Raw genomic sequence first — 109,811 nt, forward strand, 5'->3', positions numbered from 1 at the left:
ACAATCACGCGACGCCATGGGGCGGCAGTATTGCTCGCGCCACTATGGGAGCAGGATTCGGCGCGGAGGAAGAAGAGTAACTTGCATGTGCCAGTCGCTGCCGCCGGACACGCCGGGCATCGGCAAGGTGAAAGGCATCGGCTTCTGCTCGCCGACCTATTTCATCTTCCAGATGCGCATCGACAATCACGCGACGCCATGGGGCGGCAGTATTGCTCGCGCCACTATGGGAGCAGGATTCGGCGCGGAGGAAGAAGAGTAACTTGCCAAAGCCTCACAGCGGGATGTTGTCGTGCTTCTTCCAGGGGTTCTGCATGTCCTTGTTGCGCAGCATGCGCAGCGCGCGCGCGATGCGGCGGCGGGTCGAGTGCGGCATGATCACCTCGTCGACATAGCCGCGCTCGGCGGCGACGAAGGGCGACAGGAAGCGATCCTCGTAAGCCTTTGTGTGGGCTGCGATCTTTTCGGCGTCACCGATGTCCTTGCGGTAGATGATCTCGACCGCGCCCCTGGCTCCCATCACCGCGATCTGCGCGGTCGGCCAGGCATAATTCATGTCGCCGCGCAGGTGCTTTGACGCCATCACGTCATAGGCGCCGCCATAGGCTTTGCGGGTGATGACGGTGATCTTCGGCACGGTGGCCTCGGCATAGGCGAACAGGAGTTTCGCGCCATGCTTGATCAGCCCGCCATATTCCTGCGCGGTGCCGGGCAGGAAGCCGGGGACATCGACGAAGGTGACGATCGGGATCGAAAAACAGTCACAGAAGCGCACGAAACGGGCCGCCTTGCGGCTGGCGTCGGAATCGAGCACGCCGGCCAATACCATTGGCTGGTTGGCGACGAAGCCGACGGTGCGGCCCTCGACGCGCCCGAACCCGGTGACGATGTTCTTGGCGAAGTTCTGCTGGATCTCGAAGAAGTCGCCTTCGTCGGCAACTTTCATGATCAGTTCCTTGATGTCGTAGGGCTTGTTGGCGTTGTCGGGAATCAGCCGGTCGAGCGACAAATCATGGTCGGTGACCGACTGGTAGCATTCAATCTCGGGAAGCTCCGATGTGTTGGAGGCCGGCAGCAGGTCGACCAGCCGGCGCATCTGCAGCAGCGCCTCGACGTCATTGTCATAGGCGCCGTCGGCGATCGACGATTTCGTCGTGTGGACGGAGGCGCCGCCGAGGCTCTCGGCGGTCACCGTTTCGTTGGTCACCGTCTTCACCACATCCGGCCCGGTGACGAACATGTAGGAGGTGTCGCGCACCATGAAGATGAAGTCGGTCATGGCGGGCGAATAGACATCGCCGCCGGCGCAAGGCCCCATGATCACCGAAATCTGCGGAATGACGCCGGAGGCCAGCACGTTGCGCTGAAAGATCTCGGCATAGCCGCCGAGTGCTGCCACGCCTTCCTGGATGCGCGCCCCGCCGGCATCATAGAGGCCGATGATCGGCGCCCGGTTGCGCAGCGCCATCTCCTGCACCTTGATGACCTTCTCGGCATGCGCTTCCGACAGCGAGCCGCCGAATACGGTAAAGTCCTTGGCGAAGAGGTAGACCGGACGACCGTTGACCGTGCCCCAGCCGGTGACGACGCCGTCGCCGGCGATCTTCGTCTTCTCCATGCCGAAATCGGTGGAGCGGTGCTCGACATACATGTCGAATTCCTCGAACGAGCCCTCGTCGAGAAACACCTCGATGCGTTCGCGCGCGGTGAGCTTGCCCTTCTTGTGCTGGGCATCGATACGGACCTGGCCGCCGCCCATGCGGGCGATCTCGCGGCGGCGCTCGAGTTCCTTGAGAACGTCTTTCATCGATTACCTCCCAAGCCAGCGGCATTTCGTCGTAATCGTGCCGGCAAGCGAGCGCAAGCGCCGCTTGCGCCACGGGCTTTGCTGCGCTGCAACATGAAGCCCCTTGCAATTGAGGGCGAACTCAGCCATATGCAGCCCATAGGCGCTTGGGCCGGGAACGAATCCGGCCTTCTCGACGAATGAGACTGGTTGCGTCTGTTTTCCCTCTTTCCGGTATATCGGCCCTTTTTCCGGTAAATCACAAAGCGGCGAAAAAGCCCCGTGGCATGATGCCTGCGGGCACGACAGCGCAGCCGAGTGGACGAACCCGTCCGCCCGCCTTGTCGTTCATCACAGATTTTTCGACGGCAGGTTGCGCCCTGCCGCCATCGATGTTGCGGCCAGAAGCCGCGTGAAAGAAGATTATTTTGACCAACGAAAACACTTTGCCCGGTAGCAACACCGCGGAACTCACCGGTTTCGCGGCACTGGGTATTACGGGCGCGCTGCTCAAGGCCACCCACAACGCTGGCTTCGCCGAGCCGAAGCCGATCCAGGCACAGGCGATCCCGCCGCAGATGGAAGGCCGTGACATTTTCGGCATCGCCCAGACCGGCTCCGGCAAGACCGCGGCCTTCGCGCTGCCGATCTTGTCGAAGATCATTGCGCTTGGCACCAAGCGCCGCCCGAAGACGGCGCGTGCGCTGATTCTGGCGCCGACGCGCGAACTCGCCGTGCAGATCGAAGACACGATCAAGATCCTCGCCAAGGGCGCGCATGTCTCGACCGCGCTCGTTCTTGGCGGTGTCTCGCGCTTCAGCCAGGTGAAGAAGGTTGCGCCCGGCGTCGATATCCTGATCGCAACGCCCGGCCGGTTGACCGACCTGGTGCGTGAAGGCGATCTCGTGCTTGCCGACACCAAATGGCTGGTGCTGGACGAAGGCGACCGCATGCTCGACATGGGCTTCATCAACGACGTCAAGCGCATCGCCAAGGCGACCGCGCCCGATCGTCAGACGGTGCTGTTCTCGGCGACCATGCCCAATGAAATCGCCGAACTGGCCAAGGGCCTGCTGAAGAACCCGATCCGCGTCGAAGTCGCGCCGCAAAGCACGGCAGCGGCCGAGATCGTGCAAGGCGTCGTCTTTGCCCGCACCAAGCAGAAACGCCAGGTTTTGTCGACGATGCTCGCCGATGAGGCGATGAAGTCCGTCATCATCTTCTCGCGCACCAAGCACGGTGCCGACAGGGTGACCAAGGATCTCGAGCGCGACGGCTTCAAGGCCGCCGTCATCCACGGCAACAAGTCGCAGAACGCCCGTCAGAAAGCGCTGAACGATTTCCGCGATGGCTCGGTGCGCATTCTGGTGGCCACCGATATCGCGGCGCGCGGCATCGACGTGCCCGGCATCAGCCATGTCGTGAATTTCGATCTGCCTGATGAAGCCGAGAGCTACGTCCACCGCATCGGCCGTACCGGCCGCAACGGCATGGACGGCATCGCGATCACGCTTTGCGATCCGTCCGAGAACAGCAAGCTGCGCCAGGTCGAGCGCATCATCCGTACCAAGCTGCCGATCGTTGCCGACCATCTCGGCAGCCCCGATCCGCAGCGCAATCCGGCTGAAAAGAACGAGCGCTTCGAGCCGGCCAATGATCGCAACGACCGCAATGGGCGTCGCGACGGCAGGCGGCCCGGTGGCGAGAACAAGGGCAACGGCTTTGGCAAGAAGCGCTTCGGCGACAAGCCTGCCTTCGCAGGCGAGCGCAAGCCGGAAGGCGCCAAGCCGGCCTTCAAAGGCAACAACAAGCGTCGCTTCGGCGGCAAGCGTCCGGCTGCGCGGGCTGCGTAAGTAGCCAGCGTTGTAGTCAGTCAAGCTCAGGCTGGCTGATTGCCGGGACAGACCAAGGAAAGGGCGGCTGAAGCGATGCTTCGGTCGCCTTTTTTCGTCTGCCTACTTCACCACAGCTTCGATCCAAACGGCGATCCTTTGCGCCAGAAACGCCGTGGTCGATGGCGACAGCGCGTCGCCGGCAATGACGTGATTGTCCGGGTCGCCGGTGTCGTCGACCGGAACCAGTTCATGCGGCGCGCCCCAGCGCCCGGCAATCTCGCGGGTGCGATCGGCCCGCACCACTTTGTCCGAATCAGAAAAGATGAACAAAGCAGGGATGGTCGCCTTCTCCACCGGCGCGCCATAGGCAAGCTCGGTCAGCGCCTGCATCGGCAAGGTTGCTTCGATCGGATAGCGGGTGGTCCAGAATTTTTCATGCAGCGCGTTGCGCGGCACGAAGCTGTGTTCCTTGCCGGCGACCAGCCTGGCGATCTGTTTGCCCCACGGCATGGTCAGGATCTCGGCGCCCGAAGCCTTGACGCCGAAATTCGGCGAGATGAACGCGATCGCCGCCACCCCGTCCGATGCACCGGGCTGCGTTGCCGCCCAGACCGCCAGCGAGCCGCCGGTCGAAGTCGAGATGACGATCACCTTGTCGCCGATCGCCCGGCCAATGGCGAGTGCCTCCTCATAGTCGTTGATCCAGGCGTTGATGCTGCCTTGCGTCATCGCCGCGCCATCCTGCCCGTGACCGGTCAGGCGTGTGTAGAAGAGATTGGCGTCAAGCTGTTCCGCCACTTCGTCAGGCAGCGGGCGGACCTCGCCCTTGGATGCGGAAAAGCCATGGATATAGACGATCGACAGCGGCGTCCTGGCATGCACCATCGGATCGGCCCAGACGATCTCTTTCTCCAGCCCGTCACGGATTCCGGGGATGGCGGCTTCCGCCTTTGCCACATAGGCCTGCGGATCGTCAGCGATGAGCGAGGGATCGAAACGGATCGTGGTGTCGACGCGAACGCGCGGGCCGAGCACGAAGGCCAATGCGAGAATGGCGATAAGGCCCAGCACAGCAAGCACGATCCGTCGCCCCATCGCAGACCCCACGCAGCACTTGTCTCAACCATGGCGACGGCGGCCCAAAACGGGGAACCTGCCGATTTCCCAGGCGTCCTATTCGATCGGGGGCTTGCGGTCGTAATGCAGCGGCCGCGCCTTCCAACTGGTCATCAGGCTGATAAACCCTCTGCACAGCGGCCTCGGCAGCAGGCCGAGCAGTTTCAGGGGCCAGCTTGTCCGGCGCGGGAAATGGACTTCGAAGCCGCCGGACTTGATGCCCCGCGCCATGCGTCGCGACGCGCGGCTGACCGGCATCAGTCCCGGCATCGGCAGCATGTTCTTCTCGGTCAGCGGGGTGTCGATGAAGCCGGGATTGAACACCTGAATGCGTACGTTCATCTTGTCGAAATCATACTTCAGCGACTCGGCCAGGATGTTGATGGCCGCCTTGGTGCCGCCATAGGCGGCCGTTGTCGGCCAGCCGAAATAGGATGTCACGGAGCCGACCAGCACGACATGGCCGCGCGCCCGCACACGCATGCGTTCGACCGCGGGCACGAGGCCGTTGATGATGCCGAAATAATTGACCTCGAAGGACCGGCGAAAGTCGTTGACGACAAGATTCTCCCCCGGCGTCGAAATGTAGTTCCCTGCATTGAAGATGGCGAGCACGATGGGACCGAGCTCCTTCTCGATCGCGGCGACGGTTCTTGCCATGCGCGGCTCGTCGGTGACATCGCAAGGAAAGGCCGTGACACTGCCCGGCATCTGCGCGGTCTCGACGACAAGCGTGTCGATAGGATCGTCGTCAAGCGCCGTCACCGCGACGGCATAGCCCTGGGAAGCAAGATCCCTGGCCAGCGCACGGCCGATGCCGCTTGAGCCGCCCGTGATCCAGGCGACGCCGTGCTTCGGGTTAGCCCGGTAGAGTGTCATGCTGCGCCCTGTCGACTTGTTGGTGCTTTGCTCTAGCGGTGAAGAAATCGAATGAAAAGCCGCTTTTCAACGTCAGCCGGAAATGAACAGTGGCGCAAGAGGCCAGCCTCGGGAAGCGCCGACGCAACAACAGCACTGCAAATGCGACTGGACCAGACAAATTCTTGCCTTGAAACCGCAGCTTCGGGTTTCTAGGGTTTCGGCGCACCTACACAAGGAATCCTGAATGCCCCGTTCTGTGATCGACGCGATCGGCAACACGCCTCTGATCCGCCTCAACAAAGCTTCGGAACAAACCGGTTGCGAGATCCTGGGCAAGGCCGAATTCATGAATCCAGGCCAGTCGGTCAAGGATCGCGCGGGCCTGTTCATCATCCGCGACGCCGAGAAGCGCGGGCTGCTGAAGCCCGGCGGTGTGATCGTCGAGGGAACGGCGGGCAATACCGGCATCGGGCTGACGCTGGTCGCCAAGGCGCTCGGCTACCGGACCGTCATCGTCATTCCCGATACGCAGAGCCAGGAAAAGAAGGACACGATCAAACTGCTCGGCGCCGAACTGATCGAAGTGCCGGCCGTGCCCTACAGGAACCCCAACAATTACGTGAAACTGTCGGGGCGGTTGGCCGAGCAACTGGCAAAGACAGAACCGAACGGCGCCATCTGGGCCAACCAGTTCGACAATGTAGCCAACCGTGACGGCCATATCCGCACCACCGCGGAGGAAATCTGGAACCAGACCGGCGGCAAGGTCGATGGCTTTGTCTCGGCAGTCGGTTCGGGCGGAACGCTGGCCGGCGTCGCTTCCGGACTGAAGGCGAAAAGCCGGGACGTGAAGATCGCGCTCGCCGATCCGCTGGGGGCCGCGCTCTATTCTTTCTACACCAGCGGCGAGCTGAAGTCCGAAGGCAGCTCGATCACCGAAGGCATCGGGCAGGGGCGCATCACCGCCAACCTCGAAGGGTTCACGCCGGATTTTTCATTCCAGATCCCCGATGAGGATGCGCTGCCGATCGTCTTCGACCTGATCCAGGAAGAGGGCCTTTGCGTCGGCGGCTCGACCGGCATCAACATAGCCGGCGCGATCCGTCTGGCCAGGGAATTAGGTCCCGGCCACACCATCGTGACCATTCTTTGTGATTATGGCACGCGCTATCAATCAAAACTGTTCAACCCGGAATTCCTGCGCGAGAAGCAGCTGCCGGTGCCAGGCTGGATGGAGCTGAAGAGCACAATTCCGGTGCCGTTCGAAAAGGTCGCGTGATGGCAAACAGGACGGACGCCCTGTTTCGCGACGATGCCTACCTGCGGACGGCGGACGCAACGGTCGTTGCCGTCAACGATCGCGGCGGTATCATCCTCGACCGGACGATCTTCTACGCCACTTCGGGCGGCCAACCGGGCGATACCGGGTATCTCGAACGCGGCGATGGCAGCCGCATCGCCATTGCCGCCACCCTCACCGGTGAGACCAAGGACGAGATCATACACGTGCCAGCGCCGGAGCAGGCGGTTCCGCAGGTAGGCGAGGCGCTGAGGCTGGCGATCGACTGGGAGCGGCGGCATCTCCTGATGCGCATGCATGCGGCTTGCCACCTGCTCACCGTCGTCTGTCCATTCCCGATCACCGGTGCCTCGGTTTCCGAGGACGACAGCCGTGTCGATTTCGACGCTCCGGATGCCGGCTTCACCAAGGAGGACGTCACCGCCGGACTGATGGACCTGGTGCGGGCCGATCATCCGATCTTTGTCAGGCTGATCAGTGACGAGGATCTGGCCGCCAATCCCGGCCTGGTGAAATCCAAGAACGTCCGGCCGCCGGTCGGCACCGGCAAGATCCGCCTGGTCTGTATCGGCGACAACGCCTCGGTGGACAGCCAGCCCTGCGGCGGCACCCATGTGAAGAGCACCGGCGAAGTCGGCGAAATCCACATCGGCAAGATCGAGAAGAAGGGCCGCGAGAACCGGCGCTTCCGCATCCGCTTTGGGCCGATGCCGGCAAACTGAACAGGACAGTGATAGCCAAAAAGCGAGCAGGAGAACAAAATGGCCGAGGACAGCCCCTTCACCGTCGACGCAGACTGGCTGCAGCAACGTCTCGGCGAGCCGGGCCTGACGATCATCGACGCATCCTGGTATCTCCCGGCGCAGAAGCGCGATGCGCGCGGCGAGTATGAGTCGGCCCACATCCCGGGCGCACGATTTCTCGATCAGGATGCCGTTTCGGACCCGGATTCGCCCCTGCCGCATACCTTGCCGTCGCCGCAGCATTTCGCCCAGTATGTCGGCGCCATGGGTGTTTCGGCCGATGACACCATCGTCGTCTATGATGGTCCGGGTTTCTTCTCGGCGCCCCGGGCGTGGTGGATGTTCCGGGTGATGGGCGTCTTCCAGACCTATATTCTGGATGGCGGCTTCGATGGCTGGAAAGCCGCCGGCAGGCCGGTGACGGCTGAGCCGACCAAGATCGCGCCAAGCGTGTTTCATGCCGATTTCGACCCCGGGCGCGTCGCCAGCCTCGCCGACATGCGCCGGATCGTCGACACCAAGGCAAGCCAGATCGCCGACGCCCGGAGGTCGGGCCGGTTCACAGGCACTGAACCTGAGCCGCGCGCGGGTATCCGCTCCGGCCATATGCCTGGCGCGCGCAATCTGCCCTATTCGGCGCTGTCGGAAAATGGCGAGCTGTTGTCGAAGGACCGCCTGCGCAAGGCGATCGAGGAGGCCGGCATCGATCTGTCGAAACCTGTCGTCACTTCATGCGGCTCCGGTATTACCGCGGCGGTGGTGACGCTGGCGCTGGAAACGCTTGGCCATACGAACAACAGGCTTTACGACGGCTCCTGGACGGAGTGGGGCGGGCTTTTCGACACGCCTGTGGTGACCGGCAAGGAATGAAGACGATGGAAAACGGCGCGCTGGAAGACATTGACGTCACGGTGACGTTCCTTGAGATGCATGTGCCGCCGGCCTATTCGCCGCCTGTGCCGTATAACCGTCAGGTCGCGCTGCTGAAGACCAAGGACATTCCGCTGCATTTCTACCGCTATCTGATGGACCGGGTGGGGCGCAAATGGCACTGGGTCAATGTGCTGAGACTGGATGACGACGAGCTTTCGGCCGGCATCCATCGCGAGGACCGCGACATCAGGGTGCTCTACCTCGATGGCGCCCCCGCCGGCTTCTTCGACCTCAAGCCGCATCTGCCGGAGGAAGTCGAGCTTGCCTATTTCGGCATGATGGAACATGCGACCGGGCAAGGCATCGGCCGCTGGTTCCTGGGCTCCGCGATAGCCGCCGCATGGTCGCACGGGCCGAAGCGGGTGACGGTGCAGACCTGCACGCTCGATCATCCGGCGGCTCTGCCGCTCTACCAGAAGCTCGGCTTCGCACCGGTGGCGCAAAAGAAGGAAATCGTCCATCCGCTGCCTTTCACCGAGCGCGCGGCCAGCGTCATGCGGCCCTAGCCGGAAGCTGATACCAGCTCGAATCTGAACCCGTCGTTCATCGGCCCTTCAGGCTGCTTTTGGCATGTTGCCCGCACCATCAATGCGGCCAAGGCCGAAGGAGACGAAGACATGCTGACCCGCCGTACACTTGCCGCTGCGCTGATCGCGGCGATTGCCATGCCAAGCCTGGCCGCAGCCCAGGCGACAACGCCTTCGGCCGCCACGATCGAGCGGAAGCTCGAGGCGGCACCGCGCGTGAAGTTGCGGCCGAACGAGCGCGTCACCATCCGTGAATTCAAGCGGCGCCCGGATTTGCGCCGCATGGCCCGCTCGATCGATATCCAGTCGATCAACTTCGCCTTTGGTTCGGCGGCTATTGCCAACTCGCAATACGACAAGATCGAGACCATTGCCGACGCGCTGCGGCGCATCCTGCGCCGCGATCGCGGCGCCCGCGTGCTGATCGAGGGCCATACCGACGCCGTCGGCTCCTTCCAGTCGAACCAGGCCCTGTCCGAACAGCGCGCCGCTTCGCTGAAGCGCACATTGGTGCGCGAATTCGGCGTGCCCGGCCATGCCCTGGAAACCGTTGGTTACGGTGAGGAGTTTTTGCTGGTGCAGACGCAGACCGAAAACTGGCAGAATCGCCGGGTGACGCTGCGCCGCTTCGACGATTTCATCCGTTGAGCCGCAGCTCCGAATTTTAATTAGCCGGCGCCTTCGACGGGACTTGATGAGAGCCGATCGCCGAGGGGCGATCGGCTCTTCGACATTTGGCAGGAATCGGGTGGCAGGCGAGGGTTCAAGGACGTAATTTCCAGGCACGACATCGGAGATTTGCCATGACCATCCAGTTCAAAGCTTTGCCGACCGAAGATGTCAGGACGCTGCAGCGCGGCGGGATCGATGTTTATGGCCAAATGCCCGAGCGAAAGATCTCCGACGGTGACGGCATGCCTTGCCGGCATTGCTTGAAGAATATAAGAGCCGGCGATGCCTACCTTGTTCTGGCATACAGGCCATTCCCTAGCCTTCAGCCCTACGCCGAAACGGGGCCGATCTTCCTGCATGCCGAGGAGTGCGACCGCGCTGCCGAGAGCGAGGCGCTGCCCGAGATTCTCGAAAGCCCCGACTACATCGTGCGCGGCTATGGCGGGGATGATCGCATCATCTATGGTAGCGGCGGCGTGATCCCGACCGGAGACATCACCGGGCGGGCCAAGACCTTGTTGGAACGCGACGAGATCGCCTACGTCCATGTCCGCTCGGCGCGCAACAATTGCTACCAGTGCCGCATCGAGCGCGCTTGAGGCTGAGATTAGCCCCTGGAAACAGTTGTCGTACTCCCGTCGCATATTCGCGATAGAAAGCCATTGTCGATCGATTTGCCGACCGCGGATGAACCGGCGGCAGATCTCGACATCGAGGAAGCGGGGCTTTGGCTCCGCTTTTTTGTTGCCTGCGTTTGTAGCAAAAGGGATTCGAGCAACAAAAAAGCCCGCCGGCATGGCCGACGGGCTGCAACTGTTTGGCTGGAGGGCCTTTTAGTTGAACTTGTACTTCGCGCCGAGACGCACGGTGTGGAAAGAGGAAGTCGCGGTAAGGGTGTCGTCAGGTGCGCCGAATTCCGAAGAAAAGTCCTTCTTGGCGAACTGCGAATAGCGATATTCCAGACCAACGGTAACGTTGCTGGACAGAGCCGTTTCCAGACCGCCACCAACCGAGAAGCCGCTGGAACCCCAGTCGAGAATGTCGCCGATCGGGTCGGAAGCGTTCAGATCGAAATGCTGCCAGCTGTAGCCGGCAAGCGCATAGGCAAGCGTCGATTCGTTCATCTTCATGCCGACGCGGCCCAACACATCGAACCCATAGTCGGTATCGACGTTGATCGATCCGCCGCCGAGCTCCAGCTCGGAAGTCATGCCGGAGTAGCGTGCATCGACCATGACGCCTGCGACCCAGCTGCCGAAGTCATGATCGTAGCCGACGTTCAGTTCACCAAAGGCACCTTCGCCACCGAGACCATTGAATTCCAGGTCGCCGAGCGGCGGAACGTTGATCTGATGCACGGATGCACCGGCGCCACCAGCGCCGCCGATGTAGAAGCCGGTCCAGTTGTAGGCTGGCGTCTCGAAGGCAGCACCGCCGCCGTTCTGCGCACCGAAACGGTAATTGGCTGCGATCTGGAAAGTATGGCGCGAGGTGTCAAGATTGAGGAGACCGTCCGGAACTCCGACAAGGCCGGCGTCGGAAAGAAGATCGTCCTTGGTCCCGAAGCGCGTATAGCGATACTCAGTCTTGATCGTCCAATTGCTGTTGATGGCCGTTTCGATGCCACCTCCGACAAAATACCCGCCCTGATCCCAATCGAAGTCGAAGCCGGCGTTCGTATCGAGCTTGTACTTCTGCCAGGAATAGCCACCCAGCACGTAACCCAGAGTGTTCGGCGTCAAGAGGTAGCCGAGACGCAGGCCAGCGTCGAAACCGTAGGTTTCCTTGATCGAAGCGTCGAACCCCGTAATGTCCAACGTGGTCCCGATGTTGCCGACGTGAGCGTCCAGCAGACCTCCGATGAGGAACCGGGGCGAGACCATATAGTCATAGCCAACCGTCAGCTCACCATAGACGCCTTCGCCACCAATGCCGTTCAGCGAGATTGGAATAAAATCGCTGCCGAGCTTGTGTACGTTGGCACCGGCACCGACGCCGAAACCAACGTAGAGGCCGCTCCAGTTAAAGCCGGCAGCTTCTTCTACCGGTTGCACGACGTCAGCTGCATGAGCAGCAGACATCAAAGCTACAGCAGAAACAGCACCAAGAAGAAAAGATTTCGCGGATGTGCGAATGAACATATGCCCGTACCCCAATGAATAAACCCAGAATGTCTCTAGCAGGGAGTCGGCCGGTACGGGAATGACAAATATGCAACAATGATGAGCAAAGTGCCGTTGCGTCACATCCTTCCACGCCATGCTTTGCCTGAAAAACAGGCTTGCAAGAAAAAACCCGCCGGCATGGAACCGGCGGGTTGGATTGAAAGGAGCTGTTTTCGCGAAAATCAGGCGGCGAGAACGGCTTTCGGCTCGACCAGTTCGTAGCCGAGCGCCTCCGCGACTGCCCGGTTGGTGATCTTGCCTTTATGGACATTGAGGCCGTTGCGCAGATGATGATCGTCGACCAGCGCCTTGAGGCCCTTGTCGGCAAGCTGCAGGCCATAGTGCAGCGTCGCGTTGTTGAGCGCGTGGGCCGAAGTGACCGGCACGGCACCCGGCATGTTGGCGACGCAATAGTGGATGACGCCGTCGACCTCATAGGTCGGCTCGGCATGAGTGGTGGCGTGCGAGGTCTCGAAGCAGCCGCCCTGGTCGATGGCGACGTCGACCAGCACCGAGCCTTTCTTCATGCCCGACAGCATTTCGCGCGAAACCAGTTTTGGTGCCGCGGCACCCGGGATCAGCACCGCGCCGACGACGATGTCGGCTGAAAAACACTCTTCTTCCAGCGCCTCGACAGTCGAGTAACGGGTGTGGACGCGGCCGGCGAAGAGATCGTCGAGCTGGCGCAGGCGCGGGATCGAGCGGTCGATGATGGTGACGTCGGCGCCAAGGCCGGCCGCCATCCTGGCCGCATGCAGGCCGACGACGCCACCGCCGAGCACGGTGACCTTGCCGGGCAGCACGCCGGGCACGCCGCCCAGCAGCACGCCGCGGCCGCCATTGGCCTTCTGCAGCGCCGTGGCGCCGGCCTGGATCGACAGGCGTCCGGCAACTTCCGACATCGGCGCCAGCAGCGGCAGGCCGCCACGGTCGTCGGTCACGGTCTCGTAGGCGATTGCCGTCACGCCGGACGCAAGCAGGCCCTTGGTCTGCTCCGGATCCGGCGCCAGGTGGAGGTAGGTGTACAGGATCTGCCCTTCGCGAAGCTGCGCCCATTCGCTGGGCTGCGGCTCCTTGACCTTGACGATCATATCCGACCTGGCGAACACCTCGGCGGCCGTCTTGGCAATCGTGGCGCCGGCGGCGCGATAGGCGTTGTCATCGGCGCCGATGCCGGCCCCGGCCCCGGTCTCGACCAGCACTTCGTGGCCATGGGCGACATATTCGCGGACCGAGCCGGGAGTGAGGCCGACGCGGTATTCGTGGTTCTTGATTTCCTTGGGGCAGCCGACGCGCATTTTCTTCTCCTGATCCGGCCCTTTGGGCTCGTTCCCTGTATGGCTGGAGTGAACCACGAATCGTTGTGCAGGTGTTTGCGAATGCGCTTGCGCCAACCGGCCGGTTTCGATAATCGTTGCGCGAAATAACAAGATATTCGCAGGATTCACGAATAATGCCGCTCGACAGGATTGATATCGCCATTCTCGAGGCTTTGCAGAAGGATGGCAGGATACCCAATGCGGCGCTGGCCGAGAAGGTCGGCCTGTCACAGTCGGCCTGTTCGCGCCGGCTCGACAATCTGGAGAAATCCGGAACCATCCGTGGCTATCATGCCCGGCTGTCCAATGCAGCACTTGGCCACCAGATGACGGCGATCGTGCACATATCGCTGTCGGGACAGTTCGAGAAGACGCTGTCGGATTTCGAGGCGGCGATCAAGCGCTGCCCGAACGTGCTGTCCTGCCATCTGATGTCGGGCGAGTACGACTACATCTTGAGGATCGCGGCGAAGGATCTCGTCGACTATGAGCGCATCCACAAGGAATGGCTGTCGGCGATGCCGCACGTGACCAAGATCAATTCGTCGTTCGCCTTGCGTGAGATCGTCGACCGTACGGCCATGGGCATGAAGCCGGAGATGGCCTAGTTCCTCGACACAGAAGTTCTGACGGGTCGCTGCATAGACAAACCACCTGCCTTCGATTTGCGGAAACGGGCGTCACTTCGTCATCCACGGGCGGAGCAAGGAGTGTAGCGACGCAGCGCAGACCATAGGATCCATGCCGCGACTTTAAAGCGTCACTACGGTGCAGAGTTCTACTCGGCTGCATTCCTTGGTCAAGGTCACGGCATGGATCCTCGGGTCTCCGCGACGGAGCTTCGCTTCTGCTTCGCCCGTGGATGACGAAGGTGGGTGCCTTCGGTCAATCCCGAATGCCTCTGCGATCCATCGAGACGAACCATGACAACCTGGCTGCTGACAGGCCGCTAACCACCCTGTGGGGCCTAGGCTAGCTGACCGCCGTTACCACCCGATCCATCGGGATATCGTGCGGCTGCGGGTAGATAGTGGCGATGCGCTGCAGTTCGTAGCCGACGCCGATGACCAGCGGCTTGAACGGCATCGCTGCCAGCGTACGGTCAAAGAAACCGCCGCCATAACCCAGACGGTAGTTCTGGGGATCGATACCGACGATCGGCGAGATGACGATGTCCGGCAGCACCGGATCGCCCTCGGCCGGGATCGGGATATTCCAGATACCTTTCTCCAACCGGTCGCCCGCTTTGTAGGCGCGAAAGATCAGCGGCTGCCCCTTCTCGATGACGATGGGCAGGGCGGTGCGGCCGCCGCGTTCGTTTATGGACGCCATCCAAGGCCGCAAATCCGGCTCGCCACGAAACGGCCAATAGAGACTGACCATGCGCCCGGCGATCTCGCCGATGATCGCGTCGAGGCTTTCCGCAATGCTTTGCGACATTACCGTTCGGGCGTCGGCCGGAACAGCAAGGCGCGCGGCGATCAGGCGTTCGCGCTCGGCTTTGCGCCAGCGTCTCACATCGGTCCAGTCGCTCGAAGGCGCACGGAATTCCGGATCGAGTTCGTGCATGAAACAGGGCGGCGAAGAATATTGCGCCGGAGCATCGTCGTCACGATCGTTGGCCATGCCTCACCTCATCGCGTGTTCGATGACGCTATACCTCGCGATACGATACAACATGTGCATTCACGACATGCAACGACGAGTCTCGGGCACTGTCCATCTGTTGTTGCATTGCACAAAAATACCTACATCCACGACAGGCAATCTTGCTATCGGGGTGAACGAAATGAACGAAGCTAAGCATCATGTCGTCGTTGTCGGCGCGGGTTTCGGTGGCCTCGAGTTCACCCGTGCACTTGCTGGCGCGCCGGTCCGTATCACCATGATCGACAAGCGCAACCATCACCTCTTCCAGCCGCTGCTCTACCAGGTGGCGACGACGGCGCTGGCCACCTCCGAAATTGCCTGGCCGATCCGCCACCTCCTGCGCAAGCGCAAGGATGTGACGACGCTGCTCGCCAATGTCACCGGTGTCGACAGCGCCGGCAAGCGCGTGCTGCTCGATGACGGCAGCGCGGTCGCCTATGACACGCTGGTGCTCGCCACCGGTGCCCGCCACGCCTATTTCGGCCATGACGAATGGGAGCCGTTCGCGCCTGGCCTGAAGACGCTGGAGGACGCCACCACGATTCGCAGGCGCATTCTTCTGGCCTTCGAGCAGGCCGAGCGGGAGACCGATCCCGCCGAACGCCAGGCGTTGCTGACCATTGCGATCGTCGGTGGGGGGCCGACCGGCGTCGAGCTTGCCGGCACCATCGTCGAGTTGGCGCATGACACGCTTCGCGGCGAATTCCGCAACATCGACACGCGGCAGACGCGCGTGGTGCTGATCGAGGCCGGCGACCGCATTCTGGCCAATTTCGCACCGAAACTTTCCGACTATGCCAGCAAAGCGCTCGAGCGGCTCGGCGTGACGGTCGAGCTCGGCCGGGCCGTCACGCGCTGTGACGCCGAAGGTGTTGTGTTTGGCGATAAGCAACTGGCCGCCCGAACGATCCTGTGGGCAGCCGGCGTTGCCGCTTCGCCAGCCGCTGAATGGCTGGGAGCGAAGGCGGACCGCGCGGGCAGGGTGCTGGTCGAGCCTGACCTCAGCGTGCCCGGCAGCCCGGAGATCTTTGTCATCGGCGACGCCGCTCATGTGTTGCGGCCGGACGGGCGGCCGGTTCCCGGCGTGGCGCCTTCCGCCAAGCAGGAGGGCCGACATGTTGCGGCTACCATCAAGGCCAGGCTCGGCGGCGACACGACCGCGCGTCCTTTCCACTACAGGCATGCTGGCGATCTGGCGACGATCGGCAAACGCGCCGCCGCCATCGATTTCGGCTGGATCAAGCTCACCGGCTGGCTCGCCTGGTGGCTGTGGGGAGTGGCCCACATCTATTTCCTGATCGGCTTTCGCAACCGGCTTGCGGTTTCGCTGAGCTGGCTTTGGATCTACGCGACGGGGCAACGCAGTGCGCGGCTGATCACCCAGGGCGACGACGACAAGACCTGACTTTCTCTTCACTGCCCAGTTCATCCGCGCGTCATCTGTTCCTGATCGACTGGCGGTTCCCATGCACGCGACTTCTTGAATGGACTCAGGTCGAGTTCGGCGCGAAGTTCGCTTCTAGGCAAGGGTTGTCACGTCGTCGAAGGAGAAAACATGTCGCAACTGCTCCATCCCGTATCCCGCCGCGATCTCCTTGCGGGCGCCGCCGCAGGGGCACTGATCATGCTGCATCCGTTCTCCGCCGGTGCACAAGCCAACCAGGCGCATCTCCGGATCATGGAGACCACCGACATCCATGTGAACGTGCTGCCTTACGACTACTACGCCGACAAAGCGAACGACACGCTGGGCCTGTCGCGCACGGCGTCTCTCATCGATGCCGTGCGCAAGGAAGCCGTGAATTCGATGCTGATCGACAATGGCGACCTGCTGCAGGGCAATCCGATGGGCGACTACATCGCCTATGAGAAGGGGCTGAAGGACGGCGACCTGCATCCGATCATGAAAGGCATGAACCTGCTCGGCTACGAGTGCTCGACGCCGGGCAACCACGAGTTCAACTACGGCCTGTCGTTCCTGGACAAGGTGCTGGCCGGTGCCAATTTTCCCTTCGTCTGCGCCAATCTGATCCGCGGCACCGAGCTTCCCGCGAACCCGCGCGACGACAAGCTCTATCTCAAGCCCTACGTCATCTTCGACAAGAAGATCAAGGACGGTTCGGGCGCCGAGCAGCCGATCAGGATCGGCATCATCGGCTTCGTGCCGCCGCAGATCATGGTCTGGGATCTCAAGAACCTCGAAGGCAACGTCAAGACGCGCGACATCGTCGAGGCGGCCAAGGCCTGGGTGCCGCAGATGAAGGAGGAGGGTGCCGACATTGTCATTGCGCTGTCGCATTCCGGCATCGACGTGAAGCAGGGCGAGATGATGGAAAACGCCTCGTTCTTCGTCGCCGGTGTCGACGGCATCGACGCGGTGTTCACCGGTCACCAGCATCTGGTGTTTCCCGGCAAGAAGGATTTCCAGTCGCTCGATGGTGTCGACACGCAAAAAGGCACGCTGCAGGGCAAACCCGCCGTCATGGGTGGCTTCTGGGGCTCGCATATGGGGCTGATCGACCTGATGCTGGAACGCGACGGGTCGAAATGGAAGGTCGTTTCAGCCACTTCCGAGGCGCGGCCGATCTTCGAACGCGTCGACAACAAGAACAAACCGACTGTCCCGGACGACAAGCGCATCATCGCGGCCCTCGAACAGGACCACCAGGCGACACTGGCCTATGTGCGCCGCCCTGTCGGCAAGAGCTCCGCGCCGCTCTATTCCTATTTCGCGCTGGTCGCCGACGATCCGTCGGTGCAGGTCGTCAGCCAGGCGCAGACCTGGTACCTCAAGGAAATTCTCAAGAACACGCAATGGAAGGACGTGCCGCTGCTGTCGGCCGCCGCGCCGTTCAAGGCCGGCGGGCGCAACGGCGCCGACTACTATACCGACGTGCCGGCAGGCGACATCGCCATCAAGAATGTTGCCGACCTCTACCTCTATCCCAACACCGTGCGTGCGGTCGAAATCACCGGGGCGCAGGTCAAGGAATGGCTGGAAATGTCGGCCGGTATCTTCAACCGGATCGAGCCTGATAAGGCCGACCAGGCCCTCATCAACACCGATTTTCCGTCCTACAATTTCGACGTCATCGACGGCGTCACCTACAAGATCGACCTGTCGCAGCCATCGAAATACGATGCCAAGGGCGGGCTGGCCAACGCTGGCGCCAATCGCATTGTCGACCTGAGTTTCGATGGAAAACCAATTGATCCCAAACAGAAATTCGTCATCGCGACCAACAATTACCGGGCTGGTGGCGGCGGCAATTTCCCCGACATCAATGCCTCGAAGATCATCTACGAAGCACCGGACACCAATCGCGATGTCATTGTCCGCTATATCGTCAGCGAGGGCACGATCAACCCTTCGGCGGACGACAACTGGTCGTTCGCACCGCTGCCTGGAGCCAGCGCCGTGTTCGAAACCGGCCCCAAGGCCAAGGATTTCATTGCGCAGGTGAAATCACTGAAGATCGAACCGGCGGGCGAGGGCGAGGCAGGATTCGCGAAATACCGTATCCTGCTTTGAAGGGTGGCGGCGACCGCGCGGCCATGTCGAGATCGTGCTCGACATCGCTTGGTCAGCGGCAATGAAAATCGAAGAGCGTGTCGATTTACGCCTTGTAGACCACCTGGCGCACGTCGATGTAGCTGGCGCGGAAGCCGGCTTCGCAATAGTGCAGGTAGAACTCCCAGAGCTTCTTGAAGCGGTCGTCGAAGCCGAGCGGAACGATCTTCTCCCATGACGCCCGGAACCGGTGGCGCCATTCGGCCAACGTGCGCGCGTAGTCATCCGGAAACACGCGCTCGCGTAGATGGGCAAGACCATGATCCTTGCCCAGTGCCTTCAGGATCGACGGTGTCGGCAGCATGCCGCCCGGGAAGACGTAGCGCTGGATGAAATCCGGCCTTGCGCGATAGGTGTCGTAGGCGGCTTCGTTGATGGTGATGATCTGCAGGCCGGCAGTGCCGCCAGGCCTCAGACAGGCCTTCATCTTGCCGAAAAACACCGGCCAGTATTTTTCGCCGACAGCCTCGAACATCTCGATCGAGGCGATGCGGTCATAGGTGCCGGTTTCGTCGCGATAATCCTGCAGCTTGATGTCGACCTTGTCGGCAAGGCCAGCCTTGGCGATGCGAGCCGTGGCAAAATCGTGCTGCTCGCGGCTGATCGTCAGCCCGGTCACGCGGCAGCCGATCTCGCGCGCCGCGAATTCGGCGAAGCCACCCCAGCCGCAGCCGATTTCCAGCACATGGTCCTTCGGACCGATCCCTGTATCCTTCGCCAGAGCGCGATATTTGGCGGCCTGGGCGCCTTCCAGGTCGTTGGCACCGGTCGTGTAGAGCGCCGAAGAATAGGTCATGCTCGGATCGAGCCATTCCTTGTAGAAGGCGTTGCCGAGGTCGTAATGCGCCGAGATATTGCGTTTCGAACCGGTGCGCGTGTTCTGGTTGAACCAGTGGCGGATGCGCTGGACGGTGTTGATCAGCCAACTGGTGCCGCCCGCGATACGCTCGCCGATGACCGAATTGACCACGAACAGCTCCAGGAAGCTGGTCACATCAGGGCTTTCCCAATCGCCGTCCATATAGGATTCGGCAACGCCGATCGTGCCGCCGGAAAAGGCGCGGCCGGGCAAGCGCCAATTCTTCAGCACCAGTTCGGCATCTGGGCCAGGTCCCTTGCCGCCGACGAGGACGGCACGGCCGTCCGGCAGCCTGACCTTGAGCGAACCGCGCGGCAGGTTCATCGCCGCCGACAGCACCATGCGCGCTTTCGCTGGAAGACCTTTCACGATCTCCGCGAAATTGAATTCATCGAGCCTGACCGCGTCGCTCAATGCTACGCCAAAATGTTCCTTTTGCGCCATCTCATGCCCCTGGATTTCCGCGGTGTCGGCGCAAATTGCCGGGCCACGGTTCTCTTGGATCATTCGCCAGCTTCGAACGCCGCCGCGACCGGTTCGTCGGCGAGCGGGCTCGAATGAAGTGCGCGCCCCCTACCAGAGCTTCAGCGCTTCCCGGTGAATCCGTGCGACAATCTTCCACGTCATGCGGGGAAACTTCAAGGGGCAGGCTGCAACCGGGGCTGTGCCAAGCAGATTGCTCGCGCCGGCGGGCATCTGTGCCTTTGGACAGCCAAGGCGCAGCGCGTTAAAAAACGCCTATGGCCGCAGAATTCCTTGTGCGATAGATTTAGCCATGCGTTATGTAATCGTCATTGCCGCCATCGCGTTTTTCCTGATCTGGGATGGCATGTACAATCAGGGCCGGTATCTCGACACCACGGTGAGAGAACTTAGCCATGTTGTGCGATACGCTACCGGCAAGGTTTAGCTCCGGCGGCTGCAGCCGCGACATCCTTGTCGATTGACGCCAACGTCCTGCCGTCACAAAAGACCCCAGCACTTTGATCGAGGAGGCGGGGTTGATCCGGCATATCGTTTTCTTCAGCGCGCGGCGAAAAGAGGATGTCGAGGCTGTGCGCACCGGCTTGCTGGCGCTCGGCGACATTCCTCATTCCAGCCTTTTCGAGGTCACCTTGAACACCAAGGTCGATCCACTGTCCGATGAGGTCGACGTGGTCGTCTATGCGGAGTTCGCCGACGACGCCGCGCTGGCCGCCTACAAGGCGCACCCGCTCTATGCGCAGACCACCAGCAAGGTCAAACCGATGCGCGAACTGCGCTATTCCGCCGATGTCGTTGCCGGAAGCTGAGGCCTCGTCCAGGTGGTGCCTTTTTCGAAGTCCGGTGAACTGACGTGGGCGAACTGGCCGGGATTGCGATCAAGTCTTGAACCGATTTGCGGAATGATGCACATCGCGCCTGCATGACCCAAACCGCAGCCGCAGGCACTCATCCGCTCGATCACCTGGTGCTGCCGACGCACAGCCTCGATGTGGCGCGAGCCCGGCTCACCGCGCTTGGCTTCGTCGTGGCCCCGACCGGCATCCATCCCTTCGGAACGGAAAACTGCTGTGTTTTCCTGGCCGACGGCACGTATCTCGAACCGCTCGCGGTCGGCGACGAACAGGTGGCGACAAAGGCTATCGCAGACGGCAATGTCTTCGTCACGCGTGATCGCGCCTATCGCGACAGCAACGGCGACGAGGGATTTTCCGCCATTGTTCTAGGCACGGGCAATGCCGACGCCGACCATGCACGCTATGTCGATGCCGGCATCTCGGCGGGAGGCATGTTGGGTTTTTCGCGCGCCTTCACCGACCCGGCCGGCAAAAGCGACATCGCATCGTTCAAGCTTGCCTTCGCGGCCGGAGCCGAAGCCACGGACGCCTTCCTGTTTGCCTGCGAGCGCGTCAACGCGCCTGATGTTGACCGTACGGCTTTGCAGGCCCACGCCAACGGCGCGACCGGGATTGTCGAGATCTTGGCGGTCAGCGATGCGCCCGGAAAGCAGCATGGGCTGATTTCCGTGGCGGTGGACGATGCGGCCGCCGACAGGCAGGGCGGCATGTTTCCCTTGCCGAATGCAGATTTGAGCGTTCTTGACCCCGCGGCTTTCACCGCGCGCTTCGGCCTGCCGGCCGGCGCGCCGACAGATCTACGCTTCGCAGCGGTGGTCTTTTCGGTTCGGAACGCCGATGTGACATCGAGGCTGCTTGCAGCCAATTCCGTCCAACACGATATAGCGGGCAATGATATCGTCGTGCGGACTGCACCCGGACAGGGCGCGGCCTTCATCTTCCGGGAGATCCCATGAGCAAGCCGCAAGCGTCCAATTCGATGGCGCCCAATTCGTCGGTAACCGTCGGCAATGTCGTCTTCGACAACAAGGCGGCTCTGTCGCTGATCGCCGGCCCTTGTCAGTTTGAATCACGCCAGCACGCCTTCGATATGGCCGGCGCGCTGAAGGAACTGACCGGCAGGCTCGGCATAGGGCTCGTCTACAAGACCAGCTACGACAAGGCCAACCGCACCTCGCTGTCGGCGACGCGCGGCGCCGGTATGGACGCAGCCCTTCCCGTCTTCGACGAGTTGCGCAAGGAATTTTCGCTCCCCGTGCTGACCGATGTCCATACCGAGGAGCAGTGCGCGATCGTCGCGCCGCATGTCGATGTCCTGCAGATTCCGGCTTTCCTATCGCGCCAGACGGACATGCTGGTCGCCGCGGCGAAAACCGGCAAGGTGATCAATGTGAAGAAGGGGCAGTTCCTCGCCCCCTGGGACATGAAGAACGTCGTCGCCAAGATCACCGGATCCGGCAATGCCAATGTGCTGACCACCGAGCGCGGCGCGTCCTTCGGCTACAACACGCTGGTGTCCGACATGCGCGCTCTGCCTGTCATGGCCGAAATCGGCGCGCCGGTGATCTTCGATGCTACCCATTCGGTGCAGCAGCCGGGCGGGCAGGGCGGGTCCTCGGGCGGTGAACGGCGTTTTGTCGAGACGCTGGCGCGCGCTGCCGTCGCCGTTGGCGTTGCCGGCGTGTTCATCGAGACCCATCAGGATCCTGATAATTCGACCTCGTCGGATGGCCCGAACATGCTGCCGTTAAAGGACATGCCAGCCCTGCTCGAGCGGCTGATGGCATTCGACCGTATCGCCAAGGGCCTCTAAGGCCGGACGCATACCCTGCCGACTGCTGGCGCTTGTGGAAGGCACGAGCCGGCTATACGCTTGCCTTGCAACTGAGCGTTTTGGCAGGAAGAAGCCATGTCCGTCGCCCGCGTCACCGAAATCACATCGTCGTCGAAGAAGAGCTTTCAGGACGCCATCGAACAGGGAATTGCGCGCGCCTCGAAAACCCTGAAGAACGTCGAGGGCGCCTGGATCCAGGACCAGAAGATCGTCGTCGAAGACGGCAAGATTGTCGCTTATCGCGTCAATATGAAGGTTACCTTCATCCTCGCGGAGTGATCGGTCGACGCCGAAAAAATCGGGAACCTTCGCCCGCGCCCCTCATTGTCCAAGTATGGTTCGAAACCACAATGAGGAGCACAATCATGGCAACCCAGACAGGTCACACCCAAGCCATCGCCGCTTCGCGGGTCATCGGCACATCGGTCTACAATACCGAAGGCACGAGCATCGGCAGCATCGAGGATGTGATGCTTGACAAGATGACGAACGGCATCATGTTCGCGGTCATCGCTTTTGGCGGCTTCCTCGGTATCGGCGAGAAATATCACGCCATTCCGTGGGCAAGCCTCGACTACGATGAGGACAAAGGCGGGTATGTCGTGCCCTTTTCCAAGGAACAACTCAGGGCGGCACCTGCCTATTCGATCAACGAATTGACCGGGGCGGATGGCGAGGCGGCGCGCGACGAATCCTACAATTATTACAAAGTCACGCCTTACTGGCATTAACAGCAACGACAAAGCGGCCCCGCCGAGAGGCGGGGCCGCTTTGGATTCTGGCTTATTCGCTGACGTGTAAGGGGGCCATCGCCTTGGGCGGCGACTGCTGATTGTCGCACGACGTCAGGAATGCCGCCGCGATCAGGAACAGACTCACGATACCACTCAACTGGGACATGGCGAAACTCCTCCTGTTTCGCCCCGCGCGCTCGCACCATAGCCACAAGCTGGCCTGCCGTACATGACTTATGATGACAGCGATTTGCGCTTCGTGAATCGTTCGGAGGCTGATGCCGCGGCAATAATTGCCAGCCGGCCGATTGCCTTTTGCAGCACTTTGGCTAAGACGTGCGGCATTCTTCAGATCAATCGAGGACATCGCAAATGACCGCCATCATCGACATTGTCGGGCGTGAAATCCTGGACAGCCGTGGAAATCCGACCGTCGAGGTCGATGTCATTCTCGAAGATGGCTCGATGGGCCGCGCGGCGGTGCCATCGGGTGCTTCGACCGGCGCCCACGAGGCCGTCGAACTGCGCGACGGCGGTGCCCGCTATCTCGGCAAGGGTGTGCTCAGGGCCGTCGAAGCGGTGAACGGCGAACTGTTCGAGGCGATCGGCGGCATGGAAGCCGAAAACCAGATCCATATCGACCAGACCATGATCGAGCTTGACGGCACGCCCAACAAGAGCCGGCTTGGCGCCAATGCCATTCTCGGTGTGTCGCTGGCGGTGGCCAAGGCGGCCGCCGATGCCGCCGGCCTGCCGCTGTACCGTTATGTCGGTGGCACCAAGGCGCATCTCCTGCCGGTACCGATGATGAACATCATCAATGGTGGCGCGCATGCCGACAACCCGATCGACTTCCAGGAATTCATGATCCTGCCGATCGGCGCGCCGACGCTGCGCGAAGGTGTCCGCTGGGGTTCGGAAATCTTCCATACGCTGCACAAGAAACTGAAGGATGCCGGCCACAACACCAATGTCGGCGACGAGGGCGGCTTTGCCCCGAACCTGAAAAGCGCCCCGGTGGCGCTCGATTTCATCATGGAATCGATCGAGCAGGCCGGCTTCAAGCCGGGCGACGAGATCGCGCTCGGCCTCGATTGCGCCGCGACCGAGTTCTTCAAGGACGGCAACTACGTCTATGAGGGCGAGAAGAAGACGCGCGATCCCAAGGCCCAGGCCAAATACCTGGCCAAGCTTGCCGCCGACTATCCGATCATCTCGATCGAGGACGGCTTGGCCGAGGACGACTGGGAAGGCTGGAAGTACCTGACCGACCTGATCGGCAAGAAGACGCAGCTGGTCGGCGACGATTTGTTCGTTACCAACACTGCAAGGCTGCGCGACGGCATCCGCATGGGCGTTGCCAATTCGATCCTGGTCAAGGTCAACCAGATCGGCTCGCTGACGGAAACGCTCGACGCCGTCGAGACCGCGCACAAGGCCGGCTACACCGCCGTCATGTCGCACCGCTCGGGCGAAACCGAGGATTCGACCATTGCCGATCTCGCCGTCGCCACCAATTGCGGACAGATCAAGACCGGCTCGCTGTCGCGCTCCGACCGCATGGCCAAGTACAATCAGCTGATCCGCATCGAGGAAGAACTCGGCAAGCAGGCAAGCTATGCCGGCAAGTCGGTGGTCAAGGGCTGATCCGGAACACCGGCTCATCGATACCGGACAAAAGGGCGGGAGCATTCCCGCCCTTTTTTGTTTTGGCGCGCCAAACCGGTCACCCGTAACCGTCCGTTAAGCACAATCGGGCGAAAAAGATCGTGCCGTCTGAGTTCGCGGCCAAGAGCCGGATGATTTCTGGTCCGTTCGACCTGAAGTCTGAATCCGACTCTAAATCAAAGAGATAGAGCATGTTGTCGTCCGAAAACCGCTTCACACTTTTCGGCATCACGCTCTAGAGGAATCGGGCGATGTGGACGCGTCAGCACAAGCAGAGAAACACCGGCCGGCTGATCATTCCCTCGCTTTGCGTGGTGTTCCTGGCCTATTTCGGCTTTCATGCCTATCACGGCGAATTCGGCATCTATTCGAAATATCAGCTGGAAGCCCAGACGGTTGCGCTGCAAGGCCAGCTCGATGCGATCAAGGCGCGCCGCATGGAACTCGAGCGCCGCGTTCGGCTGATGCATGAAGGCACGCTCGAGAAGGACATGCTCGATGAGCAGGCACGCAAGGCGCTCAATCTGTCCCAAGCCGATGAAATCACCATTATGTTGCCGACCTCGGTGAAATAACTGATTTCCAGTTAATCGCCAATATTTTCAACGATTTTAATTGCTTAGGCGCATGCCAGCTATGCAAATTCGGCATGGCGCAACGCTTTGACGCGTGTTAGCCTCCCTAAAATCGGTGGGGAGGAGCTGATCTCCCCAGAGCAGATTTCATCCTGCTCTAATGTCCACGAAGAGACGCCAACAGGGAGTGATGCATGGCCACCGCAGCCAGAAAAGCGCCTGCCAAATCCAAATCCGACGGCAAATCGGGGCTTTCCGCCCCCAAGCCCGCCGAGTTCACCAAGGATGAAGAGCTTGCCGCCTACCGGCACATGCTGCTCATCCGCCGCTTCGAGGAAAAGGCCGGCCAGCTTTACGGCATGGGTTTCATCGGCGGCTTCTGCCACCTCTATATCGGCCAGGAAGCGGTCGTCACCGGCATGAAGATGGCGCTGATCGACGGCGATCAGATGATCACCGCCTATCGCGACCACGGCCACATGCTGGCGATGGAGCTGTCGCCGCGCGGCGTCATGGCCGAGCTGACCGGCCGTCGCGGCGGCCTGTCGCGGGGCAAGGGCGGCTCCATGCACATGTTCTCCAAGGAAAAGCACTTTTACGGCGGCCACGGCATCGTCGGCGCACAGGTGTCGCTCGGCACGGGCTTGGCTTTTGCCAACCGCTACCGCGGCAACAACAATGTCTCGCTGACCTATTTCGGCGACGGCGCGGCCAACCAGGGCCAGGTCTATGAAAGCTTCAACATGGCCTCGCTGTGGAAGCTGCCGGTGATCTACATCATCGAGAACAACCGCTATGCCATGGGCACCTCGGTGTCGCGCTCTTCGGCGGAAACCAATTTCTCGCACCGTGGTGCCTCGTTCAAGATCCCAGGCATCCAGGTCGACGGCATGGACGTGCGCGCTGTCAAGGCTGCCGGCGACCAGGCGACCGAATGGTGCCGCGCCGGCAACGGGCCGATCATTCTCGAAATGCAGACCTACCGCTACCGCGGTCACTCGATGTCCGATCCGGCAAAATACCGCTCCAAGGAAGAAGTGCAGAAGATGCGCTCGGACCATGACCCGATCGAGCAGGTCAAGGCACGGCTGATGGAAAAGAAGTGGGCGACCGAGGACGAGCTCAAGACCATCGACAAGGAGGTCCGCGACATCGTCGCCGACGCTGCTGAATTTGCCCAGAACGACGCGGAGCCGGATCCGTCCGAGCTCTGGACCGATATCGTATTGTAACGGGAGGGCAAGGACATGCCGATCGAAATTCTCATGCCCGCTCTCTCGCCGACCATGGAAGAGGGCAATCTTTCCAAGTGGTTGAAGAACGAGGGCGACAAGGTCGTGGCCGGCGACGTTATCGCCGAGATCGAGACCGACAAGGCGACGATGGAAGTCGAAGCTGTTGACGAAGGCACGCTGGGCAAGATCCTGATCGCCGCCGGTACCGAAGGCGTCAAGGTCAACACACCGATCGCCGTGCTACTACAGGACGGCGAAAGTGCCGGGGATATCGGCAAGGCCGCGGCGCCCGCCAAGGCGGAAGCGCCTGCAAAGGCAGAGGCTCCGGCGGCCGCAGAAGATAAGGCGGAGGCCGCAAAGCCGGCTGCGCCGGTGGCTGCTGCTCCGAAGACGGAAATCGCCGCCGATCCGGACATTCCGGCCGGCACGGAAACGGTCTCGACCACGGTGCGCGAAGCGCTGCGCGATGCGATGGCCGAGGAAATGCGCCGCGACGGCGATGTCTTCGTCATGGGCGAGGAGGTTGCCGAATACCAGGGCGCCTACAAGATCACGCAAGGCCTGCTGCAGGAATTCGGGCCGCGGCGCGTCGTCGACACGCCGATCACCGAGCATGGCTTTGCCGGCGTTGGCGTGGGTGCGGCGATGGCCGGCCTGAAGCCGATCGTCGAGTTCATGACCTTCAACTTCGCCATGCAGGCGATCGACCAGATCATCAACTCGGCCGCCAAGACGCTCTATATGTCCGGCGGCCAGATGGGTGCGCCGATCGTGTTCCGTGGACCGAACGGTGCCGCCGCACGCGTCGCTGCCCAGCACTCGCAGTGCTATGCCGCCTGGTACAGCCACATTCCGGGCCTGAAAGTGGTGATGCCCTATACCGCCGCTGACGCCAAGGGCTTGCTGAAGGCAGCGATCCGCGATCCGAACCCGATCATCTTCCTCGAGAATGAAATCCTTTACGGTCAGTCCTTCGACGTGCCGAAGCTGGACGATTTTGTGTTGCCGATCGGCAAGGCGCGCATCCATAAATCAGGCAAGGATGTCACCATCGTCTCCTTCGGCATCGGCATGACCTATGCGGTCAAGGCTGAAGCGGAACTGCGTGGCCTTGGCATCGATGCCGAGATCATCGACTTGCGCACGATCCGGCCGCTCGATCTCGACACCATCATCGCCTCGGTCAAGAAGACCAACCGCCTGGTGGTGGTGGAGGAAGGTTATCCGCAGAACTCGGTCGGCGACCATATCGCCAACCAGGTGTCGCAGCGCGCCTTCGATTTTCTGGACGCGCCGGTCATCACCATCGCCGGCAAGGACGTGCCGATGCCTTATGCGGCGAACCTCGAGAAGCTGGCGTTGCCGAATGTCGGCGAAGTCATCGAGGCGGTCAAAGCCGTCACGTATCGCTGAATCGGGCGGGAGGACAAAATGCCAATCAACATCACCATGCCGGCCCTGTCGCCCACGATGGAAGAGGGCAATCTGTCCAAGTGGCTCGTCAAGGAAGGCGACAAGGTCTCGCCGGGCGATGTCATCGCCGAGATCGAGACCGACAAGGCAACGATGGAAGTCGAGGCTGTCGATGAGGGCACGGTTGCCAAGCTAGTCGTTCCCGCCGGCACCGAAGGCGTCAAGGTCAATGCGCTGATCGCCGTGCTCGCCGGAGAGGGCGAGGATGTCGGTGCTGCCGCGAAGAGCGATGGTGGTGCTGTGACGGTGAAAGCGGAGGCCAAGCAGGACAAGCCACCAATCTCCCCACCTGTGGGGGAGATGTCGACGAAGTCGACAGAGGGGGGCGCTGTCCCGCCGGCGTCGCATTCTGTCACGCCCCCCTCTGCCCTGCCGGGCATCTCCCCCACAAGGGGGGAGATCGGCCAATCGCCGGAAGGCCGCACCTTCGCCTCGCCGCTCGCACGCCGCATAGCCAAGGAGGCCGGCGTCGATGTGTCTGCCGTGTCGGGCACCGGTCCGCATGGCCGCGTGGTCAAGGCGGATGTCGACGCGGCGATTGCCGGTGGCGGCGCCCAGGCGGCGCCTGCCGCCAAGGCTCCGGCTGCTGCTGCCGCGCCGGTAAAGGCGATGTCGGACGATCAGGTGCTGAAACTGTTCGAGGCAGGCTCCTACGAGCTCGTCCCGCATGACAACATGCGCAAGACAATTGCGCGCCGCTTGGTCGAGGCCAAGACCACCATCCCGCATTTCTACCTGACGCTCGACTGCGAACTCGATGCGCTGCTGGCGCTGCGCACGCAGATCAATGCGGCTGCCCCGGTGAAGAAGACCGATAAGGGCGACGCTCCGGCCTACAAGCTGTCGGTCAACGACATGGTCATCAAGGCGATGGCGATGGCGCTGAAGGCGGTGCCGGATGCCAATGCCTCATGGACCGAAAGCGCCATGGTCAAGCACAAGCATGTCGATGTCGGCGTCGCGGTGTCGATTCCTGGCGGGCTGATCACGCCAATCATTCGGCATGCCGACGAAAAGACGCTGTCCACCATCTCCAACGAGATGAAGGATCTGGCCAGCCGCGCGCGCAGCCGCAAGCTGAAGCCGGAAGAGTATCAGGGCGGCACCACGGCGGTGTCCAACCTGGGCATGTTCGGCATCAAGGATTTTGCCGCCGTCATCAACCCGCCGCATGCGACGATCCTGGCGGTCGGTGCCGGCGAGGAGCGGGCAGTGGTCAAGAACGGCGAGATCAAAATCGCCACCGTGATGTCGGTGACGCTGTCGACCGACCATCGCGCCGTCGACGGTGCGCTGGGTGCCGAACTGCTGGTCGCCTTCAAGCGCCTGATCGAGAATCCGATGGGCATGCTGGTCTAGGACGGAGAGGGCGGTGCGGATCTTCTTCACCTCCCTTATGGCGTTTTTCCTGTCAGGATTGGCAGGCGGCCTGGTTGCTCAACAGCTGGCGGTCGCAACCCATGCGCAGGAAGAATACATTCTGGTGTTCATGACGTCGGTGCTTGTCACCATTGTCGCGACGATCGGGTTTTTCATCGCGCAGCTTTTTTCGAACGCACCGTCGATCATCAATTGGCTGGGCCTCTGCGCAATTGTCCTGTTCGTGCTGATCGGGCTCGGCCTGATCGGTTGGACGTTCTCTCAGCCGGTCGATAAGCGCCAGTGGGAAGGTGACCTGCCGATCGTCGCCGGCCTGGTTTTGCCGAACCTGGCCACTGTGCTGGTTCACTGGCTGTTCGTGCGCTGGCGGTTGAGGCGCAGCTCGATTAACGCACAGGTGGGCGCATGAAGACGGTTCTTTGCTACGGCGACTCGCTGACCTGGGGCTACAATGCCGAAGGTGGCCGCCATGCGCTGGAAGACCGCTGGCCGAGCGTGCTGCAGGCAGCGTTAGGCGGCAGCGTGCAAGTGATTGCCGATGGCCTCAACGGCCGCACCACGGCCTTCGACGATCATCTGGCCGGTGCGGACCGCAACGGTGCAAAACTGCTACCAACCGTCCTGACGACCCATGCGCCGATCGACCTGATTGTCATCATGCTCGGCGCCAACGACATGAAGCCGTGGATCCACGGCAATCCCGTCGCGGCCAAGCAGGGCATCCAGCGGCTGATCGACATCGTGCGCGGTCACGACTATCCGTTCGACTGGCCGGCGCCACAGATCCTGATCGTTTCGCCGCCTGTGGTCAGCCGTACAGACAATGCCGAATTCAAGGAGATGTTTGCCGGCGGCGACGACGCCTCCACCCGGCTGGCGCCGCTCTACGCCGCCCTTGCCGATGAGGTTGGCTGCGGCTTCTTCGACGCCCGCAGCGTGGCGCGAACCACCCCGCTCGACGGTGTCCACCTCGATGCCGAAAACACGCGAAACATCGGCAAGGCGCTGGCACCCGTCGTGCGCGTCATGCTGGAATTGTGAAGGAGAAAAACCGTGGCTGAGAACTACGACGTCATCATCATCGGCTCCGGCCCTGGCGGCTATGTCACGGCGGTGCGTTCCGCGCAGCTTGGCTTCAAGACGGCGATCGTCGAGCGCGAGCATCTCGGCGGCATCTGCCTCAACTGGGGCTGCATCCCGACCAAGGCGCTGCTGCGCTCGGCCGAGATCATGCACTATTCGGATCATCTGAAGGATTACGGGCTGAAGCTCGACGGCAAGGTCAGCGTCGACACTTCAGCCGTGGTCGACCGCTCGCGCAAGGTGTCGCTGCGGCTCAATGGCGGCGTTGCCTTCCTCATGAAGAAGAACAAGGTCGACGTCATCTGGGGCGAGGCCAAGCTTTCGAAGCCGGGCGAGATCGTCGTGTCGAAGACGGCCAAGAAGCCGATGGAGCCGCAGCCGCCAGTGCCGAAAGGCGTCAAGGGCGAGGGCACCTATACCGCCAAGCACATCATCCTGGCGACCGGCGCCCGGCCGCGCGCGCTGCCCGGCATCGAGCCGGACGGCAAGCTGATCTGGACTTATTTTGAAGCCATGGTGCCGAAGGAGATGCCGAAGTCGCTGCTGGTCATGGGGTCGGGCGCCATCGGCATCGAATTCGCCTCCTTCTACCGCACCATGGGCGCCGAAGTGACGGTGGTCGAGCTGCTGCCTGCGGTGATGCCGGTCGAGGATGCCGAAGTCTCGAAATTCGCGCAGAAGCAGTTCGAGAAGCAAGGCATGAAGATCATCCTCGAAGCCAAGGTGACCAAGGTCGAGAAGGGTGCCAACTCGGTCACCGCGCATGTCGAGATGAAGGACGGCAAGGTCGAGAAGATCACCGCCGATCGGATGATCTCGGCCGTCGGCGTCCAGGGCAACATCGAGGGCCTCGGACTTGAGGCGCTTGGCGTGAAGACGGAGCGTGGCTGCGTCGTCATCGATGGTTACGGCAAGACCAACGTGCCGGGCATCTACGCCATCGGCGATGTCGCCGGCCCGCCGATGCTCGCCCACAAGGCCGAACATGAGGGGGTCGTGTGCATCGAGAAGATCGCAGATTTTCCTGGCGTGCATGCCACCGACAAGCTGAAGATTCCGGGCTGCACCTACTGCAATCCGCAGGTCGCCTCGGTTGGCCTGACGGAAGCCAAGGCCAAGACCGAGGGCAAGGACATCCGGGTCGGGCGCTTCCAGTTCGCCGCCAATGGCAAGGCGATTGCGCTCGGTGAGGATCAGGGTTTCATCAAGACCATCTTCGACAAGAAGACCGGTCAATTGCTCGGCGCCCACATGGTCGGTGCCGAAGTGACCGAACTGATCCAGGGTTTTGTCGTGGCGATGAACCTGGAGACGACCGAGGAAGAGCTGATGCACACCATCTTCCCGCACCCGACGCTGTCGGAGATGATGAAGGAAAGCGTGCTCGACGCCTATGGCCGCGCGCTCAACGCGTGATAAATTGAAAGCGCTGCTACAGATGGAACCCGGCGGCAAGGTACTTCGTTTGCGGATGCGTTTTCACGTATCCCACAAGGAGAAGGCATATGCACCTGAATGGCGTCGGCTGGATAGCAGCCATCATCATCGGCGGCCTGGCAGGCTGGTTCGCCGAAATGTTCATGAAGAGCAACACCGGCATCTTCATGAACATCGTTATGGGCATCGTCGGCGCGGTCGTGCTGAACGCCATTCTGCAGGCTCTCAATTTTGGCCCGTTCGGCGTCGGCTGGATTGCCTATCTGATCACCGGCTTTATCGGTGCCTGCCTGCTGATCTGGGCCGGGCGTCTGGTGCGCCGTTAGCATCACTGAAGAGTTGCTATGCGAAAAAGGCTGTTGCGGCATGCGCCGTGGCGGCCTTTTTCTTTGCGTTGAAAAGTCTTAGATGACGTTATGACAGCGAACGCCTGACTGGCGTCGCGAATGAACCAGGTTTCCCGATGGTCACTGTCTTCGATACGATCGCCAACGCCCCGCGCTTGCGGCATCCGGAAAAGGCGCACAAGCCTGATCAGGACGTGCTGCGCAAGCCCGACTGGATCCGCGTCAAGGCGCCGGTGTCGAAGGGCTATGCCGAAACGCGCGAAATCGTCAAATCGCACAAGCTGGTGACGGTCTGCGAAGAGGCCGGCTGCCCCAACATCGGCGAATGCTGGGAAAAGAAGCACGCCACCTTCATGATCATGGGCGAGATCTGCACCCGCGCCTGCGCCTTCTGCAACGTCGCCACGGGCATTCCAACAGCGCTTGACCCGGATGAACCGGCCCGCGTCGCGCATGCGGTCAAGCAGATGGGCCTTACCCATGTGGTCATCACCTCGGTGGACCGTGACGATCTCTCCGATGGCGGTGCGCAGCATTTCGCTGAAGTCATTCGTGCCATCCGGGCCGCGACGCCTTCGACGACGATCGAAATCCTGACGCCCGACTTTCTGCGCAAGGACGGCGCGCTGGAGATCGTCGTGGCCGCCAAGCCCGACGTCTTCAACCACAATCTCGAAACCGTACCGTCGAACTATCTGACGGTTCGTCCGGGCGCCCGCTATTTCCATTCGATCCGGCTGTTGCAGCGGGTCAAGGAGCTTGATCCGTCAATCTTCACCAAGTCCGGCATCATGGTGGGGCTGGGCGAGGAACGGAATGAAATCCTGCAGCTGATGGACGATCTGCGGTCCGCCAATGTCGATTTCATGACCATCGGCCAGTACCTGCAGCCGTCGAAGAAGCACCATCCGGTGATCCGCTTCGTCACGCCGGAGGAGTTCAAATCCTTTGAGACGATCGGCCGGACCAAGGGTTTCCTGCTGGTGGCGTCTAGTCCGCTGACGCGTTCATCGCATCACGCCGGCGACGATTTCGCCAAGCTGCGCGCGGCACGGGAAGCGATTCTCAAGAAATCAGCTTAACTCGCTGGTTCCATGCCAAAATTCGAAGCCACCCGACGCGTATCCCATACACCCGAGCAGATGTTCGCTTTGGTCGCCGATGTTGAATCCTATCCGCAATTCCTGCCGCTTTGCGAAGCGCTGACGGTTCGCTCGCGCAAGGAGCGTGACGGGCGCACTGTTCTGCTTGCCGACATGAGCATCGGCTACAAGGCCATCCGCGAAACCTTCACGACGCAGGTGCTGCTGAAGCCCGCCGAGAACGCCATCGACGTGAAATACATCGACGGGCCGTTCAAATATTTGAGCAATGTCTGGCGTTTCGAACCCGACGGCGCCGGTTGCGCCGTCCGCTTCTTTATCGACTACGAGTTCAAGAGCCGTATTCTGGGCGCGGTCATGGGAACCATGTTCGATCGCGCCTTCCGCATGTTCGCCGAAGCCTTTGAGAAGCGCGCCGACGTCATCTACGGTGCAGCACCGCGGGCCCAAGGTTAGCCGAGTGCTTGCAGGCCCAGTTCCAGCGCTTGCCGGACCGTCTCGCGACGAATGAAATCGCGGCCTTTGTCTGCAAAGAGCTGGTGCTCGGCGACAATCGGTCGGCCGACCAGCGCAACCCCGAACCAGACCAGGCCGACCGGTTTTCCCGCCGAACCGCCGCCAGGCCCGGCGATCCCGGTAACAGCCAGGGTCAGCCCGGCGCGCGAACGGGCAAGCGCGCCTGTTGCCATTTCGATCGCAGTCTCGCACGAAACCGCGCCATGCGCCTCAAGCGTGAGTGCGGAAACACCGAGCATGTCCATCTTGGCTTCGTTGGAATAGGTGATGAAGCCACGATCGATCACGGTGGACGAGCCGGCGATGTCGGTCAAGGCGGCGATGATCATGCCGCCGGTGCAGCTTTCCGCCGTTGCCAGCATGATGCCGCGTCTCTGGCAGGCTTGCAGCAGGGCATTTGCCAACTCGTTGTGGGTCATTCCGGCACCTCGCCGGGAAACACCACGCTGGCGGTGGCGATCGCCGCAATGCCTTCCTCGCGCCCGACAAAGCCGAGCTTCTCATTGGTTGTGGCCTTGATCGAGATGCGATCCGGCGTAATCGCCAGCATCTGCGAAAGGGCTGCGGTCATGGCCTCGCGATGCGGCCCGACGCGCGGCGCTTCGCAGATCAGCGTGATGTCGGCATTGGCGATGCGGCCGCCGCGCGCGCGCACCAGCCTTGCCGCATGCTCGACGAATATGCGCGACGCAGCGCCTTTCCACTGCGGGTCGGATGGCGGAAAATGCGTGCCGATGTCGCCTGCGCCGCAAGTCGCCAGCAGCGCATCGGTCAAGGCGTGCAGACCGACATCGGCGTCGGAATGGCCGGACAGCTTCTTGTCGTGTGCAATGGCGACGCCACACAAAGTGACATGGTCTCCCGGTTCGAAGGCGTGGACGTCGTAGCCATTGCCGGTACGGATATCGGGAAAGCGCACGCGTTCGCCGGAAAGCCGCTGGTCCGCCATCGCAATATCCCGTGCCCAGGTGAGTTTGACATTGTCGGGCGAGCCCGGAACGATCTTGACCGGAATATGCGCCCATTCGGCGATCGCGGCATCGTCGGTAAAATCCATTCTTCCCAGATGATGGGCTTTCTCGTGCGCGGCAAGAATGGGCCAGAACGGAAAGCCCTGTGGCGTTTGCGCCGCGTGAAGACCGCTGCGCGATACGGTTTCGCCAACCACGCCGGAGGCCGATTCGCGCTTCAGCGTGTCGGCGACGGGCAAAGCGGGCAACGCGCCCTCGCGCTCGCCGATGGCGGCAATGGTGCGATCTATCAGGTCCGCATCGACAAACGGGCGGACGGCGTCGTGGATCAGAACCTGCGCCGGCGCGTGGCCTCTAAGGGCAAGCAGGCCGAGCCGGACGGATTCCTGCCTCGTCGCCCCGCCCATGATGGCGGTGACGCGCTCGGCATTGGCGCCCGCCGCCTGCCGGAACAGTTCGTGGTCATCGGCATGAATGGCGACGACGATCTCGCTGGTCCGCGGGTGGGCCAGAAAAATGTCCAGCGTGTGTGCAATGACGGCAAAGCCGCCAATGTGTTGATATTGCTTCGGTCCGTTGGCCTGTCCGGCGCGCGCACCACGGCCGGCCGCAACGATCACCACCGCGACCCTGCCATCCGCATCCGGAACGTAATTTTCACTTGCGTCAGTCATGCCCGTTTGGTCCTAGCGCACGATCCCGAAAAGTGTAATCGGTTTTCGGAAAGATCGTGCGCTAAGTATGAAATTCCAAAGCGTCCTTTGAGCGTCCTGAGGGACGCGCGGCGCTTTCGGCGCGGCTAAAGCCGAAGGCCAGCATTTCCCAATTGCGCCTTAATGTGGCGTCATTCCGCGTTGCACATTGCGCCGGTTCTGGCTAGAGAATGTGCAACGAATGAAGATGCTTGGTTTTTGTGCATGGTTAACTTGACCAAATTGCCTGCCTTGACCAAATTGGCAGGGCCGCTCGATGTCGGTGGTGTGAGAATCCGCAATCGCGTGTTCCTCGCACCAATGTCGGGGATTACGGACGAGCCGTTCCGGCAGCGTGCCCACGCGCATGGAGCGGGCCTGGTCGTGTCCGAAATGGTTGCCAGCGGAGAGCTCGCCAAGGGCAGGGCCGGTTTCAACCTGCGCATACGCCACTCCGGCCTGCCCGTCCATATGGTTCAGCTAGCAGGCCGTGAAGCGATGCACATGGCCGAAGGTGCCAGAATCGCCGCGGGTGAGGGCGCCGACATTATCGACATCAACATGGGCTGCCCGGCCAAAAAGGTCACAGGCGGTTATGCCGGTTCGGCATTGATGCTGGATCTCGACCACGCACTGTCGCTGATCGACGCCGTGGTCGGCGCGGTCGACGTGCCGGTGACGGTCAAGATGCGGCTCGGCTGGGACGAAGGCGCGCTCAACGCGCCGATGCTCGCGCGCCGCGCCGAGCAGGCCGGTGTCAGCATGGTGACCGTGCATGGCCGCACGCGCTGCCAGTTCTACCAGGGCAAAGCCGACTGGCGCGCCATCGCCCGCGTCAAGGAAGCCGTGTCCATCCCGGTCGTCGCCAATGGTGACGTCTCTTCGCCGGCGGAAGCGGCCGACATTCTCGATCAATCGGGTGCCGACGCCGTGATGATCGGCCGTGCCCATTATGGCGCGCCCTGGATCGCAGGCGGCATTGCGGCCGCGGCGACCGGCGAGGCGACGCCAAACATGCCACGGGACTCGACGGCGCTCGCCGACTACATCGTGGCCCACTATGAGGACATGCTGGCGCTCTACGGTGCCGAAAGCGGCCTGCGCCAGGCGCGCAAGCATCTTGGCTGGTATCTTGATCGGCATGCCGACGGCGTCGCCGACGACAGCCGAAAGGCCATACTGACCGCACTGGAGCCCGCGCGCGTCATTGCCTCGCTGCGCGATGTGTTTTCGCGCGATCCGCAACCCTTGGACCTGCGGAGCGCCGCATGAACGCCGCCGCCGGCCAGGGCGCTGAAATGGCGGATGCCGCCCAAATCGTGCTCAACACCATCCGTCGCCCGGTGATCATGATCAGCGAGGAGGGGTTCATCACCTTCGCCAACGCCGATGCGGAAGACTTTTTTCGCTCAAGCGCGACCATGCTCGCCCGCAACACGCTGTCAAAACTTATTCCCTTCGGCAGCCCGCTGCTGACACTGGTCGACCAGGTGCGCGAGCGCCGGGCCCCGGTCAACGAGTATCGGGTCGACGTGTCGTCGCCTCGGCTCGGCATCGAGAAGGTCGTCGATCTCTACGTCGCGCCGGTGCCGGAATTTCCGGGCTCGGTGGTGGTGATGTTCCAGGAACGCTCGATGGCCGACAAGATCGACCGGCAGATGACGCATCGGGGCGCGGCACGTTCGGTCACCGGTCTGGCGGCGATGCTTGCCCATGAGATCAAGAACCCGCTCTCAGGCATCCGCGGCGCTGCCCAGTTGCTCGAACTGTCGGCTTCCGACGAAGACCGCGCGCTGACGCGGCTGATCACCGACGAGACCGACCGCATCGTGTCGCTGGTCGATCGCATGGAGGTGTTTTCCGACGAGCGGCCGATCGACCGCTACCCCGTCAACATCCATGTCGTTCTCGACCATGTGAAGGCGATCGCCAAGAACGGTTTTGCCAAGAGAATCAAGATATTGGAGGACTATGATCCTTCGTTGCCTCCGGTGTTTGCCAACCGCGACCAGCTGATCCAGGTGTTCCTTAACCTGGTCAAGAACGCCGCCGAGGCGATCGGCAGCGACCCGCAGGGCGAGATCGTGCTGTCGACCGCCTTCCGGCCGGGCATCCGCGTTTCCGTCCCCGGCACGCAAGATCGCGTATCGCTGCCGCTGGAATTCTGCGTGCGCGACAACGGCTCCGGCGTCTCCGAAGACATCTTGCCGATCCTGTTTGACCCGTTCATCACCACCAAGCCGAACGGCTCGGGGCTGGGGCTGGCGCTGGTCGCCAAGATCGTCGGCGAGCATGGCGGCATCATCGAATGCGAATCGACGCCGCGTGGCACCACGTTCCGCATCCTGATGCCGACCTGGAAAGAAGCGCCAAACGGCGCCGATGATGACGGTGAAGGAGACCGCAAATGACCGTTCGCGGCAATATTCTCGTCGCCGACGACGATGCGGCGATCCGCACTGTCCTCAACCAGGCGCTTTCGCGCGCCGGTCATGAGGTGCGCGTCACCTCCAACGCTTCGACGCTTTGGCGCTGGGTGGCGGCGGGCGAGGGCGATCTTGTCATCACCGATGTGGTCATGCCGGACGAGAACGCCTTCGACATGCTGCCGCGCATCAAGAAGGCGAGGCCGGAGCTGCCGGTCATCGTCATGAGCGCCCAGAACACGTTCATGACGGCGATCCGCGCCTCCGAAACCGGCGCTTACGAATATCTGCCTAAGCCGTTCGACCTGACCGAACTGCTCAACATCGTCAACCGGGCGCTTTCCGAGCCGCGTCGGCCGAAGATCGACGCGCGGCCGGAAGAGCAGCCCGATGCAATGCCGCTGGTCGGCCGCTCGGCCGCCATGCAGGACATCTACCGCATGCTGGCGCGCATGATGCAGACCGACCTGACGGTGATGATCTCGGGCGAATCTGGCACCGGCAAGGAGCTGGTGGCACGCGCGCTGCATGAATATGGCCGCCGCCGCGGCGGCCCCTTCGTCGCCATCAATATGGCGGCGATCCCGCGCGACCTGATCGAATCGGAACTGTTCGGTCACGAGAAGGGCGCCTTCACCGGCGCACAGAATCGCTCGACCGGGCGCTTCGAGCAGGCTGAAGGCGGCACGCTGTTCCTCGACGAAATCGGCGACATGCCGATGGAGGCGCAGACGCGTCTGCTGCGCGTGCTCCAACAGGGTGAATATACGACGGTTGGCGGACGCACGCCGATCAAGACCGACGTGCGCATCGTCGCCGCCACCAACAAGGATCTGCGCACGCTGATCAACCAAGGGCTTTTTCGCGAGGATCTGTTCTATCGCCTCAACGTCGTGCCGCTCCGGCTGCCGGCGCTGCGTGAGCGCTCCGAGGATGTGCCGGACCTCGTCCGCCACTTCTTCAAGCTCGGCGAGATGGAAGGCCTGCAGACCAAGCGCATCTCGTCCGGCGGCATCGAACTGATGAAGCGCTATCCTTGGCCGGGCAATGTGCGCGAACTGGAAAACCTCGTTCGCAGGCTCGCCGCGCTCTATTCGCAGGACGAGATTTCCGCCGAAATCATCGAGGCCGAGCTGAAGACCGGCGAACGTCCGGTGGTGCCGGGTGGCGGCAATCTCATTCCCGACGATTTGTCGATCGGTCAGGCGGTCGAGCACTTCCTGCAGCGCTATTTCGCTTCCTTTGCCGGCGACTTGCCGCCAGCGGGGCTTTACCAGCGCATCCTGTCCGAGGTCGAGTTTCCGCTTGTCCTGGCCTCGATGACGGCAACCCGCGGCAACCAGATCAAGGCCGCGGAACTGCTGGGCTTGAACCGCAACACGCTGCGCAAGAAGATTCGCGAGCTCGGCGTCAACGTCTACAAATCATCGCGGCAGGGCTGAGCCTTGATCTGAGCCCGCGCTCTTTTCAGGGGATCGGCTCGCGAAAGATTTCCGTCTCGGTCACACTTGTTGCATAATCGCCACAATGCGTTGCATACATCCGACGCAATCATGGCTCTAGACGGCGACATGGCTCCGCAGGCACCGACAACAAACCAACCGCTTTTCAGCGAACCCGGCGCTCGTGACGGGCGCCGGCTGCTTGCGCTGCCAGGCGTGATCGCGGTCATCGGCGCGCTGATGATGGCGGCGATCTCGTTCACCATCCTCGTTGGCGCCACGCCGATCACACCGAACGAGTCGACGACGCTGGCGCTGATTGCCCTCAACGCGGCTTTCGTCCTGTTTCTTATCGCGCTGGTCGGGCGTGAGGTGCACCGCATCCTGATGGCGCGCCGGCATGGCAAGGCCGCTTCGCGGCTGCATGTGCGCATTGTCGCCATGTTCGCCCTGGTTGCCGCCATTCCCGCCATCATGGTGGCCATCATCGCGTCGATCACGCTCGACATCGGCCTCGACCGCTGGTTCGAGATCCGCACCAAGACGATCGTCAATTCATCGCTCTCGATCGCCGACGCCTATGTCCAGGAAAATGCCCGCAACCTCCAGGGCACGACGCTGTCCATGGCCTATGATCTCGATGCGTCGCGCACGCTCTACGGCCTTGATCGTACCGGCTTTCTCGACCTGATGAACAAGGAAGCCGTGGGCCGTTCGCTGGCCCATGCGGCGCTGATCAAGCCGGACGGCTCTTTCGTCATGAGCGCCAAGACCGATACGGATTTCGCCATGCCCGAGCCGCCGGAAGGCGCGGTGGCCAGCGCTACCGATGGCAAGCCGGTGCTGATCGAACCGAAAACGCGCAACATCATGGGCGCCATCGTCAAGCTGCGGGAGATCGAAGGACTCTACCTCTACACCATTCGGCTCGTCGATCCCGAAGTGATCAAGGCAAGGCAGATCGTCAGGTCCAACACCGACGAATATCGGGGGCTGGAAGATAACCGCCGTACCTCTCAGGTGGCCTTCGCGCTGCCCTATCTGTCGTTGACGCTCATCATCATCCTGTCCGCGATCTGGACCGGCATTGCGGTCGCCGACCGTCTGGTGCGGCCCATTCGCCAGCTCATCGGCGCCGCCGACGAGGTCGCGACCGGCAATCTCGACGTCGCGGTTCCCGTCAGGCCTTCGGACGGCGATGTCGCCTCGCTTGGCGACACCTTCAACAAGATGCTTCTCGAACTGAAGTCGCAGCGCAACGAGATCCTGTCCGCCAAGGACCTGATCGACGAACGGCGCCGCTTCTCGGAAGCTGTGCTTGCCGGCGTTACCGCCGGCGTCATCGGCGTCGATCCCTACGGCATCGTCACCATCGTCAACCGCTCGGCCGAGGCGATGCTGGCGATTTCGGCCAGCGCAGCCCTTGGGCAGAATCTTTCCGCCGTGCTGCCGCATGTCGGCCGCGTCTTCGAGATCGGCCGCAAGTCCGGCAAACCCGTCTATCGTGAGCAGGTGACCTTCTACCGCGCCGGTGCCGAGCGGACCTTCAACGTGCAGATCACGATCGAGGCCGGCGACGACGGCTCGGAGGAAAAATCCTATGTGGTGACGGTCGACGACATCACCGACCTGGTTCAGGCGCAGCGCTCGTCGGCCTGGGCGGACGTGGCGCGGCGTATCGCCCACGAGATCAAGAACCCGCTGACGCCGATCCAACTCTCGGCCGAACGTATCAAGCGCCGTTACGGCAAGGTGATTACCGAGGACCGCGAGGTTTTCGACCAATGCACCGACACCATCATCCGTCAGGTTGAGGATATCGGCCGTATGGTCGACGAATTCTCGGCGTTCGCGCGCATGCCGAAGCCCGAGATGAAGGCGATAGATCTGCGCGAATCGCTGCGTGAGGCCTCGTTTCTGGTCGAGGTCAGCCGCGCCGACATCACTTTCGAGCGGATCTTCGGCACGGAGCCGCTCAAGGGCACTTTCGACAGCCGCTTGATGGCGCAGGCTTTCGGCAATGTGATCAAGAACGCCGCCGAGGCCATCGACGGATTGGAACAGAAGGACGGTTCGCACGGCATAATCCGGATTCAAGCCGGGCGCCAGAATGGTGCGATTCGAATCGACGTCATCGACAATGGCAAAGGCCTGCCGCGCGAGAATCGCCAACGGCTGCTCGAGCCCTACATGACCACACGCGAGAAGGGCACCGGACTTGGCCTCGCTATCGTCAAGAAGATCGTGGAGGACCATGGCGGCAGGCTGGAACTACACGATGCTCCAGCGGACTTCCACGATGGGCGCGGCGCGATGATCAGCATCATCCTGCCGCCTGCGGCCGCAACGGCTCCGCGCGGCGAAAGCAGGGCGGAAAACGAAAGAGAAACTGAAAAGGTCGGTAATGGCGTCTGATATTCTCATCGTCGATGACGAGGAAGACATCCGTGAGCTCGTCGCGGGCATACTGAGCGACGAAGGTCACGAAACCCGCACGGCATTCGATGCTGACAGCGCGCTCGCTGCTATAGCTGATCGCGCGCCGCGGCTGATTTTCCTCGATATCTGGCTGCAGGGCTCGCGCCTGGACGGGCTGGCGCTGCTCGACGAGATCAAGACCATGCATCCGACCTTGCCGGTGGTGATGATTTCCGGCCACGGCAACATCGAAACGGCGGTCTCCGCCATCCGTCGCGGCGCCTATGACTTCATCGAAAAACCGTTCAAGGCCGACAGGCTGATCCTTATTGCCGAACGTGCGCTCGAGACCTCGAAATTGCGGCGCGAGGTTTCCGACCTCAAGCTGCGCAGCGGCGAAACCTTCGATCTGATCGGCATGTCGTCGGCGATGAGCCAGTTGCGCCAGACCATCGAACGCGTCGCGCCGACCAACAGCCGCGTGATGATCATCGGACCGTCTGGCTCGGGCAAGGAACTGGCCGCGCGCGCCATCCACACGCTGTCGGCGCGCAAGAGCGCACCTTTCGTGACGCTGAGCGCCGCCAACATCACGCCCGAGCGCATGGAGATCGAGCTGTTCGGCACCGAATCGAATGGCGTCGAGCGCAAGGTCGGCGCGCTGGAGGAGGCCCATCGCGGTATCCTCTACATCGACGAGGTGGCCGACATGCCGCGCGAGACGCAGAACAAGATCCTGCGCGTGCTGGTCGAGCAGCAGTTCGAGCGGGTAGGGGGAACCAAGCGGGTCAAGGTCGATGTCCGCATCATCTCCTCGACCTCGCAGAACCTCGAAGCGATGATTGCCGACGGGCGTTTTCGCGAGGATCTTTACCATCGTCTGGCGGTTGTTCCGGTCATCGTGCCGGGATTGGCCGAGCGGCGCGAGGATATTCCCTACCTCGTCGACAATTTCATGAAGCAGATCGCCCGCCAGGCCGGCATCAAGCCGCGCCGCATCGGCGACGACGCGCTGGCCGTGCTGCAGGCGCACAACTGGCCGGGCAACGTTCGCCAGCTGCGCAACAATGTCGAGCGCCTGATGATCCTTGCGCGCGGCGACGACGTCGATGCGCCGATCACCGCGGACCTTTTGCCGGCCGAGATCGGCGATGTCATGCCGCGAACGCCGAATCAATCCGACCAGCACATCATGGCGCTGCCGCTGCGCGAGGCGCGCGAACAGTTCGAGAAGGACTATCTGATCGCCCAGATCAATCGGTTCGGCGGCAACATCTCGAAAACCGCCGAGTTCATCGGCATGGAGCGCTCCGCGCTGCACCGCAAGCTGAAGTCGCTGGGCGTCTGAGCGCGACATATCCAGCCGCCGCGCCCGGGCCAAGCATTTGCCGGTTACGGCGGCGGTGGAATCGCATAAGAAAGCCCCGAGAATCCTAGAGGTTGCCCATGCCGCGCATTGCCTATGTCAACGGGCGCTATGTCACGCACGCCGACGCCGCCGTCCATATAGAGGACCGTGGCTATCAGTTCGCCGACGGTGTCTATGAGGTCTGCGAGGTGGCGCGTGGTTTCATCGTCGATATGCCGCGTCACCTGGCCCGGCTGAACCGCTCGCTGACCGAATTGTCGATCGCCTGGCCGGTCACCTCTCACGTGCTGCCGCTCATTTTGCGAGAGGTGGTCAATCGCAACCATGTCGCCAATGGCCTGGTCTACGTGCAGGTGACGCGCGGCGTTGCCAGCCGCGACTTCGTCTTCCCTTCCGCCGACACCAAGCCGTCCCTGGTGGTGACCGCCAAGAAGGCCGATCCGGCGGCTGGAGCAAAGCGAGCCGAGACCGGCATCGCGGTCATCACCGTGCCCGAAAACCGCTGGGACCGGGTCGACATCAAGACCGTCGGGCTGCTGCCCAATGTATTGGCCAAGCAGAAGGCCAAGGAAGCTGGCGCGCAGGAAGCCTGGTTCGTCGACGGTGAAGGCAACGTCAAGGAAGGCGGCTCGTCCAATGCCTGGATCATCACCCGGGACGGCGTCCTGGTCACCAGGCCGGCCGAGCACGGCATCTTGCGCGGCATCACCCGCACGACCATGTTCGAAGTGGCGGCCAAGCTTGGCCTGAAGATCGAGGAGCGCGGCTTTTCCGTCGCCGAGGCCAAGGCGGCACGCGAGGCGTTCATCAGCTCCGCAACGACAATCGCCATGCCGGTGGTGGCCATCGACGGCGATACGGTCGCCAATGGGCACCCCGGCTCAATAACACTTTCGTTGCGGCAGGCCTTTTTTGACATTGCGGAAAAAAGTCCAGCCTGATAACCGCACAGGTGGAATGAACATCAATATATCTCGTTCTGCTTGTCGTTACTGACGACAAGACGGTGTTTGCGAGCTTGACATGCGCCCGTTAATTTGGCGCATTGGCTTGCAAACCGAAGGGGATCGGCGAAAGACAAGAACAATGGCGGAACGATCGCAAAACCTTCAGGACCTGTTCCTGAATTCAGTTCGCAAGAGCAAGAACCCGCTCACCATCTTCCTCATCAACGGCGTGAAGCTGACCGGCGTGGTCACTTCGTTCGACAATTTCTGTGTCCTGCTGCGCCGCGACGGTCACTCCCAGCTCGTCTACAAGCACGCCATTTCCACGATCATGCCGAGCCAGCCGGTTCAGATGTTCGATGGCGAGGAAAGCCAGGGCGCCTGATTGGCACGTGAGAAAGACGCGGACGCCACCGTTCGCGGAAAACCAACACATCATCCCGGGACGGAAGCCAAGGGCCCGACCCGGGCTGTTGTCATTGTGCCCGTCCTTACCCGCCACCAGCGCAACGACGACGAAACCAATCGTCCTCGGTTGATGCGTTCGGCTGATGCTCGTCACGACGAGGCCGTCGGCCTTGCTCGCGCCATCAACCTGGATCTGATCCACACTGCGGTGGTGACCGTCAACGATCCGCGCCCGGCGACGCTGCTCGGCAGCGGCAAGGTTGCGGAGTTCGCGGAAATCGTCAAAGAGGGACATGCGGAAGTGGTCGTCGTCGACCATCCGCTGACCCCGGTGCAGCAGCGCAATCTCGAGAAAGAGCTGAACGCCAAGGTGCTGGACCGCACCGGGCTGATCCTCGAGATCTTCGGCGAGCGCGCGCGCACCAAGGAAGGCACGCTGCAGGTCGAGCTCGCCCATCTCAACTACCAGAAGGGCCGCCTCGTGCGCAGTTGGACCCATCTGGAGCGCCAGCGCGGTGGCGCCGGCTTCCTCGGGGGCCCCGGCGAAACACAAATCGAATCCGACCGGCGGCAGTTGCAGGAAAAGATCATCAAGCTGAAGCAGGAGCTGGAAACGGTGCGGCGCACGCGCGACCTGCACCGCGCCAAGCGCAGGAAGGTGCCGTTCCCGGTGGTGGCGATTGTCGGCTATACCAACGCCGGCAAGTCGACGCTGTTCAACCGGCTGACCGGGGCGGATGTACTGGCGCAGGATATGCTGTTCGCCACGCTCGACCCGACGCTTCGGCGCGTACGCCTGCCGCACGGCACGCCGATCATCCTCTCCGACACTGTCGGCTTCATTTCGGACCTGCCGACGCATCTGATCGCGGCTTTCCGCGCCACCCTGGAAGAGGTGGTCGAGGCCGATCTTGTGCTTCATCTGCGCGATATTTCCGATCCGGACACCGCGGCACAAGCGGAAGATGTCGAGCGCATCCTGGCCGACCTCGGTGTCGACGCCGGCGACGCCAAGCGCGTGATCGAAGTGTGGAACAAGATCGACCGGCTCGACGAGGGCAACCGGACCCGGCTGCTTGCAGACGGCGCCAATGCCAGCAAGGCGCCGCCGATTGCGGTGTCGGCTGTGACCGGCGAGGGCATCGATGCGCTGAAGGCGATCATCGAAACGCGGATGGCGGGCGAGCTCGAAGACCTGACGGTGACGATCGAGCCGGCACAGTTCGGCCTTGTCGACTGGCTTTACCGCAATGGCGATGTCGTTTCGAGAAGCGACAATGATGACGGCAGCGCCACCATCTCGCTCAAGGCCACGCAAAGCGCCCGCGAAGAGATCGAAAGCAGATTGCGTCGCAAAAACAACGGGTAATGTGACTTACTTCGCGGCCTTTGCTTCCTGCCACAGCGCTTCCATCTCGGCCAGACCAGCCTTTTCCAGCGTGCTGCCGGATTTTTCCAGGGCCTGTTCGACATAATGGAAGCGTGAGCGGAATTTTTCGTTCGTGCCGCTCAGTGCTGCTTCCGAATCGAGCTTGAGGTGCCGTCCGAGATTGACGACGGCAAACAGCATGTCGCCGAACTCGTCCTTGATCGAGGCCGTGTCGCCCTTGGCCAGTGCCTCGCGCAGTTCGCCGATCTCTTCCTCGATCTTGTCGAGGATGGGCGCCGCCTCGCTCCAGTCGAAGCCGACGCGGGCGGCCTTCTCCTGTAGTTTCAGCGCCCGGGTCAGTGCGGGCAGGGCGACCGGCACGCTGTCCAGAAACCCCTTGCCATTGTCTTCGGGATCGAGACCACGCGCGAGGCGGGCGCTTCGTTTCTCCGCCTTCTCTTCTGCCTTGATCTTTTCCCACATGCCCTTGGCCATGCCGGCGCTACGGGCTTCTTCGTCGCCGAAGACATGCGGATGGCGTCGGATCATCTTGGTGGTGATCGCCTGAACCACGTCAGGGAAGGCGAATTCGCCGACCTCCTCGGCCATCTGTGCGTGATAGACGACCTGCAGCAGAAGATCGCCGAGCTCGTCGCGCAGATCGTCAAGGTCGCCGCGCGCGATGGCGTCCGCCACCTCATAGGCTTCCTCGATCGTGTAGGGCGCGATGGTCGAGAAATCCTGTTCGATATCCCAGGGACAGCCGGTCTTCGGCGCCCGCAGCGCCGCCATGATCTCGATCAGGCGCGAAATGTCTTTTGATGGCGTCATCTAGAGCTATTCCAGGAAAAGTGTGAAACGGTTTTCTGTCCGGAATTGCGTCAAAACAGTCTATCGGATGCTATCCCGCGACCGGCCGCGCGGCCAACGCTGTCAGCCGGCGCGGAAGCCTTGTCCACAGACGAGCCGCGTCAATCAAGAACCGAAACGATCGCCTTGGCGAGTTCGTCCATGCCGTCCTCGGGCAGTCCGGCGACATTGATACGGCTGTCGCCGACCATGTAGACGCCGTTCTCGGCACGCAGCCGCTCGACCTGCGCTTCCGTGAGGCCAAGGCGGGAGAACATGCCGCGATGGCTGGCGACGAAGTCGAAGCGGTCCGAATTGGACTGCCGGCGCAGCGCTTCGGCGAACTGCACGCGTAGCCTGAGCATGCGCAGGCGCATCTCTTCGAGCTCGGCTTCCCAGTCGGCGCGCAAGGTGGCGTCTTCGAGCACGATGCGCACGGCCGCCGCACCATGGTCCGGCGGCATCGAATACATGGCGCGCGCCGCCGACAGCATCTGGCTCATCGCCACATCCGCCTGTGCGCCATCCCTGGCCAGGATCATCGCCGCGCCGACGCGGTCGCGGTAGACAGCAAAATTCTTCGAGCAGCTCGACGCCACCACCATCTCCGGAACTTTCGCCGCCAGCAGGCGCAAGCCGAGGGCGTCGGCCTCGAGGCCATCGCCAAAGCCCTGATAAGCGATGTCGACGAAGGGCAGCAGCTCGCGCTCGACGACCAGATCGGTAACGGCTGCCCACTGTGCCGCATCCAGATTGGCGCCGGTCGGGTTGTGGCAGCAGCCATGCAGCAACACGACGTCGCCGTTCTTTGCGGTCCGCAGGGCCGCCAGCATGTCGTCGAAGCGAACGGCGCCCGATGCGGCGTCGAAATAGGGATATTCACGGATCTGCAGGCCGGCGGCGCGCATCACCGGCATATGGTTCGGCCAAGTCGGGTCCGACAGCCAGATGGTTGCATCCGAGCGTGTCCGCTTCAGCAGTTCCGCCACCAGCCGCAGTGCGCCGGAACCGCCGGGCGCCTGTGCGGCTCGGATGCGCGTCATGTCGGCGCCCGGACCGAAAGCGAGCTTGGCCATCACTGTGTTGAAGCCGGTATCGCCGGCAAGGCCGAGATAGGTCTTGGTGTCCTGACCCTCCAATAGCCGCTTTTCGGCTTCGCGCACGGCGCGCATGACCGGCGTCTTGCCGTCGCGATCCTTGTAGACGCCGACACCGAGATCGACCTTGTCTGGACGCGGATCGGCACGATAAAGGCCGATCAGGGCCAGGATCTTGTCGGCAGGGGCGGGCTGCAGGGTCTCAAACATCGATAGGGCTCCAATGGCGGCGGAGTGATACGCAAATCGGTCGCGTTTCGCCAGCGGTTTTAGCTAGGTGATCCAGCCTGAGACGGGGGTGCCGGGAAGCCTGCCCTGCACGCTCCCCGTGATATGGACGGGGTTCGGTGCGGAACCCATTGATGCGCGTGGGAAAATGACCAGCCAACATCAACAGAGCCACCACGCCATCGTCCGCGCCGGCATGAGCGCTTCCGTGCGCAATTTCGGCTTTGCCGGGGCCAGTGGTCAGGCCCCACCGTATTTCCCAGCCTGCCGCAACAGATAGGCGATCGCGCCCAGCACCATCAAGGCCAGCCCGAACCATGTCAGGGCATAGGCCAGATGGTTGTTGTGGAACGAAACGACCGTCAGGCCGCCGACCGGCCACCCTCCCGGATTGGGCGTGGCATCGGCATCGATGAAATAAGGAGCGACACGCCCGAGGCCTTGCGTCGTGGCGATCGCCTGCACATCGCGCGAATACCAGCGGTTGGCGGCCGGATCGTTGCTACGCAGGAAGCCGCCTTTCGGTTCGCTGATGCGCAACAGGCCGTGAATTCCGGTGTGATCGCCCGAGGGCTTGCCTGCGAGGCGGGTTGCCGGATCGCGCTTGTCCGTCGGCACGAAGCCCCTGTTCACCAGAATCGTGAAGCCATCATCCGCTCGGAACGGCGACATTACCCAGAAGCCCCCGCCGAGATCGGTGACCGCCTGGACCAGGGTCTCGCGATCACCGAGAAACCGGCCCGTGACGGCAAGCTGGCGATACTCGCCATCCCTGGCGTTGATCGCTGGCCAGGCCGAAGGCGCCGGGGCGGCCACAGGTACTGCCTTGAGACGCTGGTCGACACGCTCGATCAGGTCGAGTTTCCAGACGCGGCGCTCCAGCTGCCAGACACCAAGCGCCGAAAAGCCGGTGATGCCGATGGCCCCGCAAAGGCAAAGCACCAACAGCGTCCATGGTGAACGCGTAACCCTTTGGCCGTCGCCTGTATTCGAATGCGGTATCGTCCGTGCCTGTTCGTCCAAAGCCAGGTCCCTCTCTCAGGGTATCTGACTCATGTCATGGCCGGGCATCATGTTGACGTTCAGATGGTACATGACCCAGAGTGAGCCCGTCAGCGCGATCACCACCAGGATGAGGGTGAAGATCAGGGCCATCATGGTCCAGCCGCTCTCCGACCTGGTGTTCATATGCAGAAAGAACACCATGTGGACGATGATTTGCACGACGGCGAAGGCCATGATGGCAATTGCCGACGCCATCTGATTGCCGAGCGCGTTGGTCATGACCAGCCAGAAGGGAATGGCGGTCAGCACGACGGACAGGCCGAAGCCTGTCAGATAGCCGCGCAGCGAGCCGTGATCGACGCCGTGATGCGCGTGGCTCTGGTCGCTGGTGTCTGTGTGGTGGCCGGCGCTCATCGCAACATTCCCATCAGATAAACGAAGGTGAAGACGCCGATCCAGATGACGTCGAGGAAGTGCCAGAACATGCTCAGGCACATCAGGCGCCGCTGGTTCGCGGCGATCAGCCCGTGCCTGGAGACCTGCACCATCAGCACCACCAGCCAGATCAGGCCGAAGGTGACGTGCAGGCCGTGCGTTCCGACCAGCGTGAAGAACGACGACAGGAAGCCGCTGCGCTGCGGCGTCGCCCCCTCGTGGATGAAATGGGCGAATTCGTAGAGTTCGATGCTGAGAAAGGCGAGGCCGAACAGGCCAGTGATCACCAGCCACACCTGCATGGGTTTCACCCGTCCCTTCGCCATCTCCAGCATCGCGAAGCCGTAAGTGATGGAGGACAGGAGCAGCATGGTGGTGTTCAGCGCGACCAGCGGAAGATCGAACAGGTCCTTCGGCGCGGGTCCGGCCGCGTAATTGCCACCGAGCACGCCGTAGACCGCGAACAGCATCGCGAAGATGAGGCAGTCGCTCATCAGATAGATCCAGAAGCCGAGCATGGTGCTGCTGCCGCTCTCGGCATGGCCGTGGTCGTCTTCCAGGTGGAAGACCGTGTCGTCGATCACCGTGTCGGCGTGTGCCATGGTGCTTATCCCGCCTGGCTGGTGGCTGCGAGCAGGCGTGTCCGCTCGTCCTCGACGCGGGTGACGTCACTGGACGGAATGTGGAAGTCCCGGTCGTAGTTGAAAGTATGCGCTATGGCGTAGCCGATCAGGGCGACGAAGCTGACGATCGCCAGCCACCAAATGTACCAGATGAGCGCCATGGCAAGCACCACGCTCAACCCGGCCAGGACGACGCCGGCTCCGGTGTTGCGCGGCATGTGGATGTCGCGGAAGCCCGTCAACGGACGCTGGTAGCCGCGATTCTTCATGTCCGTCCAGGCGTCGAGATCGTGGACGACCGGCGTGAAGGCGAAATTGTAGGCCGGCGGCGGCGAGGACGTCGCCCATTCGAGCGTACGCCCGTCCCACGGATCGCCGGTATCGTCGCGAAGCTGCTCGCGCCGGCGCACGCTGACGAAGATCTGGATGAGGAAGGACAGGATGCCAAGCAGGATCAGGAAGGCGCCGAAGGCGGCGATGATGAACCAGATCTGCAGCGAGGGATCCTCAAAGGTGCGCAGCCGGCGCGTTACGCCCATCAAGCCGAGGATGTAGAGCGGCATGAAGGCGAACCAGAAGCCGACCACCCAGAACCAGAACGACATCTTTCCCCAGAACGGATCAAGCCGGAATCCGAATGCCTTGGGGAACCAGTAGCTGATGCCGGCAAACAGGCCGAACAGCACGCCGCCGATGATGACGTTGTGGAAATGCGCGACCAGGAACAGGCTGTTGTGGAGCACGAAGTCGGCTGGCGGAACCGCGAGCAGCACGCCGGTCATGCCGCCGACCACGAAGGTCAGCATGAAGGCGACCGTCCACATCATCGGCAGTTCGAAGCGGATGCGGCCGCGGTACATGGTGAACAGCCAGTTGAATATCTTGGCGCCTGTCGGGATCGAAATGATCATCGTTGTGATGCCGAAGAACGAGTTGACGCTCGCTCCCGATCCCATGGTGAAGAAGTGATGCAGCCAGACCAGGTAGGACAGGATGGTGATGACGATGGTTGCATAGACCATCGATGTGTAGCCGAAGAGCCGCTTGCCGCAGAAGGCCGAGGTCACTTCGGAAAATATGCCGAAGGCCGGCAGGATCAGGATGTAGACCTCGGGGTGGCCCCAGATCCAGATCAGGTTCACGTACATCATCGGATTGCCGCCGAAGTCGTTCGTGAAGAAGTTGGTGCCGACATAACGGTCGAGAGCCAGCAGGGCCAGCACCGCCGTCAGCACCGGGAAGGCGGCGACGATGAGCACATTGGTGCAGAGCGCGGTCCAGGTGAAGATCGGCATTCTCATCATGGTCATGCCTGGCGCGCGCATCTTGACGATGGTGCAGACCAGGTTCACGCCCGACAGCAGCGTGCCGACGCCCGCCACTTGCAGGGCCCAGATATAATAATCGACGCCGACATCGGGACTGTAGCCGATACCCGACAGCGGCGGATAGGCAAGCCAGCCGGTGCGGGCGAATTCGCCGACGAACAGCGACATCATGACGATGACCGCGCCGCCGACCGTCATCCAGAAGCTGAAATTGTTGAGGAACGGAAACGACACGTCGCGCGCGCCGATCTGCAGCGGGACGACGAAATTCATCAGGCCCGTCACCAGCGGCATCGCCACGAAGAAGATCATGATCACGCCGTGCGCGGTGAAGATCTGGTCGTAGTGATGCGAATTGAGGTAGCCTTCCGAACCGCCGAAGGCCATCGCCTGCTGGAGCCGCATCATGATGGCGTCGCTGAAGCCGCGCAGCAGCATGACGATGCCGAGCACCATGTACATCACACCGATGCGCTTGTGGTCGACGCTGGTGAACCATTCGCGCCACAGATAGCCCCAGAGCTTGAAATAGGTCAGTGCGCCGACGAGTGCCACGCCGCCCAGCGCGACGACTATGAAGGTCGCGACCACGATGGGTTCGTGCAGCGGCAGCGACTCGAGCGTAAGCCGGCCGAAGATCGCCTTGAGAAAAGCAGGATTGTCGAACATGTCTTGCGTGGCGCCTCAGGAGTTGAAGGGCGACCGAAGCGTGCCGGTTGCGGAAGGTGACGGCAGTCGGATCGACAGGGGCAGTGGCCGTTGCAGACCAGCGCCGACTATCGGCGTCGAGGTCATCGGCGTGACGGATTGATCGGCCTTCGAAGCCGCCAGTGCTTCTTCGGTCGTGCATATGCTGGCGACATAGGATGGGGCAGGGCCGAATATCGTGCCGCGCCGGGCGAACTTGTCATACAGCAGCGGCAGGGTGTTGCGGATGCCGGCCATTCCCAGACCGCCCTTGGCATCGATCTGCGACATCTCGCTCATGCACATCTTGCCGGGCTCGACGCACATGTTGAGGATCGCCTTGTAGAGATCGGCATCCACCGCCGCATAGTGGCGCACGGGTTGGTTCTCGCTGGGCTGTTCGAGCTCCAGATAGCCGTTTCGGTCGAGCTTGCCGCCGCCGTCCTTTGCCTTCGCGATCCATGCCTGGAAACCGGCATCGTCTAGGCCGTGGAACGCGAAGCGCATTCCCGAGAAGCCGGCGCCGCTGTAGTTGGCGGAGAACCCTTCATAGTCGCCGGACTTGTTTATGACGGCGTGCAGCCTGGTTTCCATACCCGGCATCGCATAGATCTGGCCGGCCAGTGCTGGAATGTAGAAGGAGTTCATCACCGATGCGGAGGTGATGCGAAAGCTGATCGGCCGGTCGACCGGCGCAGCCAGTTCGTTGACAACGGCGACGCCATACTCGGGATAAAGGAACAGCCATTTCCAGTCGAGCGCGACGACTTCGACCTCAAGCGGGCGCACGTCCGGCGGCACCGGCTTGCCGGCCGCGACACGTCCGATCGGACGATAGGGGTCGAGCAGATGGGTGCCCATCCAGGTCACTGCGCCCAGGCAGATGATGATCAGAAGCGGCACCGCCCAAATGACGAGTTCGAGGTGGGTCGAGTGGTCCCAATCCGGCTCGTAGCGCGCCTCGCGGTTGGACTGGCGGTATCGCCAGGCAAAGAATATGGTGAGAGCCATCACCGGTATGATGACGATCAGCATCAGTGCCGTGGACACCATCAGCAGGTCGCGCTGCTGCGCTGCGACGTCGCCGGCAGGGTTCATGACGACCATGCTGCAGGAGCCGAGCGATGCCAGCAGGGGCAGCAGGAAAAGGGTACGGAGACGGCTCAATGTATGACCTGTCGGTTGTTCCCCCCAGTGCTAGCCGCACCGCGGCAATGAAGGCATTGGACAATTTGTCCAATGCCGCAATGACGCGGCAGGCGTCATCAAAGCATCTGGCCCGCGCACATGGCAAGCGATCGTATGAGACCGCGGCGGGGCGACGGAGAATGCTGTGAGCCCAACTTCGAAGATGGAAGCCGACGCAAGACGGATCAACGCGCGGCATCATGAGGTGAAGCCCGGCGAAATCGCCGTTGGCGTCATCATCGGCAGGACGTCGGAATTCTTCGACTTCTTCGTCTACGCGATCGCTTCCGTCATCGTTTTTCCGAAGCTCGTATTTCCTTATGCCGACCCGTTGACCGGCACGCTCTACTCCTTCGCCATCTTCGCGCTTGCCTTCATCGCGCGGCCGATCGGGACGGCGATCTTCACCGCGCTCGACCGCGCCTACGGCCGCAGCGCCAAGCTCACCATCGCGCTGTTCCTGCTGGGGACCTCGACCGTGTCGATCGCCTTCGTGCCCGGTTACGACCAGATCGGCCCGGCTTCGGCCTGGCTGCTGGCCATGTTCCGGATCGGTCAGGGACTGGCGCTGGGCGGGACATGGGATGGACTTGCCTCGCTGCTGGCGTTGAATGCGCCCGAAAAGCGCCGCGGCTGGTATGCGATGATCCCGCAGCTGGGCGCACCACTCGGGCTCATCGTTGCCAGCGCCCTGTTTGCATATTTCGTCGGCAACCTGTCGGCCGAAGACTTCTTCAGCTGGGGTTGGCGCTACCCGTTCTTCGTCGCCTTCGCTATCAATGTCGTCGCCCTGTTCGCACGGCTGCGCATCGTGGTGACGCCGGAATACACCAAACTGTTCGAAGGCCAGGAACTGGAGCCGACTTCCGTCCGTGAGACGTTGCGCGCCGAAGGGCGCACTGTCGTGCTCGGCGCCTTCGCGCCGCTGGCGAGCTTCGCTCTGTTCCACATGGTGACGGTGTTTCCTCTGTCCTGGATTTTCTTGTTCACGCGAGAGGGACCGGCCCGGTTCCTGGTCATCGAGACGATCGGAGCCTTCTTCGGCCTGGCGGCAATCGCGATCTCGGGCTTCGTCGCCGACCGGGTTGGGCGCTGGCCCTTGCTAGGAGGCTCGGCGGTGGCCATCGCCGTTTTCAGCGGTTTCGCGCCACAGCTGCTCGATGGCGGCTTCGTCGGAGAGTCCGTCTTCATGGTATTGGGCTTCGTCCTGCTCGGCCTGTCGTTCGGCCAGTCTTCAGGAGCACTCGCCTCGAACTTTTCAAAGACCTACCGCTATACAGGTGCTGCGCTGACCTCGGACCTCGCCTGGCTGTTCGGCGCCGGCTTCGCCCCCATTGTCGCCCTGTTCCTGTCCGCCCATTTCGGGCTGATCTCATCAGGCGCCTATCTGTTGTCGGGAGCGCTATGCACGCTGCTGGCGCTGAGGCTCAACCAGCGCCTGGATCGGACGCCCGCTTGAGTAACCTGCTTGGCCAGGGCTGGGGACCTCCCGGCCCAATGACTCTGCACGACAAGACCAACAAACAGAATTTCCTGCTTCTGATCCAACTGCGCTGGATCGCGGTCGGTGGTCAGATCGTGACGATCCTGTTCGTCCGCTACGCGCTTGGCATCGGCCTGCCGCTGGTGCCGATGGCGGTGGTGATCCTGCTGCTGATCGCTCTCAATGTCGCCAGCCTGCGCCGGCACAGCAGCCAGGACGCGATCACCAACACCGAGCTGTTTCTTGGGCTGCTGCTCGACGTCACCGCGTTGACGGTCCAGCTTTACCTGAGTGGCGGCGCGTCCAATCCCTTCATTTCGCTTTACCTGCTCCAGGTCATCCTGGGCGCGGTGCTGCTGGAGACATGGTCGGTCTGGGCCCTTGTCCTCATTGCAAGCACGTGCTTCATCGCGCTGACCACTTTCTACCGTGAGATCAGCCTGCCCGCTGCACACGGTGCCGGGCTGTTCAGCCTGCACATCCAGGGCATGTTCATCTGTTTCGTTCTGGCGGCAACGCTTCTGGTGCTGTTCATCACCAGGGTCCAGAACAACATTCGCACCCGCGACGCCCATCTTGCGGATTTGCGCCAGCAGTCGGCGGAGGAGGCTCACATCGTCAGGATGGGCCTGCTCGCCTCCGGCGCCGCGCATGAGCTCGGCACGCCGCTGGCCACGCTTTCCGTCATCCTCAACGACTGGCAGCGCATGCCGGCTCTTGAGGCCGATCCGGATCTGGCGCAGGAAATCCGGGAGATGCAAGGCCAGTTGGACCGTTGCAAGAAGATCGTTTCGGGAATCCTGATGTCGTCGGGCGAATTGCGCGGCGAAGGCACTGTTCGCACCTCCGTCGACGCCTTCCTGGCGGAGCTGGTGGCCGAATGGAAATCGACACGGCTGCCGCAAGGTTTCGAATACACCAGGCGTTTCGGCGCCAACCAGGAGATCGTCTCCGATCCTGCGCTCAAACAGGTGATGTTCAATGTACTGGACAACGCACTTGAAGCGTCGCCTCTATGGGTCGGGTTGATCGTCAGCCGCCACGCTGACGATCTTATCGTCGAAGTTGTCGACGCGGGACCGGGATTTGAAGAAGCCATGCTTGCTGAATTCGGCAAGCCCTATACGTCGACCAAAAACCGGCCAGGTAGCGGGCTCGGCCTGTTTCTGGTCGTCAATGTCATCCGCAAGCTGGGGGGTAGCGTCACCGTAAGAAATAGAACCGAGGGGGGAGCTTCGGTTACGTTGCATCTGCCGCTGGCTGCTCTGTCTCCGCGAGGGCACAATGCCGACTAAACGCACGCTGTTGATCGTCGAGGACGACATCGCCTTTGCCAACGCACTGCGCCGGTCTTTCGAACGGCGTGACTACGAAACGCATAGCTGCCGGAGCGTCGACGGCGTGCATGCGCTGATCGGCACCGTTGCCTTCCAATATGCCGTCGTCGATCTCAAGCTTGCCAGCGGCTCGGGCCTGGAATGCGTCAGGGCGCTGCACGAGCACGATCCTGAAATGCGGATCGTCGTGTTGACCGGCTTTGCAAGCATCGCCACCGCTGTCGAGGCGATCAAGCTCGGCGCCTGCCAGTATCTTGCCAAGCCCGCCAACACCGACGACATTGAAGCCGCTTTCGGCCAGGTCGAGGGCAATGCTTCGGTGCCGCTCGCCGAGCGACCAACCTCGATAAAGAACCTCGAATGGGAGCGCATCCACGAAATGCTGGTGGAGGCCGACTTCAACATTTCCGAGACAGCACGACGGTTGGGCATGCACCGCCGGACGCTGGCGAGGAAGCTGGAGAAGAGGCGTGTGAAGTAGGCACGATCTACTGCATTCCAGTCGCCACATTGGGCCCACTGCCGCCATGCCTGCCGTCGATGCACCGATGGAAATCACCCGCACAACGATTCCGGGAGCTTGTATTTCTCGGCTTCATCATGCGGTTCCAGGGATAGCCGCTCGATGCTGCGAGGCGAGGGTAGAGGCGAACGATGTCCTCAAAGGGAAAAAATTGGCAGGGCAGGGATTAAAATCCCCACATGCTCCGTAAACAGGACATGAAACCGTCGATGCCACGCTTTGACATCCTAGGACAGCTCGGTTCGCTGCGTCGCTATGCGCGCTCGCTGACGCGCGACAGCACCGACGCCGAGGATCTTGTCCATGACGCGCTGGTGCGCGCCTATGAGCGGCGCAGCACGTTCCGCTCCGGCGGAAACCTGCGCGCGTGGCTGCTGTCGATCGTCCACAACACCTTCATCGACAAGATGCGGTCCCGCAAGTCCGAAGCGTCGCGCGTCGAACAGGCTGGATACCTGGCCGACGGCAGCACGCCGGCACCACAGGAACATTCGGTGCGCCTGGCGCAGGTGCGCGAGGCTTTTTTCAGCCTGCCGGAAGAACAGCGTTCAGCGCTGCACCTCGTCGCCATCGAAGGCCTCTCCTATCAACAGGCCGCCGATGCCAGCGGCGTGCCGCTCGGCACGCTGATGTCACGCATCGGCAGGGCGCGCGCCGCACTGCGCGAGATGGAGGAGCCCGCGAAGGCAAAAAACCACCTCAGGATCGTTGGAGGCCCGTCATGACCGCAACTGTCGATCCCGTGACCGATATCGACCTCGACGCCTATGTCGACGACCAGGTCGACGTCACCCGCCGCATCGAGGTCGAAGCATTCTTGTCCGCTCGCCCGGAGGCGGCGGCGCGCGTGATGTCGGATCTCAGGACCCGCGATGAACTGCGCGTGGCGCTTGCCGGTTCCGCAGGTTTGGCCGGCTCCAAGGGCATGGCGCGCCCCGCGACCGCCGATGCCGCGCGGCGGCTGGAGAGAGGGCTTGCCCGCGGCCGGCTCTTCGGCGTGTTGCAGCGCGCGGCGGCGGTCGCCGGCTTCGTCGCCGCCGGCTGGCTGGCAAACGGCATCATCGGGCCGATGTCGGTGACCAAGGTCGTCGCCTCGCCGCAGCCGCCCGCCTATGTCGACGAGGCGGTGCAGGCCCACAGGACGACGCTGGTGCGCGAGAGCATGCCGTCGCAGCCGGAAGCGCCCAATTACAACGCCGGCGAAATCCGCGCCGCCACTGCCATCGTCATGCCGTCGCTGCCGACGGATTGGAGGGTGCGCGACGTGCAGATCTATCCGTCGCGCTTTGGGCCGAGCGTCGAGATGGCGGTCGAGACGAAAGACATGGGGCTGGTGTCGCTGTTTGCGATCCGGCCAGGAACCTTCGACGTCGTCAAGCCGACGATAGCGCCCTCGGGCGACATTTCGTCGGCCTATTTCCAGATCGGCGATGTCGCCTATGCGGTGGTCGGACGAAGCGAGGTCCATGACCTCGACCGCGCCGCCGAGACGCTCGCCAAGACGCTTTACTGATCGATCCACAAAGGAGAACGCAAATGAACACGCCCAATCTGGGATATCGAGTCGGCGCCGGCGCCCAAACCGGAGCCATCTTCGACGAGGGCCTGCGCCAGCATATGCTGCGCGTCTACAACTACATGGGCGTCGGCCTTGTGGTCACCGGCCTCGTCGCCTTCATGATCTCATCGACGCCGGCGCTCTACGTGCCGATCTTCTCCAGCCCGCTGAAATGGGTGGTGATGCTGGCACCGCTCGCCTTCGTCATGTTGTTCTCGTTCAAAATGCAGACCATGTCGGCGGCGAGTGCCCAGGCGATGTTCTGGGCCTTCTGCGCGGTCATGGGCCTGTCGCTCGCCTCCGTGTTCCTGGTCTTCACCGGAACCAGCATCGCGCGCACCTTCTTCATCGCCGCCACCATGTTCGGCGCCACCAGTCTCTACGGCTACACGACAAAGCGCGACCTGACCCAGTTCTCGTCGTTCCTGATCATGGGCCTGATCGGCGTGGTGATCGCCAGCATCGTCAACATCTTCCTCGGCTCGACCGCGCTGCAGTTCGCCATCTCGGTGATCGGCATCGCCGTGTTCATCGGCCTGACCGCCTGGGATACGCAGACGATCAAAGAACAGTATGCCGAGAATTTCGACGCGGAATCGCGCCAGAAGCTTGCCGTCTTCGGCGCCTTCTCGCTCTATCTGAACTTCATCAACATCTTCCAGCTGCTGCTGAATTTTACCGGCGAACGCGAATAACGACTATCCGCTGTGGGCAAGAGCGAGGGTTATTGCTCTTGATGCGGAGAGGTGGCCGGAGGGAGATCCTCCGGCCACAATTCGTTCCTGCAGAACCAGGCTACACCTTGAGTCCCCAAGAGCTTTTGCTAGTCTGCCCACCGCGCCGGCCTTCAACAACGACCCGCGAGGAAATGTGGCACAGGACAGCCAAACGCTTCATGGCGACGACATCTCGGCGACCATCGTCGCGCAGGGTGCCGAACTGATTTCGCTGCAAGACGCGCACGGATTTGAATTCCTGTGGCAGGCGGGGCCAGAATGGCGGCGGCACTCGCCGGTGCTGTTCCCGATCGTGGGGCGGCTGGCGGGCGATCATCTGCGCCATCGCGGCCGGACCTATCCAATGACGCAGCACGGGTTTGGGCGCGACAAGCCGTTTGCCTGGACGCAGAAGGGGGCGCGATCCTGCACGCTGGTGCTCACTGACGACGCCGACACCTGGGCGCGCTATCCATTCGCCTTTCGGCTTGAAGTGACCTATACGCTGGTCCGCCAGCAGCTTGATGTGACTTTCGACATCACCAACACCGGTGATGAGCTCCTGCCGGCATCGATCGGGGCGCACCCGGCATTCAATTGGCCCTTGCAGCCGGATTTGGCCAAGACGGATTACCGGCTGATCTTTGCCGATGATGAGCCGGCACCGATCCGCCGCCTTAAGGACGGACTGCTGCTGAAAACGCCACAGCCGACGCCTGTCGAAGGCAACATACTCCCGCTCTCTGAGCGGTTGTTCGACGAGGACGCGGTGATCATGGACCAGATCGCCAGCTCCAGCGTGCGTTATGCCGCTGAGCGTGGCCCGGCTCTGGAGATGTCCTGGCAAGGGGTTCGGGAGTTGGGCGTCTGGTCAAAGCCGAGCGGCGCGCCATTCCTTTGCATCGAACCTTGGCACGGCCTTGCAAGCCCGGTGGATTTCGATGGTGATTTTGTCGACAAACCAGGCCTGATGCTGGTCGCGCCGGGGGCAAAGCGCGTGATGAGCTATGAGATACGGCTGCTATGACGTTCCTGATCGGCAGATCCAGTCACGCCGGGAGTGCCCTATGAAGCTGTATTTCAGCCGCAATCCCAATCCTCGATTGGCGGTCGCGGCGGCACTCCATCTCGACGCGAAAGTCGAATTTGAATTCGCCTCGCCCTTCGCTCCGGGGCAGGCGGAGAAATATCGGCCGTTAAATCCCAATCTCTCACTGCCCATCCTTGTGGATGATGAGGGAAAGAGCCTCTGGGAGGCAGACGCCATAGCCTGCAGGCTCTCGCGCGACGCGCATTCGGATTTCTGGCGCACCGGCGATGACGAACCCGAGATGATCCGCTGGCTGAGCTGGGGCAAGGAGCACTTTGCACTCGCGTGCGACACGGTGCATTTCGAACGTGGGACCAAACAGCGGTACGGCATCGGCCCGATCGATCAGAAGCGGGTGGAGGAGGGCCTGAACCAATTCCATACGGCCGCGGCAATACTCGACGCCGTGCTTGCCGAGCGGCAGTGGCTGGTCGGGAGTTCGATTTCCTATGCCGATTTTCGAATGGCGACCTTCCTGCCGTTCAACGATGCCGCCAGATTGCCGCTCGACGATTATTCTTCTGTCAGCCGCTGGTACCGTCGGCTTGAAGACATCGACGCTTGGCGTGACCCTTTCAAGGGGATGGATGCACCCGAATTGCCGCCGGTGCCGCAAACGGCTGTCGTGGACCAGCGGCAATGATGTGCGGGGGATCGGATGGAGATCTATGTCCTGAGTGTGGTCGAAGGACAGGAATGGGCCCTTCCTCGACAGGCGGACGACTACCAGCTGTTTTCGACCCTCTGCGGCCGGAAGCAGACACAATGGCATCCGCCCGGGATGGAGATCCTGCGCGACCACGACGACGGTACGCTCCGGCAGTATTCAGATTTTCCATGGCTTGGCGAGCATGTGCTGATCCTGCGAGCGAGAGCGTTGAAGTTGCTTCGGCCAACCCTCGAACCGTACGGTGAATTCCTGCCGCTTCGTGCTGACGAGCCAATATCGCTCTTCAATGTCACCACCGTGATCGATGCGCTGGACGAGGAACGTTCAAAGATCGTTCGCTTTGACGATGGCGGCATAATGGTGATCGAAAGCCTCGTCCTTCGAGCGGACGCAATCGGCGGTACCGAGATATTCAAGCTGCCCGAGCGTGCCGATGGGGTGCGAATATCCGATATCTATCTGCAGGAGACGATCGTACGCCGGATCGGGGAGCTTGGGCTCAAGGGCATTGCTTTCAACTTGGTCTGGAGCGACGAGCTGGTCGGACAAGGCAGGATCGAGTACCCAGGTGTGGAAAAGGGCATTTCAACCGCAAGCTCGCTCACGCGCTTTTGGGCCGGTCTGCGGCGAAAAGCGGGGTTTTGATATCAACCTGCCGGACGACGGTGCCGACCACATTGACGAGAAGGCGCGCGGCGGTCAGCGCTGACAGGCCGTCAATGTCGGCCGGAGGATAGAACTCGACAAGGTCGAACCCTGTGATCCGGGCCCGTCTGCCGAGGCCGGCGATCAGGTCGATCACCTGCGTGTAGGTGAGGCCGCCGGGTGTACGCGCCGCCACGCCCGGCATGATGCTTGGATCAAGGCTGTCGCAGTCGAGGGTGACGACAACCCGCGCGCCTTCCGGAATATGCCCGAGCGCGGCTTCGACGCCCTGAGCGTAAACCTCGCGGGCGGTCACGAAGCGGCTGCCATAGCGCCGTGCCGCTTCGATCTCGGTGATGCGTGCGCTGCCGACGCTGCGCAGGCCGACTTGCACCATCCCTGCGACATGCGGCATCTCGCTCGCCCTGCGCATCGGGCTCGAATAGCCGTGGCGCTCGCCATACACCTCGTCGCGCCAGTCGATATGGGCGTCGATCTGCAGGACCCAGACCGGCCCGTGCTCCGCAAAGCCGGCGAGGAAGGGAATGGTCATGGAACAGTCGCCACCGATCAGGATCGGCACGGCCGGCAATGCCAGGATCTCGCACGTTTTTGCCTCGATCCTGCCCCGGTTTCCGGCGTTGTCATGCATGGTGGTCAAGATATCGCCGGCGTCGATGCAAGAGGCCGGCTTGCCGTCGAACAGCGGGCCGCCGAGATCGAAATCCCAGTGCCCGACGAACGCGACGTCGTCCTGGCTCGCAGCGCGGATGGCATCCGCCGCCAAGGCGTGGCCGCGGCTGTCCTTGCCGGGATAAGTGCTGCCGTGACCGGCTCCGAAGATCACCGCGCGGGGCATGTGGCCATCTGTCAGGCGATCGGGAAAACCGAGAAAGGGAGGCGAGGGGGTCATGCCTGATGATCCTGATGATAGCTTGGCGCACGCCGATCGGGCGCGTTTAAGTCAAACGCCTCGGCTCCAGCTTTGTGTGCCGACCGGGTAAGCCCAATAAGCTCTAAAACAATCGAGATCGATCACCCACCTGGTGTTCGAATTTGGGCCAATGGGGACATTGGCGGTGGCACCGGCCGATTTCGAGGCGACATTGTGCTGCCGGCGAGGACGTTGGGCGGTTTGGATCGGCAGGCGCGATCCCGAAATTTCCAGTACCTGACGAGAATGAACCTTGGCCGGTCGCCTGGTAGCGGAACCAGGCGAGGTTCACGTTGTTACCACAGCGGGCGACTGCCGGTTGCCGGATTCGGAGTCATCGTTTCATGACCAATGGTCCATTGCCTGAAAACGTCCTGGTCTCGCTTCCCAAGATCGATGCAAAAGCGGCGCCGACGCTCAAAAATGCCGAGGCGGAGGTATTTTACACGGAAGCAATCCGCGAGCTTACCGCCACCGACATACCCTTTCTGGTCGCCGGGACCTACGCGGTAAGCGCTTATACGGGTGTCACCCGCCAGACCAAGGACCTCGATATCTTCTGCAAGGCAGGCGACTACGCGCGGATCCTCGCCCATTTCAAGCAGCTTGGATATGCCGTCGAAATCGAGGACGACCGGTGGCTCGGCAAGGTGTTCAAGGGCACGCATTTCTTCGACGTCATGTTCGGTTCGGCCAACGGCACAGTGCCTGTTGGCGACCTATGGCTGGAACACGCCCGCCAAACAGAGCTGTTGGGCAGCAGGGTGCGGATCATCGGCCCGACCGAACTCATCTGGTCCAAATGCTTTATCCAGGACAGAGGGCGACATGATGGCGCCGATATCGCTCATACGATTCTCAAGGCGGGCGATCAGATCGATTGGCACCGGCTGCTTTCTTATCTGGAGGTTCACTGGGAGGTTCTGTTGATGCAGCTTATCAATTTCAGATGGATCTATCCGAGCGAGCGCGATCATATCCCGGCGTGGCTGCTCGATGAATTGCTCGACCGCCTCGCCAAGCAACGGCAGTTGCCGTCTCCAAGGATGAAGATCTGCCGTGGGCGGCTGCTTTCGCAAACCGATTACGAAATCGACGTCAAGGAATGGGGCTTCGCCGGCGTCGGTGGTGTGGGAGAATTCCGTGATGGCTGATCCCGTCGAGAGCAGCGCGCCCAAGGACGGCGCACGCGCGCTCAAAGTTGCCGCGGTCGGGGATCTCCATGTGCGGGAAGATGCGCAAACCTCTTATCGAGACCTCTTCGGCGAAATATCTAGCGAAGCGGACATTCTCGTTCTCACAGGAGATCTGACCAATCTCGGCAAGCCTCGTGAAGCGGAGATGCTGGCCGAGGATCTGCGCAACTGCTCGATCCCGGTCGTGGCGGTGCTCGGCAATCACGACTACGAATCTGGTGCGGTGGAAGACGTCACGAAGATCCTGCGTCAGGCGCATGTTCATCTCCTCGACGGGCAGGCAGTCGAAATCGAGGAGGTGGGTTTTGTCGGCGTGAAGGGATTCATAGGCGGTTTTGGGTCACGCATGCTCGGCTCATTCGGTGAACCGGCGATCAAGACGATGGTCGCTGAAAGCGTGAACGAGGCAATGCGACTTGAAAACGCGATGCGCCAGGTGCGGGCGAAGCGCACGCTGGTGATCCTCCACTACGCGCCGATTGCTGACACAGTCGCGGGAGAACCGCCGGAGATATTTCCATTTCTGGGCTCTTCACGCCTGGCGGAGACGATCGATCGATTCCAGGTTAGTGCTGTCGTGCACGGTCATGCACATCGCGGTTCTTACGAAGGTCAAACGCCTGGCGGAGCCAAGGTCTACAACGTCGCCATGCATGTAGCCAAGCCAAGCGGCCGCCCCTACGCCTTGCTCGAAATCTGACGCCAGCGGCATGCGCCGTGGTGCCCATTGGCCTGGATTCAATTGGTGGTGTTGATCGACTTCGCCAACTCTTCCAGCTTGCGGGGATCGTTGCCGTGACGGCGCACCAGCTCGCGAGCCTGCCTGGACGGCAAATCGGTCGTGGCCGCCAGTTGTCGCACCTGCTGATCGTCGATGGCGACCTGCGGCAATGTATGGTCGATATTTCCTTCCTTGTCCTTCATCGCGCTTCTCCTTGATCCCTGTCGACCACAACGGCTCGAAAATCCGACCGGTTCCGAACGATGTGCAAACTTTTGGGCCGGCACCTGGGCGGACCAACATGCGCGTGCCCTGAGGGCGTAACGATCTCTATGGCTGGATTCTGCCAGGAACCATGCCACGGCGCACGAGTTGTTCCGACTGAACGGAGATAGTTAGATGCCACAGCCAAGACAGCCAGACCCAAATCGCGATGTGCCCGTGCCGCCTCCAACATGGAAGCCCGAGCCGATCGAGGAACCCGAACCGGAAAGGCTCCCGGACGAGACCCCGCTGCCCAATCCCGACGAGAATGAAGAGCCTCCCGTCCACGCATAGACGAAGGGGAGCTTCTTTATCGCGGGGCAAATGCGCAACCTCGAGACAGAAAGCCGTCGCCTGCAGATCGGCAAAGCTGAATGGTTGCTTCGGCGCCTCAAGTTGTCGTCTGGATGATCAGGGTCAGGGTGCCATCGCCATCTATGTTTGCAGCGACAACCTGCGAGGAATGGAGCCCATTCGCCCTCAAAGCCGATGTCGCCTGAGGCGAAGCATCGACTGAGTTTTGCAGGCGAAGCAAATCTTCGGCGCTGGTCTGATTGATCACGGCATCCGCCTGCGCCTTGATTTCGTCAGGCAAATTCTCGACGGCGATAATGGCAACGCCGGTGAAATTCAAATCAGCAGAGCCTGGATCTGGCAGCGCCTGCTCCGGTTGCACTTCGCCCTGCGGTGGCATCACCTGGGGAGGCTGCGGTCCGACAGTTTGGGCGTAGACGGGCTGAATGACGACCGCCCCGGAAAGTGCTACAACTATCGTCAACATGCGCATGGTCGCTCCTTGCATCCTTCGAGGAGATTTCGAAGAAACCCCCATGCTGAGCGATGGTTCCGCAGGGCTGGTCCCGCCGGGCGATTTCGTCCCAACTCACCCCAGAGAGACGCCGAAAACCTTGGCCAGGGCGTCCGTCACACGGCTGTCTCCCCAACCGGTTGGGCGGTTCCGTACGGAATCGTACCATCGATTGATCTGCACCTTGGACAGGATCAAAATCAAGCAGAGGTGACCATGGGAGGGAGCCGCATGAGCATCGCCAGATGGGCAATAAGACCTGTCGGTACCGCCAAGGTGTTTCTGGCAGAGGAGCTTCGAAGTGCGCGATACGGCGACATTGTTTCGGTCAAAGCGGCGATAGCGGCCGCTCGCAGGGACGCGCCTTATTTGCAGGATACAGATGATGAGTTGATGGAGACGATCATCGAGCTGGCACGGGAACTGGGGCTGGCCGTCCTTTTTGACTCTCGCGATTGACCGATGAGCCATGGCTGGAGGACTCACCGGTGGTTGAAGCGATTTGGTACGAAATCGACAATTGGCTCATGGCCGAAAATGCGCAATCATTGGGAAATGGGACGACGGTTGGACGACAAACTCGATTGCAAGGCTTGTGGGACTATCCAAATGGACATTCCCGACAACGCCGAGGAATCGACGCCAATTCATTGCAGCAATTGCGGCGCCTTTCTCGGCGAGTGGGGCGAATTGCAGGACGATTTCTACCGCCAGGCTCGCGGTACCGAAGCATTCGACTTGCGCAACGGAACCATTATCAAGAAGTAGCGCGCAACAACGCGCGCCCGGATACCATCGGTAAATCCACAGGGGTTGGCAGATCTAGCCGACGTCGATGACGACCATCAACCCGCCGCCGCCCTTCTCCTCGACATTGTTGTTCGTCGTGTGATGCGGGATGTGGCAGTGAATGAGCCACTTGCCGGGACGCAGCGCCTTCCACACGACGTCATAGCGCTGTCCCGGTCCGACATTGATGGTATCGGCCAGGAAGCGTGCCGGGGGAGAAAGCGTCTCACCGTCTCGGGCGACGACCTCGAAGGGCCCGCCATGGATATGCATTGGATGGACGAAGCCGTTGTTGGTGCCGATGAAACGCACCTTCAGCGTCTCGCCCACCTTCATAGGAATGGTGTCGGTTGCGGGATAGGCCTTGCCGTTGATGGTGAAGAAGTTCGGCATGCCGCCTTCCATTGGCATTGAGGGGTAGGTCAGCCCATCACGCACCAGCCATTCCTGAAGTTCGATGACATAGTCGTGGTCAGCCGGAACCTCGTCGGCAGGATTGGCGGGATCGATGATCAGCGCCCCATAAAGCCCCAGCGCCTGGGTGCGGTCCGGCTTGGCATGCGGATGATAGAAATAGGTCCCGTGCTGGGTCGCGGTGAATGCATAGGAATAGGATTGTCCAGGCTCGATCGGCGGCTGGGTGATCTCGGCAGGCCCATCCATCTGGTTCGGCAGAATCATGCCGTGCCAATGCACCGTGGTTTCTTCGGGCAGGTCGTTGGTGACGCCGATGCGAACCTTATCGCCCTGGCGAATGTGGATGCGCGGGCCGGGAATCTGGCCATTGTAGGCATAGGCGTCGACCGCGACGTTGGGCAGGATCTGCCAGCGGACCACCGATGGCCTGAGCTCGAACACCTTGACGCCGTTCTCCAGGCGGAATGGCAGTTCCTGGTCGCCCTTGGCGGCAAGAGCATAGGACGAGGTGACGCGACGCGGATCGGTTGCAGCCATGTCACGCATGGCCTCCGCCGGCGTGTCGCGACCCATGATCATGCCTTGCGGCATGATCGCGCCGCCGACGTCACGCGCCGAAAGCGTCAGGTTCAGCCAGTTGGCCGGTGCGGCCATGCCGATCGCCAGCGCCAATACCGACACAATACCGAGGGCCGCAATCTGCGGTGTGGTAGCGTCCGTCTTCATCTGATGGCCGCTGCGTTTGGACTTATGGGAGGTGTTGCGGCTTCGTCGATCGTCGCCGGCGTTGGGGTGATGCATAGCGTGCTGTTGGTGGGCGGTCGGCTCTCCACTGCTCGTTTCGTTCGCCTGCGGGCGCTGCGTCATCAATCCGTGCTTCAGCCCGCGCGCGACCAGCCAGACATTGGCCGGATAGGCGAGTGTGAAGCCGGCGATGACGCCGATCGACATCACGCCCCAGAACAAAAGCTCTGTCGGCTCCATGGCGCGCATGTCGCGTCCCATCATCAGAAAGCTCATGACGGGCGCCATGCCGGCCATCATGAAGTTCATCGAGATGAACTCGGGCAGGAAGCTCTTGCGCACGTTCTCCCAGTAGGTGCCGCCCATCATCGATTTCATGAACAGCGATTGGAAGATGAACAGGCCGAAGGCAAAGCCCGCCAGATATTCGACGATGAGGTCGAGCCACATCGGCAGGCCAAGCGTTGCCGTGATGACTGCGGCGAGAATGATGCCGGTCGCATCGCCGGCAACGCAGTGGATGGTCGAACCGCCCCCCTGTTTCCACAGCGGGCTGGTGAAGTCTTCATGCTCGCCTGGCCGTGGCTCCTTGTCTGCAAGCACATAAAGCAGCAGCCCCAATGGACCCATATAGAGGGTCACCAGGATGAAACCCCATTTCATCACCACCGGTTCGGGATTGTTGCGGTATTGATCGAAGCCGACATAAAGCGTCGAGGCGGCGGCAAGAGCGAACCAGACGGCAAGGAAATAGTCGATTGGCTGGATGAACATGGATGCATCCCGTCGCGGATCAGTGGCTTGTCACAAGCAGCCCCGTCGATGAACGCAGCCGGCGTGTTTATGATCCCGCCGGCCCAATTCGGTTGTGTCGAATTCTCCAGCCTGGCGCTCTTGTCGAAGCATTAACGCGCGGTAATTCCCTTGAAGGGGTGGGCGCTTCGCTGCCTCAACAGGAGCTGGCCATGAAACATCAAACACTCGACCAACTGCATGCCGTCGCCAAGATTGAATCGTCGGCTGCCTATTCCGCAATGACACGAAATCAGCGCGTAGAGCGCTGGGCTGAACTGCTGGAGCGTAATCCCGAGCGATGCCTTGGGGCGTTTGCAGGCACTGAACATCTGCACCCTGAAGCACGTGCGATGATGCGGGGCGAGGGTACGGCAATTTCGGTTGCCTTCGAAGATCCAGTGCTGCGCGCATCGGGTTTGAAAGACGACACATATGGTGAGGCAAAGCGCTTTTTCGAGTTGAACGACTGGCAGTTGCACGACATCGTCTGCGATTGCCACGTCGGCTCAACCATGAAAGCGCGCTGGGCTGCGACGCGGGTCCGCTCAGCCATCAGCGGCAGGTTCTTTGCGTGGTTGCGGCAAAGGATAATGCGCTGACCGTAGTTGGGGATCGTCGTCGCTTCGGTGCGGCATACGATCCCCTGTCTTGCCGATTGGATGTCTTGCCGATTGGATGTCTTGCCAATCGGAGGTCTCGCCGATGCGGATCAACGCTTGTCCTGGTATAGCCGGTCGGTCGCTCGGTCGCTCTCCCTTCGTTCGGCGAGTCCACGCCGACGGCGTGCGATAACGGCATAGGCCATCAGCACGATCAGCAGCAATGGGCCGCCGGCAACGACGATCAACCACATGATATCTCCAAACATGGCGGCATCTCCTTTCCAAGACAACCGGCGAGGAGGAGAACCGTTCCGCGCAGTAGCAGGGCAATGCCACCTCGGTCATCAACTTACGGATTGCGTTCGTAGGTTCCGATGAGTTCAGCCTGCTCGAGCGAATGTTTCTGCGCCTCCCGCCAGATGCGCTCGATGCCCACGCTGGCCGGAATGGCGAGGCTCGGCGTGTCGAGCGCGGCCAACCGGAAATGGTAGTGGTGAACGCCATGTCCGACGGGTGGCTCAGGGCCGTCGTAGTAGGCGTTGCCAAAATCATTCGTTGCTTGCCTGAGTGCGCCCGGACCCGGCTTGCCGCTTTCGGCCTCGGGAAGTTCCCTTGTGTCCGGGGAGATGTTGAACACCGCCCAATGACCAAACGTTCCGCTCGGCGCGTCAGGATCCTGAACGACGAGAACGAGGCTCTTTGCTTCATCTGGCACTCCAGACCATTTCAGCGGCGGCGATACGTTTTTGCCGTCTCGTGTGTATCTTTCGGGAATTTGTCCGCCTTCGGCAAAGGCGGCACTGCTAAGGGCAAGTGGCATGGTTCACTCTTCCGGCGAAGTTGATCCCAGCGACGCGCAGGGCAGCTATTTGTTGGTCCGCATCTTTTGTCTTGGATCGATCCCGCCAGCGGCGGTCGTGTCGTTTTCGACGTCACCTTCGACTGTGTTCTCGCCTTCAAGCTCGAACTCTTCGCCTTCCTTGATCGTTCCCTTGGAAGTCCCGATACCAGGATTGTTCGCCAAGTCGGCATCGCTCGGTTTTTTCCATTTCGGATGTTTGGTTCCGGTCATGAGAAAACTCCTTCGACGGGGATTGCAGTTTTGAAATCGCAGACCGGATAATTCGTTCCGGGTTCCACGCCTCGGCTTCTTCATTGGTTCGCCGCGCGCCGGCTAAAGCCCGAATGGATAGGTGTCGGGAACGCCGGTTCTTGCATGCTCCGAGCCAAGCGGCGTCACTGCCGCGGTTTTGTCGAACCATACGAACGCGTCGAACTGCCGGGGCAGGGAAGCGTCCGCATAGTGGCTGCCCAGCTCGGTTTCCGGCCGGTAGATCACGCCGATAAATCGCTCCAGCCTGCGTTCCAGCAACCGCTCACGCAGCGTTGTGTCGCGCCCGAGGTCGAGCAGGAACCGCGACACAAGGGAATCGTGGCAAAGCCGTTCGTAGCTGTCGGCGTGCGACGCGCGAATTTGCTTCACCTCCATTTTGCCATCCCAGTTGCTGGCGGCCGCTACAGTGCCGGAATGCGTGCCCATACCGATCAGCGCTGCCTCATCCCCGAAACGCTGCCGGCAGAGTTGGCCGATGTTCAGTTCGTCCCTGACGACGCCCATCTCGGTAAAGCGGGCATCGCCGATATGGGAATTGTGCGCCCAAACCACGGCCTTGGCGTTGGGGCCGCCGGCATGCAGCACATGTTCCAACGTTTCGAACATGTGCGTGTCGCGCAGGTTCCAGGACTCCGCACCGCCATAGTACATGATCCGGTAATAGTGTTCGGCGGACGCGATCAGCCGGGCATTCTGACTGGCGTCGAGAAAGTCGGTGCCGTCCCTTTTTGCATATTCGAGCTGTTTGGCGAGCAAGTCCCGGCATTGTTCCAGCACCGCTTTTTCGCATTTTTGATAGCCGGCGGTGAGCACCGCGCGGCCGTAGGTGGACGGTTCGTGTTGCCAGGGCGTCAGGCAGCCATAGCGTTCGCGCGCGATCTTGGCTGCCTGGGGATCGACCCGGTCGAGATAGTCGAGGACCGCGCCAATGGAACCGCTCATATTGTAGATGTCGAGGCCGTAGAACCCTGCTTGCTCCGAAGGCGCTAGCTTCTCGTTGTGACGGCGCATCCAGTCGGTGAAGGCCGCGACATCGGTGTTGCGCCACATCCACGTCGGAAATCGCTGGAATGGCGCACCAGTGCCGGTTCGCGGCCGACGATGGCGAACGTAGCGGTCGATCGCCGCCGCGTCGGGCCAGTCCGCTTCGACCGCGACGATGTTGAAGCCGTGGCGTTCGATGAGCCTGCGGGTGATTGCCGCGCGCGCCCTGTAGAATTCGGACGTGCCATGGCTTGCCTCGCCAAGCAGAACAATGCGCCGGTCGGCGAACCGATCGAACAATGCGCCGAAGGCCGGATCGTCGAAATCGGGCAGGGGTTCGGCCGCGGCCGCGATCATATCAGGCAGGCTGATCGGATGGGGATGTCGAAGCGGACGACCGACGTCGGTGACCGTGCCGTTTTCCGACCAACCCTGCTCGCCGATCAGAGGGACGAAGCGCACACCACCGAAATCCTCCTCGCTATAGGTTGCGGCGCCTGTCCGGGTGACTTTGAGCAGACGTTGCAAATCCGGGTCGTCGCCGACCGGAATGACGAGCCTGCCGCCGACATCGAGTTGCTCCTGAAGGGCGAGCGGTGCGCCGGGACCGCTGGCTGTCACCACGATGGCATCGAACGGCGCCGCCTGCGGCCAGCCCTTGGTGCCATCGCCTGTTCGAACCTCGATGTTTTGGTAGCCGAGTCTTTCAAACCGCCGCTTCGCGGTTTCGGCCAAACCGGGATGACGCTCTATCGTGTAGACCTGTTCGACGATTCGGCTCATCACCGCGGCCGCGTACCCCGAACCGGTGCCAATTTCGAGCACATGGTCACCCGGTTTGACATCCGCCATCTCGATCATGAACGCGACGATGTAGGGTTGCGATATGGTCTGGCCGTCGGCGATCGGCAGCGGCGTGTCTTCATAAGCAAATTCCTCGAAGCCGGGTTCGACGAAGGCCTCGCGTGGAACTTCGCGCATAGCCTGCAGAATCTCACGGTCATGGATGCCGCGCCGGCCGACATGGATTTTGACCATTCGATCACGGGCACGAGGAAGATCGAGCATCTTTTAGCTCCCCGTTGGTGCAACGCTTCGAGGCGATCCTTCGCGGTACCTGCCTTGAGCCTGCCTTCGCGATTCCAGTTTCTAACCGCTAGAGGACTTCAAGGTTCCCGACTATCTGCGGACAGAGCCGTGTGCCCGCCGGGATAGCGTCCGGTCTCTTGGCTGCGCGGGTCGCGACGCCGCCCCGGACGGCGGCAGTCGGGGGTTGCTCAAGCGCAAAGATGCCCCAGTTATCACCAGCGAACCGAAGCTGGAGATGTCGATGAACGACAAGGCAGCCGCGACGCCGCAGGCTATCGGCCACGAACGGATCGACCTCATGGACCGTTACTGGCGCGCCGCGAATTATATCTCGGTCGGCCAGATCTACCTGCTCGACAATCCGCTGTTGCGCGAACCGTTGAAGGCCGAACACGTCAAGCCGCGGCTGCTTGGCCATTGGGGCACGACGCCGGGGCTGAATTTTCTCTACCTGCATCTGAACCGCGTTATCCGCGAACGCGACCTCGATGTTCTGTTTATCTGCGGCCCGGGCCATGGCGGCCCCGCAATGGTCGCCAACACCTGGCTCGAGGGCACCTATAGCGGGATCTATCCCGATATCGGGCAGGGCGAAGACGGCCTCAGGAAACTGTTCCGGCAGTTTTCCTTCCCCGGCGGCGTGCCAAGCCATGCCGCGCCCGAGACGCCCGGCTCAATCCATGAGGGCGGTGAACTGGGATATGCCTTGGTCCATGCCTTCGGTGCGGCCTTCGACAATCCGGACCTGGTGGTTGCCTGCGTCGTTGGTGACGGCGAAGCCGAGACCGGTCCGCTCGCGGCGGCATGGCATTCCAACAAGTTCCTGAACCCGATGTCGGACGGCGCCGTCCTGCCGATCCTGCATCTCAACGGCTACAAGATCGCCAGCCCAACGATCCTGGGCCGCATGGACGACCAGGAATTGCGAAACCTTTTCGCCGGCTATGGCTACGAACCGTTCTTCGTCGAAGGCCACGAGCCGCTTTCCATGCACCAGTCGATGGCCGCGATGCTCGACACGGTGCTCGATCGCATCCGGTCCATTCAGGAGCAGGCACGGGCTCCGGGATGGCATGGTCAACGCCCGCAATGGCCGATGATCGTGCTGCGCAGCCCCAAGGGGTGGACAGGTCCCAAGGAGGTCGATGGCGAGAAGGTCGAGGGTTTCTGGCGCTCGCATCAAGTGCCGGTGTCGAACGCACGCGGAAATGAGGACCACCGCACGATCCTCGAAAACTGGATGCGAAGCTACAAACCGGAAGAGCTGTTCGATGAAAGCGGACACCTGTTGCCAGAGCTCGCGGCACTTGCCCCAACAGGGACAAAGCGCATGGGCGCAAGCCCGTACGCAAATGGCGGACTGCTGAAGCGCGATCTTGTGCTTCCAGACTGGAAAAGCCTGGCGCTGGAAGTGCCGCGTCCAGGTGGCGTCATCGCTGAAGCGACGCGGATTTGCGGAAGCTATCTTCGCGAGGTGTTCCGCCTCAATGCCGAGACGCGGAATTTTCGCCTGATGGGGCCGGACGAGACGTCATCCAACCGCCTCGATGAGGTGTTCGAAGTTACCGATCGGATCTGGATGCAACGCATCGAACCCTACGACGTCCATCTTTCCCGTGACGGACGTGTCATGGAAGTGCTCAGTGAGCATCTCTGCCAAGGGTGGCTCGAAGGCTATCTGCTCACCGGCCGGCACGGCCTGTTCTCCTGCTATGAAGCCTTCATCCACATTGTCGATTCGATGGTCAACCAGCATGCCAAATGGCTGAAGACCTCCGGCGAGCTTGCCTGGCGCAAGCCGATCGCCTCGCTCAATTACCTTTTGACCTCCCATGTCTGGCGGCAGGACCACAATGGTTTCAGCCATCAGGATCCGGGCTTTGCCGATCTGGTCGCCAACAAGAAGGCCGATACGGTAAGACTCTATTTTCCGCCGGACGCCAACACCCTGCTGTGGATCACCGATCATTGCCTGAGAACCTATAACCGCATCAATGTCATTACCGCCGGCAAGCAGCCGGCACCGCAATGGCTGTCCATTGAAGAAGCCGAAGCGCATTGCAAGGCGGGAGCGGGCATCTGGGAATGGGCCGGTACGGTTGCTCAGGGCGAGGAGCCCGACGTGGTCATGGCCTGCGCCGGCGACGTGCCGACCCTGGAAACGTTGGCCGCGACCGACATTCTGCGCTCTGCGATCCCCGACCTGAAAATACGTGTCGTCAATGTTGTCGACCTGATGACGCTGCAGTCGAACACCGAGCACCCGCACGGCCTCGCCGATGGAGACTTCGACGCGTTGTTCACGAAGACACGGCCTGTCATCTTCGCCTATCACGGCTATCCCTATCTCATTCATCGCCTGACCTACCGTCGCGCCAACCATGACAACATGCATGTGCATGGCTTCCGCGAGGAGGGCACCACGACGACGCCGTTCGACATGGTGGTGCTCAATGAACTCGATCGCTACCACCTCGCGCTCGCCGCCATCGAACGCGTGCCGGGACTGGCCGAAAGGGCCGAAGGGCTTGCGGGCGAACTCCACGACCGGCTGGTGAAGCACAGGGCCTATGTCCGCGAGCACGGCGAAGACATGCCCGAAATCCAGGAATGGACCTGGCCCGGCAAAAGCGCGGCAAAGGCGCGCCGATGACCCGCCGGTCGATACTGGCGCTGAATGCCGGTTCGTCCAGCATAAAGTTCGCGCTTTACGATCTTGCCTCGTCGCAGGATCTGCAGCTCGTTTCACGCGGCACGTTGGACTTGGGCGACACACCCACACTCCGCGCAAAAGCGGCCGACGGAACGGTGCAGTGCGAGCGGCAGCTCGCCGCCGACAAGCCGCGTGATGCGGCCATAGGCGAGATGCTGAATTGGGTGCAGGGCGAAATTGGCGAAAGAAACCTGCTCTGCGCCGGCCATCGCGTCGTGCATGGCGGAAGCGAATTCATCGAACCTGTCCGTCTGACCCCAGACATCATCGACGCCATCGACAGGTTGACGCCGCTTGCTCCGCTGCATCAGCCTCGCAGTCTCGCGCCGGTCCGCGCGATAGCTGCCTTGCAACCGGACTTGCCACAGGTTGGCTGTTTCGACACCGCTTTCCACCAGACGATCGATCCGCTCGTGCGGCGCTTCGCCCTTCCGCGCCAGTATGAAGGGCAAGGCTTGCGCCGCTACGGGTTTCACGGTCTCTCCTATGAATACATCGCCGGGCGGCTCAGCGGGATATCGCCAACTCTTGCGGCGAAACGCACCATCGTCGCCCATCTCGGCAATGGTGCCAGCCTTTGCGCTTTGCAGCAGGGCAAGAGCATCGATACGACGATGGGGTTTTCGGCGCTGGATGGCCTCGTCATGGGCACGCGGTGCGGCGCCATCGATCCCGGCGTGCTGTTGTACTTCCTGCTGGAAAGAGGCATCGCGGCTGAGGAACTGCAGACAATCCTTTACGAGAAGTCGGGACTGCTCGGCGTATCCGGTATTTCGGGCGACATGAGGACGCTGGAAGCGAGCAATGATCCTCGCGCTCATGAGGCGATGGCGCTTTTCGCCTTTCGCGCCGCGAGAGAGGCCGCGGCGCTTGCAAACACGATGGGTGGTCTTGAATGCCTCGTGTTCACAGCCGGCATCGGCGAACGGTCCGCGTCTATCCGCAACGCCATATGCGAAAAATTGACCTGGCTTGGCGTGGTGCTTGAAGAACACGCCAACGACACCCACGCCGAAATCATCAGTCGGTCGGAGAGCAAGGTGGAGGTGCGCGTGATTGCGACCGATGAGGAAAGTGTCGTTGCGCGTCACAGCCGCAAGGTGATGCAAGCCTGAAGGCTCGCCATTTCGGAAATCGGCTGTCGGTTCGGCCCGATGAAAGCGCGGGGCAAGGGTATTCCCTGTACGAAAATTACCAAGCGAGCGGTCGGGGGAACCAACTGCCCATGGAAATATTGTGCGAGCAATCCCGGCTAACCCCGAGACCGTCGGCACGATGATCAGGCCGACAGCCTTACTTTAGGCTTTGGCTGAGGAATCCATGTTTACGGACGACGTTGCGGTGAGGCGCCTGAAAATCCTGGTCGAGCAATATGTCGAGACACGCAAGAAGCGCCACGATGTGATCTCTACAGCCAAGGCCGGAACCGCAATCCGAGAGGTGATGCCAAGTTGCCCGCTTTCGGGAAAGGCCTTCGATGATCTGATTGCGGCCTGCGCCATAGAGCATGGCCTCGCCGTGCTCTTCGACAATCCGGGTATATCAGGCACTGAAATCTGAGGCTGGCGTTTCCGAGGCCACCATCGCGATGAGCAGGAGTTCAGTCGGCATGTCCAGATACTTTTTCGACCTTCGAGATGAGAGCGGAAGCTTGCAGGAGGATCCGGAGGGCCAGGAATTTCCTGATCTCGCGAGCGCCGAGGAAAACGCGATGGCGTCGGCGAAGGAAATCCTCGCCGAAGAGCTGCTGCATGGCAAGCCGCTGCGTACCGGATTGGCCTTCGAGATTTTTGACGAGAACCGCAACCTGGTGCTGCGCTTCCCCTTTGCGTTCGCGGCCGAAAAGGCCGGGGCACCCCCTTAATACCGAATTGCCTGGCGGCCGATCGCTTGCAGGGTCATACAGGTCGGGCGTCAATGCGGATACTATCCTTCCGCCTTGAAGTTTCTGGCTTCTTTCTCGACCTTGGGGCTGTCCTTGCCATGCTTTCGCATGAGCTCCTTGGCCTGCTTGGGTGAGACGTCGGTGGTCTCTGCCAAGCGCAGCGCCTTCTTGTCCTTGCTTTCGGTCTTCTGCTTCTTGGCCGTCATGGCTCTTGAACTCCCTTGAAGCCTGTTCCGATCGATCTTTGCCGGTGCGAACGCCCGAGCATATCCAGATGAACTGTCGTTGCCTGGTTTGCTTCGACGAGACGTCAACGAGACGATCCCGGTCAGGTTCCGTGCATCGCCTGCTCATGTCCGAACTTGTCACGCCACGCGGCGGTACCGATGGCGATCTCGGATGAATTCATTGAAGAAGCGGCCTTTTGAGGAGGCTTTGGTGAACGCGGCATAAGTTGCCGGCGCAACACCCTCATAATCGTAACGTCTGCCGCTCGGCACAAACCAGACCGAGAGGATCTTGGTAGCGGGATCATATTGTGTGTTTTGGATCACGGTCGATGGCATAGTGGCACCCGACGGGTCTGCCCGAATAACCCGCTAGCGATAGTCAGGTTCCGCCGATGCCCTCGCGGCTCGCACCGCGACTACCGGTCGCGCGGGTTGCCGAACGTCGGGTCGCGCTTCCTCGAATATCGGTCGATGCGTGGCAGGCTGTCATCAAACTCGATGTACGGTAGCCTCAGGTCCCAATAGGCATGGGCTTGCGGCCGAAAACCTTCAGGTTTGTCGAGGAAGCCGATCGTCACATAGAACTCGTCCGGCAGGCCTTCGTCGCTATAGCCTATCGAGCTTCCACAGTCTGGGCAGAACGTGCGGGTGACGCCTGGCGTTTTGGAAAAGGCCTTCGGTGTTCCCCTAAGAAGCTGAAATTGCTTCGGCCGGTAACCAACCCAGATCGTCAGCGGACTTCCGACGGCCCGGCGGCAATCGTCGTCGTGATCGTAGCATATCCAGAAAGGCTCTCCATCCATGGCTGCCGCGATCCGTCCGCAGAAGCAGGCTCCGGTCTCGCGCCGCATCGTCTGTCCATCCTGTCGCGCCCAAGGAACGTTCAGAGAGCGGCCGAACGGCCGCTCCCATTCAAGGTGAAGTCGTTGAAATCATGCATCGTGATGCTCGGGCATGCTCTTGAGCTGATCCTTGGTCCAGTTCGTCACCGCGTGAACGTCGCCGTCTTCATCGCGCATGAATTCCAACTGGCTCGCGGGAACGGCCACTGGCTTGGCGCCTATGCCGAGGAAGCCGCCGACATCGATGACGACCTGACTGGCGGCTCCAGAGCCGTGGACATGCGAAACGCTGCCGACCTTGTTGTCGTCCGCGTCGTAAATCGTGGCGTCTTCGAGAATGTCTGGCGTCAGTTCGGTGCTTGTGAGGCGTACGTGGTTGGTGTGGTCCATCGTTTCGAGACTCCTGTTGGGTGGAATATCTGAACCTCTCAGCCGAGCAATCGTTCCGAACAATTTCGGGGGCGACGGACGGACGACGCAAGGATGCAAGAACCCTCAAATCAGCCTCGGCCCGAATTGACTCGCAAAGCTCCGTACGGAAGCGTACAAAGGACAATCGTCAGCAGCACAGTTGGGCGTTGACGCTTGGGAGTGACCATCGCTCTTGCCCATCACGAGGCATGGCGTTGCATGGCGAGGAGCCCGAGCACCCCGGTCTGCCACTGGACGCGATAACCGCGCTGGCGCGGGATACAGGCGCCATTGAACAGCAGATACGTGAAATCATATCGCTCCTCGGGTTCGATCGCGCCTCTATCCTGCGGGAGGCTCGTTTGCTGGCGAAAGATGGTCAGCCAGCAAGGCCTTCGAGTCTTCAGCAGTAACTGTCGGTTTCATACCAACACGCCGGCCCGTCTAGTGCTGCGCGAGACGAGGTCTATGGTTCGTTACCGTCCGCTCGTTAGACGGGCGCGGCCGGCTAAGAGATCCCAGTGCTCTTGCCCAAGGGAAAAGAGTCTCGTGGATTACCAGATACTGCAAGCCAAGAGCGAATTGCTTCGCCGCATGAGTGCGGACGACTTCGCGCGGTTAAGGCCGCATCTGGCGAGCGTTTTCCTGGACTTGCGCGCGCCACTGGAGACTGCGGGGCAGAAGATCGAAGCCGTCTATTTTCTGGAAAGCGGACTGGCATCGGTGGTGGCCAGGACTTCGGCGGCGACCGAAGCGGAAGTCGGAATCATCGGGTTCGAAGGAATGACCGGTTCGGCCCTGATCATGGGGGACGACCAGGCGAACTTTGATTGCTACGTCCAGTCGACATGCGAGGCCCTCCGGGTAGAGGCTGCCCTATTCGTCGAAGCCCTGGAGAACAGCCCTACGTTGCGGTCGTTCCTGTTGCGCTATGTCCAATATTTCCACGTTCAGACAAGCTACACGGCATCGATCAACGCACGGCAGAGCCTGGAAGTCCGGCTGGCGAGATGGCTTTTGATGTGCAGCGACCGCACTGTCGGCGACAGACTTATGATAACCCATGAATTTCTGTCCATCATGCTTGGTGTCAGGCGTCCGGGGGTTACCGTGGGTCTGCAGATGATCGAGAGTTATGGTTATATCCGAGCGCGCCGCGGAGAGATCACGATCCGCGATCGAGACGGTCTCGTGAAGTTGGCGCGAGGCTCTTACGGTCCACCTGAAACCCAGTACCGCCGGCTGATCGGAGATCTGGGCTCGAAGCATCCTGCGAGGCAGCAGCGGCCTCTCGTTTGAGCGCTGGAGGGCGACAGAGGCTTCTCCGCCACTGAACCGCCAAGAGGACATTTCGAGTGGCCGACGCGATGATGCCGGTGAGACACCGTTGCCCAAACCCGCGCCGGCCACTGCGGCATGTTTTGGGGATGCCGCGTTGCCAATCTAGTTGCTGACAAGCAACTGGCAACGAAGGCTCACGGTTTGGTAAGAACCGTACGTACATGCACGCAACCTCCCTCGGTCGCATTCAAGGCATGCTCGCGAATCCTGAGTTGAATACAGTCACCCCGGTAAACTCCGGATTGGCAGGCGTTGTCAGATGCGGTGATGTCCGCGGGGTGGGGTGCAGATTTGCTGGCCAGGTTCCGATATTGCCAGGCGGGCTGGCCTTCACCATCTAGCTGGGATGGCGACACCCAAATCGAAAACACTCGGCTCCGGCTCATCCGGGCTCCAGCACGATCTCTTTGGTGCTGCCGACGACCTGCCGGAAGGTTTCCTCTACCAGCCCGAACTGATCGCGGCGCAAGAAGAAACGGAACTCGCCCGGCATCTCGAAGACCTGCCCTTCGAGGCGTTCGATTTCCATGGCCATCTGGCAAACCGGCGCGTCGTAGGCTTTGGCCTGCGTTACGACTATGACAGGCGTCAGGTCGTCGAGGCGCCGCCGATCCCTGACTTCCTGTTGGCCCTGCGCGACAAGATCGCGGCGTTGGCAGGCAAGCCCGCCGACGCCTTCGCGCAAGTGTTGATCAATGAATACCGGCCTGGCGCCGGCATTGGCTGGCATCGAGACAAGCTTCATTTCGAAGACGTTGCGGGTGTTTCGTTGCTGGCGCCTTGCAGTTTTCGGCTCCGGCGGAAGAATGGCACCAAGTGGGATCGCCGCACCATCGTCGTCGAACCAAGGTCGGCGTATCTCATGACCGGACCATCGCGCACGGAATGGGAGCATAGCATTCCGCCAGTTGACCTGCATCGATACTCGATCACCTTGCGGACATTGCGCGCCAACTCCGCATGAGCATCGCGCGCCGAGCCGTTCTGAGGCATCGCCAGCGCCATCACGAGTTCTTGAACGCAAACGGTTCCGGGAACCTCCCAACCACAAGTTGGTTTGGAGGACAGGTACAGCTTCAAAGGTGGAGAATGCCCATGGCCCGTGCCCGATCCGTGTTGGTGGCCGCCAGGCGTCCGTTCTGTAAAACGCCGATGGCAGTCGCAAATGCATGTTTCGTCGGCACATTGCTGACCGACGTTGCCTATTGGCGAAGCGCTGAAATGATGTGGGCCGATTTTTCCGCCTGGCTGCTCCTTGCTGGCCTGCTTGTGGGCGTGCTCGCGGTTCTTGCAGCACTGGTGGATTTGTTTACCGCCCGGCTTTCCGGTGAAGCCGGGCGTGTATGGCCATATCTCCTCGGCAGCCTTGTCGTGCTCGTCGTATCGCTCTTCAACGCACTGGTGCACAGCCGTGATGCCTGGACCTCGGTCGTGCCGACAGGGCTCATCCTGTCCGCCGTCGCCGTGATCGTTATTCTCTTGGTGGGGCTGCTGGGATGGAGTTCCGGCCGCACTCAAGTGGAGGTGGTCGAATGAATGTCTCCGCAAGACATATCCGGCGTATCGCGAGCCTCGGTCTGCTGTGCGGATCGATTTTGGCGCTGCCCGCATGCAGCGATAACGAACCGGATCCCACCGATCAGGTCGGAGCGAACCCGACGCTGCCTGAACCGATCCAGTATCTGGTGCCGCCGATGCATGTCGCGTCCGTCATCGGTTGGAAAAAGGAGGAAAGGCCGACGGTCGCCAAGGGTTTGCAAATCCAGGCCTTCGCCAAGGGCTTAAAGCATCCGCGCTCGCTTTACACATTGCCGAATGGTGACGTTCTGGTGGTCGAGTCCGTGGCGCCGCCCGGTGCGGCGATCAAGCGGCCGAAAGACCTGGTCATGGGCTGGATCGAGTCCATGGCGACGTCAGGCGGCGGCACCGAAGGAAGCAACCGTATCACCCTGCTGCGCGATACCAACGGCGATGGTGTGCCCGATGTCCAGGAGGTTTTCCTCGATCATCTCAATTCGCCCTTTGGCGTGGCCCTGGTCGGCAACGATCTCTACGTCGCCAACACCGACGCCATCGTGCGTTACCCCTACATGTCGGGCGACACCAAGATCACCGCCCCGGGCACAGTGCTGACGCCGTTGCCCGGCGGGCCCATCGATCACCACTGGACAAAGTCTCTCGTGGCCAGCCCCGACGGATCTCTGCTTTATGTCGGCATCGGATCCAACAGCAACATCACCGAGAACGGCATCCAGGCAGAAAAGGACCGGGCCGCGATATGGGAAGTCGACAGGGCCACTGGCCGATATCGTATTTTCGCGAGCGGCCTGCGCAATCCCAACGGGCTGAGCTGGGAACCACAGAGCGGCGCGCTGTGGGCTGTGATCAACGAGCGCGACGAGCTCGGGCCTAACCTGGTTCCCGACTATATGACCTCGGTCAAGGCGGGCGCGTTCTATGGTTGGCCGTACAGCTACTATGGTCAGCATGTCGACCCGCGCGTGATGCCGCAGCGGCCGGACCTTGTCGCCAAGGCGATCCCTCCCGATTATGCCTTGAGTTCCCACGTCGCACCGCTGGGCTTAGCGTTCTACACTGGAACCAACCTGCCGGACCCGTATCGCAATGGCGCCTTTGTTGGCGAGCATGGCAGCTGGAACCGCAAGACGTTCAACGGTTACAAGGTCGTGTTCGTGCCGTTCAAGGACGGTCATCCAGATGGCAAGCCGCAAGATGTCGTCACCGGTTTCCTCGACAAGGACAACAAGGCACACGGGCGGCCCGTCGGCGTTGCCGTCGACAAATCGGGCGCGTTGCTGATCGCCGACGATGTCGGAAACACGGTCTGGCGCGTAACTTCCGCGAGCCGGTAGGCACCTGCATAAACGCGGATCGCTTCACCTATCTCGGTGCAAATTCCACCAGCGCCTTGACGAATTCTGCCGGTGCCTCGATGGGCAGGAATTCGCCGCAGTTGGGGATCACGCGACCTTGCAGGTCCTTTGCTCCAGACAGCCTCAAACCTTCGAGGTAGTCGTCGATCGATCCGAAATCCGCGTCGCCGCGGATATAGAGATCGGAACTTCGATGCGCGCCGGTACTGCATTGACCTTGGCATCCTCCTTGAACGCGCGATACCAATCAAAGCCGGCCTTAAGTGCCTCCGGCCTCGAATAGGCCTCCGCAAAAGTCTCCCGCATTTCATTGGTCAATGCGTAGGGACGGCCGGCGAGCAGATCGAAGAAGAAATCGAAGTAGGCGCGCTGATGGCCTGTCACCAGCAACTCCGGCAGTTCGGGCACCGCATGGAACGCAAAATGCCAGATGTCCGGGTTTGCCACTATCTTCGTCCAGGGATGAAGGCCGGGGATAACCGTATTCATCGGCACCGCGCCAACGATGCGATCGCCATGATGGCGAGCAGCGGCGAAGGCAATCATGCCGCCCACATCAAAGCCTGCAACGACGATGGATTTGGCCCCAAGCGTCTCGGCGGCTGAAATCACGATATCGGCAAGAACCTTCTTTTCCGCCGACGGCGGCGTGCCACGCGATTCACCGATCTCCGGAAGATCGAAAGCCAGCGTAAAGTATCGTGCGCCGAGTTCATCGATCACACCCTCATAGATTTTGCGGGAATGGGGCCAGCCGTGCAGAAGGATCAAGGCCGGTCGGCCCGGATCGCCGGCCATGGATACCGCCAGCCGTATATTGCCTGCTTCGAGGGTCCGGACGAGCATCGTCTATCCATTCTCGGGAACTCAGGAGAAAACGATGAGCGAACGAATAGGTTGCTCGACCGGGTTCCGCCGGCATCGCTCACCGCTGCCTGTTCTCCGGCGGTGGTCGGTGCTCAAGAACCCAGCCCGCCGTGAGCCGGCTGGACCGTCACCAAGTGGGAGGAGGGGCCATCTCGCCACCGGCATGTCGGTCCGCCTGCGGAACAAGCATTCAACCCTGGCGTTGAAATGCGGGCGAACCCGCAACGGGCGAATGGGCTGGCGCAATGTCGTCGCGGCGGCGATTTGCAATTAGGACAATGCAGGGAGATCCAGATGCCGCTTACGGCCTTCGCACTCAATTGCTCGCTCAAAGCTTCGAACGACAGGGAAAAATCCTCCACCGATCGGTTGCTCGCGGATGTCCTGGCGGCGCTGATGCAATACGAGGTGAAGGGCGAGATCGTGCGTGCGCTCAGCCACGATATCAAGCCCGGCGTGCTCTCCGACATGGGCGAGGGCGACGATTGGCCGAAACTCAGAAGGAAAATACTGGCGGCCGACATTTTCGTGCTCGGGCTCCCGATCTGGCTTGGCCAGCCCTCGAGTGTGGCCAAGCGCGTCCTGGAGCGGATGGATGCGTTTCTCGAGGAGACCGATGACAGAGGGCGCATGCCGGCAGCAGGAAAGGTGGCCTTGGTAGCCATCGTCGGCAATGAGGACGGTGCGCATCACTGCCACGCGGAATGCTTTCAGGCACTGAACGATGTTGGCTTCACCATCCCGGCCAATGGCGGGGTCTATTGGGTTGGCGAGGCCATGCAGGAGGTCAACTACGTCGACCTGCCGGCAACTCCGGAAAAAGTCGCGGGTGCGATCGAAATGGCAGCCTCAAACGCCGCCCATCTCGCTGGATTGCTGAAAGAGCGGGACTACTCGGGCGTCTCGGGGTGACCTTTGTTCGCCTAAACACTACCTTGGCAGCGTCGATGAGGTCTCAGTCGGGAACAGGAAGGCTTGTAGCGAGTTCATATTCTCATCAGCCGGCGATCGCCGCTCCGTCTATACGGCGCGAAGCCGCAAACAGGAGAGCAAGTCATGGGTCTCGGCACGATTCTTATCATTATTCTGGTCATTGCATTGCTTGGCGGTTTTAGTGGTCTTGGCGGCGGGCCTTTCTACGGCACCGGTTACTATGGCGGCGGCGGCCTCGGTCTGCTGCTGCTTGTAGTCATTATCCTGGTCGTGCTCGGGCGTCTCTAGCCGAGTCCGCGATGCGGGTGGCAGAATGTATCACCTGCCGCTTGCGGTCCTTCTGGGTTGCTTTGAATCCATAGCAGTCCAGCAATGACGGTCCGCCCTCTAGAGGGCGGACCACTCGTTGGAGATGTTAGGTCAAAATCAGGACGATCTTGAACGTATCCGGATCAACGATGACGATCCGGCCGTCCGCAAGCACGAAATACTCGTAACTTTCGTAAGCGGGAACGATCTTGACGATACGAGCCGGCAAACGATGCAGCCTGACCTTCTGCCGTGGGACTTCGACGCCGACGGTAATGTCAAAATCGACATTGGACACAGGCTCGACCTTCGTCTCCCGGATGATCTGAGTGACCTGGGTTTTCTGCTCCACCGTCACGTTGTTGATGGAACCGGTCGACGTCGTATCCTGTGTCGAGGCCTTGCCCTGGGCCTGCTCGTCGGTCTGCATCTTGGTCTTGTCCTGAGCCTGCTGGTCGGTGGTGGTGCCGGCCTTGCCCTGCGCCTGCTCGTCGGTCTTCAGCTTGGTCTTGTCCTGAGCCTGCTGGTCGGTGGTGCCGACCTTGCCCTGCGCCTGCTCGTCAGTCTTCAGTTTGGCCTTGCCCTGCGCCTGTTGGTCGGTGGAGGTGCCGGCCTTGCCCTGAGCCTGCTCGTCGGTCTTCAGCTTGGCTTTGCCCTGGGCCTGCTCGCCCATCTTGGAACCGCCCTGGCAGTCGGCCTGCCCGGAAGCGCAATTGGCGTCTGCGCCAGATTGGCTTTCGGGCTGTTGTGTCTGAGCCATTGCCGTTCCACAGCCGAGCCCGATCGCCAGCATGCTGGTAATGAGAACATGTTTCATGGGGAAATCTCCCTTGGTAAGGTTCGTCCCTTCAGTGCGTAGAACCAGAACCCAAAAAGAATGTTCCGAGATAGTTGAGTGAGGTCTAAAAAAATGACCTCACTCGGGACCATATGATCGCGGGCGGAAGCCGTCGTTAAAATGACCTTTTCAACCTTGCCGATTGCCCTAGCTCTCTCCTGAGAGGACGCCGGATATGGCAATTTATAGTCTGAGGGTGGTCAGCTTCATTTTCGTGGCACTGGCTTTCGTTCCGGCCGCCGCGCATCTCTTCGCGATGTTCAACAAGATGAAGCTCGACGGGCCAAACTATCTGGCTGCGCAGCGCGCCTATGATGGATGGAGCCTGTTCGGAATCGTGGTGCTGGGAGCATTGCTCTCTACGGCCGCCCTGGCGATCCTGCTCTACCGAGCGAGTGCATCTTTCGGCTTGGTTGTCGTCGCCTTTCTCAGCATCGGCGCCACGCATTTGCCTTCTGGACGCTGACCTACCCAATCAATCAGGCGACCCGGAACTGGACTGTCCTGCCTGAAAACTGGGAGCTGCTGCGGCGCCAATGGGAGTATTCACATGCCGTCGCCGCCGGCCTCAATGCCTTGGCGTTGCTTGTGCTTTTCCTATCGGGGCTTCGCGCTGCGGTGCGTTGAACGACCATGTCTTCACCAGCACGGCCGCCGAGCGGGCAGGAATCCCAATGAAGCGAAATCATTGACCCGCCCGATGTTCCCCGCGTGGCCCGAAATGAAGCGGTACTATTTCGATCTTCAAAACGGTGACGGCGCGGTACCCGACGATGACGGGCAGCTGTTCGAATCCCGGGAACAAGCCAGAGCGGAAGCAATTCGTATTTTGCAGGATGTTGCCCAAGACGAAATGCCCGAATGCGATTTCGTCAAGGTAACCGTCAAAGTACGCGATGAGATCGGTGCGCAGATGTTTGAGGCATCGCTTGTTCTGACCTCCGAATGGAGCGTGTGATGCCGCAGTGCTAGCGGCAATACCGCACCGGGATTTGCACGACGTTCTCCGATCCAGGCAGGTCAAAGGCCATGGCCAGTTGCCGTACGGAGGCCATCTCCACGATCAGTTCTTCGATCGAAAAATCCGGCAGGCCGGTCTTCACCCTCTGCCTCACCTTGGCCGCAAGTTCATGAACCCGCACCGGGACGAAAAGCGGGCTGTCGTCCAGCAGCTTGCTGATTTCGATGACCACATCGGCGTCGATGTCTTTCGGCAATTCCCGCATGGGCGTCACCTCCTCTCGAAGCAACAGCCCGTCATGTCGATGCGACGGGCGATCAGGCGTTGAGCGCCGGGCAATGGGATCGGAGAGGGACGTGCTCGGCGCTGGCCGATAGCCAGATTCATAAAGCTGCGGGCATCGGTGTGTCACGAAAAAATATCGGTACGAAAATTACCAAGCGGCTCATCCCACGCAATCCACAAGCGCCTTCCCCGAAATCGCGACTCCGGCAGCGCTGTTCCCGACAGAGGAGGAACAAAAATATGGGGAGGAACAAAAAATATGGCCCGGAATTGAGACTGACGAATTGGAGGATCTTGCCATGGACAGCAGGGAAGAAAAGATCAAACGGCGAGCCCATGAAATCTGGGAGCAAGAGGGCCGGCCGGCCGGCCGCGAGCAGGAGCACTGGGACCAGGCCGTGCAGGAGATCGAGGCTGGAGCTTCGGAGACTGAACGTGGCCCGGTTTTGCCTGATCCGACAGTTGCAGCCGATTCCAATAGCTCGAAGCGTTGATCGTCAAATCCATGGCGTCTTGCGAGTACGATCAGGCAACCAAATTGGTGGAACCTCGTTTGCCGGACAGCAACCAGAGGAGGTTTCGATGAAGAGGTTCTTTTTACTCCTGGTCCTGGCGGCTGTCCTTGCGCTCGGCGCCTGCGACAACAATATCGAGCCGATGAAAGCCAACACCGGCACCATCAACAAGAACCCACAGGTTGACCCGGCCGCCAGACCAGAGTCCACGACTGGTGGTGATCAGCCAGCCACTGTGCCTCAGGGCAAATGAACTCGGTTTCACATTGCGACACACCTCTGCTGCGCGTCGCCTATCTCGATGGTGGACCGCGAGACGGCGCCCCGGTTATCCTGCTGCATGGCTGGCCCGACGACGCGACGACATACGCTCGCATTTCGCCGGCCCTTCATGAAGCTGGCTTTCGGACGTTTTCGCCTTGGCTGCGAGGCTTTGGGCCGACATCGTTCCTGTCAGAAGAAACCATGCGCTCGGGCGAGATTGCCGCGATGGCGCAGGATGTGCTGGATTTTGCCGATGCGCTTGGCCTCAGCCGCTTTGCGGTTGTCGGACACGATTGGGGCGCCCGGATATCTTATCTGCTCGCGTCGGTTTTCCCGGACCGCATCAAGTGCTGTGCTGCGCTGTCGCTCGGCTGGCAACCAGGCAAACCAGCAACGCCGGCGCCCGGACAAGCGAAAGCATTTTGGTATCAATGGTTCATGGCGACGGCCCGGGGCGCTGAGTTCGTACGAAACAATGGCGAGAAATTCGCCAGATACCAGTGGGATAGCTGGGGCCCATCAGGCTGGTTCGACGACGCTATTTTCGATGGTGTCGCGAGTTCGTTCGAAAATCCTGACTGGGCGGATGTGACGTTGCATTCCTATAGGGTCAGATGGGAAGAGGCCGAGCCCGATCCACGCTATGCCGAACTCGCCCGCCGGCAAGCAGCGGTCAAGATCATCACGGTGCCAATCCTGACGCTTCATGGTGGCGACGACCGCGTTGTGTTTGCCCAGTCTTCAGAGGGGCTCGAAGAGCATTTCACCGCATTCTACAGGCGGGTGGTGCTGGATGGCATCGGACACTTCCCGACGCGTGAGGCTTCTGATCAGGTTTCTCGATTGTTGGCTGCGTTTCTCGATAGCCATGGCAAGCGCTGAAGTGGGGGTCGTCATTCGACCTCATAGTACAGACCGGAACCTGACGCATCGCCGTGCATTTCGTCTCCATGCATGACGAACCGAAATGCGGTCTCGCAATCAATCGGCAGCAAGGGAGAATTTGAATGCAAGCTTCAGGCGCAATCTCAACACACCATGCTGGCCAACTGGCCATAGAACCGTTTGCCGGCACGGTGACGGTACGATTTTCCGACGCCATAGTCGCTGCCACGGAACGGGCGAAAGTGCTTCAGGAAGAAGGACATGAGCCCGTGTTCTACATCCCTTTCGAAGACATCTATTTCGACCTTTTCGAAAAGACGAACACCACCAGCCGCTCCCCTTTGAAAGGCACCGCGAGCTACTGGCGCGTCCATGCGGTGGGCAGCTCGGCTGACGATTTCATGTGGGCATACGAGACGCCTGAAACCGCGGCGCGGCCCATTGCACGTCATGGTGCATTCGATCCGGAAAAGGCGCGCATCGATGCCGAGCCCGCGGAGGACAGACGGCACACGCCCCACGTCCCGGAGTAGATTGCCCGTTCGCAACGGGGCGATCTGAATTCAAGGCTGGTGCTGACGGCGCGGAAACTCGTCATCAAGGATGCATAGTGCCTCCTCATATTTGACAGTCGATGCCCCGACCTGTCGTGCCTGCCAGATATTGTCCGCCATATCCGCGCGCTTCACCGGCAGCGCCAATGGATTCGATGCCGCTCGTCGCACAAACGCGAAGTAATCCTCACCGGACCTGCGCGACATGGCGTCGACGGCCGAAGCGATCGTCGGGCCAAAACCGGCCTCTTCCAATCTGGTCCGGTCCCAGCCTTCGCCCTTTTCGAGGACGTCATGGAGATAGGCGACGACCTTCTGGTCCTTGGTTTCGACCGCGTCAACGATACGGCGGCAGTGCTCGATATACGGTCGCCCGGTCTTGTCGCGCTGTGCTGCGTGGACCTCTTCGGCAATCTTGGCCGCCCGGTAAAACATGCTCATCTGGCTTGTCCTTCAGACATGGTTTCACCATCGCTCCTCGGTATCGTGGTGCGGCAGGTCTATTCCGCAGCAAACCCAGCCAAGTCGCTGCCTCGATCCATAATTGTAGCGCGGTTCCAGGCGAGCCGGATCGTCGAACGTTCCGACATGCAGCGCGACCTCTCCGGGCGATGCGTCATAGGCAAGGCTGAGCGGCGATCCGCAGGCGGAGCAGAACCCCCTCCGGGCAATCGGCGAAGACCTGCGATAGGTCGGCGGCGCATTGGTCCAGGTCACGCTTTGGGAAGGCACCCAAGCCAGAACCGCGAACGCACTGCCGGTCGCTCGCCGGCACATATCACAATGGCAGTAATGCACTCTCGGTTCGCTTCCAACGCGGAAGCGGATCGTGCCGCAGAGACATCCTCCGCTCAGTTCCATTTTGGCGCCCCGGCTGACTTGCCGCTCCAACGCCTCTCGCGCGGTCTCATGCGAGCACCTCCATTCATCTCAGCGGAAACGCCGGCCATTTACGTCGGTTCCTGTGGCTATCTCAGGAACCAGTGCTTGCGCGCGGCGTTGCGTGTCTTTGCCGACAACGGGAGGAACCAGGGAAAATGCATCGCCGGTCGGAGAAGCGCTGATGTCGATGCCGGGGCTGGCATACGGTCCTCTCGGCGATCGATGCATGCATATCTGCGTGGATATGCAGCGGCTGTTTGCCGAGCCCTCCGAATGGGCAACACCCTGGATCACCCGGGTTCTCCCGCAGATCGAGAGGCTGGTCGAAAGACGCGCGCCACAGACGGTCTTTACACGCTTCCTGCCCGCCGGGAAGCCGGGGCAGGGCGTCGGCACATGGAAGCGCTATTATGAGCGCTGGGCTTCCCTGACGATCGAGTCGATCGGGCCCGAAATGACCGAACTGTTGCCGTCTTTAGCCGGCTACTGCCCGCCAGCGGCGATCGTCGACAAGCACATCTACTCGCCCTGGTTCGAAGGGCGTCTCAGAGCGCTCCTGGTGGAGCGCGGCATCGATACGCTGGTCATCACCGGCGGCGAAACAGATGTTTGCGTTCTGGCCACGGTGCTCGGGGCCATCGATTTCGGCTATCGCGTGGTTCTCGTCACGGACGCGCTGTGCAGTTCTTCCGACGCAACCCATGACGCACTGCTGACCGTTTACCACCAACGTTTCGCGCAGCAGGTCGAGACGGTTGAGATGGAAACGGTTCTCTCGAACTGGACTTGACGTCCGCTAACCCGGCCCGGGTGGGAGTGTCCATGCTTCCTTGCGCGGTTGGGCTGCCTATCTGTTAAGAGAATGACGGACACCAGAACAGGTAGCAGGACGTGACGCAACGATCGGGAAGTGCTGATCTTCCACTCCATGGCGGGCGCGTGCCAAAATGGCTCGGCGACCGCATGACGCGTCTTGGCGCGGTGATGTGCGAGGCGATCATTCATCACTATGGTCGAGACGAGTTGCTGCGGCGGCTGGCGCATCCGTTCTGGTTCCAGTCCTTTGGTGCTGTCATGGGCATGGATTGGCACTCGTCGGGGATCACGACCAGCGTCGTGGGCGCTTTGAAGCGGGGCCTCACGCCGCTTTCCGGCGAGCTCGGCATTCATGTCTGCGGTGGTCGCGGCGCGCATTCGCGCAAAACCCCGCATGAGCTGGAAGCCATCGGCCAACGCGTCGGCTTCGACGGAGCCGGCCTGGCCACCGTCAGCCGGCTTGTCGCCAAGGTCGACAGCGCCGCCGTCCAGGACGGTTTCGATCTCTATCTGCATGGTTTTATCGTCACCGATGACGGTCGCTGGGTCGTGGTGCAGCAAGGCATGAACGGTGACAGCAAGGTGGCGCGCCGCTACCATTGGCTCTCCGAGGGCCTCAAGAGTTTTGTCGACCAGCCGCATGCCGCCATTGAAGGGGTCAATCAAGGCGAGATCGTCAACCTGACCGACCGGCGTGCCGAGGCGTCCCGCCAAGGGCAACTTGACCTTTTGCAGGATCTCGGACCGGATCGCATCCTGGGCGAGCTGGCGGCATTGGAGCGTGGCGCGGAGCCGACGCGCCGGCAGGAACCGGAACAACCGCTGCTGCCGCATTTGGTCATGCCGGCCCACCATGACGTTCGCGAAAGCGATGTCGTCATGCATCGCCTACACGGCAATATCGCAGCCGCCGTGGACCGCGGTCCCACCGATTTCGCCGAGCTCCTTCTGGTCCCCGGCGTCGGCGCACGCACAGTGCGCGCGCTGGCCCTCGTTGCCGAGGTGGTGCATGGCGCTCCTTGCCGTTTTTCCGATCCCGGCCGCTTCTCGCTGGCGCATGGCGGCAAGGACAGGCATCCATTTCCGGTACCGCTGAAGGTCTATGACGAGACGATCGGGGTTCTGAAGTCGGCCGTGCAGAAGGCAAAGCTCGGTCGCGATGAAGAAATCGGCGCCTTGAGGCGGCTCGACGATCAGTCGCGGCAAGTCGAGCGATACGTGACCGGCCCCAGCCTGAAGGAAATTGTCGCGGGAGAATTCGACCAATCGCATCTGCTTGGCGGCCGCAGCGTGTTCGGGTGGGAAGCTGCGCCGGACACAGCACCTGCTGAGCGGAGCAAGAAAGCGTGAGAACGAGACAGAGGGCTGTAGATCAGTCGGCCAGATCGATCAGCGCGACACCGAGGTCCGGACGCTTGCTGCGGCGCAGATGACCGGGCGCTTCCACCAGGGTGATTTCGAGCGTTGGTCGAACGATGCCGTCAAGCAGATGTCCACCCCGGGTGGTGCCGTCGCTCAATCCAAGCACCGCATGGACGTGCAGGCTGGGCTTGTCATCATCACCCAGTGCAACATCGCCGATCGCGCTCAGTCGACCGCGAAGGCGGTCAGTGCCGCGAACGCTTCTTCGCCTGGGTCGAGCACCACGACGAATGTCCGTTGTCCGCCGATCTCATTGACGAGCTGAGATTTCATCCCTGTGCTTCCATCGTTCGGCCCAAGGCAGTCGCCAAGATCAATGGGCGCGGTGTTCCGCATTGCGCTTGCGGGTCGCTGCAGCTTTCTTTGCTGATTCGGATCGGCTTGCGGCAGACCGTGATGCCGATGCCTTGCCGCCGCTTTTGCCGCCTTTGTGCGCCGCGGGATGGCCCGTTTGTTTGCCGCGGCCGGAACCGCCTTCCTTCTTGCCACCGCCATCGTCCTTGTTGACGGTAGCCCATGCACGCCGCTCTGCTTCCTTGTCCGAAACCCCGCGCTTCTCATAGCCTTCGGCAATGTGGTCGGCTTTACGCTCCTGCTTGTCAGTGTATTTCGATTTGTCGCCTCGTGGCATGGCCTGCTCCTATTGAATAAGGGCTGAACGCCGATTTGACGCGCTGGTTCCAACAGAAGTTCGCGTAGCCAATGCCATCGCGCGGCATGGCCAAACACCGTCGCGCGGCGCAGGCTAACGCTTTTCGGGCCGGGAGAGCGCAGCAGCAGGCGAGGGAATTGGTTCAGCCGATTGCCAACCTCACTACGAGGGCCAGGATCACGACACCGACCAAGCCGGCTATGAAGATGACCCGACGGGTGCGCGTTCGCAGGATGATCTCGCCTTGTCTCGCCTGCTCCGCAGAGAATACAGGTCCATTGTCGCCGTCCTTGTCATGCCGACCATCGCTCATGATCGCCTCCTTCCGGCTCTTGGCACACAACCATCGCTTGACCGGGGAGGTTCCGATTGCATCGATCCGGCCAGCACAAAAAGGATCACAGGCTCGTGAGGAGGGAACTTTGCCCTCCGCGAGTGGTTTGGGCCGCTTGAGACCCAGCCAGCCCGGAGCCAGCCATGTCCGATGCCAAAATTTCCAGCGGCTTGAGCAGACGCATGTTCATGACGGCCTCTGTTTCGGCGGCGGCGGTGATGCCGCTTGTGAATTCCCCAACGAGAGCTGCCCAGCCCGTGTCCGCAAACCCGGCCGAACCGCGCGATTTGTCGGCGGTTTCGATGCGTATCAACAAGCAGACCTACAACCTCGCGCTCGACAATCGAACCAGCCTGCTTGACGCGCTGCGCGACCATGTCGGCCTGACCGGCACCAAGAAAGGTTGCGATCACGGTCAGTGTGGTGCCTGCACGGTGCTGATCGACGGAAAGCGGGTACTGTCCTGCTTGAGCTTTGCCGTCATGAACCAGGGCCGGGAGATCACAACGGTGGAAGGCCTGGCTTCGGCGGACGGGGAACTGCATCCGGTCCAGCAGGCCTTCGTCGACCACGATGCCTTTCAATGCGGCTATTGCACACCGGGTCAGATCATGTCCGCCATCGGTTGCATCAACGAAGGCCATGCTGGGTCGGAAGATGATATTCGCGAATATATGAGCGGCAATCTATGTCGCTGCGCGGCCTATCCCAACATCGTTGCGGCGATCGTTCAGGCACGCGACGAGACCAGGAGGGCTTAGGATGCGCCCGTTCGTATATGAAAGACCAACCAGCGTCTCCACGGCAATCGCCATGGCGTCCCGTCCCCATGCCGTGCATGTTCCGCCAACCGGCGCCGACACGCAGTTCATCGCCGGCGGCACCAATCTGGCCGACTACATGAAGCTCGGTGTTGCGCGGCCGGAGCGACTGCTCGACCTCAACACTCTTGCCGAGCCGGCCTTGCGGCAGATCAGGATAGACGATGATAAGATCCGGTTTGGTGCGCTGGTCCGTATGGGTGAAGCAGCCGACAACAATGATGTCCGGCGCCGTTGCCCGGTCCTCGCCGACAGCTTGAAATTCGCTGCCAGCGGTCAGCTTCGCAACATGGCGAGCCTGGGCGGCAATGTGCTGCAACGTACGCGCTGCGAGTATTTTCGAGAGATATCTTGGCCGTGCAACAAGCGCGAACCGGGCTCCGGCTGCGCTGCGATGGAAGGGTCCAATCGCCAGCATGCCGTGCTGGGTACGAGCGATGCCTGCATTGCCACGTATCACGGCGATTTCGCGCAGGCGCTGGTTGCGCTGGACGCCACCGTCGATGTCGAAGGCCCGCGGGGAAGGCGCACGCTTGCTTTTGTCAAGCTGCATAAACGGCCGGGCGAAACGCCCGACATCGAGACGGATCTGGCCGCCGACGAGCTCATTACCGCCATCGAAGTGCCGCTCGCACAGTGGAGCAGCCGGTCGCGCTATCTGAAGATACGCGATCGCGAATCCTACGCGTTTGCGCTGGCGTCCGCGGCTGTCGCGCTCGACATGGATGGCGAGACGGTAAGGAGTGCGCGCATTGCGCTTGGCGGAGTGGCGACGGTGCCGTGGCGTGCGCACGAAGCAGAGGACGCGCTACAGGGCAAAGTGCTTGACGAAGCCACGGCGCAGGAGGCCGCCGAGGCTGCTTTCGCCGATGCCAGACCCCGCGAGCATAACGCATTCAAGATACCGCTCGGCAAGCGCACGCTGGTGCGGGCGCTGCTCGAAACCCGGGATATGAAGGGCTGAGCCATGAACCAAGCTGCACCCGCTCCAAGGGAAAACCAGGGCGATCCCGTTGTTCGCATTGACGCCCGGCTAAAAGTTACCGGACAGGCCGGCTATCCCGCCGACATCGTTACGGCCAACGTCGCCTACGGTGCCCTTGCCACCAGCAGCATTGCCCGGGGCAAGGTTTCCGAACTTCACACGAAAGACGCCAAGGCCGTACCCGGTGTGCTGGACATCGTCACCTATGGCGATCTGGACAGGACCGACATGCCGAAATTCGGCAACACCGGTGCAAGTTCGATTGGGCCCTTGCACGACAAGACGGTTTTTCACGATGGTCAGATCATCGCTCTGGTGGTCGCTGACACCTTCGAGGCGGCGGAGGAGGCAGCGATGTTGGTCCGCGCCGACTATGAGGACGAACGGCCCAGCGCCAGCTTTGATTCCAAGGGCGTGAAGATGGAACCGGCTGCCGGCAAAAGCCCGATGTTCAAGGAGGATGCGAAGGCCGGTGACTTCGACGCCGCTTGGGCGGATGCGACGGTGAAGATCGACGAAAAATATTCGACGCCGACCCAGCATCATAATCCGATCGAGCTGTTTTCGACCACCGCCATATGGCAGGGCGACCAGTTGACGATACACGAACCCAGTCAAAACGTTACGGGCTGGAAGGTGGAACTGGCACGCCAACTGAAGCTCGATCCGGCCAATGTGCGGATCGTCAGTCCCTATATCGGCGGCGCCTTCGGCTCCAAGGGGCCGATGACGGCACGCACTGCTATCGTTGCCGTCGCGGCGCGGCGCATCGGCCGGCCGGTTCGCTGCGTCGTCAATCGCATGCAAGCCTTCGGTACGCAGACCTATCGAGCCGAAACACGGCATCGGATCCGCATGGGCGCCGGCAAGGACGGCCGCATCACGGCGTTCGGACATGAGGCCTGGGAGGTGACGTCACGCCCTGACCCTTATGTCGTCGGCGGCACGTCCGCCACCGCGCGCATGTACGATTACGGCTCCGTTCTGACGCATGTTTCGCTGGTTCATGCCGACCGCAACACGCCTGGCTACATGCGATCGCCGCCGGAGACGCCTTATGTCTACGCGCTGGAAAACGCCATGGACGAAATGGCCGTAGCCCTCGGCATGGATCCTGTCGAGTTTCGTCGCATCAATGAACCGGAGAAGGAGCCGATCGGAGGCAAGCCATTTTCCAGCCGCTCACTCATCAAGTGCTACGACCAGGCGTCCGAGGCCTTTGGCTGGTCGAAGCGCGATCCCAGGGTCGGCTCGATGCGCGACGGCGATTGGCTGGTCGGAATGGGCTGTGCGACGGCAATCTATCCGACTGCCGTCGCACCTTGCGCGGCCCGGGTTCGTCTCACCGCCGATGGCGAGGTTCGGGTCCAGTGCGGCTCCCATGAAATCGGCACCGGCGTTCGCACCATCGCCGGCCAGATGGCGGCCGAAAGGCTGGGGGTCGGCATGGACAAGATCAGCGTGGAGATGGGCGACAGTGCCTTGCCGCCGGCTCCCGTGTCGGGCGGATCGATCTCGACCGCCAGCGTCTGCTCCGCGGTCATGAAAGCCTGCGACGCGATACGCGAAAAACTGTTTGCCGCCGCTGCGGGCAAGGGGGCTCCGCTGGCAGGTTCGGCCAATGCGAAGCTGGATTTGAAGGGCGAAGAGGTCGTCACCGAGACCGGCAAGTCCGCCAAGCTGGCCGATGTCTTCAAGGCCATGCAAGTCGGCGCCATCGAAGAATATGCCGAGTTTGCGCCGAAGGGTTCTTCGCCTGAAGCCCTGAGGAAACTCTATGCCGGACAATCGGAGTTTCATGGTGGAGAGAACGACGCAGATTCGGTCAAATATGCGTTTGGCGCCGAGTTCGTCGAAGTGCGCATCAACAGCTATACACGCGAAATCCGGGTGCCGCGCATTGTTGGAGCCTTCGCTGCCGGGCGCATCATGAACACGCGCACCGCGCGCAGCCAGCTGATGGGTGGCATGATCTGGGGCATTGGCCAAGCGTTGCACGAGGTCACCGAAATCGATCAGCGACACGCGCGCTACGTGAATCGCGACCTGCAGGACTATCTCGTGCCGGTCAACGCCGACATCAAACAGGTCGACGTTATCCTGGTCCCCGAAATCGACCACCAGGTCAATCCTGCCGGCGTCAAGGGCTTGGGCGAACTCGGCAATGTCGGAACGGCTGCTGCCGTGGCGAGTGCCGTCTATCATGCCACCGGCAAGCGCATTCGCGATCTGCCGATCAGAATAGATGATTTGATAGGCTGACGATCAAGAGCTCTGGACGGAGCATGGAACTCGTAACCCATAGGAAATTCAAAAACGGCAGGTTGATGCCGTGGGGAAAAGGCACGGTCGTCACCGGAGCAAAGGGATTTGTCTACCTCTGCGGCAATACGGCAACCGCCGAAAATTACGATCCTGCCGGAAAGAGAGGAGGGGACTTCCCTGGCGATGCGGCGGCACAGTGGCGCGCAATTTTGGCGAACATCAAATCAGATCTGGAAGAACTCGGCAGCGCGCTCGACTATCTCATCCGGCTGACCTTCTTCATCAAGGGGCCATTTCCCGATGGCGGCGTTCTAAGTTCACCCAATTTTCGTCTCGACGTACTGGACGAGTTCTTTGCCGAGCATTGCCCGAAGCACTGCAGCTATAACAACCCGCCGCCCTCCGAGGTGATCGGGATTGCAGCGCTTGCGCAAGCCGACATCGTCGTTGAAATTGTCGCGGTGGCGGCGTTGCCTGACTGAAAAAGTTTTCGCGTGCAGCGATAGCTTAGTTGCCTTGGCTCTCGAGTGTCACTCCGGGGCTGTGGCCGGAGCCGTGTAACGTCGGCGCACAGCGTCAAGCACCCGCTTGCGGCTCTCCTGCGCCGACAGGGTCTTGTCCTCTTCCGCCTCGGCGGTTTCGCGCGCCAGGTCCTTGTCCCTGATCTGATGTCGAAACCATTTGGAATAGTCGCCGGTGCGCAAGTGAAACTCCCAAGTCTTGTCGTCTATGCCCTCGGCGATCTGAGCGAAGATCATCAGATTGTGAGCCCTGAGGTTCATCGCATTGTCAGGGCCATGGAAATAGAAGCTGCCGGCTTCGTCGAGCTGGCCTTCGGCATATTTCCGGCTGTGCCGCTTGAGTGACTGACGTGGTTCCACCACCTTGACCGTCTTGACTTTCTTGCCCGCCTGCTGCCGCCAGAACAGCACGCGCGCGCCCTTGGGGCTGGGGATGTCCTTTGGCGGCTCAATGCCAGTCTCCTTGCAGAAGACCTTCACCACGTCCTTCGCCTTGGGGCCAAGCGCAATGATGGCTGTCACAAGGCGCAAGGCGTCTGTCGAGATCGCCTCGGGGTGAACGGTGATCAAGATTGTGCCCGGCAATTCCAATGACAGGACCGCCCGCGTATCGTCGCGCCGCTTGGGCAGAAGATGGTGCGCTTCATCGATGACGAGCCAGTGCGGTCTGGCGGTGCGCCGGCGGAAACTGCTCAGGCCAGGCAGCAGGTCGGCAAAGAAATCCGGCCTCTCGTCGACGCGCAGGGCCAATCCATTGACGACAATGTTGCTGTCGGCCTTGGCGATCAGATCCAGCACCTGCGCCTTTGTCGGCGCGCTTGAGCCGTCTCCCAGGCGAACGGCGCCTTCGAGGCCGTCATAGTCGCCTTCGGGATCGAAGACGCAGAACTGAAAACCACTTTCGACGAAGCGTTCCGTCAGCGCGGTGGCCAAGGTGGATTTACCAATGCCGGAACTCCCGGCAATGAGGATCGTGTCGCTCGGCGACAGGTAGACATCATCGCCGCCAGACGACCCAAGAACGATGCCGTCATGGCGCTTCGGCACAATCGCGTGATCACGCTTTATCAGCTTTGCGATCAATTGCTCCACGCCCTTGCCGCGGGCACCACGCATGACCAGGTTGGCTGTATCCTTGACCGCCGGAATTGCATTGTCGACGGCGGCGCTGCAGCCACAGGCTTGCAGGAACGCGTGGTCGTTCTCGGCGTCGCCGACGCCGACGACGTTGTGCGGCGAAAGTCGAAGGTCCTGAAGGGCCGCAGCGAGCCCGGTGGCTTTGTTGATGCCGCTCGGCAGGATCATCACCGCGCCCTTGTTGAAGATGATTTCCAGTTCGAGACCCATCTTCTTGATGATATCGAGCACGGTCGCCTGATGGGGTTCCCAGGTCGCGACGATCGATCGCCCGACCGAAAGCGGCTTGACGCCCTGCCGCTTCAATCTGGCGACGAATTTGGGCTCGGGCGAGGGGGCGATCACCCGCTCTTCCTCGCTGGCCGGCGTGTAGATCATCGCGCCATTCTCAGCGACGACCTTGTCGAAGAGGCTAAGCTCGGGAAAGACGCGCTTGAGATCGGGCAGTTCACGTCCGGTGACGAGAACCAGCTTGCGGCCGCTTTTCTTGAACCGCTCAAGCGCGGCGAGCGTCTTCTTGGCGACGATCCCGTCATGAGCCAGCGTGCCGTCATAGTCTGCCGCCAATGCAATGAAATACATTCCGCCGACCCTTCTCGTTCCGGTTGCCCTGCGGCTAGAACGTGTGATCGAGACAAAGGCTCCCCACCGACCGGATCGTAGGTCTGGAGAAGGGGATGGTTCGCCCTCGGAAATCAGGAACTCCTTCGGTGCCGGTACGTTGACCAGACAAGCCGGGAACCGTCCCGGTCTTTGCTGGCGGCGTGCAAACCCGTCGCCGAAATCCACCAAGTGCAATGAAAGGTAAGGCCATGGGCTTCTTTTCGAAGGACATCAAGACACTCGACGATCTCTTCGTGCACACGCTGCGCGACATCTATTACGCCGAAAAGCAGATCGAGAAGGCGCTGCCGAAGATGATCGACAAGGCAACCGACCCGCAATTGAAAGCCGGATTTGAAAAACACCTCGACCAGACGAGAGGCCATATCGAGCGCGTCGAACAGGTGTTTGAGTTGCATGGCGTCAAGGCCAAGGAGGTCAACTGTCCGGCAATCGACGGTATTCTCGAGGAGGCCGACGATGTGAGCGGTGACGTCGATGACAAGGAAGTTCTCGACGCGGCGCTGATTGCTTCGGCGCAGGCCGTCGAACACTATGAGATGACCCGCTACGGGACGCTCATCGCCTGGGCCAAGCAACTCGGCCGCACCGACTGCGCCAATGTGCTGGCCAAGAACCTGAGGGAAGAACAGGCGACCGATCGCAAGCTCACCGAAATGGCGGAAAGCAAGATCAACCTGCAGGCAGCCGAATAAGGCTGCAATCCGGCCGGCTGGTACTCGGCCGGCCGGATTGCTGGCAGGTTTCCACTCCGTCAGCGAGACGGGTCGACGCCCAAGGCCGTTGATTGCTTGCGCAGCGCTTCATCGTCATCCTGCGGCACATGCCGAGCAGATCCTGCAGTTTCCGTGTAGATGCGGTACGCTACACAAGCGAGCGCCACCATGAAAAGCAGACGGCCCATCCATCCTACTCCTTGCTCATGGATTTCATTCCGGCCATCTTCAGTACCCTCCGACGACCGGCAAGATTTCGCCGGTGATGTAGCTCGAGCAATGCGGCGAAGCGAGGAACACATAGGCCGGCGCGAGTTCTTCCGGTTGCGCGGGTCGTTTCATTGGCGTGTCCGCGCCGAATTTAGAGACGTCGTCGGCTTCCTTGTCCGACGGATTGAGCGGCGTCCACACCGGACCCGGTGCGACCGCATTCACCCTTATGCCCTTGCCGATGAGATTGCCCGACAGGGCCCGCGTGAAGGCATGGATGCCGCCCTTGGTCATCGAATAGTCGACCAGCTGTTTTGAACCGTCGATGCCGGTTACCGAACCGGTGTTGATGATCGCCGAACCGGGCTTCATGTGCGGCACCGCTTCCTGCGCCATATGAAAATAGCCGTAAAGATTGGTCTTCAGCGTCGTGTCGAAATGTTCTTCGGTCAGCTCGCCGAAATCGCTGGAATGGATCTGGAACGCAGCGTTGTTTACCAGCACATCGATGCGGCCGAATTTTTCAACGGCCTCCATGACCGCCTTGTGGCAGTGGCTGCGTTCGCTGACATCGGCCTTGACCAGGATGCAGCGTCGTCCCTCCTTTTCCACCGCTGATTTGGTCTCTTCAGCATCCTTGTCCTCGGCCAGATAGACGATCGCGACGTCGGCGCCCTCGCGGGCGAACAACACCGCCACCGAGCGGCCGATGCCGGAATCGCCGCCCGTGATGAGTGCTACCTTTTGGTCGAGTTTTTTCGATCCGAGATAGTACGGCGCATCGTACAGCGGCTCCGGCTCTAGCGCCCATTCGTGCCCCGGTTTGGGCTGATGTTGCTCGGGGAAGGGGGGCTCGGGATATTCACGGGCGCCAGCCTGCATGGCGCCTTGCTGCTTCCCACCGCCTTTCGATTTGTCTTTGGCATCGACGCCACGTTGGATATGGCGCTGCTTGGCCGCTTCACCGGCTATTTCTGACTTCATCTGCATGATCGTCTCCTTGGCTTGGAGAGGAAACAACGCATGTCAGGCAAAAAGGTTTGCGCAAAAGATCGACTTGCCGAGAGGATTCCGGCCAGCGTTTGGCAACGCGTAACGACGACATCGCCAGCTGCACCAATTCAGCTGCAATGCAGCCGCGCCAGCCACCGCCGCGATGGGATCGAGCACCGGGGCTTGCCCGCTGCCTGCGCCGCCTTGGCGGCGAGCCAAACGTGATGATGTGGATTGGGAAGCTATTGCGTCAAACTGGCAAAGCAGCGCCATCCGGTCTACTCCGGGCGTAGCCGCCGGAATTCTATCTTGGCGACAGCCCATCGAGCAGGAAGTCGAGGCCTTTTCGGAAGGCGCCATCCCAATCGTTGTCCAACAGCAGACGAGAGCGTTCGATTGTCGGGTAGTGTTCGCTGAGGTGTGTAAGACGCTGCTGTGCGGCTGCCCTGTCTTCTTCCGAGAGGTCGAAGCTTGCCCGGGTGAGGGTGGCGCCCATCACATAATTCCAGAGCGACCATATTGCGGCGTTCAGATTCGCGTCGGCAACACCGGCTCTGGACAAGGTCTTGCTCAACATTTCCAGGCGGCTGAGAATGTTCGGGCCGAGCGCCCGGCGCGGCAACAGCGATGCCGACCAAGGATGGCGCAACATTCTGGCGCGCCAGTCTTCGAGCATATGAACGACGTCTCCGCGCCAGTCCGGAGACTCACCTGTTTCAGGCGATCCGCGATGTTCGAGCACCGAATCGAGTGCTAGATCAAAGACATCCTCCTTGTTGTCAACGTGCCAATACAGGCTCATCACACCCGAGCCGAGGCGATCGGCCAGCCGACGCATTGTCAATCCGTCTATGCCCTGGGCGTCCAGCAGTTCCACGGCGATCGCCACGATACGCTCTCGAGACAGCGGCGGCTCGCTGCTCGCCTCCTGGATGGGTTGAAGCTTTGTCCGTTGCGATCGTTTGCTGGCACTGCGGGGTTTGGCTGCCATCTGTCTTCCTTGCTGGCCGAACGTCGATTTTGGCAGGCACCGTCAGGAATGTCGACGCCGATCGCTTGACTAGTACGATGTACCATACGATGACTCGTACATCGCACGATTCATCGTATGAGCGATCTGGTTTAAAGTTCATGCCGGCGGCGAGTGCGTTATTCGCAGTCAGCAGAGCCAGGAGAAATCATGTCACGCGCAATCAAGCATCTGCTTATCGGAGGGCTAATCATCATGACCATTGCAGTTCCCACTGCGTCGCCGGCGAACGAGTTCAAGCTGACCATCATCAATCCACAGACGCTCTACGACCCGTCGCCGAATGGCTACAGCACCGCCGTGATCGCACCGCGCGGAGCTCGGATTGCCTACATTTCCGGGCAGGGCGGCCAAGACAGCACAGGAGCCTTGTCACCCGATTTCGCCGTCCAGGTTAAGCAGGCCTACGCAAATTTGCATGCTGCGCTTGAGGGCATCGGCGCCAGGCCGGATCAGGTGGCGAAGCTCACGGTCTTCGTGGTCGACCACGACATGTCCAAGCTCGAGGTGTTGACCAGGAACGTCAAGGACATGTTCGGCGAGGCGTTGCCGGCGCAGACACTGGTTCCCGTTCCCAAGCTTGCCATCGACCCCATGCTTTTCGAGGTGGAAGCCACCGTTATACTGGAATAGGGAGCCTGATCGCCCCAACTGACATGAGGTCGAGGACGCCGCCGACAGCCGCGCGTTGGAACCACCAATTCATTTTGGCTCGTCAGCTTGTTCGGTTTCGCTCGAAGCAAAGCCGTCAATTTCAAGACTCATTACAGTAGGTAGTGGCTTAGCGCGTTTTCCCTTCCGTCTTCCGCGGCGGAATTTGCTCTGATACTCACGTCGCTGTTTCGTGATTTCGTAGAGAACGATACCCGAACTGGTCCCGAGGTTCAGGCTCTCGATCATCCCGAACATTGGGATTGCTACGCACATCTCGCTGCGCTCGACCGCGAGGGGGGTGATGCCCCGTTTCTCATTGCCAAACCAGACAGCAAGTTTAGTGTGCTGGGTATAATCACCCTCATGCAGGAAAACGCTGGTTTTTCCCTTTATGTGCGGTGAGGTGACGACGGACATAAAGCCATGCTTTTCCAGATGGTTGAGGCAGGCGGCAGTGCTGTCGAACCGTTTTACAAACGTCCATTTGACGGCTGATACAGACGTTTCCGAAAGCGATTTCCGCTGGCGCATTTGCTGCCAGTCATCGGGAAGTGCTTTGCGTGGATCAACGATATAGACTTTTTCAACGCCCAGAGCATTTGCGTTTCGAATTACCGTTCCGATGTTCCTGATATCATTCGGATCTTCGACAACGGCTACCAAGTTCTCGCAGCGAAACGATTTGACCGCAGCCGCACGCCTGCGAACCGATGCTCTGGGTTTCTGAGCCTCAAGGGTTTCCATGAGAGAGTTCTTACCAGAGGCGTATCTGAATCCAAGGCCCGTGGCGACTCCATCGCCGCGACATCAGAAAGTCGCATAAGATAGATTATGGAACTAACGCATCGGTCAAGAACTGGAAATTGCCGCTGATTCTCATAGGCTTGAGCCAATCGTGGCGTATTGCCTTGAACGGATGGCCAACGCTAGGCTGTCGAGATGAAGATGGCAAACAGCGAGATCGAAGCGGCGATCGAAGTGTTCGTGCAAGGCTTCAGCGCCGACAGAAGCCGCACCTTTCCTTACGAGGCCAGCCGCGTTGGACCGTTGTGGCTGATGCGCGATGCCGAGCGCAAGAATCCTCGTGACTACCGCGGCGAAGAATGGGTCATCCATGACGTTGCCGCTCAAGAGGCCGATGCCATCGTGCGGCAGCATGCACGGCCGGGCTTTGCCATTTCCGTTGTGATCGCGAACGAGGATCCGGACGGGCCGACACGAACCTCCTACAAAGCTCTCGGCTACCGGCTGCTTCGGACCGAAGGCTTTTTCGTCCACCGATTGCGCCGGATTCCCAGCCCGCCGGCGGTTGCTTCGATCGAACGCGTGCAGACAGCCGAACGGGCGGCGCAGTTGGGAAAGATCATCCGCAGGCAGCCGATCCCAGACGATTTGCTCGGCGACAGCGCGCCATTCCGTCAGTATGTGGCAGTCGATGGCGCCGATATCGTTGGGCGCGTACGCAGCCTTGATGCCGTGGGAGCCACATGGTGTTCGAGCATGTATGTCGAGCCGTCGCACCGGCGTCGCGGCATTGGCCAGGCTTTGATCTCGAAAATGTTGCACGACGATCGGGCTTTTGGGTCGAGATACTCGGTGCTGGCTGCGACCCACGCCGGGGCATTGCTTTATCCCCGGATGGGCTACGAACGGATTGGAACGCTGCTGATATTTGCGCCAACAAACCGGAAGACCGTATGACGGTCTATTCGCATCACGCTGATTTATAAGGGATTTCGGCTCGATCGGCGGTCGGAGCCCTCTCCTTCTAGAGCAGCTGGCCTAGCTTGACATCTTCTATGCCGATGAACTTCATCACAGCGCGTGATTTTACCAGGGAACGGTTACGTCGTCATGCATACTGGCATCGGCAGCGGCTTTGGGCACGCGAGCCCTGGAGCCGGTCATGAAGATCTGTTTCTTTCACGCTGATTCGTAAGGGATTTCTATAACCATGCCGTCATAGGCGGGTTCGACATTGGCTGGTGTCTCGGCCACCACCGTGACGTAGTCGAGCGGCACGTGCATATGTGTCAGCACCGCATGTATCGGCGCCAGCCGCTCGATCCATTCAAGCGCTTCGCCAAGCGACAGATGACTTGGATGCGTCCGGTACTGCAGCGCGTCGATGATCAGCACGTCGAGGTCGCGCAGCCGTTCGGCGGTGGGTTCCGGAAAGTCGCTGATGTCGGGGCAATAGGCGAGACCGCCAATGCGGAAACCGAGCGATACGATGTCGCCGTGGATCTGCGGCAGCGGCTCGAGGGTGAGGGTACCCCCCTCTCCTTCGATGACCACCGGCCTGGTGTGGTCGATGAGATGCGGCCTGACGATCGGCGGATAGGAACTGCCTTGCGGCGTCTCGAAACAGTATCCGAACGCTTCCCGCAGCCGAAGCATCGTCGCCCTGTCGGCATGGACGTCGATCAACTGGCGCTGATCGAGAACGAAACCGCGCAGATCGTCGATGCCATGGATGTGGTCGGCATGCGGGTGGGTATAGACGACCGCATCGACACGTTTAACGCCGGCCAGCAGCATCTGCTGCCGAAAATCCGGCCCTGTGTCGATGACGACAGTCGTGCGGCTGCCGTTCGCCGCTATCCGCTCGACGAGTGCCGCGGCACGCGTGCGCCGGTTCTTGGGGTTGTCGGGGTCGCAATTGCCCCAGTCGCCGGTGATGCGCGGCGTACCTGGGGACGAGCCGCAGCCGAGAATGGTGAGGCGCAGCCGGTCGGTCATCGTTCAGGCACTTTGCTCTACAGGCCGCGGCATCTTGCCGAACAGCCGGAAGAAATTGTCCGTAGTCAGATCAGCGATTTCGGCCTCGCTGACGCCGACCGTCTCGGCCAGCACCTTGGCCGTGTGCGCGACATAGGCCGGCTCGTTGCGTTTGCCGCGAAACGGCACGGGCGCCAGATAGGGCGCATCGGTTTCGACCAGCAGCCGGTCATGCGGGACATCGGCGGCAATGGCGCGCAACTCAGCTGAATTCTTGAAGGTCAGGATGCCTGAGAACGACACGTAGCCGCCGAGAGCGACGCCAATTTCGGCAAGCCGGCGTCCGGAGGAAAAGCAATGCAGGATGAAGGGGAAGGCGCCCTTCCCTGTTTCGTCCTTGAGGATCGCTGCCATGTCGTCGTCGGCGTCGCGCGAGTGGATGACCAGCGGTAGGCCGGTCTCGCGCGCGGCTGATATGTGGGTGCGAAAGCCTTGCGCCTGCGCATCGCGGGGCGCTTTGTCGTAGAAGTAGTCGAGACCGGCCTCGCCGATCGCCACCACTTTCGGGTGCGCGGATAGCCCCACAAGCTCCTCGACTGTGATATCCAGCTCTTCGGCCGCATTGTGCGGATGAGTGCCGACAGAGCAATAGACTTCGTCGAAAGCTTCAGCGATCTCAAGCACTTGCGGAAACCGCTTCACGCGCGTCGAGATCGTCACCATACGGTCGATTCCGGCGGCTAAAGCGCGGGCGACGATGGCCGCCCGCTCCTCGGCGAAGTCGGGAAAGTCGAGATGGCAGTGACTGTCGACGAGCATCAGACGTTCGCGTCCGGCTGTTCGACATAACGTGGAAACACCCCTTCCGGAACGGGCAACGCAGTGCCGGGCACCAGCGCATGGTCAGCATGGACATGCGCGAAAGCGCGGCTCTCCGCCGGCACCGCCAACAGGTCGAGCAGTTTCGCGGCTGATCCCGGAGTGAAGGGCTGACACAGCACCGCCACCCGGCGCACGACTTCGGCGGTCGTCCACAGCACCGTTTCCATTCGTTCCGGATTGGTCTTCTTCAGCGCCCATGGTGCCTCGCCGGCGAAGTAGCGATCGGCTTCCGCCACCACGCCGAAGATCGCCGCCAGCGCCAGATGGATACCCTGCTCGGCCATCGCCTTGCGCGCGATGTCGAGAGCGGCGACGGCCTGATCCAGGATTGCTCTGTCTGCATCCGTCAGCTCGCCGCGCTTCGGCACCACGCCGCCGCAGTTCTTGGCGATCATCGACAGCGAGCGCTGCGCCAGATTGCCGAGACCATTGGCAAGGTCGGCGTTGGTGCGGTTGACGATCGCTTCATGGCTGTAGCTGCCGTCGTTGCCGAACGGCACCTCGCGCAGGAAGAAATAGCGCACCTGGTCGAGACCGTAGTGCTCGACCATCGCGAATGGATCCACGACGTTGCCAACCGATTTCGACATCTTCTCGCCGCGGTTGAACAGAAAGCCATGCGCGAAAACGCGCTTTGGCAACTCGATGCCGGCCGACATCAGAAAGGCCGGCCAATAGACCGCATGGAAGCGGACAATGTCCTTGCCGATGATGTGCGTGGCCGGCCAATAGCGCCATTGCTCGGCCTTTGTGTCGGGATAGCCGGCGGCGGTGATGTAGTTGGTCAGGGCGTCGACCCAGACATACATCACATGTTTGTCGTCGCCGGGCACTGGCACGCCCCATTTGAAGGTGGTGCGGGAGATCGACAGATCCTTCAGCCCGGACTTGACGAAGCTGAGCACCTCGTTGCGGCGCTCGGTGGGACCGATAAAGTCGGGCTGGCTCTCATAAAGCGCCAGCAATTTGTCCTGATAGGCGGAAAGCCGGAAGAAATAGCTTTCTTCCTCGTTCCATTCGACGGGCGAGCCGAGCGGTTCGCGACGCACGCCATCCTCGCCGAGCGTCGTCTCGCTCTCGTCGAAATAGGCTTCCTGGCGCACCGAATACCAGCCGCTGTAGCGGTCGAGATAGATGTCGCCACTGGCGGCCATCGCCTTCCAGATCGCCTGGCAGGATTCGTAGTGGCGCGGTTCCGTCGTGCGGATGTAGTCGTCGTTCGAGCCACCCATCGCCTCGGTCATCGCGCGGAAAATCGCCGAATTGCGGTCGGCCAGCGCCAGCGGCGTTATGCGTTCCTTCTCGGCCGTTTGCTGCATCTTCAGGCCGTGTTCGTCGGTACCGGTCAGGAAGAAGACGTCCTTGCCATCCAGGCGCTGGAAGCGCGCCAGGGCGTCGGTTGCAATGACCGTATAGGCGTGGCCGATATGCGGCTTGCCGTTCGGATAAAAGATCGGGGTGGTGATGTAGAACTTGTCGCGTGACATGAAGGAACCGTCATGAATGTCTGAATGGAAAGGCGTGGCGGTGGATATCGTATCGAGGCAGCATTTGCCATCCCGATCCGGGAAACCCAGTCACATTCGCATTGCAGAATTCAGGCGATCGATCATGATCAGGGCGTGCTGCTTCTTGTCGAGATTGTAGGTTTCGGTCTCAGATATAGCGTCCAGCGCCTCATGCCAAGTGTCCGACAACGTTTTGGCCCGTGCGAGATCGCCCGCCAGTGCTGCCTGACTTGCCGCGTCCGACAACAGGTCCAGCGCCCGGCGGTTGAAGATATCGAACTGGATCGCCTGATCGCGGCCGGCCACGGCTTCGGCGAGGCGAAACGCGCCGCCGACATCGCTCTTTCTGCCGGTGACCAGAGCGTCGAGCGTGGAGGCGATCTCCAGCCCGCCATACTGCGTCAACAGGATGGCGTTGCGGGCGCTGCCCCCTGCCCGCCCGACCAGTGCCGCGCGAGCCGCCGGATCGTCAGGCGGCGCGGGCTCGGTCGTTTCCAGCACCGTCATCAGGTCGTCGGCGTCGAGCGGGTTCAATCGCACCACCTGACAGCGCGACCGGATCGTCGGCAGCAGGCTGCCCGGCGCGTGGACAATCAGGATGAACAGAGTCCGTGCCGGCGGCTCTTCAAGATTTTTCAGCAACGCATTGGCCGCATTGGTGTTCATGTCATCGGCGGGGTCGACGATGACGACCCGATAGCTGCCGTCGTGCGAGGTCAGCGACAGAAAGCGGCTGACCTTGCGTATCTCATCGACGGTGACGACTGTCTTGAAACTCTTGGTCTTGTCGTTCAGCGGCCGGGTCAGATGCAGCACGGAAGGATGCGCCCCGGTGGCGATCTGGCGAAACAGCGACGAAGCCGGATCGGCAGTGGCAAGGCTTTCCGGCGCCTGCACAAAATCCGGGTGCTTCAGCAGATGATGCGCAAGGTGGAAGGCGAGCGTCGCCTTGCCGATGCCGACTGGCCCGGAGAAGATCAGCGCATGCGGCAGCTTGCCCGCACGATAAGCGGCGGTGAGCACGCCTGCAGCTTGGCTATGCCCGACCAGAACGGGCGTTTCGGAGGGCTCCGGCACGCCGTCGAGCGTGTCGTGCTGCTCGGGTGCGATGCGCTCGAAGATCATGCCGGCGTCGCCTGCCTGTCGCGTGCCGGCGTTCTCGCCGCCAGTGCCGCGAACACCGCCGCGGTGACGACGTTCTCGACCGCGTCGGGCTCGGCGGCTGCGTCGACGACGATGCAGCGCTCCGGCTCGGCCTTGGCGATCGCCAGAAACGCCTCGCGGCGGGCCTGATGGATCGCCAGCGTCTCCTTTTCGAAGCGGTCGGCGACTGCCTCGGTGCCGCGCCGCAGCGTTGCGCGCCTCAAGCCTTCCGCTGGGTCGACGTCGAAGATCAGGGTCATGTCCGGCATCATGCCGTTGATGGCGACCTGCTCCAGCGCATCCATGAACGCCGGATCGATGCCGCCGGTGACGCCCTGATAGACGCGCGAGGAATCGAGGAAGCGGTCGCAAAGCACGATGGAGCCACGCTCGACCGCCGGCCGGATCACCTGCTCGACATGATCGGACCGCGCGGCAGCGAAAAGCAGCGCTTCCATCTTCGGCCCGAACGGTTCGGCGGCGCCTGAAAGCAATACGTGCCTGACCGCTTCGGCGCCCGGTGAGCCGCCGGGTTCGCGGGTAAGCAGCACATCGTATTTCTTGGCGCGCATCTTCCTGGCCAGCCGCTCGATCTGCGTCGACTTGCCTGCCCCCTCGCCGCCTTCGAAGGTGATGAAAAAACCGCGTGCCAACCGAGAGGCCTTCTTGTCCATGGCTGAATGGGATTGTAGCGCTCTAGATAGTCCGCGTTCGGCCAAACGTCCATGCCGTCAATTTTTGCCCT

General features: G+C 61.3%; 119 protein-coding genes and 2 pseudogenes. 75 read left to right on the forward strand and 46 right to left on the reverse strand.

What is annotated here, in order from left to right:
* Positions 1-262: pseudogene (locus tag NKH52_RS05655) on the forward strand (hypothetical protein); the annotation flags it as partial.
* Positions 263-274: 12 nt separating this feature from the next.
* Here the strand turns inward: NKH52_RS05655 and NKH52_RS05660 are convergent.
* Positions 275-1,807 (reverse strand): acyl-CoA carboxylase subunit beta, encoded by a 1,533-nt coding sequence (locus NKH52_RS05660; protein ID WP_352728806.1) that lies wholly within the window; start codon positions 1,805-1,807, stop codon positions 275-277.
* A 407-nt stretch (positions 1,808-2,214) separates the two neighbouring features.
* Here NKH52_RS05660 and NKH52_RS05665 point away from each other — a divergent pair, with 407 nt between their 5' ends.
* The gene (locus NKH52_RS05665) at positions 2,215-3,639 is read left to right on the forward strand and encodes a DEAD/DEAH box helicase (RefSeq protein ID WP_352728804.1); all 1,425 of its coding nucleotides are present in this window, start codon (positions 2,215-2,217) and stop codon (positions 3,637-3,639) included.
* A 102-nt stretch (positions 3,640-3,741) separates the two neighbouring features.
* Here NKH52_RS05665 and NKH52_RS05670 read toward each other — a convergent pair whose 3' ends face one another.
* Positions 3,742-4,716 (reverse strand): alpha/beta hydrolase, encoded by a 975-nt coding sequence (locus NKH52_RS05670; protein WP_352728802.1) that lies wholly within the window; start codon positions 4,714-4,716, stop codon positions 3,742-3,744.
* A 78-nt stretch (positions 4,717-4,794) separates the two neighbouring features.
* The gene (locus NKH52_RS05675) at positions 4,795-5,616 is read right to left on the reverse strand and encodes an SDR family oxidoreductase (RefSeq protein ID WP_023812065.1); all 822 of its coding nucleotides are present in this window, start codon (positions 5,614-5,616) and stop codon (positions 4,795-4,797) included.
* 226 nt (positions 5,617-5,842) lie between these two features.
* Here NKH52_RS05675 and NKH52_RS05680 point away from each other — a divergent pair, with 226 nt between their 5' ends.
* The 6 genes from NKH52_RS05680 to NKH52_RS05705 all read left to right on the forward strand — a co-directional run bounded on the left by NKH52_RS05680 (position 5,843) and on the right by NKH52_RS05705 (position 10,372).
* Entirely contained in the window at positions 5,843-6,877 is a 1,035-nt protein-coding gene (locus NKH52_RS05680; protein ID WP_023812064.1) for a cysteine synthase A, read from the forward strand.
* Positions 6,877-7,620, forward strand: a complete 744-nt coding sequence (locus tag NKH52_RS05685; protein WP_128306000.1) for an alanyl-tRNA editing protein — start codon at positions 6,877-6,879, stop codon at positions 7,618-7,620. The genes NKH52_RS05680 and NKH52_RS05685 overlap by 1 nt, the downstream gene beginning before the upstream one ends.
* 39 nt (positions 7,621-7,659) lie before the next feature.
* Positions 7,660-8,511 (forward strand): 3-mercaptopyruvate sulfurtransferase, encoded by an 852-nt coding sequence (sseA, locus tag NKH52_RS05690; RefSeq protein WP_352728800.1) that lies wholly within the window; start codon positions 7,660-7,662, stop codon positions 8,509-8,511.
* Positions 8,512-8,516: 5 nt separating this feature from the next.
* Complete coding sequence (locus NKH52_RS05695) at positions 8,517-9,080, forward strand: GNAT family N-acetyltransferase (RefSeq protein ID WP_027038710.1); 564 nt, start codon at positions 8,517-8,519, stop codon at positions 9,078-9,080.
* Positions 9,081-9,191: 111 nt separating this feature from the next.
* Positions 9,192-9,749 carry an OmpA family protein gene (locus NKH52_RS05700; RefSeq protein ID WP_352728798.1) on the forward strand — a complete coding sequence of 186 codons (558 nt, stop codon included), beginning with the start codon at positions 9,192-9,194 and terminating at the stop codon, positions 9,747-9,749.
* Between the two features lie 155 nt (positions 9,750-9,904).
* A complete protein-coding gene (locus NKH52_RS05705) occupies positions 9,905-10,372 on the forward strand; it encodes a DUF1203 domain-containing protein (RefSeq protein ID WP_352728797.1) in 468 nt (155 codons plus the stop codon).
* A gap of 234 nt (positions 10,373-10,606) precedes the next feature.
* Here NKH52_RS05705 and NKH52_RS05710 read toward each other — a convergent pair whose 3' ends face one another.
* Together NKH52_RS05710 and ald are read right to left on the reverse strand one after the other, a co-directional pair.
* Positions 10,607-11,914: an outer membrane protein gene (locus NKH52_RS05710; RefSeq protein ID WP_352728795.1), complete on the reverse strand. Its 1,308-nt coding sequence runs from the start codon at positions 11,912-11,914 to the stop codon at positions 10,607-10,609.
* A gap of 206 nt (positions 11,915-12,120) precedes the next feature.
* Positions 12,121-13,236 carry an alanine dehydrogenase gene (ald, locus tag NKH52_RS05715; RefSeq protein ID WP_023812057.1) on the reverse strand — a complete coding sequence of 372 codons (1,116 nt, stop codon included), beginning with the start codon at positions 13,234-13,236 and terminating at the stop codon, positions 12,121-12,123.
* Between the two features lie 155 nt (positions 13,237-13,391).
* On the opposite strand from ald, the gene NKH52_RS05720 reads away from it, so the two are divergent.
* A complete protein-coding gene (locus NKH52_RS05720) occupies positions 13,392-13,865 on the forward strand; it encodes an Lrp/AsnC family transcriptional regulator (RefSeq protein ID WP_013531467.1) in 474 nt (157 codons plus the stop codon).
* A gap of 364 nt (positions 13,866-14,229) precedes the next feature.
* On the opposite strand, the gene NKH52_RS05725 is transcribed toward NKH52_RS05720, so the two are convergent.
* The gene (locus NKH52_RS05725; protein WP_352728793.1) at positions 14,230-14,883 is read right to left on the reverse strand and encodes a 5-formyltetrahydrofolate cyclo-ligase; all 654 of its coding nucleotides are present in this window, start codon (positions 14,881-14,883) and stop codon (positions 14,230-14,232) included.
* A 163-nt stretch (positions 14,884-15,046) separates the two neighbouring features.
* Here NKH52_RS05725 and NKH52_RS05730 point away from each other — a divergent pair, with 163 nt between their 5' ends.
* Complete coding sequence (locus tag NKH52_RS05730; protein WP_352728791.1) at positions 15,047-16,312, forward strand: NAD(P)/FAD-dependent oxidoreductase; 1,266 nt, start codon at positions 15,047-15,049, stop codon at positions 16,310-16,312.
* Between the two features lie 150 nt (positions 16,313-16,462).
* Positions 16,463-18,439 carry a bifunctional 2',3'-cyclic-nucleotide 2'-phosphodiesterase/3'-nucleotidase gene (locus tag NKH52_RS05735; protein ID WP_352728789.1) on the forward strand — a complete coding sequence of 659 codons (1,977 nt, stop codon included), beginning with the start codon at positions 16,463-16,465 and terminating at the stop codon, positions 18,437-18,439.
* An 85-nt stretch (positions 18,440-18,524) separates the two neighbouring features.
* Here NKH52_RS05735 and NKH52_RS05740 read toward each other — a convergent pair whose 3' ends face one another.
* Positions 18,525-19,781: an SAM-dependent methyltransferase gene (locus tag NKH52_RS05740; RefSeq protein WP_128304513.1), complete on the reverse strand. Its 1,257-nt coding sequence runs from the start codon at positions 19,779-19,781 to the stop codon at positions 18,525-18,527.
* Positions 19,782-20,112: 331 nt separating this feature from the next.
* Here NKH52_RS05740 and NKH52_RS05745 point away from each other — a divergent pair, with 331 nt between their 5' ends.
* The 17 genes from NKH52_RS05745 to NKH52_RS05825 all read left to right on the forward strand — a co-directional run bounded on the left by NKH52_RS05745 (position 20,113) and on the right by NKH52_RS05825 (position 34,002).
* A complete protein-coding gene (locus NKH52_RS05745; protein WP_352728787.1) occupies positions 20,113-20,247 on the forward strand; it encodes a hypothetical protein in 135 nt (44 codons plus the stop codon).
* Positions 20,248-20,338: 91 nt separating this feature from the next.
* A complete protein-coding gene (locus NKH52_RS05750) occupies positions 20,339-20,629 on the forward strand; it encodes a Dabb family protein (RefSeq protein ID WP_023812050.1) in 291 nt (96 codons plus the stop codon).
* Between the two features lie 113 nt (positions 20,630-20,742).
* Positions 20,743-21,633 (forward strand): VOC family protein, encoded by an 891-nt coding sequence (locus NKH52_RS05755; RefSeq protein ID WP_352728785.1) that lies wholly within the window; start codon positions 20,743-20,745, stop codon positions 21,631-21,633.
* A complete protein-coding gene (gene kdsA / locus NKH52_RS05760) occupies positions 21,630-22,490 on the forward strand; it encodes a 3-deoxy-8-phosphooctulonate synthase (protein WP_352728784.1) in 861 nt (286 codons plus the stop codon). Before NKH52_RS05755 ends, kdsA begins: the two co-directional genes overlap by 4 nt.
* A gap of 96 nt (positions 22,491-22,586) precedes the next feature.
* On the forward strand, positions 22,587-22,790 hold the full coding sequence (locus NKH52_RS05765; RefSeq protein WP_352728782.1) for a dodecin family protein: 204 nt from the start codon (positions 22,587-22,589) through the stop codon (positions 22,788-22,790).
* An 86-nt stretch (positions 22,791-22,876) separates the two neighbouring features.
* Complete coding sequence (locus NKH52_RS05770) at positions 22,877-23,242, forward strand: PRC-barrel domain-containing protein (protein ID WP_352728780.1); 366 nt, start codon at positions 22,877-22,879, stop codon at positions 23,240-23,242.
* 375 nt (positions 23,243-23,617) lie between these two features.
* Complete coding sequence (gene eno, locus NKH52_RS05775) at positions 23,618-24,892, forward strand: phosphopyruvate hydratase (protein WP_352728778.1); 1,275 nt, start codon at positions 23,618-23,620, stop codon at positions 24,890-24,892.
* A 272-nt stretch (positions 24,893-25,164) separates the two neighbouring features.
* Positions 25,165-25,488 carry an FtsB family cell division protein gene (locus tag NKH52_RS05780; protein ID WP_023812043.1) on the forward strand — a complete coding sequence of 108 codons (324 nt, stop codon included), beginning with the start codon at positions 25,165-25,167 and terminating at the stop codon, positions 25,486-25,488.
* A 194-nt stretch (positions 25,489-25,682) separates the two neighbouring features.
* The gene (pdhA, locus tag NKH52_RS05785) at positions 25,683-26,720 is read left to right on the forward strand and encodes a pyruvate dehydrogenase (acetyl-transferring) E1 component subunit alpha (RefSeq protein WP_352728776.1); all 1,038 of its coding nucleotides are present in this window, start codon (positions 25,683-25,685) and stop codon (positions 26,718-26,720) included.
* Between the two features lie 15 nt (positions 26,721-26,735).
* A complete protein-coding gene (locus NKH52_RS05790; protein ID WP_352728774.1) occupies positions 26,736-28,136 on the forward strand; it encodes a pyruvate dehydrogenase complex E1 component subunit beta in 1,401 nt (466 codons plus the stop codon).
* Between the two features lie 18 nt (positions 28,137-28,154).
* Entirely contained in the window at positions 28,155-29,555 is a 1,401-nt protein-coding gene (locus NKH52_RS05795; RefSeq protein WP_352728772.1) for a pyruvate dehydrogenase complex dihydrolipoamide acetyltransferase, read from the forward strand.
* A gap of 13 nt (positions 29,556-29,568) precedes the next feature.
* The gene (locus tag NKH52_RS05800) at positions 29,569-29,985 is read left to right on the forward strand and encodes a hypothetical protein (protein ID WP_352728770.1); all 417 of its coding nucleotides are present in this window, start codon (positions 29,569-29,571) and stop codon (positions 29,983-29,985) included.
* Positions 29,982-30,617, forward strand: coding sequence for an SGNH/GDSL hydrolase family protein (locus NKH52_RS05805; RefSeq protein ID WP_352728768.1), 636 nt, complete (start codon positions 29,982-29,984; stop codon positions 30,615-30,617). The genes NKH52_RS05800 and NKH52_RS05805 overlap by 4 nt, the downstream gene beginning before the upstream one ends.
* Before the next feature lie 12 nt (positions 30,618-30,629).
* Positions 30,630-32,075 (forward strand): dihydrolipoyl dehydrogenase, encoded by a 1,446-nt coding sequence (gene lpdA, locus NKH52_RS05810; RefSeq protein ID WP_352728766.1) that lies wholly within the window; start codon positions 30,630-30,632, stop codon positions 32,073-32,075.
* A gap of 89 nt (positions 32,076-32,164) precedes the next feature.
* Positions 32,165-32,422 carry a GlsB/YeaQ/YmgE family stress response membrane protein gene (locus NKH52_RS05815; RefSeq protein ID WP_023812036.1) on the forward strand — a complete coding sequence of 86 codons (258 nt, stop codon included), beginning with the start codon at positions 32,165-32,167 and terminating at the stop codon, positions 32,420-32,422.
* Between the two features lie 137 nt (positions 32,423-32,559).
* Positions 32,560-33,525, forward strand: coding sequence for a lipoyl synthase (gene lipA / locus NKH52_RS05820; RefSeq protein WP_352728764.1), 966 nt, complete (start codon positions 32,560-32,562; stop codon positions 33,523-33,525).
* A 12-nt stretch (positions 33,526-33,537) separates the two neighbouring features.
* Positions 33,538-34,002, forward strand: a complete 465-nt coding sequence (locus NKH52_RS05825) for a type II toxin-antitoxin system RatA family toxin (protein ID WP_352728762.1) — start codon at positions 33,538-33,540, stop codon at positions 34,000-34,002.
* Here NKH52_RS05825 and NKH52_RS05830 read toward each other — a convergent pair.
* Together NKH52_RS05830 and NKH52_RS05835 are read right to left on the reverse strand one after the other, a co-directional pair.
* Positions 33,999-34,481: a CinA family protein gene (locus NKH52_RS05830; protein ID WP_352728760.1), complete on the reverse strand. Its 483-nt coding sequence runs from the start codon at positions 34,479-34,481 to the stop codon at positions 33,999-34,001. The two genes, NKH52_RS05825 and NKH52_RS05830, sit on opposite strands and share 4 nt — an antisense overlap.
* Positions 34,478-35,707: a bifunctional 2-C-methyl-D-erythritol 4-phosphate cytidylyltransferase/2-C-methyl-D-erythritol 2,4-cyclodiphosphate synthase gene (locus NKH52_RS05835; RefSeq protein ID WP_352728758.1), complete on the reverse strand. Its 1,230-nt coding sequence runs from the start codon at positions 35,705-35,707 to the stop codon at positions 34,478-34,480. The genes NKH52_RS05830 and NKH52_RS05835 overlap by 4 nt, the downstream gene beginning before the upstream one ends.
* Before the next feature lie 261 nt (positions 35,708-35,968).
* Here NKH52_RS05835 and dusB point away from each other — a divergent pair, with 261 nt between their 5' ends.
* The 8 genes from dusB to hflX all read left to right on the forward strand — a co-directional run bounded on the left by dusB (position 35,969) and on the right by hflX (position 46,104).
* Complete coding sequence (dusB, locus tag NKH52_RS05840) at positions 35,969-36,997, forward strand: tRNA dihydrouridine synthase DusB (RefSeq protein WP_502908012.1); 1,029 nt, start codon at positions 35,969-35,971, stop codon at positions 36,995-36,997.
* Positions 36,994-38,136: a two-component system sensor histidine kinase NtrB gene (locus NKH52_RS05845; RefSeq protein WP_352728754.1), complete on the forward strand. Its 1,143-nt coding sequence runs from the start codon at positions 36,994-36,996 to the stop codon at positions 38,134-38,136. Before dusB ends, NKH52_RS05845 begins: the two co-directional genes overlap by 4 nt.
* A complete protein-coding gene (gene ntrC, locus NKH52_RS05850; protein WP_023812028.1) occupies positions 38,133-39,593 on the forward strand; it encodes a nitrogen regulation protein NR(I) in 1,461 nt (486 codons plus the stop codon). Before NKH52_RS05845 ends, ntrC begins: the two co-directional genes overlap by 4 nt.
* 129 nt (positions 39,594-39,722) lie before the next feature.
* On the forward strand, positions 39,723-42,008 hold the full coding sequence (locus NKH52_RS05855; RefSeq protein WP_352728752.1) for a sensor histidine kinase NtrY-like: 2,286 nt from the start codon (positions 39,723-39,725) through the stop codon (positions 42,006-42,008).
* The gene (gene ntrX / locus NKH52_RS05860) at positions 41,998-43,359 is read left to right on the forward strand and encodes a nitrogen assimilation response regulator NtrX (protein ID WP_023812026.1); all 1,362 of its coding nucleotides are present in this window, start codon (positions 41,998-42,000) and stop codon (positions 43,357-43,359) included. Before NKH52_RS05855 ends, ntrX begins: the two co-directional genes overlap by 11 nt.
* 98 nt (positions 43,360-43,457) lie before the next feature.
* The gene (locus tag NKH52_RS05865; protein ID WP_352728750.1) at positions 43,458-44,321 is read left to right on the forward strand and encodes a D-amino-acid transaminase; all 864 of its coding nucleotides are present in this window, start codon (positions 43,458-43,460) and stop codon (positions 44,319-44,321) included.
* 145 nt (positions 44,322-44,466) lie between these two features.
* A complete protein-coding gene (gene hfq / locus NKH52_RS05870; RefSeq protein ID WP_006202172.1) occupies positions 44,467-44,712 on the forward strand; it encodes an RNA chaperone Hfq in 246 nt (81 codons plus the stop codon).
* On the forward strand, positions 44,713-46,104 hold the full coding sequence (hflX, locus tag NKH52_RS05875; protein WP_352552042.1) for a GTPase HflX: 1,392 nt from the start codon (positions 44,713-44,715) through the stop codon (positions 46,102-46,104).
* A 6-nt stretch (positions 46,105-46,110) separates the two neighbouring features.
* On the opposite strand, the gene mazG is transcribed toward hflX, so the two are convergent.
* The 7 genes from mazG to cyoA all read right to left on the reverse strand — a co-directional run bounded on the left by mazG (position 46,111) and on the right by cyoA (position 53,523).
* Complete coding sequence (mazG, locus tag NKH52_RS05880; RefSeq protein ID WP_352728748.1) at positions 46,111-46,935, reverse strand: nucleoside triphosphate pyrophosphohydrolase; 825 nt, start codon at positions 46,933-46,935, stop codon at positions 46,111-46,113.
* A 140-nt stretch (positions 46,936-47,075) separates the two neighbouring features.
* Entirely contained in the window at positions 47,076-48,260 is a 1,185-nt protein-coding gene (locus tag NKH52_RS05885) for an amino acid aminotransferase (protein ID WP_352728746.1), read from the reverse strand.
* A gap of 258 nt (positions 48,261-48,518) precedes the next feature.
* Positions 48,519-49,220: an SURF1 family protein gene (locus NKH52_RS05890; protein WP_352728855.1), complete on the reverse strand. Its 702-nt coding sequence runs from the start codon at positions 49,218-49,220 to the stop codon at positions 48,519-48,521.
* 96 nt (positions 49,221-49,316) lie between these two features.
* The gene (gene cyoD / locus NKH52_RS05895) at positions 49,317-49,697 is read right to left on the reverse strand and encodes a cytochrome o ubiquinol oxidase subunit IV (protein ID WP_352583183.1); all 381 of its coding nucleotides are present in this window, start codon (positions 49,695-49,697) and stop codon (positions 49,317-49,319) included.
* A complete protein-coding gene (cyoC, locus tag NKH52_RS05900; RefSeq protein WP_023812019.1) occupies positions 49,694-50,320 on the reverse strand; it encodes a cytochrome o ubiquinol oxidase subunit III in 627 nt (208 codons plus the stop codon). Before cyoC ends, cyoD begins: the two co-directional genes overlap by 4 nt.
* Positions 50,321-50,325: 5 nt before the next feature.
* Entirely contained in the window at positions 50,326-52,338 is a 2,013-nt protein-coding gene (cyoB, locus tag NKH52_RS05905) for a cytochrome o ubiquinol oxidase subunit I (RefSeq protein WP_352728744.1), read from the reverse strand.
* A 15-nt stretch (positions 52,339-52,353) separates the two neighbouring features.
* Complete coding sequence (cyoA, locus tag NKH52_RS05910; protein ID WP_352728742.1) at positions 52,354-53,523, reverse strand: ubiquinol oxidase subunit II; 1,170 nt, start codon at positions 53,521-53,523, stop codon at positions 52,354-52,356.
* A 184-nt stretch (positions 53,524-53,707) separates the two neighbouring features.
* On the opposite strand from cyoA, the gene NKH52_RS05915 reads away from it, so the two are divergent.
* The 9 genes from NKH52_RS05915 (at position 53,708) to NKH52_RS05955 (ending at position 61,566) form a co-directional block, all read left to right on the forward strand.
* Positions 53,708-55,003: an MFS transporter gene (locus tag NKH52_RS05915; protein ID WP_164780145.1), complete on the forward strand. Its 1,296-nt coding sequence runs from the start codon at positions 53,708-53,710 to the stop codon at positions 55,001-55,003.
* Positions 55,004-55,041: 38 nt separating this feature from the next.
* On the forward strand, positions 55,042-56,322 hold the full coding sequence (locus NKH52_RS05920) for an ATP-binding protein (protein ID WP_352728740.1): 1,281 nt from the start codon (positions 55,042-55,044) through the stop codon (positions 56,320-56,322).
* On the forward strand, positions 56,312-56,845 hold the full coding sequence (locus NKH52_RS05925; RefSeq protein ID WP_023812014.1) for a response regulator transcription factor: 534 nt from the start codon (positions 56,312-56,314) through the stop codon (positions 56,843-56,845). Before NKH52_RS05920 ends, NKH52_RS05925 begins: the two co-directional genes overlap by 11 nt.
* Positions 56,846-57,096: 251 nt before the next feature.
* On the forward strand, positions 57,097-57,612 hold the full coding sequence (locus NKH52_RS05930) for a sigma-70 family RNA polymerase sigma factor (RefSeq protein WP_245273246.1): 516 nt from the start codon (positions 57,097-57,099) through the stop codon (positions 57,610-57,612).
* Positions 57,609-58,400 carry an anti-sigma factor family protein gene (locus NKH52_RS05935; RefSeq protein ID WP_127294473.1) on the forward strand — a complete coding sequence of 264 codons (792 nt, stop codon included), beginning with the start codon at positions 57,609-57,611 and terminating at the stop codon, positions 58,398-58,400. The genes NKH52_RS05930 and NKH52_RS05935 overlap by 4 nt, the downstream gene beginning before the upstream one ends.
* 23 nt (positions 58,401-58,423) lie before the next feature.
* Positions 58,424-59,140 carry a Bax inhibitor-1/YccA family protein gene (locus NKH52_RS05940; RefSeq protein ID WP_023812012.1) on the forward strand — a complete coding sequence of 239 codons (717 nt, stop codon included), beginning with the start codon at positions 58,424-58,426 and terminating at the stop codon, positions 59,138-59,140.
* Between the two features lie 175 nt (positions 59,141-59,315).
* Positions 59,316-60,188: an aldose 1-epimerase family protein gene (locus NKH52_RS05945; RefSeq protein ID WP_352728738.1), complete on the forward strand. Its 873-nt coding sequence runs from the start codon at positions 59,316-59,318 to the stop codon at positions 60,186-60,188.
* A 40-nt stretch (positions 60,189-60,228) separates the two neighbouring features.
* Positions 60,229-60,894, forward strand: coding sequence for a glutathione S-transferase family protein (locus tag NKH52_RS05950; RefSeq protein WP_352728736.1), 666 nt, complete (start codon positions 60,229-60,231; stop codon positions 60,892-60,894).
* A gap of 15 nt (positions 60,895-60,909) precedes the next feature.
* Positions 60,910-61,566, forward strand: a complete 657-nt coding sequence (locus tag NKH52_RS05955) for an imm11 family protein (protein ID WP_352728734.1) — start codon at positions 60,910-60,912, stop codon at positions 61,564-61,566.
* Here the strand turns inward: NKH52_RS05955 and NKH52_RS05960 are convergent.
* Positions 61,523-62,479: an agmatinase gene (locus tag NKH52_RS05960; RefSeq protein ID WP_352728732.1), complete on the reverse strand. Its 957-nt coding sequence runs from the start codon at positions 62,477-62,479 to the stop codon at positions 61,523-61,525. The two genes, NKH52_RS05955 and NKH52_RS05960, sit on opposite strands and share 44 nt — an antisense overlap.
* A 365-nt stretch (positions 62,480-62,844) precedes the next feature.
* On the opposite strand from NKH52_RS05960, the gene NKH52_RS05965 reads away from it, so the two are divergent.
* Together NKH52_RS05965 and NKH52_RS05970 are read left to right on the forward strand one after the other, a co-directional pair.
* A complete protein-coding gene (locus tag NKH52_RS05965; RefSeq protein WP_352728730.1) occupies positions 62,845-63,654 on the forward strand; it encodes a nucleotidyltransferase family protein in 810 nt (269 codons plus the stop codon).
* Positions 63,647-64,396 (forward strand): metallophosphoesterase family protein, encoded by a 750-nt coding sequence (locus tag NKH52_RS05970; protein ID WP_127294483.1) that lies wholly within the window; start codon positions 63,647-63,649, stop codon positions 64,394-64,396. Before NKH52_RS05965 ends, NKH52_RS05970 begins: the two co-directional genes overlap by 8 nt.
* Before the next feature lie 38 nt (positions 64,397-64,434).
* On the opposite strand, the gene NKH52_RS05975 is transcribed toward NKH52_RS05970, so the two are convergent.
* Both NKH52_RS05975 and NKH52_RS05980 read right to left on the reverse strand, forming a co-directional pair.
* Entirely contained in the window at positions 64,435-64,620 is a 186-nt protein-coding gene (locus tag NKH52_RS05975; protein WP_128364140.1) for a hypothetical protein, read from the reverse strand.
* A 452-nt stretch (positions 64,621-65,072) separates the two neighbouring features.
* Positions 65,073-65,468: a hypothetical protein gene (locus NKH52_RS05980; RefSeq protein ID WP_352728728.1), complete on the reverse strand. Its 396-nt coding sequence runs from the start codon at positions 65,466-65,468 to the stop codon at positions 65,073-65,075.
* Positions 65,469-65,720: 252 nt separating this feature from the next.
* Between NKH52_RS05980 and NKH52_RS05985 the strand changes: the two genes are divergently transcribed.
* Entirely contained in the window at positions 65,721-65,948 is a 228-nt protein-coding gene (locus NKH52_RS05985; protein ID WP_352728726.1) for a hypothetical protein, read from the forward strand.
* Positions 65,949-66,098: 150 nt separating this feature from the next.
* Positions 66,099-66,257, forward strand: a complete 159-nt coding sequence (locus NKH52_RS05990; RefSeq protein ID WP_023812002.1) for a hypothetical protein — start codon at positions 66,099-66,101, stop codon at positions 66,255-66,257.
* A gap of 54 nt (positions 66,258-66,311) precedes the next feature.
* On the opposite strand, the gene NKH52_RS05995 is transcribed toward NKH52_RS05990, so the two are convergent.
* Positions 66,312-68,213, reverse strand: coding sequence for a multicopper oxidase domain-containing protein (locus tag NKH52_RS05995; RefSeq protein WP_352728724.1), 1,902 nt, complete (start codon positions 68,211-68,213; stop codon positions 66,312-66,314).
* A 191-nt stretch (positions 68,214-68,404) separates the two neighbouring features.
* Between NKH52_RS05995 and NKH52_RS06000 the strand changes: the two genes are divergently transcribed.
* The gene (locus tag NKH52_RS06000) at positions 68,405-68,833 is read left to right on the forward strand and encodes a hypothetical protein (RefSeq protein WP_023812000.1); all 429 of its coding nucleotides are present in this window, start codon (positions 68,405-68,407) and stop codon (positions 68,831-68,833) included.
* Positions 68,834-68,943: 110 nt separating this feature from the next.
* Here the strand turns inward: NKH52_RS06000 and NKH52_RS06005 are convergent, their stop codons facing one another.
* From NKH52_RS06005 to NKH52_RS06020, 4 genes are all read right to left on the reverse strand, one after another.
* Entirely contained in the window at positions 68,944-69,102 is a 159-nt protein-coding gene (locus tag NKH52_RS06005; RefSeq protein ID WP_352728722.1) for a hypothetical protein, read from the reverse strand.
* Positions 69,103-69,185: 83 nt separating this feature from the next.
* The gene (locus tag NKH52_RS06010) at positions 69,186-69,656 is read right to left on the reverse strand and encodes a YbhB/YbcL family Raf kinase inhibitor-like protein (RefSeq protein ID WP_127294495.1); all 471 of its coding nucleotides are present in this window, start codon (positions 69,654-69,656) and stop codon (positions 69,186-69,188) included.
* A 45-nt stretch (positions 69,657-69,701) separates the two neighbouring features.
* The gene (locus NKH52_RS06015) at positions 69,702-69,908 is read right to left on the reverse strand and encodes a hypothetical protein (protein ID WP_013531530.1); all 207 of its coding nucleotides are present in this window, start codon (positions 69,906-69,908) and stop codon (positions 69,702-69,704) included.
* Between the two features lie 102 nt (positions 69,909-70,010).
* Positions 70,011-72,002, reverse strand: coding sequence for a protein-L-isoaspartate(D-aspartate) O-methyltransferase (locus NKH52_RS06020; RefSeq protein ID WP_352728720.1), 1,992 nt, complete (start codon positions 72,000-72,002; stop codon positions 70,011-70,013).
* Between the two features lie 262 nt (positions 72,003-72,264).
* On the opposite strand from NKH52_RS06020, the gene NKH52_RS06025 reads away from it, so the two are divergent.
* From NKH52_RS06025 to NKH52_RS06040, 4 genes are all read left to right on the forward strand, one after another.
* Positions 72,265-74,676: a phosphoketolase family protein gene (locus NKH52_RS06025; protein ID WP_352728718.1), complete on the forward strand. Its 2,412-nt coding sequence runs from the start codon at positions 72,265-72,267 to the stop codon at positions 74,674-74,676.
* On the forward strand, positions 74,673-75,851 hold the full coding sequence (locus NKH52_RS06030) for an acetate/propionate family kinase (RefSeq protein WP_352728716.1): 1,179 nt from the start codon (positions 74,673-74,675) through the stop codon (positions 75,849-75,851). The genes NKH52_RS06025 and NKH52_RS06030 overlap by 4 nt, the downstream gene beginning before the upstream one ends.
* A gap of 205 nt (positions 75,852-76,056) precedes the next feature.
* Complete coding sequence (locus NKH52_RS06035) at positions 76,057-76,296, forward strand: hypothetical protein (RefSeq protein WP_352552075.1); 240 nt, start codon at positions 76,057-76,059, stop codon at positions 76,294-76,296.
* A gap of 49 nt (positions 76,297-76,345) precedes the next feature.
* A complete protein-coding gene (locus tag NKH52_RS06040; protein WP_502905801.1) occupies positions 76,346-76,600 on the forward strand; it encodes a DUF6894 family protein in 255 nt (84 codons plus the stop codon).
* A gap of 62 nt (positions 76,601-76,662) precedes the next feature.
* Here the strand turns inward: NKH52_RS06040 and NKH52_RS06045 are convergent, their stop codons facing one another.
* The 4 genes from NKH52_RS06045 to NKH52_RS06060 all read right to left on the reverse strand — a co-directional run bounded on the left by NKH52_RS06045 (position 76,663) and on the right by NKH52_RS06060 (position 78,083).
* Positions 76,663-76,827 carry a hypothetical protein gene (locus tag NKH52_RS06045; protein WP_023811992.1) on the reverse strand — a complete coding sequence of 55 codons (165 nt, stop codon included), beginning with the start codon at positions 76,825-76,827 and terminating at the stop codon, positions 76,663-76,665.
* A gap of 159 nt (positions 76,828-76,986) precedes the next feature.
* Complete coding sequence (locus NKH52_RS06050; RefSeq protein WP_023811991.1) at positions 76,987-77,187, reverse strand: KTSC domain-containing protein; 201 nt, start codon at positions 77,185-77,187, stop codon at positions 76,987-76,989.
* An 80-nt stretch (positions 77,188-77,267) separates the two neighbouring features.
* Positions 77,268-77,702, reverse strand: coding sequence for a GFA family protein (locus NKH52_RS06055; protein ID WP_352728712.1), 435 nt, complete (start codon positions 77,700-77,702; stop codon positions 77,268-77,270).
* Positions 77,703-77,783: 81 nt separating this feature from the next.
* Positions 77,784-78,083 (reverse strand): PRC-barrel domain-containing protein, encoded by a 300-nt coding sequence (locus tag NKH52_RS06060; protein ID WP_013531539.1) that lies wholly within the window; start codon positions 78,081-78,083, stop codon positions 77,784-77,786.
* Between the two features lie 570 nt (positions 78,084-78,653).
* Between NKH52_RS06060 and NKH52_RS06065 the strand changes: the two genes are divergently transcribed.
* From NKH52_RS06065 to NKH52_RS06080, 4 genes are all read left to right on the forward strand, one after another.
* On the forward strand, positions 78,654-79,403 hold the full coding sequence (locus tag NKH52_RS06065; RefSeq protein ID WP_352728710.1) for a Crp/Fnr family transcriptional regulator: 750 nt from the start codon (positions 78,654-78,656) through the stop codon (positions 79,401-79,403).
* Between the two features lie 388 nt (positions 79,404-79,791).
* A complete protein-coding gene (locus NKH52_RS06070) occupies positions 79,792-80,409 on the forward strand; it encodes an alpha-ketoglutarate-dependent dioxygenase AlkB (RefSeq protein WP_352728708.1) in 618 nt (205 codons plus the stop codon).
* Between the two features lie 131 nt (positions 80,410-80,540).
* The gene (locus NKH52_RS06075; protein ID WP_352728707.1) at positions 80,541-80,981 is read left to right on the forward strand and encodes a DUF2231 domain-containing protein; all 441 of its coding nucleotides are present in this window, start codon (positions 80,541-80,543) and stop codon (positions 80,979-80,981) included.
* Complete coding sequence (locus tag NKH52_RS06080) at positions 80,978-82,318, forward strand: PQQ-dependent sugar dehydrogenase (RefSeq protein WP_352728705.1); 1,341 nt, start codon at positions 80,978-80,980, stop codon at positions 82,316-82,318. Before NKH52_RS06075 ends, NKH52_RS06080 begins: the two co-directional genes overlap by 4 nt.
* Before the next feature lie 144 nt (positions 82,319-82,462).
* Here NKH52_RS06080 and NKH52_RS06085 read toward each other — a convergent pair whose 3' ends face one another.
* Positions 82,463-83,185: an alpha/beta fold hydrolase gene (locus NKH52_RS06085; RefSeq protein WP_352728703.1), complete on the reverse strand. Its 723-nt coding sequence runs from the start codon at positions 83,183-83,185 to the stop codon at positions 82,463-82,465.
* Positions 83,186-83,500: 315 nt separating this feature from the next.
* Between NKH52_RS06085 and NKH52_RS06090 the strand changes: the two genes are divergently transcribed.
* Positions 83,501-84,118 (forward strand): flavodoxin family protein, encoded by a 618-nt coding sequence (locus NKH52_RS06090; protein WP_352728853.1) that lies wholly within the window; start codon positions 83,501-83,503, stop codon positions 84,116-84,118.
* Between the two features lie 144 nt (positions 84,119-84,262).
* Positions 84,263-84,427, forward strand: coding sequence for a DUF3309 family protein (locus NKH52_RS06095; RefSeq protein WP_023811982.1), 165 nt, complete (start codon positions 84,263-84,265; stop codon positions 84,425-84,427).
* 127 nt (positions 84,428-84,554) lie between these two features.
* On the opposite strand, the gene NKH52_RS06100 is transcribed toward NKH52_RS06095, so the two are convergent.
* Complete coding sequence (locus NKH52_RS06100) at positions 84,555-85,265, reverse strand: DUF1236 domain-containing protein (protein ID WP_352966615.1); 711 nt, start codon at positions 85,263-85,265, stop codon at positions 84,555-84,557.
* A gap of 196 nt (positions 85,266-85,461) precedes the next feature.
* Between NKH52_RS06100 and NKH52_RS06105 the strand changes: the two genes are divergently transcribed.
* The gene (locus tag NKH52_RS06105; protein ID WP_352728699.1) at positions 85,462-85,752 is read left to right on the forward strand and encodes a hypothetical protein; all 291 of its coding nucleotides are present in this window, start codon (positions 85,462-85,464) and stop codon (positions 85,750-85,752) included.
* Between the two features lie 222 nt (positions 85,753-85,974).
* Complete coding sequence (locus tag NKH52_RS06110; RefSeq protein ID WP_352728697.1) at positions 85,975-86,244, forward strand: DUF6894 family protein; 270 nt, start codon at positions 85,975-85,977, stop codon at positions 86,242-86,244.
* A 10-nt stretch (positions 86,245-86,254) separates the two neighbouring features.
* Here the strand turns inward: NKH52_RS06110 and NKH52_RS06115 are convergent, their stop codons facing one another.
* Positions 86,255-86,512: a hypothetical protein gene (locus NKH52_RS06115; RefSeq protein WP_127294527.1), complete on the reverse strand. Its 258-nt coding sequence runs from the start codon at positions 86,510-86,512 to the stop codon at positions 86,255-86,257.
* 304 nt (positions 86,513-86,816) lie between these two features.
* Here NKH52_RS06115 and NKH52_RS06120 point away from each other — a divergent pair, with 304 nt between their 5' ends.
* From NKH52_RS06120 to NKH52_RS06135, 4 genes are all read left to right on the forward strand, one after another.
* Complete coding sequence (locus NKH52_RS06120; protein ID WP_352966619.1) at positions 86,817-87,026, forward strand: DUF2934 domain-containing protein; 210 nt, start codon at positions 86,817-86,819, stop codon at positions 87,024-87,026.
* A gap of 88 nt (positions 87,027-87,114) precedes the next feature.
* Positions 87,115-87,300 (forward strand): hypothetical protein, encoded by a 186-nt coding sequence (locus tag NKH52_RS06125; RefSeq protein WP_352728693.1) that lies wholly within the window; start codon positions 87,115-87,117, stop codon positions 87,298-87,300.
* The gene (locus NKH52_RS06130; protein ID WP_352728691.1) at positions 87,297-88,193 is read left to right on the forward strand and encodes an alpha/beta fold hydrolase; all 897 of its coding nucleotides are present in this window, start codon (positions 87,297-87,299) and stop codon (positions 88,191-88,193) included. Before NKH52_RS06125 ends, NKH52_RS06130 begins: the two co-directional genes overlap by 4 nt.
* Positions 88,194-88,318: 125 nt before the next feature.
* The gene (locus NKH52_RS06135; RefSeq protein WP_352728689.1) at positions 88,319-88,729 is read left to right on the forward strand and encodes a DUF427 domain-containing protein; all 411 of its coding nucleotides are present in this window, start codon (positions 88,319-88,321) and stop codon (positions 88,727-88,729) included.
* Between the two features lie 30 nt (positions 88,730-88,759).
* Here the strand turns inward: NKH52_RS06135 and NKH52_RS06140 are convergent, their stop codons facing one another.
* Entirely contained in the window at positions 88,760-89,191 is a 432-nt protein-coding gene (locus NKH52_RS06140) for an HD domain-containing protein (protein WP_352728687.1), read from the reverse strand.
* Between the two features lie 24 nt (positions 89,192-89,215).
* Positions 89,216-89,611, reverse strand: coding sequence for a GFA family protein (locus tag NKH52_RS06145; RefSeq protein ID WP_352728852.1), 396 nt, complete (start codon positions 89,609-89,611; stop codon positions 89,216-89,218).
* A 202-nt stretch (positions 89,612-89,813) separates the two neighbouring features.
* On the opposite strand from NKH52_RS06145, the gene NKH52_RS06150 reads away from it, so the two are divergent.
* Both NKH52_RS06150 and NKH52_RS06155 read left to right on the forward strand, forming a co-directional pair.
* Positions 89,814-90,422 carry a cysteine hydrolase family protein gene (locus NKH52_RS06150; protein WP_352728685.1) on the forward strand — a complete coding sequence of 203 codons (609 nt, stop codon included), beginning with the start codon at positions 89,814-89,816 and terminating at the stop codon, positions 90,420-90,422.
* 101 nt (positions 90,423-90,523) lie between these two features.
* On the forward strand, positions 90,524-91,798 hold the full coding sequence (locus NKH52_RS06155) for a DUF763 domain-containing protein (RefSeq protein ID WP_352728683.1): 1,275 nt from the start codon (positions 90,524-90,526) through the stop codon (positions 91,796-91,798).
* 22 nt (positions 91,799-91,820) lie between these two features.
* On the opposite strand, the pseudogene NKH52_RS06160 reads toward NKH52_RS06155, so the two are convergent.
* The 3 genes and pseudogenes from NKH52_RS06160 to NKH52_RS06170 all read right to left on the reverse strand — a co-directional run bounded on the left by NKH52_RS06160 (position 91,821) and on the right by NKH52_RS06170 (position 92,835).
* A pseudogene (locus tag NKH52_RS06160) lies at positions 91,821-92,143 on the reverse strand (PPC domain-containing DNA-binding protein).
* Positions 92,144-92,183: 40 nt separating this feature from the next.
* Complete coding sequence (locus tag NKH52_RS06165) at positions 92,184-92,501, reverse strand: plasmid stabilization protein (protein WP_127294543.1); 318 nt, start codon at positions 92,499-92,501, stop codon at positions 92,184-92,186.
* Between the two features lie 163 nt (positions 92,502-92,664).
* Positions 92,665-92,835: a hypothetical protein gene (locus tag NKH52_RS06170; protein ID WP_352728681.1), complete on the reverse strand. Its 171-nt coding sequence runs from the start codon at positions 92,833-92,835 to the stop codon at positions 92,665-92,667.
* A gap of 164 nt (positions 92,836-92,999) precedes the next feature.
* Here NKH52_RS06170 and NKH52_RS06175 point away from each other — a divergent pair, with 164 nt between their 5' ends.
* The 4 genes from NKH52_RS06175 to NKH52_RS06190 are packed head-to-tail and all read left to right on the forward strand — an operon-like array spanning position 93,000 to position 97,409.
* Positions 93,000-93,617 (forward strand): (2Fe-2S)-binding protein, encoded by a 618-nt coding sequence (locus tag NKH52_RS06175; RefSeq protein ID WP_352728679.1) that lies wholly within the window; start codon positions 93,000-93,002, stop codon positions 93,615-93,617.
* A gap of 1 nt (position 93,618) precedes the next feature.
* Positions 93,619-94,641 carry an FAD binding domain-containing protein gene (locus NKH52_RS06180; RefSeq protein ID WP_352728677.1) on the forward strand — a complete coding sequence of 341 codons (1,023 nt, stop codon included), beginning with the start codon at positions 93,619-93,621 and terminating at the stop codon, positions 94,639-94,641.
* Between the two features lie 3 nt (positions 94,642-94,644).
* Positions 94,645-96,924: a xanthine dehydrogenase family protein molybdopterin-binding subunit gene (locus tag NKH52_RS06185; protein ID WP_352728675.1), complete on the forward strand. Its 2,280-nt coding sequence runs from the start codon at positions 94,645-94,647 to the stop codon at positions 96,922-96,924.
* A 23-nt stretch (positions 96,925-96,947) separates the two neighbouring features.
* On the forward strand, positions 96,948-97,409 hold the full coding sequence (locus NKH52_RS06190; RefSeq protein WP_352728673.1) for a RidA family protein: 462 nt from the start codon (positions 96,948-96,950) through the stop codon (positions 97,407-97,409).
* A 48-nt stretch (positions 97,410-97,457) separates the two neighbouring features.
* Here the strand turns inward: NKH52_RS06190 and NKH52_RS06195 are convergent, their stop codons facing one another.
* Positions 97,458-99,167 (reverse strand): HAD family hydrolase, encoded by a 1,710-nt coding sequence (locus NKH52_RS06195; protein ID WP_352728671.1) that lies wholly within the window; start codon positions 99,165-99,167, stop codon positions 97,458-97,460.
* Between the two features lie 230 nt (positions 99,168-99,397).
* Here NKH52_RS06195 and NKH52_RS06200 point away from each other — a divergent pair, with 230 nt between their 5' ends.
* On the forward strand, positions 99,398-99,904 hold the full coding sequence (locus NKH52_RS06200) for a YciE/YciF ferroxidase family protein (RefSeq protein ID WP_023811961.1): 507 nt from the start codon (positions 99,398-99,400) through the stop codon (positions 99,902-99,904).
* Positions 99,905-99,963: 59 nt separating this feature from the next.
* Here NKH52_RS06200 and NKH52_RS06205 read toward each other — a convergent pair whose 3' ends face one another.
* The 3 genes from NKH52_RS06205 to NKH52_RS06215 all read right to left on the reverse strand — a co-directional run bounded on the left by NKH52_RS06205 (position 99,964) and on the right by NKH52_RS06215 (position 102,119).
* Positions 99,964-100,113 (reverse strand): hypothetical protein, encoded by a 150-nt coding sequence (locus NKH52_RS06205; protein ID WP_127294555.1) that lies wholly within the window; start codon positions 100,111-100,113, stop codon positions 99,964-99,966.
* Positions 100,114-100,153: 40 nt separating this feature from the next.
* On the reverse strand, positions 100,154-101,125 hold the full coding sequence (locus NKH52_RS06210) for an SDR family oxidoreductase (protein WP_352728669.1): 972 nt from the start codon (positions 101,123-101,125) through the stop codon (positions 100,154-100,156).
* 307 nt (positions 101,126-101,432) lie between these two features.
* Positions 101,433-102,119, reverse strand: coding sequence for a TetR/AcrR family transcriptional regulator C-terminal domain-containing protein (locus NKH52_RS06215; protein WP_023811958.1), 687 nt, complete (start codon positions 102,117-102,119; stop codon positions 101,433-101,435).
* Between the two features lie 189 nt (positions 102,120-102,308).
* On the opposite strand from NKH52_RS06215, the gene NKH52_RS06220 reads away from it, so the two are divergent.
* Positions 102,309-102,791, forward strand: a complete 483-nt coding sequence (locus NKH52_RS06220; RefSeq protein WP_164780136.1) for a RidA family protein — start codon at positions 102,309-102,311, stop codon at positions 102,789-102,791.
* 69 nt (positions 102,792-102,860) lie between these two features.
* On the opposite strand, the gene NKH52_RS06225 is transcribed toward NKH52_RS06220, so the two are convergent.
* Positions 102,861-103,556, reverse strand: a complete 696-nt coding sequence (locus NKH52_RS06225; RefSeq protein WP_352728667.1) for a TrmH family RNA methyltransferase — start codon at positions 103,554-103,556, stop codon at positions 102,861-102,863.
* A gap of 195 nt (positions 103,557-103,751) precedes the next feature.
* Here NKH52_RS06225 and NKH52_RS06230 point away from each other — a divergent pair, with 195 nt between their 5' ends.
* Positions 103,752-104,513 carry a GNAT family N-acetyltransferase gene (locus NKH52_RS06230; RefSeq protein WP_352728665.1) on the forward strand — a complete coding sequence of 254 codons (762 nt, stop codon included), beginning with the start codon at positions 103,752-103,754 and terminating at the stop codon, positions 104,511-104,513.
* Positions 104,514-104,735: 222 nt separating this feature from the next.
* On the opposite strand, the gene NKH52_RS06235 is transcribed toward NKH52_RS06230, so the two are convergent.
* From NKH52_RS06235 to tmk, 5 genes are all read right to left on the reverse strand, one after another.
* A complete protein-coding gene (locus NKH52_RS06235; RefSeq protein ID WP_352728663.1) occupies positions 104,736-105,554 on the reverse strand; it encodes an MBL fold metallo-hydrolase in 819 nt (272 codons plus the stop codon).
* Between the two features lie 3 nt (positions 105,555-105,557).
* The gene (locus NKH52_RS06240; protein WP_352728661.1) at positions 105,558-106,352 is read right to left on the reverse strand and encodes a TatD family hydrolase; all 795 of its coding nucleotides are present in this window, start codon (positions 106,350-106,352) and stop codon (positions 105,558-105,560) included.
* Entirely contained in the window at positions 106,352-107,902 is a 1,551-nt protein-coding gene (gene metG, locus NKH52_RS06245) for a methionine--tRNA ligase (protein ID WP_352728659.1), read from the reverse strand. Before metG ends, NKH52_RS06240 begins: the two co-directional genes overlap by 1 nt.
* Before the next feature lie 90 nt (positions 107,903-107,992).
* Entirely contained in the window at positions 107,993-109,048 is a 1,056-nt protein-coding gene (locus tag NKH52_RS06250; protein ID WP_352728657.1) for a DNA polymerase III subunit delta', read from the reverse strand.
* Positions 109,045-109,719 (reverse strand): dTMP kinase, encoded by a 675-nt coding sequence (tmk, locus tag NKH52_RS06255; RefSeq protein WP_352728655.1) that lies wholly within the window; start codon positions 109,717-109,719, stop codon positions 109,045-109,047. The genes NKH52_RS06250 and tmk overlap by 4 nt, the downstream gene beginning before the upstream one ends.
* Positions 109,720-109,811 lie beyond the last annotated feature (92 nt).

This window comes from Mesorhizobium sp. M1066, assembly GCF_040318635.1.
Classification (GTDB): Bacteria; Pseudomonadota; Alphaproteobacteria; order Rhizobiales; family Rhizobiaceae; genus Mesorhizobium.

What these genes read in the sequence shown, in the direction of transcription:
- NKH52_RS06175 (WP_352728679.1), top strand. Translation starts at nt 93,000, where the DNA reads ATGTCCGATGCCAAAATTTCCAGCGGCTTGAGCAGACGCATGTTCATG.
- NKH52_RS06140 (WP_352728687.1), bottom strand. Translation starts at nt 89,191, where the DNA reads ATGAGCATGTTTTACCGGGCGGCCAAGATTGCCGAAGAGGTCCACGCA.
- NKH52_RS05705 (WP_352728797.1), top strand. Translation starts at nt 9,905, where the DNA reads ATGACCATCCAGTTCAAAGCTTTGCCGACCGAAGATGTCAGGACGCTG.
- NKH52_RS06075 (WP_352728707.1), top strand. Translation starts at nt 80,541, where the DNA reads ATGGCCCGTGCCCGATCCGTGTTGGTGGCCGCCAGGCGTCCGTTCTGT.
- NKH52_RS06045 (WP_023811992.1), bottom strand. Translation starts at nt 76,827, where the DNA reads ATGACGGCCAAGAAGCAGAAGACCGAAAGCAAGGACAAGAAGGCGCTG.
- NKH52_RS06035 (WP_352552075.1), top strand. Translation starts at nt 76,057, where the DNA reads ATGTTTACGGACGACGTTGCGGTGAGGCGCCTGAAAATCCTGGTCGAG.
- NKH52_RS05700 (WP_352728798.1), top strand. Translation starts at nt 9,192, where the DNA reads ATGCTGACCCGCCGTACACTTGCCGCTGCGCTGATCGCGGCGATTGCC.
- NKH52_RS05845 (WP_352728754.1), top strand. Translation starts at nt 36,994, where the DNA reads ATGAACGCCGCCGCCGGCCAGGGCGCTGAAATGGCGGATGCCGCCCAA.
- NKH52_RS05915 (WP_164780145.1), top strand. Translation starts at nt 53,708, where the DNA reads ATGGAAGCCGACGCAAGACGGATCAACGCGCGGCATCATGAGGTGAAG.
- NKH52_RS05670 (WP_352728802.1), bottom strand. Translation starts at nt 4,716, where the DNA reads ATGGGGCGACGGATCGTGCTTGCTGTGCTGGGCCTTATCGCCATTCTC.
- NKH52_RS06205 (WP_127294555.1), bottom strand. Translation starts at nt 100,113, where the DNA reads ATGGGCCGTCTGCTTTTCATGGTGGCGCTCGCTTGTGTAGCGTACCGC.
- NKH52_RS06220 (WP_164780136.1), top strand. Translation starts at nt 102,309, where the DNA reads ATGTCACGCGCAATCAAGCATCTGCTTATCGGAGGGCTAATCATCATG.
- NKH52_RS05765 (WP_352728782.1), top strand. Translation starts at nt 22,587, where the DNA reads ATGTCCGTCGCCCGCGTCACCGAAATCACATCGTCGTCGAAGAAGAGC.
- NKH52_RS06190 (WP_352728673.1), top strand. Translation starts at nt 96,948, where the DNA reads ATGGAACTCGTAACCCATAGGAAATTCAAAAACGGCAGGTTGATGCCG.
- NKH52_RS06085 (WP_352728703.1), bottom strand. Translation starts at nt 83,185, where the DNA reads ATGCTCGTCCGGACCCTCGAAGCAGGCAATATACGGCTGGCGGTATCC.
- NKH52_RS06230 (WP_352728665.1), top strand. Translation starts at nt 103,752, where the DNA reads ATGAAGATGGCAAACAGCGAGATCGAAGCGGCGATCGAAGTGTTCGTG.
- pdhA (WP_352728776.1), top strand. Translation starts at nt 25,683, where the DNA reads ATGGCCACCGCAGCCAGAAAAGCGCCTGCCAAATCCAAATCCGACGGC.
- NKH52_RS05855 (WP_352728752.1), top strand. Translation starts at nt 39,723, where the DNA reads ATGGCTCCGCAGGCACCGACAACAAACCAACCGCTTTTCAGCGAACCC.
- NKH52_RS05805 (WP_352728768.1), top strand. Translation starts at nt 29,982, where the DNA reads ATGAAGACGGTTCTTTGCTACGGCGACTCGCTGACCTGGGGCTACAAT.
- NKH52_RS05745 (WP_352728787.1), top strand. Translation starts at nt 20,113, where the DNA reads ATGCGTTATGTAATCGTCATTGCCGCCATCGCGTTTTTCCTGATCTGG.
- NKH52_RS05740 (WP_128304513.1), bottom strand. Translation starts at nt 19,781, where the DNA reads ATGGCGCAAAAGGAACATTTTGGCGTAGCATTGAGCGACGCGGTCAGG.
- lipA (WP_352728764.1), top strand. Translation starts at nt 32,560, where the DNA reads ATGGTCACTGTCTTCGATACGATCGCCAACGCCCCGCGCTTGCGGCAT.
- NKH52_RS06055 (WP_352728712.1), bottom strand. Translation starts at nt 77,702, where the DNA reads ATGCGGCGCGAGACCGGAGCCTGCTTCTGCGGACGGATCGCGGCAGCC.
- NKH52_RS05960 (WP_352728732.1), bottom strand. Translation starts at nt 62,479, where the DNA reads ATGACCCCCTCGCCTCCCTTTCTCGGTTTTCCCGATCGCCTGACAGAT.
- NKH52_RS05920 (WP_352728740.1), top strand. Translation starts at nt 55,042, where the DNA reads ATGACTCTGCACGACAAGACCAACAAACAGAATTTCCTGCTTCTGATC.
- NKH52_RS05955 (WP_352728734.1), top strand. Translation starts at nt 60,910, where the DNA reads ATGGAGATCTATGTCCTGAGTGTGGTCGAAGGACAGGAATGGGCCCTT.
- NKH52_RS05735 (WP_352728789.1), top strand. Translation starts at nt 16,463, where the DNA reads ATGTCGCAACTGCTCCATCCCGTATCCCGCCGCGATCTCCTTGCGGGC.
- NKH52_RS05730 (WP_352728791.1), top strand. Translation starts at nt 15,047, where the DNA reads ATGAACGAAGCTAAGCATCATGTCGTCGTTGTCGGCGCGGGTTTCGGT.
- NKH52_RS05995 (WP_352728724.1), bottom strand. Translation starts at nt 68,213, where the DNA reads ATGTTCATCCAGCCAATCGACTATTTCCTTGCCGTCTGGTTCGCTCTT.
- NKH52_RS06250 (WP_352728657.1), bottom strand. Translation starts at nt 109,048, where the DNA reads ATGATCTTCGAGCGCATCGCACCCGAGCAGCACGACACGCTCGACGGC.
- NKH52_RS05790 (WP_352728774.1), top strand. Translation starts at nt 26,736, where the DNA reads ATGCCGATCGAAATTCTCATGCCCGCTCTCTCGCCGACCATGGAAGAG.
- NKH52_RS05755 (WP_352728785.1), top strand. Translation starts at nt 20,743, where the DNA reads ATGACCCAAACCGCAGCCGCAGGCACTCATCCGCTCGATCACCTGGTG.
- NKH52_RS05925 (WP_023812014.1), top strand. Translation starts at nt 56,312, where the DNA reads ATGCCGACTAAACGCACGCTGTTGATCGTCGAGGACGACATCGCCTTT.
- NKH52_RS06100 (WP_352966615.1), bottom strand. Translation starts at nt 85,265, where the DNA reads ATGAAACATGTTCTCATTACCAGCATGCTGGCGATCGGGCTCGGCTGT.
- NKH52_RS06185 (WP_352728675.1), top strand. Translation starts at nt 94,645, where the DNA reads ATGAACCAAGCTGCACCCGCTCCAAGGGAAAACCAGGGCGATCCCGTT.
- NKH52_RS06200 (WP_023811961.1), top strand. Translation starts at nt 99,398, where the DNA reads ATGGGCTTCTTTTCGAAGGACATCAAGACACTCGACGATCTCTTCGTG.
- NKH52_RS05980 (WP_352728728.1), bottom strand. Translation starts at nt 65,468, where the DNA reads ATGCGCATGTTGACGATAGTTGTAGCACTTTCCGGGGCGGTCGTCATT.
- NKH52_RS06015 (WP_013531530.1), bottom strand. Translation starts at nt 69,908, where the DNA reads ATGACCGGAACCAAACATCCGAAATGGAAAAAACCGAGCGATGCCGAC.
- NKH52_RS06225 (WP_352728667.1), bottom strand. Translation starts at nt 103,556, where the DNA reads ATGGAAACCCTTGAGGCTCAGAAACCCAGAGCATCGGTTCGCAGGCGT.
- NKH52_RS05720 (WP_013531467.1), top strand. Translation starts at nt 13,392, where the DNA reads ATGCCGCTCGACAGGATTGATATCGCCATTCTCGAGGCTTTGCAGAAG.
- NKH52_RS05970 (WP_127294483.1), top strand. Translation starts at nt 63,647, where the DNA reads ATGGCTGATCCCGTCGAGAGCAGCGCGCCCAAGGACGGCGCACGCGCG.
- NKH52_RS05830 (WP_352728760.1), bottom strand. Translation starts at nt 34,481, where the DNA reads ATGACCCACAACGAGTTGGCAAATGCCCTGCTGCAAGCCTGCCAGAGA.
- NKH52_RS06020 (WP_352728720.1), bottom strand. Translation starts at nt 72,002, where the DNA reads ATGCTCGATCTTCCTCGTGCCCGTGATCGAATGGTCAAAATCCATGTC.
- NKH52_RS05965 (WP_352728730.1), top strand. Translation starts at nt 62,845, where the DNA reads ATGACCAATGGTCCATTGCCTGAAAACGTCCTGGTCTCGCTTCCCAAG.
- NKH52_RS06000 (WP_023812000.1), top strand. Translation starts at nt 68,405, where the DNA reads ATGAAACATCAAACACTCGACCAACTGCATGCCGTCGCCAAGATTGAA.
- NKH52_RS05885 (WP_352728746.1), bottom strand. Translation starts at nt 48,260, where the DNA reads ATGTTTGAGACCCTGCAGCCCGCCCCTGCCGACAAGATCCTGGCCCTG.
- NKH52_RS05685 (WP_128306000.1), top strand. Translation starts at nt 6,877, where the DNA reads ATGGCAAACAGGACGGACGCCCTGTTTCGCGACGATGCCTACCTGCGG.
- NKH52_RS06210 (WP_352728669.1), bottom strand. Translation starts at nt 101,125, where the DNA reads ATGCAGATGAAGTCAGAAATAGCCGGTGAAGCGGCCAAGCAGCGCCAT.
- NKH52_RS06240 (WP_352728661.1), bottom strand. Translation starts at nt 106,352, where the DNA reads ATGCTCGTCGACAGTCACTGCCATCTCGACTTTCCCGACTTCGCCGAG.
- NKH52_RS06070 (WP_352728708.1), top strand. Translation starts at nt 79,792, where the DNA reads ATGGCGACACCCAAATCGAAAACACTCGGCTCCGGCTCATCCGGGCTC.
- NKH52_RS05695 (WP_027038710.1), top strand. Translation starts at nt 8,517, where the DNA reads ATGGAAAACGGCGCGCTGGAAGACATTGACGTCACGGTGACGTTCCTT.
- cyoC (WP_023812019.1), bottom strand. Translation starts at nt 50,320, where the DNA reads ATGGCACACGCCGACACGGTGATCGACGACACGGTCTTCCACCTGGAA.
- NKH52_RS06090 (WP_352728853.1), top strand. Translation starts at nt 83,501, where the DNA reads ATGCCGCTTACGGCCTTCGCACTCAATTGCTCGCTCAAAGCTTCGAAC.
- NKH52_RS05825 (WP_352728762.1), top strand. Translation starts at nt 33,538, where the DNA reads ATGCCAAAATTCGAAGCCACCCGACGCGTATCCCATACACCCGAGCAG.
- NKH52_RS05680 (WP_023812064.1), top strand. Translation starts at nt 5,843, where the DNA reads ATGCCCCGTTCTGTGATCGACGCGATCGGCAACACGCCTCTGATCCGC.
- NKH52_RS05990 (WP_023812002.1), top strand. Translation starts at nt 66,099, where the DNA reads ATGGACATTCCCGACAACGCCGAGGAATCGACGCCAATTCATTGCAGC.
- NKH52_RS06010 (WP_127294495.1), bottom strand. Translation starts at nt 69,656, where the DNA reads ATGCCACTTGCCCTTAGCAGTGCCGCCTTTGCCGAAGGCGGACAAATT.
- NKH52_RS05930 (WP_245273246.1), top strand. Translation starts at nt 57,097, where the DNA reads ATGCCACGCTTTGACATCCTAGGACAGCTCGGTTCGCTGCGTCGCTAT.
- NKH52_RS05725 (WP_352728793.1), bottom strand. Translation starts at nt 14,883, where the DNA reads ATGGCCAACGATCGTGACGACGATGCTCCGGCGCAATATTCTTCGCCG.
- ntrC (WP_023812028.1), top strand. Translation starts at nt 38,133, where the DNA reads ATGACCGTTCGCGGCAATATTCTCGTCGCCGACGACGATGCGGCGATC.
- NKH52_RS05795 (WP_352728772.1), top strand. Translation starts at nt 28,155, where the DNA reads ATGCCAATCAACATCACCATGCCGGCCCTGTCGCCCACGATGGAAGAG.
- NKH52_RS06105 (WP_352728699.1), top strand. Translation starts at nt 85,462, where the DNA reads ATGGCAATTTATAGTCTGAGGGTGGTCAGCTTCATTTTCGTGGCACTG.
- eno (WP_352728778.1), top strand. Translation starts at nt 23,618, where the DNA reads ATGACCGCCATCATCGACATTGTCGGGCGTGAAATCCTGGACAGCCGT.
- NKH52_RS06115 (WP_127294527.1), bottom strand. Translation starts at nt 86,512, where the DNA reads ATGCGGGAATTGCCGAAAGACATCGACGCCGATGTGGTCATCGAAATC.
- NKH52_RS05815 (WP_023812036.1), top strand. Translation starts at nt 32,165, where the DNA reads ATGCACCTGAATGGCGTCGGCTGGATAGCAGCCATCATCATCGGCGGC.
- NKH52_RS06080 (WP_352728705.1), top strand. Translation starts at nt 80,978, where the DNA reads ATGAATGTCTCCGCAAGACATATCCGGCGTATCGCGAGCCTCGGTCTG.
- NKH52_RS06030 (WP_352728716.1), top strand. Translation starts at nt 74,673, where the DNA reads ATGACCCGCCGGTCGATACTGGCGCTGAATGCCGGTTCGTCCAGCATA.
- NKH52_RS05675 (WP_023812065.1), bottom strand. Translation starts at nt 5,616, where the DNA reads ATGACACTCTACCGGGCTAACCCGAAGCACGGCGTCGCCTGGATCACG.
- kdsA (WP_352728784.1), top strand. Translation starts at nt 21,630, where the DNA reads ATGAGCAAGCCGCAAGCGTCCAATTCGATGGCGCCCAATTCGTCGGTA.
- NKH52_RS05950 (WP_352728736.1), top strand. Translation starts at nt 60,229, where the DNA reads ATGAAGCTGTATTTCAGCCGCAATCCCAATCCTCGATTGGCGGTCGCG.
- NKH52_RS06150 (WP_352728685.1), top strand. Translation starts at nt 89,814, where the DNA reads ATGTCGATGCCGGGGCTGGCATACGGTCCTCTCGGCGATCGATGCATG.
- NKH52_RS05935 (WP_127294473.1), top strand. Translation starts at nt 57,609, where the DNA reads ATGACCGCAACTGTCGATCCCGTGACCGATATCGACCTCGACGCCTAT.
- sseA (WP_352728800.1), top strand. Translation starts at nt 7,660, where the DNA reads ATGGCCGAGGACAGCCCCTTCACCGTCGACGCAGACTGGCTGCAGCAA.
- metG (WP_352728659.1), bottom strand. Translation starts at nt 107,902, where the DNA reads ATGTCACGCGACAAGTTCTACATCACCACCCCGATCTTTTATCCGAAC.
- NKH52_RS06180 (WP_352728677.1), top strand. Translation starts at nt 93,619, where the DNA reads ATGCGCCCGTTCGTATATGAAAGACCAACCAGCGTCTCCACGGCAATC.
- NKH52_RS06125 (WP_352728693.1), top strand. Translation starts at nt 87,115, where the DNA reads ATGAAGAGGTTCTTTTTACTCCTGGTCCTGGCGGCTGTCCTTGCGCTC.
- ntrX (WP_023812026.1), top strand. Translation starts at nt 41,998, where the DNA reads ATGGCGTCTGATATTCTCATCGTCGATGACGAGGAAGACATCCGTGAG.
- NKH52_RS05865 (WP_352728750.1), top strand. Translation starts at nt 43,458, where the DNA reads ATGCCGCGCATTGCCTATGTCAACGGGCGCTATGTCACGCACGCCGAC.
- NKH52_RS06005 (WP_352728722.1), bottom strand. Translation starts at nt 69,102, where the DNA reads ATGTTTGGAGATATCATGTGGTTGATCGTCGTTGCCGGCGGCCCATTG.
- hfq (WP_006202172.1), top strand. Translation starts at nt 44,467, where the DNA reads ATGGCGGAACGATCGCAAAACCTTCAGGACCTGTTCCTGAATTCAGTT.
- NKH52_RS05975 (WP_128364140.1), bottom strand. Translation starts at nt 64,620, where the DNA reads ATGAAGGACAAGGAAGGAAATATCGACCATACATTGCCGCAGGTCGCC.
- NKH52_RS05835 (WP_352728758.1), bottom strand. Translation starts at nt 35,707, where the DNA reads ATGACTGACGCAAGTGAAAATTACGTTCCGGATGCGGATGGCAGGGTC.
- NKH52_RS06025 (WP_352728718.1), top strand. Translation starts at nt 72,265, where the DNA reads ATGAACGACAAGGCAGCCGCGACGCCGCAGGCTATCGGCCACGAACGG.
- NKH52_RS06050 (WP_023811991.1), bottom strand. Translation starts at nt 77,187, where the DNA reads ATGCCATCGACCGTGATCCAAAACACACAATATGATCCCGCTACCAAG.
- NKH52_RS05985 (WP_352728726.1), top strand. Translation starts at nt 65,721, where the DNA reads ATGAGCATCGCCAGATGGGCAATAAGACCTGTCGGTACCGCCAAGGTG.
- NKH52_RS05770 (WP_352728780.1), top strand. Translation starts at nt 22,877, where the DNA reads ATGGCAACCCAGACAGGTCACACCCAAGCCATCGCCGCTTCGCGGGTC.
- NKH52_RS05780 (WP_023812043.1), top strand. Translation starts at nt 25,165, where the DNA reads ATGTGGACGCGTCAGCACAAGCAGAGAAACACCGGCCGGCTGATCATT.
- cyoB (WP_352728744.1), bottom strand. Translation starts at nt 52,338, where the DNA reads ATGTTCGACAATCCTGCTTTTCTCAAGGCGATCTTCGGCCGGCTTACG.
- NKH52_RS06215 (WP_023811958.1), bottom strand. Translation starts at nt 102,119, where the DNA reads ATGGCAGCCAAACCCCGCAGTGCCAGCAAACGATCGCAACGGACAAAG.
- NKH52_RS06235 (WP_352728663.1), bottom strand. Translation starts at nt 105,554, where the DNA reads ATGACCGACCGGCTGCGCCTCACCATTCTCGGCTGCGGCTCGTCCCCA.
- NKH52_RS05940 (WP_023812012.1), top strand. Translation starts at nt 58,424, where the DNA reads ATGAACACGCCCAATCTGGGATATCGAGTCGGCGCCGGCGCCCAAACC.
- NKH52_RS06165 (WP_127294543.1), bottom strand. Translation starts at nt 92,501, where the DNA reads ATGCCACGAGGCGACAAATCGAAATACACTGACAAGCAGGAGCGTAAA.
- ald (WP_023812057.1), bottom strand. Translation starts at nt 13,236, where the DNA reads ATGCGCGTCGGCTGCCCCAAGGAAATCAAGAACCACGAATACCGCGTC.
- NKH52_RS06060 (WP_013531539.1), bottom strand. Translation starts at nt 78,083, where the DNA reads ATGGACCACACCAACCACGTACGCCTCACAAGCACCGAACTGACGCCA.
- NKH52_RS05660 (WP_352728806.1), bottom strand. Translation starts at nt 1,807, where the DNA reads ATGAAAGACGTTCTCAAGGAACTCGAGCGCCGCCGCGAGATCGCCCGC.
- NKH52_RS06040 (WP_502905801.1), top strand. Translation starts at nt 76,346, where the DNA reads ATGTCCAGATACTTTTTCGACCTTCGAGATGAGAGCGGAAGCTTGCAG.
- NKH52_RS06095 (WP_023811982.1), top strand. Translation starts at nt 84,263, where the DNA reads ATGGGTCTCGGCACGATTCTTATCATTATTCTGGTCATTGCATTGCTT.
- NKH52_RS06170 (WP_352728681.1), bottom strand. Translation starts at nt 92,835, where the DNA reads ATGAGCGATGGTCGGCATGACAAGGACGGCGACAATGGACCTGTATTC.
- NKH52_RS06195 (WP_352728671.1), bottom strand. Translation starts at nt 99,167, where the DNA reads ATGTATTTCATTGCATTGGCGGCAGACTATGACGGCACGCTGGCTCAT.
- NKH52_RS06130 (WP_352728691.1), top strand. Translation starts at nt 87,297, where the DNA reads ATGAACTCGGTTTCACATTGCGACACACCTCTGCTGCGCGTCGCCTAT.
- NKH52_RS05710 (WP_352728795.1), bottom strand. Translation starts at nt 11,914, where the DNA reads ATGTTCATTCGCACATCCGCGAAATCTTTTCTTCTTGGTGCTGTTTCT.
- mazG (WP_352728748.1), bottom strand. Translation starts at nt 46,935, where the DNA reads ATGACGCCATCAAAAGACATTTCGCGCCTGATCGAGATCATGGCGGCG.
- NKH52_RS06145 (WP_352728852.1), bottom strand. Translation starts at nt 89,611, where the DNA reads ATGGAACTGAGCGGAGGATGTCTCTGCGGCACGATCCGCTTCCGCGTT.
- cyoD (WP_352583183.1), bottom strand. Translation starts at nt 49,697, where the DNA reads ATGAGCGCCGGCCACCACACAGACACCAGCGACCAGAGCCACGCGCAT.
- NKH52_RS06135 (WP_352728689.1), top strand. Translation starts at nt 88,319, where the DNA reads ATGCAAGCTTCAGGCGCAATCTCAACACACCATGCTGGCCAACTGGCC.